This is a genomic window from Cylindrospermum stagnale PCC 7417, from assembly GCF_000317535.1.
GTDB lineage: Bacteria > Cyanobacteriota > Cyanobacteriia > Cyanobacteriales > Nostocaceae > Cylindrospermum > Cylindrospermum stagnale.
This window is the reverse complement of sequence record NC_019757.1, coordinates 5,763,470-5,878,812: the sequence shown is the minus strand read 5'-3', so window position 1 is coordinate 5,878,812 and position 115,343 is coordinate 5,763,470. Positions and strand designations below refer to the sequence as shown.

Here is a 115,343-nt window from a genome sequence, read left to right as displayed (position 1 = left end):
GTGAGGGTGAGTGATAGAGCAAAAATTCAGGGTAAATACTTGCTTATACAGCAGCAAGGAACTGGCTTCATTGTGTTGGAAGAGTCCACAGGGAAATTGTACAAAGCTGGTAATGACCCAGATTCGCAAATAATCACCGAATTTATTACCGCAGATGTGGGTGCAGCTGCCATTACTAATATTGAAGCAATTACCTTGAATGATGAACCTGTGGGGGCAACTTTGGCGAAGTTTAACCGCGCCGGGGCGATGGTGTTCGTCTCAGGTCAAATTTTTGTAGATGATTTTGACACCTCAGCGGTACAACTCGACCCTTACCAATTTCCCTACATCAAAGCAGCACCAAGCACCATTACTTTAGAAGCTGCGCCATTGGTAATTGTGCAAAGATTAGTAGGCGAAGAGTTTGCATCAGGTAATTTACAAGTGAGGAGTATTACCAGCAGTGTCTAACCGACCCTTACCACAAGCAACACTTAAACCTAACCAAGCTAAAAGGGGAGAAGGGGAGGGATCGCACTCCGGCATTTTCTTAGGGGAAAAGTGCTGGTGGAATCCCGCCAAACTCCGAAACGGTCATGTCGTGCTTTTGGGAACCAGCGGCAGCGGGAAGACGCAAACTTTAAAATCCCTTGCTTATGAGTTGCCCTCACTGTTTCCAGAGATCAAAATCGTTCTGTGTGACTTTCACGGCGATTTAAACTTGCCTGGTGAGGCTTGCTACAGATTAGATGCTGAGTCAGCCCACGGACTTAACCCCCTGGTGCTTGACTTAGATCCTAAAGGCGGCGGCCCGGACTTGCAAGCGATCGCAGTTTCGGCGATTCTCAGGAAGTCCCTAAAAATGGGCGATAACCAGCAAGGTTTGACACTGAACGCCTTTATAAGTTGTTATGAAAATAGGGGTATATTTCAGAAAGAGCGGTCAACATGGACAAAGGAGCCTCCAACTTTTGCTGATTTAGAAGTTGAATTACACAACCGTGTCGAGGATGGTTGTAAGGATTCTGAGAAGTTACTGCTCAAGTTAGCTGCTACTTTCAAGTATGGTATTTTTAGCAAGCTACAGCCATCAATCAATTTTCCTCTGGTTAGATTTGACTTATCATCTTTAGCTAAAGTACCTGGATTGTCTGCTATAGCAGCAGAAACGCTTTTAAAACAATTGCTAGATTCTCATAAGTTACAAGGTGAAATTGAGGGAAAAATCCCGCGCTGTTATGTTGTAATCGATGAATGCAAGGAAGTTAAGTCATCAGATACTCTTGCTAGAATCTCCAGTGAAGCGAGGAAGTTTGGTTTAGCTTTGATTGTTGCGAGTCAACGCGACGCCCATATTTCCGGGGAAGTTTTAGCTAACTCATCAACTAAGATTTTATTACCAATTGATAATGTGGAAGTAGCTGCTGTTAAAAAACGGTTTAGATTTTCTGAATCTTTGATAACTTCGCTAGAGCCTTTAGAAGCTTTAGTTCGGATGGATAATGATGGAGTAAAAACTGAAATTGTTCCCTATTACCAAAGGGTGAAGTAGTGAAAGTACTTGGTTTTTAAGCCCAAGCAGTTAAGTACAACTATAAATATTTGTAGTATGAGCTTAAAACACTTTAAGTGCTAATACTAATTGGATTTACGGTTCCTACTGCTAGTATTGAGTAATTTCTTTTAAATATTTTTCCTTGAGAGAAAAAAACACCTTATTTCTAGGAACTGATTTAGTATTTTTGCAATTTAGAAAACGCTTTTCTCTTAGAATCTGCTAGTATATTATTTAACACAGATTTATGATTGACAGTTCTGAAATTATTAACTCATGGCTATAGATTCTAAGATTTCCATCCCCTCCTGGCTTGAAACACCACCTTTGGGAGAAACCTCACCCCCAGTAGAGACACGGCAGCAAGAACTTCCATTTGGAGAACTAACCTGGGAAAATTTTGAAAAACTATGTCTGCGTTTAGCTCGTCTAGAAGCTAATGTGGAATCCTGCTATTTATATGGTGAGCGTGGTGACAATCAACAAGGGATTGATATCTTTGCTCGCAAACAGCTTTCAGCGATATATACAGTCTATCAATGTAAGCGTGAAAAAGAATTTGGGCCAGCAAAAATCAAAAGTGCTATTTTAAAATTTCTTGAGGGAAATTGGGTTAATAAAACAAATACATTTGTATTATGCACTCAAGAAAGTCTCAGGTCACAGGTACGAACTGACGAGTTTGAGACTCAAGAAACACTTCTTAGAGAGCAAGGCATAACACTACTGCGTTGGGACAGTGATGAACTATCTGAAAAGCTGAAAAAAAAGCCTAAGCTAGTGGATGACTTTTTTGGCAGAGCCTGGGTAGCTAAATTTTGTGGTGAAGAGCAAGCAGAAAATTTAGGTAAAAGACTAGATAATAAAAATATTGGCGAATTTAGAAGTAAGTTGGCAGTCTTTTATAAACGTGTATTTAATACCCATGATCCCGGAATACCGATAATTACTCTAGATATAAGCAGTCCCTTATCATTAGAAGACAGATATGTACTACCTGATATTAATGAACGCTACTCTGTTAACATCCCGTTTTTTCCGGAGGTTAAGCCTCAAGAATCTGAACCCGTATCTTTGGAGAATAGTAGAGCATTCAACCTCACAACTACTGAAAACAGTCAATTTGAAGACAGTAAACGGGAAGTTAGTTCGGTACGCTCATATGTAGCTTATGAGCAGCGACAATCTATCACAAAGTGGCTAGCAGCAAAACCATGTAGTATTGTTTTGGGAGGGCCAGGTAGTGGTAAAAGCACACTTCTGCGTTTCTTGGCTATTGACTTATTGCAAGAATCACCACAATTGAGTTTGCTGGCAGAAAAATGGAGCGATTGTCTCCCAATATGGATACCATTTGCCTTGTGGACTAAGATGATCCATGACTCACATACTTGTTCATTGAGCGATGTGGTTCAGGGATGGTTGAATAGTTGGGAGGAAAAACGGCTTTGGCCTTTGGTCGAACAGGCTCTAGCAGATGAAAGACTTTTATTATTAGTCGATGGACTCGATGAATGGAAAAATGAGGCATCTGCAAGGATTGCGTTAGAGAGACTGCAAGTTTTTGTTGAGCAGCGGAACATTCCAGCAATAGTTACAAGTAGACCTCATGGTTTTGACCGTTTAGGAATCCAAAAGACCGCGTGGCAAATAGGATTCCTTAGTGATTTTTCACCTTCCCAACAACAAAAATTATCCCAAATTTGGTTTACATTCAGGAATAGAAGTCTATTGTCAGGCTCAAAGCCAAATGAAGATGATGATATTAAAAGAACTTCTGAATTAGATACAGAGAATTTTATAATTGAGTTAAATAAGTCAGTGGATATTCGGGACTTATCAAAAGTTCCTCTTCTTCTTTGCTTGCTAATCTCTTTAAAGTTTCGCAATGCTGTTCTTCCCCAGAATCGATTCAAAGCTTACGATGCTCTGGTTGAATATCTAATTTCTACTCATCCACAGAAGAGGAAAACATCTGCTGCTGTTATCAATGAAACATTTTTAGATTTATCAGATGAGGATTTTAAAAAAATAATTGCCCAACTTGCTTATCACATACAAGAAAATTTTAGAGAGGGAGTAATAGAGCAGGAAGAAGCCATAAAGACGGTAGAAACCTATTTAAAAGACCCTGACGGGAGCTTTGGATTTGAACAGCCGGATGCTCGCAAATTCAGTAGAGCATTTTTGAATGTTGGTGAAAATACTATAGGTCTTTTGGTAAAACAGTCTCCTAAGGAGATTGGTCTTTTTCATCGTGCGTTTCTGGAGTATTTGGCAGCCTATCATCTGTCACGGCTATCTTTGCAGAAGCAGGTAACAATGGTTGAAACTTATTGTGCAGATCCGCAATGGCGTGAGGTTATTCTAGGATTATTTCAAATTACTAACCGTTCAGAAGATATTAAACAGTTAGTAGGTTGTATCCAGAAAAAAATTAACAATATTAGTCAGGTAGATAAATACGCTGTTGAACTTCTTCTGAGTGAGACTGCTTTTGGTGAATTTAACTGTTCTGCAAGTCTTGCTAAAAAAATTGCTTCTGAAGTTTTTGAGAATATTGAACTTGGATTTTGGATGCCTCACAGAGAGCGTCTCCTTCATCATGTTTTAGATGGCTTACGTTCAGCACCAGTGAAAGAGTTAGTAAAATCAAAGTTGCAAAGTTGGTTTCCTAGCAGAAGAAGATGGCGATCTAATATTTTCTACGCAATGACAAACTGGCCTCTGACTGATGAAGTTATTACATACCTTTGGAGAGGTATTCATGATGAAGAAATAGATAATCAGCGTGCTGCGGCAAAGACATTAGCTAATTTAGCAGCGGGTAATGTGGAAATTGGTAATCGTCTTGCTTGTCTCGCGTGTAGTCCATCTGATCCCAAAACTAGAGCGGTTGCTGTTGAATCTTTATTGTACGGTTGGCCAAATCATGAAAGTCTTGAACGTATTTTAGGAGAAACCCGCTACTCAATCAGTCCAGAACTGCGTTTAGTCGCAATTTTAGGAAGAATACAGCAGCATAATCAGACAGAGGAAGACCAAGAAGAATTGCTCAGACTTGGTTCTAGGGAAGGACAGTTAAATTACGAGTGGCCCAGTGAAGTAGCCAAGGCATTGATGAACGGATGGCCACAGTCCTCTATCACGAAGGAAGCTTGTTTTGACGCTTTACAAAAAGATAATATTAGTCGGTCAAAGCTAGATGGAGAAATCGCATTGAGGATTTTGTTGGAAGATTATCCACAAGATGCGGATGTCGCTCAATTTTGTGTAGAGCAGTTTCGCCATGAAAATTATCCTTTTCTCGAAGCATCTATAGGGTATCAAATCTGGATTTTACTAGCCCAGAACTTTAAAGATCATCCTCAGCTAGTTGCGGTAATTGATGAGTGGATACTTAAGCAAACATACCACGAGCCTGAAGTAGCTATAGTAGCTATGGTAGGACGTACACCAACAGCTAAAGCTAAACTTCTATCATCACTTGATTCACAGTTTCCTCATTGGAGTGCAGAAGCTTTAATCGAAGGCTGGGGAATACAAGACACTGAAGTTGCCCAAAGACTTAGACAAATTGCATTTAGTTCTGCTGCTGAAGCGTCCAAGATTGGTCATTTATTGCCACAAATTATTGAGGATAAAACTGTATGTCGAAATAGACTACTGGAAGTGCTTCAAAACCCTAACTGTGAGCGTCCTGACATAGTAATGTCAGGCTTGGCAATTTTGGGTAGCACCCAAGGTGATACTGAAGTTGTTGACATCGTTTTGAATTTGATATCAAAACTAAACCGCAATAATACAATTCATGAATTAGTAATTAAGAACTTGTTTTTGGATTACTCATCAGACGAGCGTGTGAGGGAACTAGCAAAGCGAGAGTTATTGGAAGGCAATGACATTTATAGTATTCATGAGACTGTAGTATTAGCTTATGGTAGTAGTTTGGAGATACGGCAAAAAATAATTGAGGTTACTTCTCCTTTACCTGTTCGTCTTCGCTGGATTATTGCTAAATACTTGGGTGAAGGAGGAAACGACCAAAACTTTGCAATGTCTTTGCTCAAATTCTATGACCACGATCATGATCTAGAAGTCAAAACGCAAGCATCAATTAGCTATCATACTCTGTTGAAAGCATCAGATCAAGATTTAGCACCTGCATTGGAAATTTTATCTAAAAATATTGTTGATTCTGGGATTCGCAAATATGAACGACGACAAGCTGCATTTTGTGGCTTAGTATTGTTGGGGCGTTTGGACATTGTGGTTAATGCTAAAGAATACAACGGGCAACTGTGTACTATTTCTATTAATAATGCCATATCCTTGAATGCTCCTTTGTTGAAGCATATTATACAAAACTGGGATGCTATTAAGGCTGCTTTGGGAAATGAGTTATGGTCTAGATTTTCCAGGAATAAAACAACAAGTCAATTGGATATTTGGGATAGACTCAGCATCTTTGCTCACGAATATCCTAGCCCTCGTAATGAATTACTTCAATTTCTGGAGCATCAAACTGAGCGAAACACTAACTCAAATATATTACGTTTTCTCGATAAAGTATGTCCAAAAAGTTCTTTACTTCTCGAATATTGTTTAAATACATTGGATACTAGAGCAAAATACTCTGGTAGACTAGGGCAGGAAGAGATAGTTGCAGCACAACTTTTAGGAGAAAATTTTGGCGGTGATCAAGAAGTTTTAAACCGCATCATAGCCGGTGCTGATCTAGAAGATGTCAGTGACAAGATAATTGTTGCTCTTTGTGAGGGGTGGACAGAAAGTCAAGAATTTGCTTTCATTTTTGAGAGAGTGAGTAGAGATCCGTCAAAACTCACTTATGCTGCATATTTTAAAATTATCTGTCGTAAGCAAGAAAGTGATTTAGTGTTTCATGCTATTATCCAAGTCATATCACGGACTAATTACTATAATCGCTTGCTTGATCAAAGTTCAATTATTCAACGGTTGCGAAAGGATGATTCGTTGCTAGAAATGCTCTTTAGTCACTTGCAAGCTAATCCAACTCCGTCATCAAAAGCAACAATTCCCAAAATAATTGCATCTGCTAGAAATCTTTCTCCTGAACTTAGAGATTGGTGTATAGAGGAAGCAAACTATCAATTAAGCAGTATAAAAACCCCTGAAATTGGTATCGATTGGATAAGTGGAGGCATGCGACCAGTTGTACATTCTTTACTGGATATACTTATTACTGGCGTATCTTAACAACGTGATTTGTCCAAAATGCGATCGCCCCCTCACCCACTACCCTTAATTATTGTGGCTCAATCTCTATTGGGAACTTTCTGCAAGCGATAGCGTATCCCTGACGGGATGCCTTGCACTCAGCGCTCCGTAGGAATCGCATTCTCCACTAACTCCTTTTTCTCCTACGCCTTCCCACTTTTGACATTTCCATAGAAGGCAAAGTCAAGGGGTCAATCTTTGTTGGGTTAATCATTGAAATTTACCCCCAAGTCAACACCCAAAAAATTTTCTATTTTGCGGATTATTCCTTCTGTTGCTGGTGCTAACAGGTTTTCATTCTCTAGCTGATACCAGTAAGAACGACTAACCCCGCACTCTTTGCAAATGATCGTCAATGGCCTTCCATCACGTTCTCTGGCCTGCCTTATTCTTTCTCCTAGTTCTGGAAAGTCTTTAATTTTCTCAACAACGCGCTTTACTTGCACAAATTTCATAGCCAATCCTTTATAACTAATTCTATTGTATTTTGTCTGTAGACAGTTGACAAGTGTCTGCATACAGTTTACAGTTGTAAGTATAAATAAGGCGATCACTTAGGTCTGGACAACTGGAGGTGATCGCCTACCCCAAATAGAGGCAAACCAATCATGACACATTTAACAGACGAATTCACCCTAGCTCATTTAGAACTTTTCACAGAGCTAGAAGAGCAGGTGGCTGCTGTTTCTCCAATCTTTCCTGAAATTGAAATTGACTCAGTGATTGATGCAGACTTTGGTAGTTTATACCGTGTTTGGCGCGGTATGCAGTTGCTTGGCACTTTTTACCGCAGACTTGATGGCTTTTGGGTTTCTCAAGCTTTCCACACCTCAAAGAGCGAGGCTTGGGTAACTGATGTTGAGGCTGTTACAGCAATAGCAGTGTAGGTAAAAGCGGATTCGATTATTTGGACTCTTATCAATCAAGAGTCCAGTTATCTCAAAAGCATTTTAGGGAAGTCAAATGGAAGAAGTATTGGCAGCACTTGAAAATTTACAAGTAGCGCAGAAACTAGCAGTAGTTAAAGAAACTGTCAAAAGCTTTAATGCCCAGGAAAGAGCGGAATTATCAAGCTTTTTAGATGGATTTAATCAGTCAAACATCACTGTTAATTATCCTGATTTTGGCTCTAAACAGAATACTGGTGATTCAACTGCTAACCCATCTCAGTTCACCAAGAATGAAATTTTAGTTAGTGGTTCATTCGTTTCGATTAATACTGGGTTTTCACTAAACATTCAAAATTCTGAATTTATTCAAATTCAACAACCAACTGATAAAGACTACCAAGCTTTTACCATCTTAGTAGCTATTCTTCAAATAGTTAAGTGATTTAAACAATGAAATTTATACTTATCAATGGTAAAGAGTTTTACTTAGGTAAGCTTTGTAATTGTGGTCATGAATATCAAGAAACTGGAAAAAGCTTAAGATACAAACCATTTGGCAATAGACGATCTGGCCCATGTGTAGAGTGTCATAGGAAAGAATCAAGAAGCAGAACCGAATATTACAAAAAGCGCTATCAACAGAAAAAAGATGCTATCAAAGACAATGTTAAAAAATGGCGTACTGAAAATCCTGATAAAGTTAAAATAAGTCAGGATAAATATAGAATGTCTCAGGCAGGAAAACTTACTAATGCAAATCTATCAAGACGTAGGCGAGCAAGAAAAGCAAATAATCATGCGGTAAATTATTCCAAAAATGAGCTTTTTAAAGCTAAAGAGATATTTTGCAATGAATGTGCTTATTGTGGGTCAAAAATTAAGCTTCAAATTGATCATTTTATCCCAGTCTCTAAAGGTGGTTCAGATTGTATAGGTAATTTTGTATTAAGCTGCTGGAAATGCAACAGAAGCAAATCAGATAATGATCCAATGGAGTGGTATAAGTCTCAAGATTTTTACTCGTCTAAGCGGTGGAAACAGATCCTCAAGATTTTAGGAAAGAATGAATCAAATTATACTCAAATACCACTGCTTTAATTAATCTTGGTGTAAAATAAGGTAGAGTATCTTTCAGATTCTCTGCTTCTTTGTGTCTACATATCCCTTATTCTACGTTTCCACTATATGAACGCTACTAAGGATAAAGAATTATTACTAAATTGCTCTATTCCTTGTTTTTGGGGCAAATCCAGAACTAAGGAGAAAGCCCTATAGCTAAAAACCTAATTACTCAACAGTTAACAGAGTCTGAGAATGAGGATGAAGAATTACCCAGTTCAGTTTTATAAAGAAATCCTCCTTTGAAAATGAGTATATCCCTTTTATGAAAGAATCTAGAAATAATTTAATTACGTTTATTTGCATTGGTTTATTGGGGCTTACATTTGTTAAAAATTCTTTTCAAAGTAAAGTAACCGCCAACACAGTGACTACTCCTGTAATAGCTGTTAACTCGGAAACTCTGGCTACCTCTCCAGTGCAGCAAAACAGGCCGCTCAAGATGTCAATAACAGTTGACAATCCCAATTTTTTAAAGGTGAAGGAGGGCGATGAAATTAGAACCGGGGACATCATCTCTGATAACTCCACAGAGAGGGAACGTTTAGAACGACAGAAGAGGGGGATATTACTGCAAACCGAGAATATTAAAAACAAGCTCCTAGTGGAACCCACACCACCGCCACCTACCCCAGAACTGCGATCGCTCCCCCCGGCTATTTTCAGTGAGGAGCAAGCGGCGATCGCTCAAGCTGAGTTAAAGCTGCAACAAGCGAAGAGTGTTTTACAAACCCGCAAGACGCTACTTAATACTGATAACCCAGAGCAGCGGGCTGAATTTGAGCGCTCTGGTTCCGCTCTGCAATCAGCACAGCAGAAGTTAGAAGAGCAGGGTCAAATGCTCCAATCTATGAAAGATTTAGGGATGGAACCAGTTGTCATTCAACATGAGGAGGCTTTATTAAAACAGTTACAATCTGGTGTAGATGAGGCTCAATCAGGGGTTGATAGAGCTAGGGCAAAGCTTGATGCTTCTGCTACTAGCCAGAGTCAGGAGTTGCAGCAGTTGCAGATAAATGTGCAGTTGGCAGAATCAGAGCTACAGTCTGCAAACTCTCGATTAGTGGCAGCTCAAAGTAGGCGGCATGTGCAGGAGTATGAGGCATCTGTGGAATTCGCCAAGCGTGAGCAATCTATAATTGGGTCCAGGCAAGAATTTGAAAAACAGCAGGCTCAGTACCAACAATCTTTGAGAGAAAGAGACTATCAGTTAGCACAATTGGAAATATCCCTGAGCAATATTGATGATAAAATTGCTCAAATTCCCGCAGTGCGATCGCCTAGAAATGGTGTTGTTAGGAAAGTTAAACCTTTTGTTGGTAACAATGGCAAGTACAGCACTACTGTCACCATTGCCTCTTTTTCCACTAAGAATATCGGCGCAAACTCCACAGGTTCCGCCGCCAGTAACACTACCCAAAGTTCCCCAACCATCCCAAAAACCCCCACAACAACAGGAGGAGGAGGAACAAACACCAGAAGATAGCGGCGATGCTGAGGAGGCGCAGCAGATTGATCAAGAGGCTGATCAGTCTATCCCCAAAAATGAGCCGAATCCGTTTAAGTTGCCTGATATAGATAAAATTCTCCAGTCAGAGTTTAATGATGATTTATGGAAGCTCCTCAAGGGTGGGCTTCCATGCCTGGAAAACTCTGCTGTTTGTTTGGCACAGTTGCAAGAAAAAGCGATCGCCCAATCGCCGTTGCTCAAAGAAATGGATGCTCGGATAGGTGAGGCTAATGAAAGGATTGCCCAAGCGCAAGCTAGGAATAGGAGGAGCATTCAGCTGTCAATTTTCACGCCTGGCCTACAGTACCTTCTGGGCCCTACTCCCCAAGCGGGGCAAGCGCAATCGCAGGGTAATGGCTTGATTGACAACGTTTTAAAAATTATTCGTGGTGATACTGGGCTTATTAATGGGCTTTTAAATGTAGTAGGTGTACCCTTCTTGCAAGGTACTCAGGGTGGTAATGCTGATGCTCAGAGGAGCGCGATCGCAATCGGCGATCTGCAAATTAAGGTCGCTGAACTACAGAGAGGCAGAGCCAGCCTTGCCGATCTGACTAAAAAGGAAGTTGCATTGTCCTTGTCAAAATTTGATGAACTGCGGGTTGGTTATCAAACTCAACAAATTGTTCTTACCCGTTCCGTACAGCGGTTCAAGGTTTACGAATTGAGGTACATCAGGGGTAATTCCACCACTGAAGACTATCTACTAAAGCAGAACCAATTAGATAATGAAAAAGCCCAAGGGTATCGAGCTTGGGCATCTATGCGGCGTGAGATATTTAATTTAAAGCTTCTGTGCTTGGGTGTTAAGGAAGCCGAAAATTAAGGCCAACCTGACGGTACATAGCCAGTACTTACACCGTTAGTTGTTCGGCAAACTGGTGGCTCACCCGCATCTGGTAGAGTCGCCAAAGTATAGGAGTTTGTGCCAATCTCAAAGGTACTTGGCAGTGATGAGCCGCTTGCAGCGCGAAGAATACCGAAACCACAGCCATTAATTGATACGTTTCTTGTTGTTTCAGTTGGTAAGGTAATGGCGACTGCACTGTTGGGATTCTTGCCAACAATTACCACTTGTCCATTGGGGGTTTTAAAGTTGGCAGAGCGCGGCTCTACAAAAGTACCACCGTTGCAGGCTGGCAATATTTGAGTTGGTAATGTAGATGCATCAATTGCTGTACCATCTACCTTTAACCCCTCGAATGAGCCGCTAGAAGGTATTGAAATTCTTAGCTCACCGCAAGCGCCGACGATTCTCGCAGTAGATCGATCAGCACTACCCATGTCTACTTGCACACGACTATTTGCTGCGGCGGAGATGTACACAGTTGTTACATTGCTATCGCTGACAGTTTTGTAGACCGTGTTTGTCCCGTAAGGGAGAGCCATCACTGGTGCTGAAAGCGCGATCGCTCCCCCAACTATTCCCAATAATGCAATAATCTTTTTCATCTCTATCCTTGAGCAGTTTGGAAGTTATTATGATGTTTAATTGGGTAAATGTAAAGGCTTTATTTAACATAAATTCTTTAAAAGATTGTCTGCTTATCTTATTATTAGTATCCGGTGGATTATCCGGTTGTAATCACCGTATTACTCAGAATATACAGAGTACTTTGTCCGGTTCAACTGTGCTAATAACTGAAGAATGGCAGGTTTTGAGTGTACATGATGGCGATACTGTTAAGGCGCAAAAAAGCGGTCAGGTGGAAAAGATTAGGCTTTGCGGCATAGACGCACCAGAGTTATCACAGCCGCTTTGGTATTGAGTCGCGGGATAAGTTGCGTTCACGGAGTGTACCGTAGGTAATCACTCTTAGGGGATGGTACATCGCTTCTTTCCACTAAGAAAATCCAACTATCAATTGTTGGCAGGGATAAATACAACAGGGCAATTGGTGAGATATTTGTAATTGTCCCTGGTGGCGAGAAATTCATTAATGAAGAGATGGCCAGCAGTGGTATGGCTTACCACTACGCTCGGTATTCTCTTAATTGTCCCAATAAAACAGCTATTGAGAACGGGGAAGCGATTACCTGCGGTAGACTGCGCCAACGCAAAGGACAAAAAACTCGGTGTATGGTCAGGGGATTACCAGAAGCCTTGGGATTATCGCTCGTCAGTGAGGCGCAAGTAATGGGCTACTGCATAAAATCCGGGTACTGCGGGTTTGGATTATCAGATGCTATCTCTTTTAGAAGTTTTAAGGCTGCCACACAGTCATTTACCGCCCTATGATCTGCGTGTGGTAAGGGCTGGTATTTATAGTCCTCCCAGTAGGTGCTGTATTCGCCGCACCACTTAGAGTACCAGTTCATCAAGCAGATTGGCTCTCTGATTTTTAGTTTTTGCAATTGGTGCAAGCTACAGCAGTGGTCGAGAACCTTAATATCGAAGTCTGCATTGTATACTAAAACTCGTTTGTTTGCGATCGCTTCTTTTAACGTGGGATAAATGTCTGGAAACGATGGGGCAGTGGCAAGCATTTCATTGGTGATCCCGTGTACCTCAGTTGCTTCTTTGGTAATAGCAACTGTGGATTTTACCAGGGTATTAACTAATGTATCGCCACAGTGGTTTATTACTGCTATCTCTATTGCTTCAGCATCGCTTTCTAGTCCTGTGGTTTCAGTGTCAAGAATTACCCAGTTGTCATGGCTGGTTAGTTCTAGCGCCCATGCGACAACTTCTGCTCTGTCTTCTTCAATAAAGCCGCTGTGCTTGCGCCAGCTTTGGAGCTTTTGGGCTGCCCTACCTTTTTTAAGATTGTTTAACTGTTTCTCAGATGGTTTGCGTTTAGGTCGCACAGAATTAATATCGTTTGGATCATAAAGGTATAAGGTGTATTTTTTTGTATTAATAAAGCCGACGGGATTGATAGGAGACAACCCCATATCTGATAGTTGTTTTTTAGTTTTTAAATAGCTGGGAGGTTCGTTTTCCGACCCCCACCATTTAAACTCTTTCATGCTGAAGATAGAAGATTTAGTAGATTTTCGTTCGCCTCTTAGTTATTTTACCTTTACTCGATGAGTTTGTTGCAAGAAGAAGCTAATTGTATAGACGAAGGTGTCGGTTGGGGGTGGAATATTCTGTGAAAATGTGTTTATAAGTATGATTTCAAAATCACATCTTTAGAGCCAGAAACAAAAACCAGCAGCGGCAGAAAGCTCTGAATATAAGTCTGAATCAAGACACATTAAAATACTAAAATTTGATAGTTTTAACCCAGAACATGATTCAGACATCATTCTCCAAACCTCCGAGCGTACATCAAAACCATGTTGTGAAAATGTTAAAATAGACAAAGGAGTGCAAAAACTACCCCAAGGGGGGCAGTCGCTCACCACTTTTTTCAAGCGTGTTCACGTACCTTTTTACATCTAGAAACTAGGACTCTCTTAGTACTGATGACCATATACGCCTACTAGCAAAGGCTAGATCGTACTGACCATTTTCTAACCAGTCTTTATCCCCAGAGTAGAAATCACAAACCCTAACGTAGTGCTGCGGGTTTAGGGCTGGATAGCCAGCGTACCAGCTTTTATCCGGGCATGGAAAAACTACAATCTCCATTGCTGGGATTGTTCTCCTTCCTTGTAGCTTTTGCTCAAAAGTACATACAGTAAATGTATTTTCGTCTAGCACTCTCAGATATTTATTAGCTTTTTCTACAGTTTTGTATTTGAGATAATCAGTTACGTGGTATGGGGTATCGCTTGTAGGAGTCACAATAATTTCTTCGTCAATCCACGTGCTATTATCATCCTCAATAAAAAATCTGTATTGGCACAGCCAGTGGTTGATGCTCCAAAAGTCCGCAAAGTCTCTTTTCATCTTTATACTCTTTGGTCGGATGCCTCCCCGATTAATTAGTAAAAAAGCCAGGGTTAACAAAAAACCCTATTTTTCGTTTGTTTGTGCGAAATTTTCTAAAATTTCTCTAGTAATACCTAGATTAGTTGCCAGTCCACTAATGCGATCGCTTGGTAGATGTCTGCGGGGGGGGAGAATTTCGCCTGCTGTACTCAGAGAAGCGATCGCAGAAAAGGTGGAAAAATTGGAGAAGGCACCCTTTTCCTAGTACAAAGCCCAGTGAAGCGATCGCCTGTGATGAGCGATCGCTAAAAATCAAAATCTTATTCCAAATACCACCCGTCGCCGGCTCTCTTAGCTGCTTCTATAGCTTCATTTTCCCAGTCATTAGGATCAGATGACTCTGCACTGTACTGAAAATCTGTGCAGTATCCGCTGTAATGATCTTTATTAAATTGTCCTTCATCCATACGAACAGTAACTTTTACATCATTTCCTTCTTCGGGGTCTGAGATTGAAATGCTAGCAGTCATTTCTTTTCCCATATCATTTACAAACTTTTCAGTGATCTTTTTATCCATTTTCCCTGTTGCGCCTATGCACCAAGAGGCATTTAGTTAAAACGGTGCATCCCTAATAGGGGTTATTCTTAGGGGAAATGAAGGGAGGGAAGCTCCTGTTCGGTTTACCCTTCTATTATAGCGCGACCCCACGCAATACAAGCAATATTATCACACTTCGTTACAATTGATTAGCTAGACCCCGTGCTATATTGGCGGTAGGAGTAGGAGATGAGAAGATGTCCAGACCAGGGGGAAACCCAGATCTAGCTAAATTTCAATTTCAGAGTGGTGATGAAGAGCCTAATAACGTCAAGCTGGCTTTGTGGATTAAGCAAAGTATGATGTCCAAATTAAAAGAATTGCCTAATAAAAATGACTTTATTAGGGAAGCGATCGCTAAAGCACTGGCAGAACTTGAGTAATTTAGTGTTCAAAGTTCGCACATCAGCTTGTTGAACCCGCGTTAACCTCTATGGATTTTTAGAAACACCCTTTAGACCAGTAGAAAACGCCCGCGTGCGGTTTGACCTCGCACCGGTTTACATGACTGCCGACGAAGAAGACGATTTGCGGGTAGCACCGGGAGATGTGCCAGTAGACGACAACGGCTACATCATAGGACCCCAAGTGCCCGTGCGCTATCGCCAAGAGTTCTCCACCACCACACCAGAGCAGGTGGATTACGTGGCAGTTTCTCCAGTGCAGATAGTCTCTGTGGCTACTAGCATGATTCCCTTCTTAGAACATGACGATGCCAACCGGGCACTCATGGGTTCTAACATGCAACGGCAGGCAGTGCCCCTACTCAAGCCAGAGCGCCCTTTAGTCGGCACCGGCTTAGAAGCACAGGGAGCAAGAGACTCCGGCATGGTGATAGTCTCCCGCACCGACGGCGATGTCACCTACGTCGATGCTGCCGAAATTCGCGTCAGAGTCCGTAATCAATCGTCAATCACCAGTGGCAAAACAACTGATAAAGCATCACAGACAACCGACAAAGTTCAAGAAATTAGATACACCCTTTCTAAATATCAGCGCTCTAACCAAGACACCTGTCTCAACCAAAAACCCCTAGTCCGCACCGGAGAGCGAGTAGTTGCTGGGCAAGTGCTGGCAGATGGCTCCTCTACCGAAGGCGGAGAATTAGCCCTAGGGCAAAACATCGTAGTCGCCTACATGCCTTGGGAAGGCTACAACTACGAAGACGCCATCTTAATTTCTGAGCGCCTAGTGCAAGACGATGTCTACACCTCAATTCACATCGAAAAATATGAAATTGAGGCCAGACAAACCAAACTAGGCCCAGAAGAAATCACTAGAGAAATTCCCAACGTCGGTGAAGATGCCCTGCGACAACTAGACGAACAGGGCATCATCCGCATTGGTGCCTGGGTAGAAGCTGGGGATATCTTAGTCGGCAAAGTCACCCCCAAAGGTGAATCTGACCAACCCCCAGAAGAAAAACTCCTGCGGGCTATCTTCGGCGAAAAAGCGAGAGATGTGCGCGACAACTCCCTGCGAGTGCCCAACGGCGAAAAAGGAAGGGTCGTCGATGTGCGCCTGTTTACCCGCGAACAAGGTGATGAACTGCCACCAGGAGCCAACATGGTAGTCCGGGTGTATGTCGCCCAAAAGAGAAAAATCCAAGTTGGCGACAAAATGGCAGGACGCCACGGCAACAAAGGCATTATCTCGCGAATTTTGCCGGCTGAAGATATGCCCTACTTGCCCGACGGCTCCCCAGTAGATATAGTGCTCAATCCCTTGGGTGTACCCAGCCGGATGAATGTCGGCCAGGTGTTTGAGTGCCTCTTGGGCTGGGCGGGTCATAACTTAGGCGTGCGGTTTAAAATTACACCCTTTGACGAAATGTATGGTGAGGAATCTTCTCGCCGCATTGTCCACGGCAAATTGCAAGAAGCTAGAGACGAAACCAGCAAACTCTGGGTATATAACCCCGATGACCCCGGCAAAATTATGGTCTTTGACGGTCGCACCGGCGAACCCTTTGACCGACCAATCACCATCGGCGTAGCTTATATGCTGAAGCTGGTGCATTTAGTCGATGACAAAATCCACGCCCGGTCAACAGGCCCCTACTCGCTGGTTACACAGCAACCCTTGGGTGGTAAGGCCCAGCAAGGCGGTCAGCGGTTTGGAGAAATGGAAGTGTGGGCGCTGGAAGCCTTTGGGGCAGCTTACACCTTGCAGGAGTTACTGACGGTGAAGTCTGATGATATGCAAGGGCGGAATGAAGCGCTCAATGCCATTGTTAAAGGCAAGTCAATTCCCCGACCCGGTACTCCTGAGTCCTTTAAGGTGTTGATGCGAGAACTGCAATCTTTAGGCTTAGATATTGCCGTCCACAAGGTAGAAACCCAGGCAGATGGCAGTTCTTTAGATGTAGAAGTCGATTTGATGGCAGACCAATCAATTAGGCGCACACCGCCGCGACCCACCTACGAATCACTCTCCCGTGAGTCACTGGAAGAAGACGAGTAAGAATTAGTCATTAGTCATTAGTCATTAGTCATTAGCAATTTAATGATGAATGAAGACGAAAACTAGCTTGTTAGTAGGAAGCAAATGTTCCCCCTAATAGAAAAAAACTTCTACCTGACGACTAATGACTTTTTGACCAATGACTAATGACTTTTTGACCAATGACCAATGACTAATGACTAATGACTAATGACTAATAATTATGAGACACGCCCAAACTAATCAGTTTGACTACGTCAAAATCGGTTTAGCTTCCCCTGAACGCATCCGCCAGTGGGGCGAGCGTACTTTGCCTAATGGTCAGGTAGTTGGTGAGGTGACCAAGCCAGAGACGATAAACTACCGCACCCTGAAGCCAGAGATGGATGGCTTGTTCTGCGAGAGAATCTTTGGACCAGCAAAAGATTGGGAATGCCACTGCGGCAAATACAAACGGGTGCGCCACCGTGGCATAGTCTGCGAGCGCTGCGGTGTGGAAGTCACCGAGTCACGGGTGCGGCGTCACCGCATGGGCTTTATTAAGCTCGCTGCGCCAGTGGCCCATGTGTGGTATCTCAAGGGCATCCCTAGCTACATTGCGATTTTGCTCGATATGCCCCTGCGGGATGTGGAGCAAATTGTCTATTTCAACTCTTATGTAGTTCTCGGCCCGGGCAATGCCGAGACTCTTAGCTACAAGCAGTTACTGAGCGAAGACCAGTGGCTAGAAATTGAAGACCAAATTTATAGCGAAGACTCACTCTTGGTGGGTGTGGAAGTGGGCATTGGGGCGGAGGCCCTGCTGCGGTTGCTGGCAGATATTAATCTAGAGCAAGAGGCAGAGAGCCTGCGAGAAGAAATTGGCAACGCCAAGGGACAAAAACGGGCGAAGCTAATTAAGCGACTACGAGTGATTGACAACTTCATTGCCACCGGCTCCAAACCAGAATGGATGGTGATGGCAGTTATCCCCGTGATTCCCCCCGATTTGCGCCCAATGGTGCAGCTAGATGGCGGTCGGTTTGCCACCAGCGACTTAAATGATTTATATCGCCGGGTAATTAACCGCAACAACCGCTTGGCAAGACTACAAGAAATTTTGGCACCAGAAATCATCGTCCGCAACGAGAAGCGGATGCTGCAAGAAGCGGTTGATGCCTTAATTGACAACGGTCGCCGGGGTCGGACTGTGGTGGGGGCTAATAACCGCCCGCTGAAGTCGCTCTCAGACATTATTGAAGGTAAGCAAGGACGGTTCCGGCAAAACCTGTTGGGTAAACGGGTGGACTATTCGGGACGTTCGGTAATTGTCGTGGGTCCAAAGCTGAAGATTCACCAGTGCGGGTTGCCGAGAGAGATGGCAATTGAGCTATTTCAACCTTTTGTCATCAACCGCCTAATTAGAAGCGGCATGGTGAACAACATCAAGGCGGCTAAAAAGCTGATATCGCGCAATGACCCCAGCGTGTGGGATGTGTTGGAAGAAGTGATTGAGGGGCATCCAGTATTACTCAACCGCGCCCCGACTCTGCACCGCTTAGGCATTCAGTCTTTTGAACCGATTTTAGTTGAGGGGAGAGCGATTCAACTTCATCCCCTAGTTTGTCCGGCTTTTAACGCCGACTTTGATGGCGACCAAATGGCGGTGCATGTGCCCCTGTCGTTAGAGAGTCAGGCAGAGGCCAGGCTGTTGATGCTGGCTTCTAACAATATCCTCTCCCCTGCCACAGGTAAACCGATTATTACTCCCAGCCAAGACATGGTTTTGGGGGCGTATTATCTAACGGCGGAAAATCCCGGTGCGACCAAAGGCGCGGGCGGATATTATTTCTCCCTGGATGATGTGATTATGGCATACCAGCAGGAGCAAGTAGACCTCCACGCCTATATATATGTCCGCTTTGATGGCGAAATGGAGACAGACCAACCAGACACAGAACCTGTAGAGGTGACTGAAAACTCTGATGGTAGCCGGACTTTGCTTTATAAATTCCGCCGTGTCCGTCAAGACGCCAAAGGAAATTTACTTTCTCAGTATATCCGCACGACCCCTGGTCGAGTGATTTACAACAAAGCGATTCAAGAAGCACTTGCAAGTTAGGTAATGGGTAATGGGTAATGGGTAATGGGCAATAAGTAGAAAGGCGTAAATAAAAATAACTATTGTTTTGAATTCTGTTGAACAGTCTAAAACCCTCTTGCCCCTTGCCTCTTGCCTCAAGGCAAGACTCACAACTAACAAATAACTATTGTTTTGAATTCTGTTGAACAGTCTAAAACTCTCTTGCCTCATTGCCTCTTGCCTCTTGCCTTCTGCCTCTTACCAAGACTCACAACTAACAATTGATTGACAAATGACAGAAAAAATGATTTTTCGCAATCGTGTGGTTGACAAGGGTCAACTGAGAAATTTAATTTCCTGGGCGTTTACCCATTACGGGACTGCACGCACAGCGGTGATGGCGGATAAGTTGAAGGACCTGGGCTTTCGCTATGCCACCAAAGCCGGGGTTTCTATCAGTGTAGATGACTTGATGGTGCCGCCCACCAAGCGCCGATTGTTGGAAGCAGCCGAAGAAGAAATTCGCGCTACAGAGACTCGTTATCAGCGGGGAGAAATTACTGAAGTGGAACGGTTCCAAAAGGTAATTGACACCTGGAATGGAACTTCGGAACTGCTGAAAGATGAGGTGGTGGTCTACTTTAAAAAGACCAACCCCCTGAACTCTGTGTATATGATGGCATTCTCTGGGGCCCGGGGTAATATCTCTCAGGTGCGGCAGTTGGTGGGGATGCGGGGACTGATGGCAGACCCCCAAGGGGAAATTATTGACTTACCAATTAAAACCAACTTTCGGGAAGGGTTGACAGTTACAGAATATATTATTTCTTCTTATGGTGCCCGCAAAGGGTTGGTGGATACCGCCTTGCGGACTGCGGACTCTGGTTATCTCACCCGGCGGTTGGTGGATGTCTCCCAGGATGTGATTATTCGCGAATTTGACTGCGGCACCACTAGGGGTGTGCCGGTGCGGTCAATGACCGAGGGGGCTAAGGTGTTGATTCCCTTGGGAAATCGGTTGATGGGCAGGGTATTGGCAGAAGATGTGCTACACCCCACCACCAAGGAAATTATTGCTACCCGAAATACGCCGATTTCTGATGAATTGGCGATCAAAATTCACAAATCTAATGTAGTAGAAGTTGTAGTTCGCAGCCCCCTCACCTGCGAAGCTGCTCGTTCTGTGTGCCAACACTGCTATGGCTGGAGTTTGGCCCATGCGAAAATGGTAGATTTAGGGGAAGCAGTGGGGATTATTGCCGCCCAAAGTATCGGTGAACCTGGTACCCAGCTAACGATGCGGACATTCCACACCGGGGGTGTGTTCACCGGGGAAGTCGCCCAGCAGGTACGCTCGAAAACCGATGGCACAATTCGTCTGCCGCGCAAATTGCGGACTCGTCCTTACCGCACCCGTCATGGTGAAGACGCCATGTATGTAGAAGCCAACGGCGTGATTGTGTTGGAGCCGAAAAAAGAAGGCGGTGAGACCCCAGCCAACCAAGAAATTCATGTGACCCAAGGTTCTACACTTTATATAGTAGATGGGCAGCAGGTAAAAATCGGTCAGTTGCTGGCAGAGGTGGCTCTGGGGGGACGTACCACCCGCGCTAATACAGAGAAGGCGGTGAAGGATGTAGCCACCGACTTGGCGGGAGAAGTGCAGTTTGCCGAAGTGGTGCCAGAACAAAAAACCGACCGCCAAGGCAACACCACCATCACTGCCGCTAGGGGGGGTTTGATTTGGATTCTCTCTGGGGAAGTTTATAACTTGCCACCAGGGGCTGAGTTGGTAGTGCACAATGGAGATGCGATAGTCTTCAATGGCGTGTTAGCAGAAACCAAATTAACCACAGTCCACGGTGGTGTAGTGCGGTTGCCAGAAGCGACCCCCGGCAAGAGCACGCGCGAAATTGAAATTATCACCGCCTCTGTAGTTTTAGACAAAGCCTCAGTCACAGTCCAAAGCTCTCAAGGTCGGAATAATTATTTAGTTTCCACAGGGAATAATCAGGTATTTAACCTCAGAGCCACCCCAGGCACAAAAGTGCAAAATGGGCAAGTAGTTGCTGAGTTAATTGACGACCGCTACCGCACCACCACCGGCGGCTTTTTGAAATTTGCTGGGGTGGAAGTCCAGAAAAAAGGCAAAGCCAAGCTAGGCTATGAAGTAGTCCAGGGCGGTACTTTGTTGTGGATTCCTGAAGAAACCCACGAAGTCAACAAAGATATCTCTTTGCTGTTGGTAGAAGATGGGCAGTTTGTAGAAGCCGGCACTGAAGTTGTCAAAGATATTTTCTGCCAAACCAGCGGCGTGGTAGAAGTCACCCAGAAAAACGACATTTTGCGAGAAGTGGTGATTAAGCCAGGTGTACTGCTGATGGTAGATGACCCAGAAGCAGTGATGGGGCAAGATGGCACCTTTATTCAACCCGGTGAAGAATTTCAGGGGTCAGTGGCTACAGAGTTGCGCTATATCCAATATATAGAGTCACCAGAAGGTCCGGCGCTGTTAAGTCGTCCAGTTGTGGAGTTTGCCGTACCCAGCAACCCAGATGTGCCTTCCACTACCTCAATTAGTCAACAAACCGGGCGTTCTATTCAGTTGCGGGCAGTGCAACGGTTGCCTTACAAAGACTCTGAGCGAGTCAAGTCTGTGGAATCGGTGGAACTGCTGCGGACTCAACTGGTGTTAGAAATTGAGCAAGAGGGGGAACAAGACCACAACGCCTCACCTCTGGCTGCGGATATTGAATTAGTACCCGACACCGAAGATGACCAAGTGCAGCGTTTGCAGTTGGTGATTTTAGAATCTTTAGTCATTCGTCGCGACATCTCAGCCGACGCCACTCAAGGTAGCACCCAAACAACTCTAGAAGTAGAAGACGGGCTGACCATTGCCCCTGGCTCAGTGGTAGCGCGGACGCAAATCTTGTGTAAAGAGGGGGGTATTGTTAGGGGTGTGAATCGAGCTGCTGAAAACGTCCGCCGCTGTTTGGTGCTGCGTCACAGCGACATGATTTCTATCCCCACCCAAGGCCAACCGAAGGTGAAGAAGGGTGACTTGCTGGTAGAAAGTGCAGAAATTGCCCCTGGGGTGTTTGCACCAGAGTCTGGGCAGGTGGTGGAAGTGAAAAAGGCAATCTTGCAGACCTCCGAGTCAACAGGCGCTGATGATGGAACTTTAGCCTCTAGCTCTTCTCCTTACACTGTGACTCTGCGGGTTGGTCGCCCTTATCGAGTCAGCCCTGGGGCTGTGTTGCAAATAGAAGATGGAGACTTGGTGCAACGGGGCGATAACTTGGTGCTGTTGGTGTTTGAACGGGCGAAAACTGGAGACATTATTCAAGGTTTGCCCCGAATTGAAGAACTGCTAGAAGCCCGGAAACCGAAAGAAGCCTGTATTTTGGCTCGTCGGGCTGGAGAACTGAAAACGGTTTATGGTGATGGCGATGAAGCGATCGCCATTAAGGTTATAGAATCTAATGGAGTAGTCACCGATTATCCCCTTGGACCTGGACAAAACTTAATGGTGCCCGATGGTGCCCATATCTTAGCCGGACAACCCCTGAGTGATGGCCCCTCTAACCCCCACGAAATTTTGGAAATCTTCTTTAGCCTGGGTTCTGAGGATGGAATCTATGCCTGTGCCAGCCATGCCCTGCAAAAAGTGCAGACCTTTTTGGTGAACGAAGTGCAGATGGTTTATCAGTCTCAAGGCATTGATATTTCTGACAAGCACATTGAAGTAATTGTTCGCCAGATGACCAACAAGGTGCGGATTGATGATGGTGGTGACACCACCATGCTGCCTGGGGAGTTGGTGGAATTGCGCCAAGTTGAGCAAGTGAACGAAGCGATGGCGATTACCGGCGGTGCGAGGGCCCAATATACCCCCGTGTTGCTGGGTATCACCAAGGCATCGCTCAACACCGACAGCTTTATATCTGCTGCATCGTTCCAAGAAACCACCAGGGTGCTAACTGAAGCCGCCATTGAAGGTAAATCTGACTGGCTGCGGGGGTTAAAAGAAAACGTGATTATTGGGCGGTTGATTCCGGCGGGTACTGGCTACAACGCCTATGAAGAAACCGGGGCAATTGAAGACTACGCGGTGTTAGAAACTAGCGGCGTCTTAGACGAAGTCGATGACCCCTTGGATATGGTGCTAGATGACCGCACCGCCCGCGCTTATAACTTAGATGCGCCAACTTTGAGTGAGTCTAGCTTTGGCAACAGACGCACAGAACGGTCAATTTTAGACGAAGAAGATGAATTGATTGCTGATGTTGAGAGCGTTCTCGTAGAAGAAGAGGAAGAAGAGGATGACTACGAGGAAGGCGACGAGGACGAGGACGATTATGACGACGAAGAGTAAAGCCAAAAGGTGAATTTTGAAAGGGCAAACGAAGATTTTCTTTTGCCTTTTTCTTTTCTTTTGGGGTGTTGGTAGAAACAAAAATTGATCTCAATACTCACATGGATTTAGCTAGCCCCTAAAAAAATTACCCACCCTGCAAGCGGAGTGGGTAATTTTTATTTAGCAGTCGTTAAAACTGCTTTTTACTTATAGAATTCAAGGGCCAAAAGAATATAGATAATTCCGCTTAGTAGCGATTGCGGGAGCCGCCGCCACCGCCGCCCCGGTTACCACCACCACCACCAAAGGAACCTCTGTCTTCCTTGGGCTTGGCTTTATTCACTTTGAGGTCACGTCCCATCCATTCAGCTCCATCAAGAGCTTCAATAGCAGCAGTTTCTTCAGCCTCTGTACCCATTTCCACGAAAGCAAAGCCGCGCAAGCGACCTGTTTCACGGTCAGTAGGTAGCTGTACACGCTTTACAGAACCATATTCTGCAAAAACAGCACTCAGAGTATCTGATGTAACTTCGTAAGAGAGGTTACCAACGTAAATCGACATAGAATGTCTCCAAAATCAGAGGTGTGTAGAGATTTAGATTTCGGAGAGAAGTCTGTAAATACCAAGAGGGAAAAGCCTGTCAATACTAACAACAAACACTGCCGCCGAATTAATTCTCACTCCTCCATGATGACATAGCAAACGAGAAAAGGAGGGAAAATGGAAAAAATTGTTATAAAAAGTCATGTTAGTAGTTGAGGGCTATGTGCGGGGTAGCTCTCAAATTGCTTATGCTCTGTTGATGGCTGGGATTGGTGGGTTACAGCTATTGCCTCACCCACGGCTAAAACTAACTCTCAATCCGCTTTTCTAGATATTGACCAATCATCAATTGCTCACCAGATCTTGTGATGATGGTCTGTCTTGTACGGTATTTGTTGCCCACGAGCTTTAATTCTTCCTCAAACACTGAACTGTTGTACTCAGTTCGTAAACACAGGGTTTTGGAGTTTGAGAAATAGTATTGGGCGGTGACTGGCTTGGATGTGGCGAAACCGCGATCGCGATACAAAGTTTTTCCCAAAGCACCAAACAGAGTTGAACCTTGAGACTCTCGCCTTTCCTTCAGTATATCCGTACTTACCCAAATCACTGCCGCACCACAGGTTAAATTCACTGAATCGGGCAAATCGTGTATCTGAGCCAGATGAAGCAGTTCATGACATCCCTGTTCTAAAAACCGAATGGTGATCATACTCACTATCTCCTTGGTTTCTCCCTCTGGGAGGGTGTAATAGCGCCGTTCCGATCGCCACTGACCTGCTGATTCTTGAAAAAATTCTGCAATCTGGTGTTCTTCAGCGGTTTTTACAATTTTGAGCAGTGATGTCACGAGTTTTCGTCCTCACATAATAATAAATGGATACTTTAGTCGCTCTACTCTCAGCCCAGTCATGAATCCAAATACTAAAGTACTCAAAAAATCAAGTTTACTTTAATATTCTTAATATATAGGCAAAAGCCATATAAATACAAGCCTTGTAGACACATTTTGAAAAAGGGAATGGGGAGATGGGGAAAAATTTCTCTCCTCCAGTCTCCTTAACCATGACTAATTACCTATTACCTATTTCCGACAAAATATTTATACTACCTTTATAATTTCATCGGGTGTCAGAGAAATACCTACCTCTAAGTCAGCAGGAGAGAGGAAAGAACTTTGATTGTGAGCCAAAAAATGCGGCAAAAAAGCTTGAAGATTCTGTAATTTTGCTGTTAGTGATATCTATTCAGAATTAATTGCTAATAACCGACGTTTTGACCACAGAAACTCACAAATAGGAGAAAAAAGCATGATTTTGGACGTAAATGAGCCGCAAAAGCAGTTGAAAATACCAATTGTCATGGCTAGCAACCTAGCAATGCATACCCATAAGTTATTGATTACTTGTTCGCTAGGATTGGCACTGCTATCAACCAGTTGCGGATCGTTACCAAAGGAATCAGCCGAGGCCCAATCTCAGCGCCCTGGTGATCAGAAACGCGGCAGGAGTGCAACGCCTGTGGATGTGGCGATCGCTCGGACTAACTTATTACGCCAACAACCAGACAATATCGGCAACACCACGCCCTTGCGGACGGTGTCACTGCGATCGCGCTCAGAAGGGCGACTATTAGCTTTGAATCTTGATGTGGGGGACAGTGTCACACGGGGGCAACTTGTCGGACAGTTAGATGATGCTTTGTTAGTGACAGCATTAAGACAAGCGGAAGCAGAACTAGCAGCCCGGCAATCAGAAGTAGCCAGGGCGACAACTCAGGTAAACAATGCCAGTGTTGAAGTAGAACGAGCGCGGTTAGAGGTGGTGCAAGCCCGTGCAGATTCAAAACGGCAGCAAGAACTCTACAAACAAGGAGCGATCGCCGAACAAACTGCCGAACAAGCAAGTACCAAAGCCCAAACTGCCACCCAGATGCTGCGGGCTGCCACCGAGCAAGTCCGCACAGAAAAACAAGCCGTCGCCGCCGCCCAAGGCAGAGTATATGCCCAACAAGCAGTGGTTTCCCAAGCTAAAGAGCGCCGATCCTATGCTCGGCTGACATCCCCCATCACCGGACTAGTTATAGAAAAAGTTACAGAACCGGGCAATTTTCTGCAAACAGGCAGCGAAGTCTTGAAAATTGCTGACTTTAGCCGTGTCAAAGTCGTGGTGCAAGTTTCCGAATTAGATTTGGCAAAGATTGAAGTTGGGCAGTCGGTGCAAGTGCGTTTAGATGCCTTTCCCGATCAAACATCGACTGGCAGAGTAACGCGCATTTCCCCAGCTGCCGATGCCACAGCTCGTTTAATACCAGTAGAAGTAGTAATTCCCAACAGTGCAGGAAAAATTGGTAGTGGACTGCTGGCACGGGTCAATTTTACTACCCAAACTTCCCAGCGAGTTATCGTACCGCAAATAGCGATTAATGAAGACAAGGTAGGGCAGACACAATCAAAAGACAACAACAAAATAATTTTTGTTTTGCAGGACACAAGCGACAAAAATAAGGTAACAGCGCGGGCCGTCACCCTAGGGCAAAAGGCTGATGGCAAAGTGGAAATTTTATCCGGCTTGCAACCGGGAGAAGCCTATGTTGTTCGCAGTGGTAAGCCGTTAAAAGATGGGGAGGCTGTAAGTCTTTCGATTCTTTCGGAAAAAGCAAATTAAAAAGTACTTTTTTGAATTTTGAATTGGAAAGATGCAGCAAATAAACAACAGCAGCGGATTTAGTATCAGCGCGATCGCCATTCGCCAACACATCGGCACACTCATGCTTACCGTGGCAGTGATTGTCGTGGGAATATTTTTTCTCACAACTATCCAAGTTGATCTCCTACCATCAATTACCTATCCACGAATTGGCGTTCGCCTAGAAGCACCTGGTATTTCCCCAGAAGTAGCAGTAGATGAAATCACCAGACCCTTGGAAGAAGCTTTATCGGCTACAGAAAACGTAGTACAAGTTTTCTCCCGCACCCGCGAGGGGCAGGTAAGCCTCGATTTATACTTTCAACCAGGGGGCAATATTGATCAAGCCCTCAACGATGCTACTGCTGCTTTTAACCGAGGCAGAGGGCAACTGCCAGATACTATACAGGAGCCGCGCTTATTTAAAGTCGATCCTTCCCAGTTGCCGATTTATGAATTGGCACTAACATCTCCCTCGCTGCCAGGTAAGGATTTACGCGTCTTTGCTGATGAAGAGTTGGGGCGTGAACTCAGCGTCGTGCCCGGAGTGGCCTCAGTCGATGTATCTGGCGGTGCTGGGGAAGAAGTACGGGTGCTTGTTGACTTAAGCCGGTTACAAGCTTTGGGTGTGGGTTTAAATGATGTACTCAATGAACTAACAGCCCGTAACCAAGATACTTCTGGTGGTCGAATTCTGGGGCAGAATTCCGAGCCATTGACTCGGACTGTGGGACGCTTCCGAGATGCTAGTGAAATTGAGAACATCTCCTTGGAAGTTTCCTCCTCTTCTTCTGCTAGTAGCACTACTACCCCTACACCCCGCCGCCGTGTCTATTTGCGAGACTTTGCTGAAGTAATAGACGACACAGAAGACCAGCGTGTATTTGTCTACCTTAACCGTCAGCCTGCGGTAAAATTTTCCATCCGAAAGCAGCCAGAGGCCAACACAATTACCGTTGTAGATGCTGTGAAGCGGCGAATTGAGCAATTACGGCAATCGGGTTTAATCCCAACGGACATGACTTTGAGTCCCACTACAGATGAATCTATCTTCATCCGCAATTCTTTAAATGATGTCATCTTTTCGGGGATTTCTGGGGCATTGTTAGCAGCAGCAGCAGTGTTGTTATTTTTGGGATCATTCAGGCAAACATTGATTATCAGTTTGACCATTCCGCTGTGTACTTTGGCGGCGATCGCTTTAATGAAAATCTTTGGCTTGACTTTGAATGTGTTTAGTTTGGCAGGTCTGACATTGGGAGTCGGTCAAGCAATTGACACATCGGTTGTGATCTTGGAGAATATTTCCGAGAAAGCAGGCATGACTCCCAATCAGAGAGAGCGAGGGGTAGAGGCTTCGGGGAGAAATGCCAAATTCTTTATTGAAAGTGCGATCGCATCTTCCCAAGAAGTAGAATCTGCTTTAGTTGCTGCGACAGCTGCCAACTTAGTTTCTGTTGTGCCATTCCTCTTAATTGGCGGCTTTATCGCACTGCTATTTAATGAACTGATTCTGACAATTAGCTTCGCAGTAGCAGCCTCCCTTGTCGTCGCGATCACAATAGTGCCGATGCTGAGTTCTCGACTTTTGGGAATTCGCTGGTCTAGTCGGATCAGCGAATTTTGGCTGCTTAGACAGTTTAATCATCGGTTTGAAGATGCTACGCGGGTATACAGTAACTTCTTAACCAAAGTTTTACGTTATCGACTCATAGTAGTCACGGCTGCTTTGGTAATTTTAGGCGGCAGCAGCTTTTTGATGTTTGGTCAAATTAACCAAGAAATTTTACCCCGGATCAGCACTGGACAAGCCAACTTAAGAGCACAGTTTCCTCCCGGTACACCTTTAGCAACTTCTGAGAAAGTTATGCAAATTGTCGATGACATTTTGCTCAAACAACCAGAAACCGAGTATGCTTTCACAACTGTGGGTGGTAATTTATTTGGCAGCAATACTACAGAAAATCCTTTACGTGCCAGCAGCACTATCAATTTAAAACCAGGCACAGATGTCGAAGCCTTCGTCAAAAAAGTCACTCAAGAATTTAATAAACTCAACTTAGCAGGAATTCTGCTGCGCCTCAATCCTGGTCAGGTACGGGGTTTAATTTTGAGTAATTCCCCAGTGCAAGGGTCAGAAATTGACGTGATCCTGCAAGGAGAGAATGAAGAAAACTTAACGCAAGCAGGGGACCAAGTACTCCAGGCTTTGCAGGAAAGCGCAAAATTAGCGACATTCCGACCAGATGCCGATGCTCGGCAACCAGAAATACAAATTCGCCCCGACTGGGAACGAGTTTCGGCTCTAGGACTAACATCTCAACAAATTGGTGCCACCATTCAGACAGCAATTGAAGGTTCAGTTCCCACGCAAATTCAACGCGGCAACCGTTTAGTTGATGTGCGGGTGCAGCTAAATAAAGAAGCAATTGGGCGTCCTTCCCAGCTAGAGCAATTACCGCTATTTACAGAAAACAATCAACTAATTCGCCTTTCAGATGTTGCCCGCATTGAAGAAGGGCAAGCACCTGGTGAGGTGCAACGGATTAATCAGCGCCAAGCTTTTATTGTGGCAGGCAACCTGAGCGAGGGAGCTAGTCTTGGTGAAGCCATAGCAGAAGTTAATCAGGTACTTAAGAGCGTAGACTTACCTGATGGCGTTTCCATTGTGCCTAGTTCTGCTGAAGCAACTAATCAGCAACTTCAGGATGCTTTAAAAACTTTGGGAGCGTTAGCAACGTTCTTAATCTTTGTAGTTATGGCGGTGCAATACAATTCGCTGATTGATCCGTTGGTAATTATGTTCACCGTCCCCCTGGCCTTAGCTGGGGGACTTTTTGGACTTTACATTACCCAAACGGCAATTGGCGCCACTGTAATTGTTGGCGTGGTGCTGCTAGTGGGAATTGTCGTGAACGCGGGAATTCTCATGGTAGAACTGGCAAACCAAATTCGGGAAGAAGTTGGTTGTACTCGCCAAATTGCCATTCTCAAAGCTGCTCCTCAACGCTTGCGCCCAATTATCATGACTACAGTCACTACTATTTTGGGACTGTTTCCCTTGGCATTGGGCATTGGCGAAGGTTCTGAGTTTTTGCAGCCCTTGGGAATTGTAGTTTTCTTTGGGATGGCGATCGCGACAATGCTAACGCTATTTATCATCCCCTGTTTTTACATTCTGCTGCACGATTTACTCGATTGGCGTTGGACGAAACCAGCATTAATCAGGTTGCATAAATGGAGAAAAAGGTTTCAATAGATATTTTTACCCTGCCCCTGATGCTGTAATTAATCTTTCTTGATGAACGCGGGCAACATTCAGCCCTTTTAGGTTTTGAGTTTCCCGTACTCCAGTTCCGGATATGACACAAAATATCAACGTTAAGCTTTTTGGCGATACAGCCTCTATCTTGGACAAGCTATTTGAATAACTATTTGAGCGAGGGAAAGCGGCTTGTGAAAAATCTCAATAAAAATCAGATAATTACTTTGAATATCTACACTTCATATCCAGCTATATTTTCTTTTCTCTACATTTTTGCCAGAGGATATTTCAAGATATTTAAACCTAAAATTTACTGAATACATCTAGAGCCATTTTTCCGATTTGAATTTGAAATAAGTAAGTAGCCAAGAAATTTTATTAGGCATCGAAGCATTGTCGTCAACACTCGAAAAAATTAGGACTCAATCAACACTAATTTGCGAATGTGACAATTCTGAACCGGGGAACGACGTGATAAAGCAGCAGTCAGCAAAATTCTCCAAGCAACAGGAGAAAATACGACAGATAGCTCAAGCATCAGCAGCAAGCTCTTGATGTTTCTTTGCTTAAGTGCGACTAAATACCAATGCAGTTTTATGTATGTTTTTATATACTGGAACTCAGGCAGTTCTGAGCGGTGCTGTTGATTCACTAAAGAGTAAATCTTCTCCTTCATCAAAATATTGGTATTCAGCCGCTGAGATAAAGAAATCTTTTGATTATAAGCACCAGTCCAGACAGTGCGATAAGCGAGGCACTGATTGAGGAAGACAGCATCACCAAATTGGGAAATGCGAATCCACGAATCAATATCATCACAGTTAGCATCGAGAGAGGAATCCCAACGGCCCGAATGCATGAAAGTATCACGGCGGCAAGCTACTTGCACAGGCGTGCCAAAGGGTACAACCTCTAGGAGCATACCGTAGTGAATATCTGCTTGCGGGATATAATAAGCTAACCCAGGCCCAAGTCGTGGGGTACGACTAAGTTCGGCTTGCTTACCGTTTACCTGAGCAGCAACGCAGGAGCAAATGACAGCATTGGGATGGGCTAGTATCGCTGTTGCCATCTGTTCTAAACAGTTGGGAGCTAGGTAGTCGTCATCATCCAAAAATTTAATCCAGTCACCGCTGGCTTTTGCAACTCCAGCATTTACCGTTGCCGCATGGCCTTGGTTAACTGAGTTACGATGGTAAATAACATAATCACCCAAGCTTTTGACATAAATTTCGGTGGCATCAGATGAGCAATCATCAGCAACAACCACCTCGCAATTAATTGTCTGGTTACGAGCAGAGTCAATTGCTCTTTGCAGTAAGTTGTAGCGGTTATAAGTAGTGATGACGACGCTAAATCTCATAAAATTTATACATGATGGTACAGGTTTCTGTAATATTATTTCGGCAGAGAATTTATTTCAGAAAAATCATGATTCTTATAGACTAATTAACGCAGATGTGAATGGTAGTGCTAACATGATCCCAAAAGTATTCCTAAACGCCTTTGCTGTAGAGGCAAAGCAGCTGACTGCTGCTTTAGGGATACAAGAGCCACTGCGTTGCTTTGATTCCCAAAGTTGTAGTGAGTGGCGTGGCGTAGCGTAGTAGTTACGTCCAGCAAGGGTAACACCTTATAAAACGATTGCGTAGAGGATTGGAATGTTTTTTTTATAAAACCTGTAACTATTAACCCAAATCCCTAGTCGGGAGAGAGGAGTAGCCGCAGTCAGTAAACCGTTCGCAAGGTAGTAAAAAATCCTAGAGACGGCTTTGGGCTTGAGGGGGAATAACTTAACCTTGATACGCAAACTCCTAAACTAAAATCAACTATTTCTACCGACGGGAGGCGAGCGGTTGCCCGGTTTCCGGCTAGACTAGATGAAGACCGCTTTTTGCCGAGAGGCTGTATAAAATTATCATCAATTTTAGTTGTAAATACTCAAGTGGTGAGTCAGCGCGGTTTGAGGGGTTTCCCTCAGGAATGACTGACATGTCTCTTGCTCCTTTACAGGAGAGCTTCGGTAACAGACGATGCTTACCCGAAGCGTATTTGAAGGCTATCCCTGACGTGGCAACGAAGAATGAGACAGGAAGCACAGACTTTAGGCGTAGCCAAGTTTGAGTACTTCACATAAATGGGTTTATGATTGATGATTGTGAGTTTTTTAAGCATACAGAGAAATTATGAACGCTCAAGAGATTATCCGCTCTATTGAGGCGGAACAGCTAAAATCCAATCTGCCCGATATCTATGTGGGCGACACAGTCCGAGTAGGGGTAAAAATCAAGGAAGGTGAGAAATTTCGCGTCCAACCATACGAAGGTGTAGTAATCGCCAAGCGCAATGGCGGGATTAACGAAACTATTACAGTCCGTAAGGTTTTCCAAGGTGTGGGCGTGGAACGGGTGTTTCTGCTGCATTCTCCCCGGATTGATAGCATCAAAGTATTGCGTCGCGGTAAGGTACGGCGTGCTAAACTTTATTATCTCCGCGATCGCGTCGGCAAGGCAACCCGGATCAAGCAGCGGTTTGACCGCCCCTTGTAATTCGCTCTCTCTGACTTTGGATGAGAGAAATCTCAAACAGCAAGCGGCATCTGCCGCTAACTTGCTTTCTCGACAAAAGTAAGATATAATCGAAATTGGAATTGCGTTAAACTATAAAAAGTTCAGCGCAATGACTGAAACAAAAACAGCTTGTGCGCTCTTAGTTCAGTTGGTAGAACGCAGGTCTCCAAAACCTGATGTCGGGGGTTCAAGTCCTCCAGGGCGCGCTCAAAAGCCGAAAATACAGCCCGAAACAAGAACGCATCTGCTAGTATGGCAGTTAATGCTAATTATTTCGGGTATAATTATTTTGGTATTCGCAGCTTTTTTGCTTCTGGTGAAATGGGGTCGAAGTTCTAACCCCGGATAAAAATTAGCAGGGTATAGCTGGATAAAAAACGGGGGATAAACGACCATGACCAAAAAAAATGAAGCAGAATTGCCAAAAACCACAGAAGGGTTTAGCTTTAGTAACTTCTACCAAGGAACTAAAGAAGAACTTGAAAAGGTGGTTTGGCCCAGCCGGAAGCAGCTGGTGAGTGAGTCAGCGGCTGTGTTGTTAATGGTGACACTCTCCGCATCTTTGATATACTTGGTCGATGGATTTTTTGGGTGGGCAGCAAAACAGGTGTTCTGATGACTTCTGCAACAGACGAACCACGCAACTCGACGTTGCAGTCAGAGGAAGCGGCGGAAACAGCGTTCAAGGAAGCGCGCTGGTATGCAGTGCAAGTAGCCTCAGGCTGTGAAAAGCGCGTGAAGACGAACTTAGAGCAGCGCATCCAAACCTTTGATGTCGCTGACAAAATTATCCAGGTGGAAATTCCACACACGCCTGCGGTGAAAATCCGTAAAGATGGCAGTCGGCAGCACACAGAAGAAAAGGTTTTTCCTGGTTATGTGCTAGTGCGGATGATGTTGGATGATGATACTTGGCAGGTGGTGCGAAACACTTCTCACGTGATTAATTTTGTGGGAGCAGAACAAAAACGTGGCAGTGGTAAGGGCCGCGGTCACGTCAAGCCATTACCACTGAGTAATTCAGAAGTAGAACGCATATTCAAACAAACCAGTGAACAAGAGCCGATTGTCAAAATTGACATGGCTACTGGTGATAAGATAATCGTACTTTCGGGCCCCTTTAAGGACTTTGAAGGCGAGGTGATTGAAGTCTCTCCAGAGCGGAGTAAGCTTAAAGCCCTGCTCTCGATTTTTGGAAGAGATACACCAGTAGAATTGGAATTTAATCAGGTAGAGAAACAGAGCTAAATACAAATGGCGAAGAAAGTAGTAGCGGTCATTAAACTGGCCCTGAATGCTGGAAAAGCCAATCCAGCACCGCCAGTGGGGCCCGCGTTGGGTCAACACGGCGTTAACATCATGATGTTCTGCAAAGAGTACAACGCCAAAACAGCAGACCAAGCTGGAATGGTGATCCCCGTAGAAATTTCGGTTTTTGAAGACCGGAGTTTTACATTTGTACTCAAGACGCCACCAGCATCAGTGCTGATTCGGAAGGCAGCGAAAATTGAGCACGGATCTAATGAACCCAACAAAAAGAAAGTTGGCAACATTACCAGAGCACAATTGCGAGAAATTGCCCAAACAAAACTGCCCGATCTCAATGCCAATGACATAGATGCGGCAATGAATATCGTGGAAGGAACCGCCAAAAATATGGGCGTAACTGTTTCTGATTAGTCAAAAGTCAAGAGTCAATAGTCATTAGCAAAAAGCTAAACACTCAGCACTCAGCACTCATTACTAAAAATATCGGGGGAGAGGCAAAGCTTCGGAATTACCCCAGGAGAGAAAAATGGGAAAAAAAATATCGCGCCGCTTGCAGACGCTGCAAGAGAAAGTAGAAGACAGGGAATATACACCCCTAGAGGCTTTAGCCCTTCTGAAAGAGACGGCAACAGCCAAATTTTCCGAAGCCGCTGAAGCGCATATCAGGCTGGGAATTGACCCAAAGTATACAGACCAGCAGTTGCGGACAACGGTAGCACTGCCCAAAGGCACAGGACAAATCGTCCGGGTGGCAGTTATTGCCAGAGGTGAAAAGGTCAATGAAGCAACAATTGCTGGTGCTGATATAGCCGGTTCAGAAGAACTAATTGACGAAATTCAAAAAGGTAGGATGGACTTTGACAAGCTGATTGCCACACCGGATGTGATGCCACAGGTGGCAAAGCTTGGTAAGTTACTCGGTCCTCGTGGTTTGATGCCATCGCCTAAGGGTGGAACGGTGACATTTGACTTAGCAAGTGCGATCGCCGAATTCAAAGCTGGTAAATTAGAGTTCCGTGCCGATCGTACTGGTATTGTCCATGTTATGTTTGGTAAGGCAGCTTTTGCGCCTGAAGATTTGTTAATTAACCTCAAGGCGTTGCAAGAGACGATTGACCGTAACCGTCCTTCAGGCGCTAAAGGTCGTTATTGGCGTACATTCTACATAGCTGCCACAATGGGCCCATCGATTAGAATCGATATTAACGCCCTACGGGATTTCAAACTGACCGAAGCTGCCTAATCAGAGTTCTGAGTTTTGAGTTTTAACTAAACTCCTCACTCATTCCTACTCATTCCTCAACTCCCTAATCCAAAATTGAATAGGCAAAGCCGGAGAAAGCAGGTGCTAACAACTTAATATCCTGCCGAGGTGGATGCTTTAACTGCCTGAAGTTTTACCTAATAAGGTGTAATACTACGGCAGGAAAAGTATGACTACTAAACCCCGGCAAAAAAAGCTGGGGTTTATTATTTTGGGCTGGTCAGAACAAGACGCACAATTCGGGTTAAAAGTTTTAAACCTTGTGTTGTGTAGCCCGTAGCTTACGGGTTATCTGCCTGTGGATGGTGTCGCATTGCCGACCGTGGGAAGCAGGAAGAAAACACCAAAACTATTTAATGTCTGGTTTGTCCTGATTTATCTGGGTTTGGGTAAGTTTTTCAGAGCGGAAACAAATAATTTTGCCTCTGGAGGTGAAAGAAGCATGGGTAGAACGTTAGAAAATAAAAAAGAGATCGTAGCTGACCTCAAAGAAACTTTGAGTGAGTCAACTCTGGCACTGGTAATTAATTACCAAGGGCTAACAGTTAGCGAAATCACTGATTTACGGCGGCGGCTACGTCCGACTGGCACTGTATGCAAGGTGACTAAGAACACCCTGATGGGCATTGCCATTGAAGGTCAAGAACAATGGCAGCCGCTGTCAGAATTGCTCAAAGGTTCTTCTGCCTTTTTGCTAGTCAAAGAAGATTTCTCATCGGCAATTAAGGCTTACCAAGAATTCCAGAAAGTCACCAAGAAGACCGAACTTCGCGGCGGCGTGATGGAAGGTCGCTTGCTCCAAGAAACAGATGTTAAGGCTCTAGGAGACTTGCCATCTAAGGAACAACTCATGGCGCAAATTGCCGGAGCTATCAACGCCTTGGCTACCAAGATTGCCGTGGGTATCAACGAAGTTCCCGGTTCCTTGGCTCGCGCTTTGCAGGCTGTGGCTGAGGGTGAGAAAGGCGATAGCTCTGAAGGCGATAGTGCCGAAAGCGCTGGCGAATAAAATTCGCGGTTTATCAGTTCATAGTCCACAGTCAAAAGCAATAACTAATGACTGAAGACTAAATAATTAATCAACATTACAGGAGTTATATCCATGTCTGCTGCAACCGAACAAATTTTAGAACAACTAAAAGGCCTGACTTTGCTGGAAGCTTCTGAATTAGTTAAGCTAATCGAAGAAGCCTTCGGCGTGAGTGCTGCTGCACCCGTTGGAGTAGCAATTGCCGGACCTGGTCCTGCAACTGCTGCTGTAGAAGTTGTTGAACAAACCGAGTTTAGCGTAATTCTAGAGTCAGTACCTGCTGATAAGAAGATTGCCGTGCTGAAGATTGTCCGGGAATTGACCGGTCTGGGTCTGAAAGAAGCGAAAGACTTGGTGGAAGCTGCACCCAAGGCTGTTAAAGAAGCTGTTGCTAAGGATGCTGCTGAAGACGCTAAGAAGCGGATCGAAGAAGCTGGTGGTAAGGTAACTATCAAATAGTCTAAATTTCATTACCAGTTTTTAATTAAGGAGCCTAAATTAGGCTCCTTTTTTAGGTCAACGCAGAAGCCCACTCCCCACTCCCAACCTCTTAAAATGTAAAAGTACTCCGAAGTACACCTACAGTCGTAGTCTCATTGTTGCTGTTACCTTCTGGGTTAAAGAGAATAAACGCACCAGGAGTGATGCTGATATTATCGCTAACTTTAACGCGGTAATAGGCTTCTAAATGGTAAGGAGTGGCCCGATTGTCACCTGTGGGGGTAAGTTGAGCAGAACCACTGGCATCAGTACGGTAAAGCGGCTGACCAAAAATAATCCCGGCATTGTTCCCTGACTTGAATAAATCTTTGAAGTGAACTCCCACCATCCAACTTGTAAAGGCGGTGGAAGCATTCACGTTATTAGAAGCAGCGTCAACAAATAGTGCTGCACCGTAGCCAGATAAGGCTATCTTGGGAGATAATCGCCATGTTACGGTACTTCCAAAGGAGTTGAGTGTGACTGGTGTTCCATCTGCAACCCCTGCTAAAGCACCGATATCACTACTAATTAATCCTGTACCCAAAATATTGATTTCGTGATAGCTGTGGGCATAGTTTAAACCAATATCCAAATCACTACTCGGCTTGAAGGTTAACTGTGTGGCAATAACACTACTACCACTAAATAAACCTGCTCCTAAAGGTGTAGTAGAAACTCCTGGTAGTGCCTCACTAGCAGATTTTTGGGGTAAATTGGCATTTACACTGCCGTATAAAGCTCTTAAATCCAAATTTGGCGAAATGTTAAAAATAAATCCCGCCGCCGATGCTAAACCAGTACCAGAAGTTCCACCAGAAACCCTTACCACAGGATTCAAGCCGGCAAAACGAGAAATTGACTCTTGTCCTTCACCAGAAAAAGGCGTAATTGCTGGGAACGCATCTGATGTTTCCGCCGCAGTTCCTGCAAACAAGGTTAATTTATTAGCGACGGGAAAGATATACAGCAATTTGTAGAGCTGAACATTGTTTGCGCCAACACTCGACAAAGTATTGACATTTACTCCCGGAAATTGCGGCTCAAAACTGGTACGAGCGCTACTTGCACTTAAAATTGGCGAAGCTAATCCTAAACTTTCTTGCACGCTACCCTGTCCATCGGCTCCACCCAAAAAGTTATAAGCTTGCAATCCAGTAATTAATAAATCTTTACCAGTAAAGCTAGTGGTAAGATTTAACCGCACTCTATTTACTAGAATGATATTAGGGTCGCTCTTATTAGGAGCGCCGCCAGTAGCACCAACACCAGCTATAATTACCTCACCATTGAGTTTGGTCGTAGTAGAAAACTGATTTGCTTCTAGTTTCGCTGTGCGAGCTTCTACAGCATCTACTCGACCCCGCAATGTTGCCAATTCCGCCGCAAATTGTTCTTGTAGTTTCTGCAACGTGGCTAAATCTTCTCTCTTGACCAAATCAGTAGTTGCAGTCGCAATAAGTTCGTTGATTCGGTCTAAACAAGCATTTAAGCCAGCAGCAAATTCATAGCGAGTCATCGCCCGATTACCGCGATAGGTTTGATTGGGATAACCTGCGATACAACCATAGCGTTCAACTAAAGATTGCAGTGCCTGAAAAGCCCAATCAGTCGGCTGTACATCAGACAATTGGGATACGGATGTTACTTGTGCAAGACTGTCTGAGGGTGGAGAGAAACTTGCTGGCTGTGGTAAGATTGGCTGCCAAGAATCAACAGTAGAATCTGCTGCTAAATCTTGACTTTTTTGCTGTTGATTGACTGAGGATAGTGTTTTTTGACTCTCATTAGCTATCAGCAATTCACTGGAGATATTATTTGCTAAATTGCTTTGATGAGAATCATTTTTTTTATAGCTGCCACCATCTTGATTAACAGCTATATTTTTATCTGCACTTTCTAAATTAGGGAGAGCTTGCACGGGTGATAACCCGGAAATTAAGCATAACCATGCCATCCCATTAGCAGAAGCCAGTAGATACTTTGCCATGACTACTCTGAATATTTATAAATTAGGGGAAAAATAATTATGATTTCAAATGCAATTGATAAGTAAATTTAAAGTATTTTCTGCAAGATAATCTTGTTAACTTTAAATTTTGGATATCAGAATTTTTTTCGGAATTGACTTACCAGTACATAAGCTCATATTGCCTGTATTAAATTATAGTAAATATTCTGTAAAGACTTAATAACAGATCACATTGGTAATTCCTATGATTACTATTGACAAAATAATAATTACATGAATTTGATTTTGTGATAAGGAATATAGAATTATCCGTGACAGGTTAAAGAAATTGTACATTTGTCAAGAGGGTGCAGCAAAAAGCTCTTTATCTTAACCTCTCACGGATGACCTAACACTGTTTAGCATCTGCTGGATTCACAAATTCATGTAAGTCTGCATCCCAAATACTGATGTAAATAAAATCACAGTTCTGCCGGACAATCTGACCCTTGACTGCACCTTGAGTAAACTGAAAATTATCTGACTGACGCTCTTGTATTTGTTGGAGTCCCTGCTTAATTTCCTCCGTAGCTTGCCCATTTAACATTCCATTCAAGGTTGTTTGCATTACTTGAGGGTCTACCGATTGGGCAAAAGCTGCCTCTGTTTGACGCAGCGCTCCAGAATTACGATCAAATAAGTAGCCAAGGTCAATTTGGTTTGGGACTAACTTATAGGTGACAGCACGGGTATTGCCCCACAAGCCTCTTAAATCTTTACTTTTTCCAAGTGCTGCTTCTACGCTGCTTCTTGATGTGCCGGTCGGAAATGCGGGTACACTTTGCCCGGTGGTAGAAGCAGTTGTGTTATTGCGAGACTCCTTGTTTTTCTTTGGTTTCTTTTTCTTTGCTTCTGAATCAGCCTGCAATGTGGAATCTACAGGGGTCTGATTTTCTACTTCTGGTTGTGGTGTTGCTGCGACTGAGGGCGCGGGAGTATCGTTTGTTTCCGGCTCGTCTGCTGGCTGGGGTATGAATACTTTTGGGGGATTAGTAGTTGGTAAAGATGTAGAAGTAATTTGCTGCTGTGGTGGTGAGATAGGTACAACTGGGGCCGGGGAAGGTTGGGAAGAAATAGGGGGATTATTAGGGGAAACAGTGGGAGTTGGAGATTCTTTTGCGGGGGTGAGATTGTTAGCAATGGGCGCTTCCGGCTGTGGCTGGCGGGTGATGTTAGAAAGGATGACCCCACCAATCAAGCTACCCAAGACCAAACTGCCAATAATCACGGGGGGCTTTTGCCAGAGTTCTAGAGTGCTAGAACCGCCGATAACGGGATTTTTTGGCTGTGATGATAATGGCTGGGTTAATGCGGCAGCATGGGGACTGAGGCTGATTGTGGCCGCTGCGGTAGACGATTGTGAGGGAAGATTACTAGCAGACTGCAAGGCATAGAGCATTTTACTTGCAGTACTATAGCGATCGCTAGTATGGGGTTTAATTGCCTGATTTAGTACCATCGCTAACTGGGGAGAAACTCTAGGCGCGTGATTTTGCCAAAGTATTTCGCCAGTTTGCGGGTTAGCTTCTAACTCTTGGGGATGTTTGCCAGTCAGCAAATATATCGCCGTTAAGCCTAAGCTGTAGATATCTGTGCCGTAAACTGGGCGACCAATAGCTTGTTCACTAGGCATATACCCAGGCGTACCAATCACCAAAGATTGTGTGGGGTGTCCTGAGGAATTCACCACAGAACGGATAGTTTCTTTGACTGCACCGAAATCAATTAAAACAGGTTTGTGATCAAGGGAGCGAAGGATGATGTTATCTGGCTTAATATCCCGGTGAATGATGCCTTTGCTGTGGACATAATCAAGGACTGACAGCAAACTCAAGAGAATATCTCGAACGGCTGTTTCAGTTTCATATCCTTTGGATTGGACTATATCAGTTAGGGTTTGACCAAGAATCCATTCTTGGACGAGATAAAACTGCCCATTCTCAGCAAAGTAGGCGTATAGTTCAGGAATTTGGTCACTACTTTTGCCCAAATACTCTAAGGTTGCTGCTTCCCGTTCAAACCGCTGTTGAATCATTTGGTAGGTTTGCGGGTCATTGGTTATCGGTTTGAGTTGCTTGATAACGCAGCGTCGGCGAGAAGGCATATGGGTATCTTCTGCCAGAAAGGTTTCACCAAACCCACCAGCACCAAGCACCTGGATAACTTGATAGCGATTATTCAACAGCGTTATTTTCATGTTCAGTTATGAGCGTAGACACCCAGTGGCTTGTCGTCAGACATCGCCCTTTCCAAATGTACATTAGATATTCAGACGACTGTACCAAAGGAATGTATCCCGCTTCTATGGGATCAACAGAGATTTATAGTTACAAGACTACTGGCTAATCAATATCGGGTTTTATGTTTCCAGCTTCTGAAGCAATTAGTCGTGTATCTAGAAGCTGTGCCAACGCTTCCCCTCCCTGTTGCATAATTGTATTGTGGTTCCATTCCATCAATGGTTTGATAAAGACTGCCAAAATGTTCATCCAAACTTTTGTAGTTTTTACCTTCCATGTGTAACGGACTAAAGTACCTTGTTCAACTGACTCTAGTTCCCACAAACCCACACCGTCTACGTCACCTTTAGCAACCAAAGCCAGCAAATTAGGAGGTTCAATCCGTGTTAATTGAGTATCGAATACCAGCTTATAAAAAAGGGGAGTTGTCCAAGTGATGCGCTGGATTTTTTCAGTCCCGCTATCTTCACTAGGTTCAGTGTCAACAACACTTTCGACATATTTCCACCAATTAGTCCAACGCTCAGAATGAATAATTTCTTCCCAAACCCGCTCAATTGGTGCATCAATAACCCAAGTTGTGACGAAGCAATAGTCTGTCATGTTTTATATATCTTGTTGAGTATCAAAGAATTGTGAAATTACTTTATTTTTTAAAATATCTCAGGTTATTGCGGTCTTGATATTTGGCAATATAGTCTATATTTCGCTGCTCTAATTTGGAAAGCGATTTAGCAGGAAATTCCTTGGGTGAATATTGAGGACTATACCAAGATTGTTGATTAAAGTAATCTTGTAAACCGGGAGTTTCAAAACGGCGACCATTTTTGGCGAAAATTGTATTTCGCATAATATCCAGTTCAAAACCGTCTTTACCATCTAAATCTGCATCGGTTACAGGTCTTTGGGAAAGCCAGAAATAATTGTTAACTTTATTTGCTGGTGGATCTGGGATTCCTGTAGATTCGGGATTGATCACAGCTTGGCGTGTTGTTGGGTTAATTACGATAGTTTTTTGAATTTGGGGTTTAGTATTTAATGGAGTTTCTGTATTTGGAGAAACTGAGGGATTAGTAATAGCTTGGGGTGTTGTAATTGTTCTCGTTGCAGTAATTGTATCTTTGGTTTCTGTTACAGGTTGAAGAGGTTTGGTTAACACCTGACTAATAATTACAGATGCACCGATTAACCCACCTGCAATCAAACTGCCAATAAGGATATTATTATTCTGATTATTACCTTGAGTTGTTGGCTGAGGCGGTGGTGCAACATTCACAGTTTCAGGTAAAGGTGAAGATACTCGCGGTTGGGTGAAAGGCGGTTGTGTTGGGGGCAGCGGATTTGTTATGCTCTGCAAGGCATCTAGCATGGCTCTGGCGGTAGGATAGCGATCGCGTGGATGATAGGCGATCGCTTGATCAATCACCCCTGCCATCATTGGACTCAGATGACTAGCATATTGACGCCACACAATTTCACCCGTCTGTGAATCTGTCTCTAGTTGTTGCGGTTGTCTCCCAGTCAGCAAATAAATCGCCGTCATTCCTAAACTAAATAAATCACTCGAATAAACTGGTCTACCTGCTGCTTGTTCACTAGGCATAAATCCAGGAGTCCCAATTACAATCGAACTGGTAGGATTACCTTGAGAATTCACCACCGTTCCCATTGATTCTCGCACCGCACCGAAATCTATCAGCACCGGTTTACCATCACGATGACGCAAAATGATGTTATCTGGTTTGATATCACGGTGAACGATGTGCTGGGAGTGGACATAATCCAGAATGGGTAACAAATTCACCAGCAATTCCAAAACTGTGCTTTCTGTAAATAATCCCTGCTTTTGAACTTTCGCGCTGAGAGTGTCACCTTCAATCCACTCCTGAACTAAATAAAATTGTCCCTCACTACAGAAATAAGCATACAAACCGGGAATTTGATCAGCTGCGCCGCCGAGTGTTTCTAAAATTGCTGCTTCCCGTTGAAACCTCTCTTGTACGAGTTGGTAAACTTGGGGATTATTTTGAATTGGTCTTAGCTGTTTTACCACACAGCGCCGCTTTGAAGGCATATAGGTATCTTCTGCGAGAAAGGTTTCACCAAACCCACCAGCACCGAGTACCTGGATAACTTGATAGCGATCGTTCAGCATCTGTGTTTTCATGGAAAGCTGGCCCTACGGTTAACCTTGAAAAATATATTACAGCGGTTTTCAGTTGAATGAGCCACGTAGCGGAAATTGAAACATCATGTAGAGACGTTTCAGGAAACGTCTCTAGAAAGTTCTCTTGATATTCACACAACACACCCTACTTCAAATCAAGCAATCCTTCTTCCTTTAATTTAGGATTGAAGCGAACTTGCATTTGTAAACCCCGCGCTGCTAACAGCGCTATAATTTCTGCTTCGACTCGCCGCGCTACATTTTTAATAATTTTCATTTGCGCCAAATCATCAATTAATGGATTTTGATAATTAGCTTGTTCTTCCGGTGTCATGACTGCCTTAGCATCAATGGGGTCAGTCCATTTTTGTTTGTTCTCTCCATTACCATCAGGGACTATACCATTTTCAGCAATCCAAGCATTTTCAATATTTTCTAAAATTGTGCGGTTAGGACGTTCAATGGTTTGAACTTTCACCCAAAAGCATTTTTGCGGTTGCCGAACTAAATGCTGCTTGAGACTGAGATAAACATCGCGGGAATAACCAACAAATTGCAGCGTTTTTTCTTGGTCAAAAATAGCGTAAACCCCAATTTTGCCCGAAAATTGTTCAGGTACTTGACCATTTTCATCAATGTAAGGAAAAGATTCCAGGGTTGATAAAGAGGAAATATTTGTTTCAGTGGTCATAACTTAAGTCGGTATTAAAAATTGCTTATTAATTTTGTCAGTTGGTTTCAAAAACTAACAACTTACAGTAACTATTATCCATTTTTTTTGTAAATTGCACAAAGGCGACTAGGGCGAAAAATTTTGGCAGTAAACATGAAGTTTGGCGGTACGTTGATGATAATATACTCGTCAGATTCATGATATTTTTCAAATTCTGCTGGCATCCCTTTCGGTGTAGTTAATGTGTAGGGAACTGGCTGAAATAGGAATTCTGTAAATTCGGCTTTTTCAGATTTTGACTGTTGGCAAATTTGGGTGATGAAAGCTTCACTTGTCAATAATTTAAAGAGAGTTTCTTGTGCTTGTGGTTCAAGAGTGAAACTACTATCAAAGTTCTGAGCAATTTTTATAGGCATTTTGTTTACAGTTGTGATTAACTTGATGATTGAGTGTGAGCAATATTCTCAGAGGTTCTGAGGAAAATTATAAAATTTACTGAAAAATCCCTCTCCTAACTAATTTAGAGACGTTGCATGCAACGTCTCTACACTCCCCGTTACCTGTTAAGGAAGAGATTTGGGGGTTAGGTTCAGAAAATTTTTCCAACATCCTCTCAGGCTGGAAGTGAAAAATCACCGCTCTAGATCAGCCTATGAGATTATGGGACTTCTGTCAGCTACAGGAGGAAGCTAGTAGGATTAAGAATTATAAAGTTTAGCAGACTTTCAGGGATGAGTGATTTATCCCCAATAATCTGTTGATGTTGTGTATAAAAAATATGTATACTTAATTATGTTATCTAAAACTCCCCATATTTAGCTATTTAACAACTGCGATGGGCTACGCCCCGCCTTCTTGCGATGGCGCAAAGCGCCCGCTGGAAGCGATCGCTCTTCAGTTTTGGGGGAAACTTAAATAGGCTTTAAACTGGTGTTGTGTATTCAGTTTTTGTAATGTTTAAGCTGGTATTAAATTTTGAGATAATTAATTATGAAATACTTTACCCTAGCTTTAGTCATAACGATTGGTGCGATCGCTAATCTCCAGAGTGCCTATGCAGACCAAAAGAATGCTCCTTCGGCAACGGGTAAACGCAATCAGGCTGAGGGTTTGGTGACGAAACCAGCCACGATTAATAGTAGATGGAATAATCCAGTTGACCAAAGTAATAATTCAACACAAACTGCTGATTCAGTTGTGATCTTACGGGAGCAAGGATGCAAAAAAATCAACCCTCTGGATTACATTAACAATCCAGATGCTTTTTTCCAGCCGCAATGTCAGTCAGCAAATAACCAAACTCCTCAAAGTAGTGAGCCTGTTGAGTATTTAAAGGTTCCTCGGCTCGATTCTGGTCTTAGCGTGACTGTGACTAAATTTTGACTGCTATTCCCCCAGTGTAGCTACATCGTTCATCGGTTCTGGGGGAATACAGGTAAGGAATTCAAAATGAAAAACCCAGTATTGGCAAGTATCCTGGCTGCTGACTTTGTGTAAATTAAATGTGAAACGGCTTAATAACACATTTAGCACGAACGGCGGATTTTTGCTTGTAGTAGTTTTTCGTGAGTGATGCGAATAATATCTTCACAATCTACTAACCCGCATTCATGACAAGCGATCGCTAATGCATCTAGTAACATTAATGTAGTAACGTTCTCTGCTGCTAGAGATAAGATAAAGGCTGTAACGCCCTCCGCAGCAGTGTCTGGGTGCATGGTTCCAATGAGGGAACGCAAGCAGTCAACTGAGGCATTGATGCCGTAAAAATCTTGAGTTTCGTTGGCTAATTGAATAACACCCACCATGATCTGATCTGGGGTGATACCTTCTCTAATCAGAAAAATAAATAATGTTGACAGACGGGGAGAGATATTGTAGTTAAAGTTCATATTTATCGCGCCAAGTTCTTCTGTAAATAATAAACGTGTCCTTTTGGTGGATACCCGGACAGATTTAGATACTGGATGACGAGGTAATTTATGGTTTATCGAACACAGGAAATAAAACCTCACCCTGGTTTTGCTTCCGCAAAACCTGTCCCTCTCCTTCGTAAGGAGAGGGATGAATGAGAGGGATGAATGAGAGGGATGAATGAGAGGGATGTCTGTCTGGACTCTTTGAGGTTGAAGAAGACTTTTGGTAATCGGATAACTTGTGTGTACACCGTGGACTGGGAGGGGAGAGGCTTTGAATTTTTACCAGAATCTGCTATGGAAGGGGGTTAGGTTTTGCATTGGTTTTTTCAGATGACATCAAAAATCAGCCCCTAGCACTTCGACAACGAAAAATAGGGTAAGGGGCTTTCAAATAAAAAAAACATCCCAAATTTTCTTGTGGGATGAGTGTCCCCACCTGTCCCATATTCTGGTTGGGCTAACAGCCCACTCCACAAATTGTATAATTTATTTCTCGAAAGACCCTAAACATCCGTAGCCCCATTCCCAGCAATAAAAGCTTTTCCTTTCCCCTCCCCTCGTAGGGGAGGGTTAGGGAGAGGTGGGAAGGGGGTTGGGGGTTAGGTCTCTTATATTAAAGCTGTAATTCAAAGCCAGGTAAAACCTCTTCCCCAGAAAGTAGCGCGGGAAGTTGCACGATTTCTACAGGTTTTTCTGGTCGATAAATTTCTACTTGCTGCGCTTGAGGATTTATTAACCAACCCAAACGCAAACCGTTTTCTATATATTCCTGCATCTTTTCTTGCAGGGTTTTTAATCGGTCTGTTTCCGATCTAAGTTCAATAATAAAATCTGGTGTTAGTGGTGGAAATTTTTGGCGTTCTTCAGCAGTTAGCGCTTCCCATCGTTCTAATTTTATCCACGCAGCATCAGGAGAACGCTTTGCACCATTAGGAAGTCTGAAGATTGTAGAGGAACTGAAGACTATTCCTAATTCTGTTTGCTCATTCCAAATACCTAAATCAGTAATTAGGTCAGCTTCCTGAATACCTTTTTCTCCTCCCGCACCTGGGAGAATTATCAATTGTCCTGTTGCGCTTAGTTCTAGGCTTAAATCTTTATTCGCCATGCACAGTTGATAAAATTGCTCATCTGTAAGGCGGATAACTGGCGCTAGATTCAGGACAACGGTATTCATCAGACTGAGATTTGGTTTAAATCTGAGAGTATTGCGAGAAACAGTTAGCTATTTACGCGCTGGTGTCGAGAAATTAAATTTATTTACGCGTTTTTATATTAGGAATGCTAAAATCTAACAAGTACGCATAAAAAGCAAAGATTGCACCCTGATAAAAATCGGGGCGCTGGTCTAGTTTATGGAATGTGTATTGACTATAAAACAGGAAAGAAAAATGAACCAAATGAACTTGACTCTGTTGTTAAGTTTGCTGTTGCTACTTGTCCTAGCTTACAGCTTACCAACAGTAGATTCTTTAGCCAGTAAGATATTGGCTATAATTGACCGAATCAAATAGCAGATAGACGACTACTATAATCTAAGCAGAACACGAAGTTACCGCAAATAACTTTTTTGTTTGCTTAACCCATCAAGCTCGTGAATTACTAGTTCGCGGGCTTTTTTATATCATATCATATTGAATTCTGTTACGTACCAAATGTACCAGACAAGATTCGATAATAGACCAGACAAGACTCGATAATAGACCCGATAATAGACCAGACAAGATTCGATAATAGACCAGACAATACTCGATAATAGACCCGATAATAGACCAGACAGGATTCGATAATAGACCAGACAAGATTCGATAATAGACCCGATAATAGACCAGACAGGATTCGATAATAGACCAGACAGGATTTTTTGAACTCTCTAAATAGTTTTTTTAGTTACGGTTTAATTGCTCGTTCCCAGGTTCTACCTGGGAATGCAATCAGTGAGGCTCTGCCTCAACTGTGATCACAAAGTCGGGTAAGATGTCGTTTTTTTTGGGACGGGAGGTGGAACCTCCTAGAGAGCATTCCCAGTCTCCGACTGGGAACGAGGGAAACGATATTACCAGGTAACCTGGTTTCTGAAAACGTTCATTTTTGATTTACCAGGTAAAATCACCTATCTGGCAGCAAGCCACGCAATAAAGGTCTAATATGAGCATAACTGCGTCATATATTCGGAAATTTCGCTAAATTTTGGCATTTATTGTTGAATTGTCTAAATAGTTTTTCTCCTGCTTCCATGTTTTGCACGAGAAAATAATCAGCAATTGCATTTAAATCGCGGCTTGCAGATGGTGCGATGATGTAGCGACTCATTTCTAAGCCTCACGAGCTTTTTTGAATCTTTCTAAGATTGGCATGACAACGGTTTCACCGTCCAAACCTTCGCCTCGTTCAAGTTCTGCAATGGCGACATCAACTTTTTGCCGAGTTGCTTCCACCCAATGAATATAATCAGTATTTAAGTTTTCTAGCAGTTGAAATGCTGTATCAATTACTTCATCTGCATTTGTAAATCTACCATTGGCAATTTGAGCTTGGATAAATTGCTCATGTTCAGGTTTTAGCTCAATGTTCATGATTTATCCCTATGATTTACAATCAGCTTTATCCCAATGATAAGCTGTTGCTCGTTCCCAGGTTGGGACGGTCTACTACTTCCTCTAAGATACAAGATTGGGCTTACCACGTGAGAACGCAACAAACTCCGGGAAATGTTGGGTTTTGTTCCTCAAACGCCACTTGCTTTAAGTCGGGAAACCCGCCCAACGCAGTGGCTCCCCAACCTACGTAGAATAGTAACTGCTTGTTTTAACTTGAAGTTATAACAGATTGATCGCTCCCAACTTACTTTACAAATTTACTATTTTATGCATAAGTAAATTCGGTCGTTTCAGGCTTTTGGGGATTAGACTTGGATTATTTGATACATTACTACTGATAATTGCTCATAATATAATAAATTCAGAAAAACTCTATAAATTGGTTATGACCAATATCACTATCTCTAACCTTGATGATGACATCAAATCTCGGTTGCAAAAACGAGCCGAAAAACATGGTCGTTCCCTTGAAGAAGAAGCTAGAGAAATTCTCCGCCTTACTTTAACAGAAAATAACGAACAGCCATTAAACCTAGCTACTATAATTGAGCGGCGTTTTGCGAATTTTGGAGACTTTGAATTACCAGAAATTACTAGAGAACCTATCCGCACCGTGTCAACATTTGAAGAATGATAATTCTTGATACAAACGTATTGTCAGAATTAATGAAACCTAAAAGGGCTGAAACAGTTTTCAATTGGGCAGTTCAGCAATCTTTAATGAGTCTTTTTAGCACAACAATTACACAAGCAGAAATTCTTTATGGTATCGCTTTACTTCCTGGGGGAAAACGGCGAGATGAACTCAGTCAAGCAGCAAAACTGATGTTTTCTGAAGATTTCGCTGGGCGTGTTCTTCCTTTTGATCAAGCCGCTGCTGTAGCTTTTGCTAATATTGCATCCCAAAGACGACGCAATGGTACTCCTATTTCCCAAGCCGATGCTCAGATTGCTGCCATTTGTTACACTCATGGAGCAACTATAGCAACGCGTAATGTCTCTGACTTTGAAGGGTGCGGTATTTCTATTATTAATCCTTGGGAATATAATTGAAGCACCCCACCCTCTCCGTTTTTTGGGGTTCTTAATAATAATTCGCCGACTTGCGATGATGGACGGCTGTTACACCATCTTGATTTAACACCTTCCCATTATCCACAGATGCATAAACGAGCCAGTGATCGCCGGCTTCCATCCGGGATTGCACGGTACATTCTAAGTATGCTAGGGCATCAGTGAGTATGGGACAACCGTTACTAGCTTCCTCAGTTTTCAAGCCGGCAAATCGGTCTTGTCCTGGGGTGAAAGTCTTCATAAACTGCTTTCTGAGTTCCTTTCCTTCAGCCAAAATATTGACTACAAATTGGTTTCCTGAATGGGAAAGCGGTTCCATCGCCCGATCTTTGGCTACTGCAATTGTTAAACCGGGAGGACTAAAACTAGCTTGTGTTACCCAAGAAGCTAACATGCCGCTGGTGACATCGCCTTGCTTGGCTGTAACTACACAAAGAGAACCAATAATCCGCCCGACAGCTTGTTCTACGGTGGTAGCGGGTTGTCTGGCTACAACTTTTCTTTTTGCTCTTTTTAACGCTTGGGCAAAATCTGTACCGGCTTCTTCGCAAGTTTGCAAGGTGACATCGTTGGGTTTGAATTTGACGCGGATGGGTTCAAAACCAAATCTGTAACCGGCATCTTTGAGTTTACCTTCAATTAAATCAACGGCTTCCCCACTCCAACCAAAGGAACCAAAGACACCGGCGAGTTTATTGTTGGTGGCGGTGGAGAGGACAATTCCTAATGCTGTTTCTACGGGTGTGGGTGCATGGCCGCCAAGGGTTGGTGATCCAATTACGAAGCCTGCTGCTTTTTCTACGGCGGCGCGGATTTCTTCTGGGTCGGCAAATTCACAGTTAATTGATTCTACACTAACGCCGGCTTTGGTGATTCCCCGTGCGATCGCTTGAGCTAAGGTAGTTGTATTGCCATAAGCCGACGCATAAATCAACGCTACCGTCGTATCGGCGGAGGTTTGCAACTGACTCCATTCCCGATAAGCTTTGGTAAGTTCAATTAAGGCATAGCGCACCAAAGGCCCGTGTCCAGTGGCGTACAATCTCACCGGCAAATCTGATAATTTATCTAAAGCCGTTTCCACTTGACGGGCGTGGGGTGCCATTAAACAATCAAAATAATAACGCCGGTCTTCGTTAAAAATTTCCCAGCCTTCATCAAATACCTGATCTCCACAAATATGTGCCCCAAATAATTTATCGGAGAACAAAATTTCTGTTTGGGGGTCAAAGGTACAGAGTTCATCTGCATAGCGGGGGTTGGGTGTGGGAATAAATTGCAAATTATGCCCTTTACCTAAATCTAGGGTTTCTTCTCCCCGCATCACGAGAATTTGCAAGTCTGGATTTTCTAAAGCGCCGCGTAAATTTATCGCCCCTGGATTAGAACAGACGAAGGTGATTTGTGGCGCAAGTTCCAGTAATGCTTTTAATGTAGCGGCGCGGTTGGGGTTGACGTGACCGAGAATTACGTAATCAATGGCTTTGACATCAAACCGCTGCTGTAAGGCTTGGAGATAAATTTCTGTGAAGGTTTCCCCTGGGGGGTCGATGATGGCTATTTTATGCCCTTGAATTATGTAAGTGTTAGCGGTTGTACCTTTGGCTAGAGCATATTCTATTTCAAATCTTAGCCTGGCCCAACTGCGCGATCGCATGACTGTTGTATTTGTACCGATGGGGAGTATCTGAACGTCACGGGGTTTTGTTGATGTCATAGCTTTATAAATGTGAAGAATAAGGAATTTTGACTTCTCTCCAAACCTCTCCCCGCAACGGAGAGAGGCTTTGAAAGCTGCTGATTAATGGTGGTTTCCGACAAGTTGATTTGACCCCTCTCCAAACCTCTCCCCGCAACGGAGAGAGGCTTTGAAAATTCATGAGATTAATGGTGGTTTCCGACGAGTTGATTTGACTTCTCTCCAAACCTCTCCCCGCAACGGAGAGAGGCTTTGAAAATTCATGAGATTAATAGTGGTTTCCGACGAGTTGATTTGACTTCTCTCCAAACCTCTCCCCGCAACGGAGAGAGGCTTTGAAAATTCATGAGATTAATAGTGGTTTCCGACTTTGCGGTGGTGGACTGCTGTTAGTGAATCTGGATTTGACACTCGTCCCGCGTAGACGGTGCTGTATACTGCCCAATGGTCGCCGCAGTCCATCCGGCTGGTGACTTCACACTCCATGTAAGCGAGGGCGTCGGTGAGGATGGGGGCACCGTTTTCGGCGGCTTGGGTTTTTACACCTTCAAAGCGATCTGCACCGGGGGCGAATCGTTTCAAAAAGTGTTTCATCAGTTTTTGGTAGTTTCCTTCTTCTAAGACGTTGAGAACAAAGCGATCGCCAACTTGCATCAATGATTCTATGGCGCGGTCTTTGGCTACTGCAATTGAGAATCCCAATGGTTTGAAGCTGGCTTGACTCACCCAAGAAGCTAACATGGCGCTGGAAACATCGCCTTTTTTGGCTGTGATGATGTATAATCCGCCGCTGATTCTGCCTAAAGCTTTATCTAGGTCAGCACTCAGGGATTTCATCGCTTTGATGCTGCGATCGCGTGTTACCCATTGTCCTAAGTCTGTTCCCGCTTCTTCACACAGCTTGTAAGTGTTTTCTGTGAATGTGTCGCGGAGTTCAATTACGGGAAAGGCTACGTGCAAGCCTAAAGCACGGAATTTGTTTAATAAGGGATAAGTTGGTTCATCATCACCCCCACCAGTTTCAAAAATCCCAATCGCTTGTTTATCTTTGGCGGAACCTAAAACGGTGCTGAGTGCTGCTTGAATGCTAGCAATATCAGATGCTGGCGGCATCCCAACCACCAAACCCGCACAGCGTCCCACTAATTCCCGGATTTCTTGTAAATCAACTGCGGCTTTCAAGTCTACCAATTCCACCGCTACACCAGTTTTGCTGATCCCGTTGGCGATCGCTTGTACGAGGCGATCGCTATATCCATAATCAGCAACATAAAATATCCCAACTGCTGCTTCTGCTTTGGTCTGACTTTGGCTCCAAGTGCGATAACGACCAGTCAATTCTTCCACGTTATGGTATAATAGCGGCCCGTGCCCGGTGGCAATCATCTTGATGGTTTTGAGTTCCGCCATCCGCTTGAGAGCAGATAATACAGAACGGGCATTTGGCCCCATCAAGCAGTCGTAATAATATTGATAATCTGCTTCAATAGCTGGCAAGTCTTCGTCAAAGGTGCTATTTGAGCAATAATGCAACCCAAAAGCATCGCAGGTATAGAGAGTTTTGGTTTTGTGGTCGAAGCTGAAAATGGTATCAGGCCAGTGTAAATTTGGGGCAATGACGAATTCAAATTCATGTCCGTTACCCAAGTCCAAGCGATCGCCATTTTTCACAATCCGCCGCTTAAACGGCCAATGCACCAAATCCTCTAGAAACTGAATCGCCACCTTAGAACCCACAACGGTGATTTCTGGAGCAATTTGCAACAAATCTTTAATTAAGCCGCTGTGGTCTGGTTCCGTGTGGCTAACAATTAAATAATCAATCTCCGCTGGGTTAATTAGACCCGTGAGTGTATCAAAATATAGCTGGCGAAACTTTTCGTGGGAGGTATCAACTAAAGCAGTCTGCTCACCGCGAATCAGAAATGAGTTGTAGGTTGTGCCGTTTTGCAGACCAAACTCAATATCGAAGCGATCGCGATCCCAATCCAGAGAGCGAATTGCCGTAGTATCTTCAGCAATTTCCACCGTCTCTATTGTCAGCCTTTTTTCAATTCTTTCGGTGAGCGCTACCATAACCCCCTCCTTGACAAAATGAGTATTTATTCCTCTGGTTTTATTGTGCCACGGCTTGAATGTTAAATTTTATTAAAAAACCTATGGATGACTTAAAAAAGTTAAAACTGTGAACCTTCACAATCATATATATAGAGAAAATCCTTGGTTAGGATTAATGATTGGCAATTCCCGCTTACATTGGGCATTGTTCAGCGGTGAAACCCTAGACTCAGCTTGGGATACAGATTATCTACCTGAGTCTGTTATACAGCAATTCGCTCAAGCTCAAACACCCGAAAAGTTCACAGACAGGGTAATTTCCCAACTAAACACCATTCGTAGGGACACGGCATTGTCAGGCCCCTACCCAATTTCTCTAGCTTCCGTAGTTCCTAGTCAAACAGCAATCTGGCAAACTTTACCAAATGTTCGCATTATTACCTTAGCCCAAATACCTCTGTTCGGTGTATATCCCACACTCGGAATTGATCGTGCCTTAGCTTTGTGGGGTGCAGGAAAGACTTGGGGATTTCCCATACTGGTAATAGATAGCGGCACAGCACTGACTTTTACAGGTGCAGATGATAACCAGTGTTTAGTTGGGGGGGCAATTTTACCAGGGTTAGGTTTGCAGTTTGCGACTCTAGGACAAAAAACCGGACAATTACCGTTACTTGAAGCGCAATTAATTAACTCTCTACCCCCACGGTTTGCTTTAAATACACCAGAAGCCATTCAAAGCGGCGTGATTTACACCTTGTTAGCGGGAATCAAAGATTTTATTGAGGCGTGGTTGTTTTTATTTCCTGAAAGTAAAATTGCCATTACCGGAGGCGATCGCATTTTATTAAAAAACTCTCTCCAAATACAGTTTCCAGAAATAGCCGCGCGGTTAATCGTAGAACAAAATCTAATTTTTTGGGGAATGGAAAAAATAGTAATTGAGATTGAGTAAATTTTCACAGCAAGTCTTAAGGTGAGTAGACAGACCCAGACTCGAATAAAATAGAATGAAGAGATAAGTTTACCCCTATTGATGCTATGCCCAAAACTTCGCAGCTAGATGTAATTATGCAGCAAATAGATGCTCTTTCCATAGAGGAACTACTAGCCGTGAGGGCAAAAATCGATGCGTTGATTTATGGAAAATCATCACCATCTTTTGCCCAACTAGCGGAAATATCACATCAAGTTAATATGATTTATGGTAAATCTTCACAATCTCTTGCCCAGCTAGCAGAAATATCACATCAAGTTAATATGATTGTGGGGGCAGGTTACAATATGATGCCTTCTGGACATGGAACAAAAGCAGAGGATGATTCCTTAGAACAGGTTATACAACTAGTTGATGAATGGATGGCTGATGAATCTGGATATGATGAAGAAACATATCCTCAAATTGAAGCAGCTTTAACTCAGAATCGGCTATCAATATAGTAGCAAACATGAGTAGAGTCATTTTGCTAGATACTAATCCCCTAAGTAAAGTAACGCATCCAAAAATAGATCCAAAAGTCCAACAGTGGTTGAAATCTTTACGAGATACTAAAACTTTTATCCGTGTACCAGAAATAGCAGATTATGAGCTTCGGCGGGAACTCCTGAGAGAAAGAAAACACAAAAGTATAGAACACCTAAACCAACTAAGCAAAATTTGTCTCATCCCAATAACTCCTGAAACAATGCGAAAAGCAGCCGAGTTATGAGCATGGGTAAGAAATCAGGGAAAGCCTACAGCAAGTAATGACAGCTTAGATGGTGATGTAATTCTTGCTGCTCAGGCAATTCTTCAATTAAATACTTTTGATGAAGTCATAGTCGTGACAACAAACTTAAAACACATATCACGGTTTGAAAGCGAAGGAATATCGGTGGCAGATTGGCAGCAAACTCTTGATAATGTCGTTTAATTCGCTGATTACCAATTACCCATTACCAATTACCCATTACCTTTAATAAAATCCAGAATATCGACCGCCACAACTCCAGCACAAGATTCTGGTAAATCATTTTCTCCATGAGCAATCAATTTAAATTCGACATTTGGAGTCAGTTGAGCAAAAGTCTTACTCATTGCCAAGGCGCTTGGTGTATCATTGCCACCTTGTAAAATCAAAAATGGAACTTCGATTAAGTACAAACGGTTTTGCAGTAATTCCGCCTCAATTTCTGGCTGCTGCCGTTTAAATAGTAGGTGACAGCCTATCGGATATTGCAACAGTTCCTGGCGTAGTTGCAAGTCTTGAGCAATTTTTTCTTGCCAACCAAGAATTTTAGTTACAGGACTTAGGAAGCGTAACAGTTTAATTAATAGTGGTGAAAAATTGATTAATCGCCGCATTTTCCGCCAATACTTTTCTTGTCCTTCAATCTTTACACCTTCTGGCGCTAGCAGTACCACACCATAAACTCGCTCTGGATACTTTAAAGCATAGCTAGCAGCAATCCAACCCCCTAGTGAATGTCCTACTAAATACACCTTTTCTAGCCTCAAAGCATAGAAAAACTCAGCTAGACACTCCACTTGCAAATCAATCGAATGGTGAATATTCGGATTTTCCGATTCACCAAACCCTAATAAATCTGGTGCAAAGCAATGGAAATCGTGGGAAAGCGAATCCATCACCGATACCCATTGACTGCTATCGTTCCAAGCGCCATGTAAGAAAATTACAGGAGTCCCTTCACCGACTTCACGCCAGAACAATAGCCCTTGAGAAAGTTTTCTCCGGGAGTTACGAAATAACGTATGCATTTTAATTTAGTAGTTAACTATTAACAGATTTTAGATTCTAAATTATAGATTTTAGATCAAATCCCCAATCCAAAATCTATAATTCAGAATATTATTATGCCAGTGTTGTCAAGCCATTTAAGTAGTCTTGTAACTGCCGATTGTGGTCATGAGACATCTGTGGTTTAGGTAAGGAGTTAGCAGAGAAAGCCTGGATTTCCGTAACTTCCAAAGTATCTAGAATCTCCATTGCTCCCTGCACATCGGCTTCAACCACAATACAAATTGAATGAATTCGGGGATCACGGTCTGGTGCAGAGTAAACTCCAACCAAACGCCGAATTTTCACTAACTCTAATCCAGTTTCTTCCATCAACTCCCGACGAACTGCACTCGGAACATCCTCTCCCCAGTCCACCATACCGCCAGGCAATGCCCAGCGACCATCGTCGCTCCTCCGGATCAAAACAATCCGACCATCGGGTAAAATCGGGATGATACTAGTGCCAGTAATGGGATGACGGAAAATGATACCTAGTATCGCTTGTCCAATGCGCCATAAGCTACGTGTGGACTTGATCACTGCCGGAAAGAAAGCATGAATGTTCAATCTTCAAAACTTCTATGTTGTACTATATATTTCCCAACCACTTACATAAACTCAACTTATCAAATTTTGGTTGAGTTTTGTTTTATACAAAGACTTTTGTGATTGGGTTTTATCCTAACGATTTACGTAGAATAAGCCAATCTTAACATCTGATTTTAATAAAGGCATTGTCTTGGTCAAGATAAACTTTTCATTAATTACTAAATTTTTTCAGTTGATAGCTAGCCTTGGTTTGGCTGAAACCAGTAATTAATGCTGGCTTGGCAATACATATTCAGGAAATTAATCTGAGAATCTAAATTCGTTAAACATATTGTTTACATAAATAAATTCCTGGGATTTGATGATTGATTTTCAATATCTACTATTTCCCAATTACAATTGACTGGCATATAATATCGGTTCGTTGGTTATCTGCTCACGCCCCCTGGCTGATGAGGAAATGATCATAATATTATCTTGACATAAGATAGTGGAATACGGTAGGCTAGTATACTGTTTAAAGTATCTTGCTAACTGCACTAGGCTAAAAGTATATCAGTAACATCGGTAGCTGAATATTGCCTAGGTGATGCCTAAGTGCAAATTTTTTGTTGTTTATTCATGAGGTGAACATGGCTAAGCGCCGCAATCCGAAAAAAGAAAAGGCGCTACGGAACCAGGCTTATGCCAGAAAGTTTCGTAAACGGACTACGACAGGAAGAATGCAGAGAAGGTTCCAACAAAGACCACCTAAGAGTGATGAAGATGAAGGCGCAGCAGCAGTTGATGCTGAATAAGCTGCCTGATAAAATTTCAGCTCTTTGAGTCTTTATAATATTTAGGGTGTAATTTTGTACGCCCTTATCTATTGAGTCCTGGGTGTAGTATTCTCACTCAGGACTCAGAATTTTATGATTACTCAGGACTCAGCGCTGTTCATTTAGCAGCGATTTGAGCGCGGGCGGCAAGGATTGCTTGATTTACTTGTGTAAAGCCGGTGCCACCGTAACTGTTACGGGCGGCAACAACTTGACGAGGGGATATTGCTTCATAAATATCTGCGGCAAATGCTGGATGCAGTTGTTGCCATTCTTCCAATTGCAAATCTTTCAGCAGTTTACCTGCGGCGATACTGGTTTTCACCACTTTACCCACAAGGTTGTAAGCTTCCCGGAAGGGGACGCCCCGCGCAGCTAGATAATCTGCTACGTCAGTAGCATTAGAAAAGTCTTCTGTCACGGCTGCTGCCAAGCGTTGGGTGCGAAATTCTAAACCAAATTGCAGCAAAATTGTTGTGGCTTCCAGGCAGGCTTTGACTGTGTTGACGCTGTCAAAGATAGCTTCTTTATCTTCTTGCAGGTCTTTGTTATATGCCAGGGGTAGCCCTTTCATCATGACTAACATGGCTTGGAGATGACCAAATACACGTCCCGTTTTCCCCCGCACCAATTCTGGCACGTCGGGGTTTTTCTTTTGGGGCATAATGCTGGAACCGGTGGCGCAGCTATCTTTGAGGATGACAAAGCGAAATTCTTCGGTTGACCACAGGATCACTTCTTCTGAGAGGCGGCTGAGGTGAACCATAATCAGACTGGCCGCAGATAAAAATTCGATGGCAAAATCGCGATCGCTCACTCCATCCAAGCTGTTAGCATAAATACTGTCAAAATCCAAGAGTTTGGCTGTGTAATGGCGGTCAATGGGGAAAGTAGTTCCCGCCAAAGCACCGCACCCCAAAGGTGAGATATTCACCCGGCGAGAAACATCTGCCAAGCGTTCCCAGTCGCGTTGCGCCATCTGATAGTAGGCCAGGAGGTGATGAGCTAAACTCACAGGCTGGGCGCGTTGCAGGTGGGTATAACCTGGAATCAGGGTTTCAACGTTTTTTTCAGCTATATCCAGTAAGACCCTTTGAAATTCCCGCAATTGCTGGCGAATTTGTTGGATTTGGTCGCGGAGATAAAGTCTAGTGTCGGTGCCTACTTGGTCATTACGCGATCGCGCCGTGTGCAGCTTTTTACCCACATCGCCGACAATTTCTGTCAGTCGGTGTTCAGCGGCAAAATGTACGTCTTCGGCATCGATACCAGGGTGAAATTTGCCTTGGCGGTATTCCTGGCGAATTTGTTCTAAACCTGCAACTAGTTGCTCTCCTTCTTCTGGGGAAATAATACCCGTGTGCGCCAGCATTTTGGCATGAGCTTGGGAACCAGTCAGGTCATATTCTATTAATTCAATGTCAAAACCTATACTTGCATTGAAACGGGCAATCGCCGGATGCAGCGCTGATTCAAACCGCTGGCTCCAAGTTTGTTTTTCGGTCATACAATCTGAAGAAAGAAAGGAAAATCAATTTTAGATTTTGGACTGAAGATTAATCATCAATCCAAAATCTAAAATCTAAATTCACTTTAACTGTAACTAGTTAAATTCCGAAGAATATAGCCAATAACCAAACCTATAAACAGTGCCCAAATTTGACCTGTCTGTACAAAGTGTGCCCAAGCTTTCTGGATTTGACCCATAAGATCAGGATCGCTGATGTTTTGAGCTAGCACAGTCGCATTCACTGGCAGTTGCCAAAGTAACTGAGATATCGAATGACTAAAGTAGTTCATGCTTGGTAATTAAAGGTTTATGGGTTAGAGACCTTATTGTGCTGAGTGTAATTACTACTTTCTTTACTCAGAGATGAAGAACTCTTATGGCGAGTCCTTCACTGTCATTACCTTACGACGTAGCCGAGGCCAAGCGCAATTTCTCGGCTGTCCGCAAAACTTGCCCTGCTAAAACTGCTGCACCAAAGCCATTATCGATATTTACTACACCTACACCAGCAGCACAAGAGTTGAGCATTGTTAACAGCGGTGCTAAACCGCCAAAACTTGCGCCATAACCGATACTAGTCGGAACGGCAATCACTGGACAATCGGCCAAACCGGCAACGACGCTGGGTAAAGCGCCTTCCATCCCCGCCACAACAATTAATACTGATGCCGACTCGATCAGGTGACGGTTACTCAGCAAGCGGTGAATCCCTGCCACACCAACATCCCAAAGGCGCTGGACGCTGAAACCAGAAAGTTCGGCCGTTACCGCTGCTTCTTCGGCAACGGGTAAATCAGCGGTACCAGCCGAAAGAATGGTGATTAAACCCCCAAACTTTGGTTCGAGATTCGGGGGAGCAATGGCACAAATTCGCGCCAACTCGTAGTATCGCAAACCGCTGACTTTCGGTTGCAGTACAGCATAAACTGCTGGTTCGATCCGGGTGGCCATCACCAAGGGATTGCGATCGCGCATCACCTGCATAATTTGAGCAATCTGATCTGGTGTCTTACCTGGCCCCCAAATTACCTCTGGAAACCCCGTTCTCAGGGTGCGCTGGTGGTCAATTTTGGCAAACTCACCCACTTTTTCATAAGCCAAGTTTTTGAGTGTGTCTAGCGCCATATCTGGGGTAACGTTACCATTTTTCACCGCTTCTAAGAGCGATCGCAAAGCTTCGGGTTGAGTCACAGCAATTTTTGGTAATTGGTAATTGGTAATTGGTAATTGGTAATTGGGTAAGAGGTGATGAAGGCGATGAGGGAAATAATATATTCTGCATCTCCCTCACTTTTCCTGTCACCTGTCACCTATTTTCTACTTGGTAATTTTGATTTCATGAATGTTCCAGAATGCGCCACCAAGAGCCGAAAATTTTATGCCTTCAAAGCGATTACGCACCGCAGACAATGAATAAGCGTTAACTAAGTAAATAAACGGCAAGTTTTCCTGAGTAATCTGTTGGGTTTCGCCATAAATTTTTTTCCGCTTCGCCTCATCTAATTCCCTTGCCCCTTGAATATAAAGTTCTCCAATTTTCCTTTCCCAAGGAGATACTTCCCACCCCTCAATTGCCTTTTGTCCTGCTTGAGGCTTTTGATTAAACATATGTAATCCACCTTCGGCAGACCAAACATTAGCCCCGTCATTTGGTTCTAGACCGCCAGTCAAACCCAGCAAAGAAGCTTCCCAGTCTAGGGAGTTAGACAGCTTGTCTGTATAAGTATTCCACGCCAAGGGAGTGAAATCGACTTGAATACCGATTTTACTCAGGTCTTGTTTAATTTGCGCTCCCATCGCCTCGCGAATCTTATTACCAGAATTCGTCAGCAAAGTAAAGCGAACAAGGTTACCTTCGGCATCTTCTAGCTGTTCTTTATCGTTGTACTTAAATCCAGCTTTTTTTAGCAGTTGCTTTGCCTTTACTGGATCATAATTATATGTTTTTAATCCTTCCTGCGGCGATAGATAATAGGGACTTTGCACAGAAATGGGTGAATCTTGCGGTTTACCTAAGCCACGATAAGTGTTGTTAATCATCGTTAGTCGGTCAATGCCATAGGCTACCGCCTGCCGAAATTCTACATTATTAAACCAACGCGACTTGATGGGATCGACCAGAGGCTTACCGTCTCTTTTGCCTTTATTTAGATTAAATAAAACAAATGATGTACCAGCGGCTGGACCACCATTATAGATTTTGAAATTACCCTGTTTTTCTTGCTTTTTTAGCAAAGAAAAATAATCTGGTGACACCCCCACGGTATCTAATCCCGCAGAACGAAATTGCAGCAGAGCGGTATCTGTTGATTCCACAATTTGCCAAATAATTCGTTCAATATAAGGCTGGGAATTGCCTTGAGCATCCTTGCGCCAGTAATAGGGGTTACGCCGGAAAATTACACGTTGACTGGTATCGTAGCGCTCTAGTTTATAAGGCCCATTAACGATTAGTTGATCCGGTGGAGTATCAACACTCCACTTTGTGAGAAACTGCGGTTTTCCATCTTGGTCTTTTGTTTTTACCGATTTTCGCAATGCATGAGCAGGTAAAATTGGTGCTCCTGTAGTGCTACGCAAAAATGGCGCAAATGGTTCTGGGACGGTAAACTCAACCCGGCGATTATCGACTTTTTTCACAATTGGCAGTTTACGACTTTCACCAATCCTCATCACATCTCTGGTGTCTGTAGGAATTTCTGTATTCAGGTAAATATCGTTGTAGGTAAACACCACATCATCTACTGTCAGTGGTTCCCCATCAGACCATTTCAAATTCTCGCGCAGAGTAAAAACAATCTTTAATTTATCATCAGAAATTTTCCAGGATTCTGCTAAAGCTGGCTCAACTTTACCAGTCTCATAGTTTTCGGTGATTAAGCCCTCATAGGTAAATCCAAAAATATTTGGAGATTCCGAACTGAGAGCGTAGTTAAAGGTTTTGGGATCACTCAGAATGCTCATTACTAATTGCGGTACTTGAGCAGCAGCACTTTTAAAGTTCGTGGGGTTGCAAGCTGCAATGATACTTGCTGTTAATGAAGCCAGAATTATGATAATCCAAAAACGCTTCGTTGTGAGGAATTTACTAGGGAATTTCATAAACTTTAATAAGTGAATAATAAATTTAAATTTGCTGAGAATTTAGCCATCCTATAAAATTTTTGGTGCTGGCAAAATACTTATTTATGCCAGCCTTACGTAAAGCTTCTTGAACTTCAGGTTTCCCAAAATCATTATTATTACCGCTCAGGAATACTTTTTTTTCAGCGGGATGCAAATTTGCATGGGCAAGAATACACTGTAAAATCAAGTTATCGATTATGTCATTTTTAATGAGCGCTGTTTCTATTTCTATGAGACTTTGATTGGAAATCTCCTGAATTACAGTCCTATCCAAATTTATTAATTCTGCATTTGTAAGCAGCAAATTAATAGTTTCATACAGGCGATTTTGAATATCATTAAGTAATGATGTATTTTCAATAGCTGCCTGTTGTAAGTGTCCCAGAAATGTTTTAGCATGAACAGAAGTTTGATCTCGCATTGACTCATTAATTTGCTTGTCCATGTCTGCTTGAAATTGCAAGCGGTTTTTCTGAACTATTTTGTAGGTATTAATAGCTTCAACATAACAAATATCTGGTATGGCTATGCGGAGCGATGTAAGAGGATTAAGCAGTAATTTTTGTGCCTCTAAATCCTGTCCCTTCGCAATGGACATCAAGAAATTAGTTTCAACGTAAAGTATCAGCATCTAGATTAGCCTGAGTAATTACGACCACCTGCCCACCTTCTAATAGTTGCAACAAGCCTATTTCTGTCAACTCTCTGGATGCTGGAGGCGTTTCTGATTTCCAGTGATATGCTAAGTCTCTTAACCAAGATTTTACAAGTGTTTGAAGGTGAAAATCGAATATTCGCTTTTTGCTGAATTCTGGATCGTAATGGCTTAATATGTCATCACTTTCTAGTGAGATTTTTGCTTCAATATGGCTTAATATATCAGCCCTTTTTAGTAAGATTTCAGCTCTGATATTACTGTCATCACTTACTTTGAAAATCTCTATTTTTTCTAGGTCTACTAGCATGGCAAAACGAAAATTAATTCTTAGGAAGGAATTCTCTAATTCTGAAATAGCATTTAGTCTTAATCCATGTTCGAGTTTCTTAGCCTTGAATTGAACGAATAAGTAAGTTTGCCCATCATCACCGACAATATCAGCATCAGCTTGATAATTAGAAATTAGAGATTTTATAGCTTCCATTGTTCTATTACTCCCAAGTAGTTGAGGGTTTCTCGTTTATCTCTATGCTAGCCATTTTCTAATTTGTGAGTTAATCAGCAGCTACCAACAAAACGACAGCATAAGCACATATACCTTCTTCTCTTCCGGTGGGGCCGAGTTTTTCGTTGGTGGTAGCTTTAATGCCAATTTGATTTGGTTCTACTCCCAAAACCGTCGCTAACTTATCGCGCATTTGGGAAATATGGGGTTTTAATTTGGGACGTTCGGCAACTACTACCGAATCAATATTGCCAATTTGCCAACCTTGAGCGCGAATTAGCTGGTGTACTTGAGTTAATAGCACCAAACTATCTGCTCCAGCCCATTGGGGATCACTGGGGGGAAAATAATGGCCTATATCCCCCAAGGATAAAGCCCCCAGCATGGCGTCCATAATGGCGTGGGTGAGCACATCAGCGTCACTATGCCCCAATAAACCTAATTCGTGGGGAATGTGGATTCCGCCTAAAATTAAATGGCGATCGCTCACCAGTCGATGGATATCGTAGCCGTTACCAATCCGAATATTCATTTCGTTGTCAGTTATTTGTCATTTGTGCTTTATTATCTCCTCTACTGCCCCTGCTCCCCCTGTTCCTCTGGCTTCTGCTTTTCCCCCTGCTTGTCTATCTCCCATTGCTCCAGTAAATCGGGACGGCGCGAGCCTGTTCTTTTGATTTGTTGTTCGTAGCGCCACCGGGAAATTTCCGCATGATTTCCACTCAGCAAAACTTCAGGCACTTTCCACCCGCGAAAATTGGCTGGACGAGTGTACTGGGGAAAGTCCAACAAACCCTCCTCAAAACTTTCTGCTTTCAGGGACTCTACTTTGCCTACAGTTCCTGGTAGGAGGCGCACCACACCATTAATCAGCGCCATTGCCGGAATTTCTCCACCAGTTAAAATAAAATCACCCAAAGACACCTCACGGGTAACTAAATGCAAAACCCTCTCATCCACCCCTTCGTAATGCCCGCAAATGACAACTAACTGGTCATAGTTGGTTGCCAATTCTCGCAACAGGGGTTGATTTATGGTTTGACCTTGGGGACTCATCAAAATGATCTCTCTTCGAGGTAAAATCGGCAACGACTCCACAGCAGCAAAAATCGGTTCAGGCTTCATCAGCATCCCCACGCCACCGCCGTAGGGTTCATCATCTACCTTCCGGTGCTTATCGGTAGTAAAGTCTCTGGGATTCACCAGATGCACTTGGGCAATCTGTTTAGCTAAGGCTTTAGCAAGTAGACCAGAACTAAGAACCGAGGTAAAACAGTCAGGAAAAAGCGTAACTATATCAAAGCGCACAGTAATTCGTATTCGAGGACACTAATCTTAGATTTAAATATCTAGCAAACACAAGAAGCCAAGGTCAGGTAAAACTACAGATGAATTTCATCAATAGTATCTAAAGGTACCAGAAGTCTTAGTTTTTTGGTGGGAGCAAAAGTTTTTCTAATTACTTAATTTATGTTTAAATATTGTCACAACTACATTTAATTTAATAATCTGACCAAAGTTAACAACTTCCAGGATGCATCGAGCCAGCCTCAGAAAAAAGCGTGTCAAGACCTGCTCGCCCCCAAGCCCAGAGGGAAACCCTAACCCCAAGCCCAGAGGGGAAACGGACACAATCATCGTTAGGGAAGCCACCCGGAGGGCATCGACAACGGAAGCCACATGGGCAGTTTCCCCCCGCACACACAAATGTCCTCCCCTACCCCCCTAAGCACTATTTTGACAGGCTATAAAAAGTGGATAGGTGAAAAACAGGGCGCTGGCTTTGAGGAACGGCAACGGACACATGAAAACTGAGGCGTCGTGCGCGTCAAGCAGTGTCCTCTCAAAGAAGCAAAGGGCGAAAATAAACAGGCTACTAAACCTTGTTAAATTCACCTGAAGTTGTTGACAGGAAAAACACAATGCCGCAATTAGAAGCTAAATCGCTGGAAATGAGGACACCCCAAGCTACTAAAACCGCCGTTCTGGTGATCGGAGGCGCAGAAGACAAAGTTCATGGACGCGAAATCCTGAGAACTTTTTTTGGTCGTGCTGGTGCTAGTAAGGCGTATATTACAATAATTCCATCAGCCTCCCGCGAACCTGCCATCATCGGTGGTAGGTACATTCGCATTTTTGAAGAAATGGGTGCTAACAAGGTTGAGATTTTAGACATTCGCGAACGAGAACAGTGTGAAAACCCCCAGATCAAAGCATCCCTAGAAGCCTGTACCGGGGTATTTTTGACAGGAGGAGACCAACTGCGTCTTTGTGGAGTCCTGTCAGACACACCAGCAATGGAAATTATCCGGCAGCGAGTGAGGGCGGGACAACTGACTTTAGCTGGCACTAGTGCGGGGGCAGCAGTGATGGGGCATCATATGATTGCTGGTGGTGGTAGTGGTGAATCACCAAATCGTTCCTTAGTAGATATGGCAACGGGCTTGGGATTTATTCCCGAAGTGATTGTAGACCAACACTTTCACAACCGGAATCGCATGGGACGCCTAGTCAGTGCGATCGCCGCTCATCCTGACCGCCTAGGCATTGGCATTGATGAAGATACTTGTGCTGTGTTTGAACGCGATGGTTGGTTGCAAGTCATGGGGAAAGGCAGCGTGACAATCGTTGATCCCACAGAAATTACCCATACAAATGAACCCCATGTCAGTGCCAACGAACCCCTTACAGTGCATAATTTACGTCTGCACATCCTCAGCTACGGAGATCGATTCCATCTTTACCAGCGCACTGTTTTACCCGCCGTGCATCGGCTCTCCAGCTGAGGGGATAGAGTATCTGAGGTTACACTGATTTGACCGTGCATTTATTTCTTGCTGTAGAAAAATCAGCAGAATACCATGTAAATAGAAAAAACTGTTTGTAATGAACAGTTTAGCGGTCAATTCCAGTAAGAAACTAGAATTTTGGTTCCGAATCTCCATCTACCTATTCCCATGAGAATCCTCAAGATCCAGACCTTACGCGGCCCAAACTACTGGAGCATTCGACGCCACAAGCTGATCGTCATGCGCCTCGATCTAGAAAACCTTGCCGAGACGCCCTCGAATGAAATCCCTGGCTTTTATGAAGGATTAGTTGAGGCGCTGCCAAGTCTGGAGGGTCACTATTGCTCCCCTGGCTGTCGTGGTGGTTTTTTGATGCGGGTGAAAGAAGGCACCATGATGGGCCATATCGTGGAACACGTAGCCTTAGAACTCCAGGAATTAGCAGGTATGCACGTAGGTTTTGGTCGCACCCGCGAAACCGCCACACCTGGGATTTACCAGGTAGTGATCGAGTACCTGAATGAGGAAGCGGGACGCTACGCTGGACGTGCAGCAGTCCGGCTGTGCCAAAGTATTGTTGATCGAGGTCGTTATCCCAAGGCAGAACTAGAGCAAGACATCCAAGATCTCAAAGATTTCTGGCGTGATGCTTCCTTAGGTCCGTCTACAGAAGCGATTGTCAAAGAAGCAGAAAAAAGAGGCATTCCTTGGATGTCCCTTCCTGCACGCTTTTTGATTCAGCTGGGCTACGGCGTCAATCAAAAGCGGATGCAGGCCACAATGACCGATAACACCGGTATTCTGGGGGTAGAACTAGCTTGCGACAAAGAAGCCACCAAACGCATCCTAGCTGCCACTGGCGTGCCAGTACCCAGAGGTACAGTGATCAACTTCTTGGACGATTTGGAAGAAGCCATTGAACACGTTGGCGGTTATCCCATCGTCATCAAGCCAGTGGATGGCAATCATGGACGCGGTATCACTATCGATATCAGAACTTGGGAAGAAGCTGAGGCAGGCTATGAAGCCGCCAGACAAGTTTCCCGATCTATCATTGTCGAGCGGTATTACGTCGGGCGCGACCATAGGGTACTGGTGGTAGATGGCAAGGTAGTGGCAGTAGCCGAACGTGTGCCAGCTCATGTGATTGGCAATGGCAGATCCTCCATCGCTGAACTGATAGAGGAAACAAACCTTGACCCCAATCGCGGTGAAGGACATGATAACGTCCTCACCAAAATTGAACTAGACCGCAGCAGCTACCAGTTATTAGAAAGACAAGGCTACACCCTCAACAGTGTGCCGCCCAAGGGAACAATTTGTTTTCTGCGAGCAACGGCCAACTTGAGTACAGGTGGTAGTGCTGTAGACCGCACCGACGAAATCCACCCCGAAAACGTTTGGCTAGCACAACGGGTAGTGAAGATTATCGGTTTGGATATTGCCGGATTGGATATCGTCACTACAGATATTAGCCGCCCCCTACGGGATGTGGATGGCGTGATTGTCGAAGTTAACGCTGCCCCCGGCTTCCGGATGCACGTTGCCCCCAGCATTGGCATCCCTCGCAACGTCGCCGGCGCAGTGATGGATATGCTGTTTCCCAACGAACAATCCAGCCAAATTCCCATCCTCAGCGTCACGGGCACAAATGGTAAAACCACCACTACCCGCCTGTTAGCACATATTTACAAACAAACAGGTAAAGTAGTTGGCTATACAACAACCGATGGGACTTACATCGGTGATTATTTAGTTGAAGCCGGAGATAACACTGGCCCCCAAAGTGCCCATGTTATCCTGCAAGATCCGACGGTGGAAGTAGCGGTACTAGAGTCGGCACGTGGTGGCATTCTCCGCTCTGGACTGGGCTTTGAAGCTGCTAATGTGGGTGTGGTGTTGAACGTAGCTGCTGATCATCTAGGAATCGGTGATATAGATACCATCGATCAGTTAGCTAACCTGAAGAGTGTCGTAGCAGAAGCTGTATTCCCTGATGGTTATGCGGTACTCAATGCCGATGATCGCCGTGTAGCAGCTATGTCAGAGAAGACTAAAGCGAATATTGCCTACTTCACCATGAACCCAGATTCAGAATTAGTGCGAAAACATATCCAAAAGGGAGGTGTGGCCGCAGTTTATGAAAATGGCTATCTGTCAATTGTTAAAGGTGATTGGACACACCGGATAGAAAGAGCAGAAAATATCCCCTTAACAATGGGCGGACGTGCGCCATTTATGATCGCCAACGCTTTAGCAGCAAGTTTGGCGGCCTTCGTGCAAAACGTCACCATAGAGCAAATTCGTGCTGGCTTAAGGACTTTCCGCGCTTCAGTTAGTCAAACGCCGGGGCGGATGAATCTATTTAATTTGGGAAAATACCACGCTTTAGTTGACTACGCTCACAACCCCGCTAGTTACGAAGCTTTAGGTGCTTTCGTCCGCAACTGGACTACAGGACAGCGGATTGGCGTACTTGGAGGCCCTGGCGATCGCCGCGACGAAGATTTTATCACTTTGGGCAAACTATCAGCAGATATTTTTGACTACATCATCGTTAAAGAAGATGATGACACCAGGGGACGCCCACGGGGTTCAGCCGCTACTTTGATTTCTCAAGGCATCACCCAAGTCAAGCCTGATTGCCGCTTTGAATCAATTTTGGACGAAACCCAAGCTATTAACAAAGCCTTGGATATGGCTCCTGATAACAGTTTGGTAGTAATTTTGCCAGAAAGCGTCAACCGCGCAATTAAGTTAATTAAGCTGCGTGGTGTAGTCAATGAGGAGATCCAGCCGCAAAACTCGACAACAGCGATCGTTGATTCTCAAAATGGGACTACACCTTCTTCTGTTGTCAATACGCTTTTATAGTCACATAGTGGAGACGCAATTCAGCCGTCTCTACTATTGATTATTTTGGTTATTCTTCTGGATTGGTTTCGTCATTGGCATTTTTCAGTCCTTCTTTAAAACCTCTGAGGCTTTTACCCAATGCGCTTCCCAATTCGGGAATTTTTTTTGGGCCAAAAATCAGCAAAGCAACAATAGCAATTATACTTATTTCTGGTAATCCTAGTCCAAACATATAATTTTCCTCTAAAGCTTCTGTAATTAACTATAGAACTATACCGATTTCACAGAATTTTCTATGATCCAACTGCTGGAAACTGATGGAACATTAAGTTGCTGATAATGGTTATTCCTTTCTAATCGGTATACCTAACCAGTCGCTCAATTCATGAGCAAGCCAGTCGAGTTCTGGTTCAGTAATTAACTCATCGTTACCTCCTATTTGATATTTTATCCGTTTTCCAGCCCAAATAATAATCTGCGCTTTGACCTGATATGAACTACTCCCAAAATCTTTTTGCACATATTTTCTGATCCGTTGGAGCATACAAATGTCCTGGCGTTGTGCTGGTTGAGGAAAATTGAATTTAAGTCCAAATATTTCGCGGGTTAAGGAAATTTTCTGTTGATTCAGAGACAGCCGGATATGTCCAAACAAACCGAACAGAAAGTTATACAGTAAAAATAAGCTGATACCAGAAACTAAAAGAAAATAGTAAAATAAAAATAGACTGCCAGCCAAAGGTGTCTGGAACGATATAACTGAAGAACCTAGAAAAAATACGTTAATGCATATAATAGCTATACCTGTGGGCATTGTGGACAGACCAAAGCCAATCGGCGGAATAATAATTTCTAGAGAATCTCTATTTTTTGTCAGTTTAATTTTACTATCAACGGGTTTTATTACGGTTAAAGTATCTGTACTTTGAACCTTTGGCTTATTTAAAGCTTGAAGTGCTTCATTTGCCGAACTCAAACGCTTTTCTAAACTCGGTTCTGTCATCCACTTTAACCAATGGCTAAAGCTAGGGCTGATATTAGCAACTTGCTCAAACTGAATCCGAAAATCTTTTTGGGGTAAATCTGCTGGCTGAGTACCCGTCACCAAATAAATCAACGTTGCACCTAAACTATAAAGGTCAGATGCTGCTACCGTGCGTCCGCCAAATTGCTCCTGTGGCATATAGCCATAAGTACCTACCACAGTCCGAGTTGCGCCTTCTGTGGCTAGAACAGTTTGCACTGAGCCAAAATCTACTAAATAAACTTGACCGATACTATTGCCAGAGCGATCGCCTAATAAAATATTGCTAGGCTTAATATCACGGTGGATTACAGGCGGATGTAGCCCATGTAGGTAAATCAGAATTTCTAAAAGCGCTTTGGCTATTTTTTTGACTTCAGCTTCGGTAAAAGTCCGCCCAGTTTGTAAGTATTGCTCTAAAGTCTGGGCGGGGATATAAGTTTGTACTAAGGCAAATCCTTTGATGCTTGGGGAATTTACCTCAAAATAGTCTAAATAGCGAGGAATAGCGGGATGTGATAAAGATTTTAAGGTTTCGGCTTCTCGTTCAAACAGTTTAAGGTCATCCCACTCAAAATCACCGCCAAAGCTGAGTAACTTGATGATGGCTGGTTGCTGAGTTTCTAAGTTACGGGCTAGTAGCGTCCGCCGCCCTGCCTTTTTCCCCAAATTTTGCTGAATTTCGTAGCGATTCGCGAATATTTCCCCAATCATAGCTAAGATTTTTTAGAGTTTTTTGGATAGTTTCATCTGGAGATAGATGTAAGTTTAGCTAGATTTTCTCTCTCGTTATCTCCATACCTAACCAATACTTCAATTCCTCAGCTAGCCATTCCAGTTCCGCTTCAGATTTAATTCCGCTAGCAGAAACATCAAGATGATACTTTTGTACTCCTGCCCAAATATCCAATTGTGCTGGTACTTGAGTTTGGTTTCCCTCAGAATCTTTAGTAAAGTGTGTGGGAATGTAAACTAGCTTGCTGATACTTTCTCTGGGAGATGGCCGGGGACGATGGAATTTAAATTTTAATAACTCGTAGGTGAAGGCAATTTGCTGGCTATCTATACGTAGTCGTATCCTGCCAAATAAGCCAGACAATAGGGTGTACAGCATCGAGGCGCCAGCACCCCAAAAGGGAAGGGAGAACAAAGCAAAGGGGATGTTGATTGGAATTGGTGCCGAGAGAGCGCCAATAGTCCAAAATAGAATAAAGGAATTCCAGGCGATCGCAAATAAACCGAGAGACACCATCGAGGCTTGGAACCCAACCGGCGGAATCTCTATTAAGAGAGCATCTTCCTCTTTGGTAAGTTGAATTTTGCTACCAGCCGGTTTACCTACAGTTAAAGCAGTGCTGCTGGGTAACTGCGATTGTTCGATTGCTTTAATTGCAACAGTGGCAGAACTTAACCGCCTTTCTAAACTCGGTTGAGTCATCCACTGCAACCAGCGGGTAAAGCTGGGACTAACACCCGCAACTTGCTCAAACTGAATCCGAAAATCCTTTTGGGGTAAATCCGCAGGATGGATACCCGTTACCAAATAAATTAAAGTTGCACCTAAACTATAAAGGTCAGATGCCGCCACCGTGCGTCCGCCAAATTGCTCTGGTGGCATATAGCCATAAGTACCTACCACAGTCCGAGTTGCGCCTTCTGTGGCCAAGACGGTTTGTACTGAGCCAAAATCTACTAAATAAACTTGACCGATACTATTGCCAGAGCGATCGCTTAATAAAATATTGCTAGGCTTAAGATCACGGTGAATCACAGGCGGATGTAGCCCATGTAGGTAAATCAGAATTTCTAATAGTGCAAAGGCGATCGCTTTAACTTCAGCTTCTGTAAAAGTCCGCCCAGTTTGTAAGTATTGCGCTAAAGTTTGGGCAGGAATATAAGTTTGTACTAAGGCAAATCCTTTGATGCTTGGGGAATTTACCTCAAAATAGTCTAAATAGCGAGGAATAGCAGGGTGTGACAAAGATTTTAAGGTTTCGGCTTCTCGCTCAAATAGTTTGAGTGAATCCCACTCAAAATCACTGCCAAAAGAGAGTAACTTGACCACCACTAATTCACCATTTTTCAGATCGCCAGCTAATAGCGTCCTCCGCCCTGCCTTTTTTCCCAACTGCTGCCGAACTTCGTAGCGATTACCTAATATTTCCCCAATCATGATGATTAATTATCGCGCTACGTGGAAAAAGTTTTATAGCTTATGGCTTGTCAAATGAGTCAAGCCGATATCCCTAGTATAATTGTGTGGTTCTATGCCCTCCAAACTTTGGCCTTACATTACTCCTGGTATTCCCGATGAATTGTTTGAGCATTTACCAGGAATTCCCTTAAGCGGGCGAGAAGTGCGATTGCTGTTGATTTCCCAATTGCGGCTAAAACCCGATTCAGTGTTGTGGGACATTGGTGCGGGTACGGGGACAATTCCGGTAGAAGTGGGATTGTTGTGTCCCAGCGGCCGGATTCTAGCTGTAGAACGGGATGAAGAAGTGGCTAACTTGATCAAACGCAACTGCGATCGCTTTGATGTCAAAAATGTGGAAGTAATTGAAGGCAGCGCCCCAGAGTGTTTGCATGACCTCAAGCTTGCTCCTCACCGCGTCTGTATTGAGGGAGGAAGACCCATCCAGGATATTTTGCAAACCGTATGGCATTATTTGCCACCATCAGGTCGAGTAGTCGCCACAGCTGTTAATCTAGAAAGTCTGTATGCTATATCCCAGAGCTTTTCTCAGTTAAGAGCCAGAAATATCGAAGTTGTCCAATCTGCGGTCAACCGCTTAGAGACACGAGGCATTTCTCAAACCTTTGTCGCCGCCGATCCCATTTTTATTCTCAGTGGTGAGAAACTAGACTAAACAATTAAAAATTAAAAATTAAAAATTAAAAATTATGGTTTGGGCATGGGGCATAGGGATAGAGTATCAGGAGAAATCTTCTCTCCTAGGCTTTTGGGCTTTTTCTGCCTCTGCTTCCCCTTAATTTGAGATTAGTAATTTTTGATTTGGGATTTGGGTCAAAATTCTCTGGGGATCTGTGACTTGGTCAATTGGTATTGTATTGGCAGTCAGGATTTAGGCTGTAACTGCATTTCCTCATTTTTAATGAATGCCTTTTTAATTTTTAATTGCTTATGCCTTGGTCTCGAATTATTAGTGGAATTATTGCGATCGCGCTTGCACTGTTGTCAACCCTGCTGGGGGGCTGGTACTTTACGATTGCGATCGCGATCGTCGTCTTTTTAGGTCAACAGGAATATTTTAATTTGGTGCGAGCCAGAGGCATAGCTCCAGCCGCTAAAACTACCATGTTTGTCAGCCAAGTCTTATTAACCATTTGTACCCTTGATGGTAATTTAGCTGATGCTGTGATGCCGATAGCTGGCACACTTATTTGTTTTTACCTACTGTTTCAACCCCAATTTGCCACAATTGCCGATGTTTCCGCTTCGATTATGGGGCTATTTTATGTCGGTTACTTGCCAAGCTATTGGGTGCGGTTGCGGGATCTCGATAGTGCAGCTATCAGCAATCTTCCATTAGGTGGTTACTGGCCCCTAGCCTGGAACGATTTTCTCAACACAGCAAATTTCGCCTCTCTACCGCAAGGTTTAACAGTCACAGTGCTAACTTTTCTGTGCATTTGGGCAGCTGATATTGGCGCTTACATTATTGGTAAATTCTTTGGCAAAACCCGTCTGTCTGATATCAGCCCCAAAAAAACTGTCGAAGGCGCAGTTTTTGGGATCACAGCCAGCGTTGCAGTCGCCTTAGCAGGAGCTTATTATCTTCACTTGCCCAGATACCCTTTCACTGGTGTAGCATTAGGCTTACTGATTGGCATTGCTAGTCTTTTAGGTGACCTCACCGAGTCTATGCTCAAACGCGATGCAGGGGTAAAAGACTCAGGACAGTTAATTCCTGGTCACGGTGGCATTTTAGACCGTACTGACAGTTATATTTTCACAGCTCCTTTGGTTTACTATTTCGTCACCCTCCTGTTGCCGTTGCTAGCAGATAATTAACTATGAGATTGAAGGGGTCTTAGGGCGTAGGGTTGCAGTACAGAATCTAGAACCAATTAATTGATGAATAGAAAATATCGTTGATATCAGCCGAGACAGATGGCACTTTTGTTGATAGCGTCCTGATTAAATTGATGGGGTTTCCCCTACACCCTGACAACCTGCAACCCCTATTTTTTGACTTTGACGTTGACTTAATTATTTTTTCTGGCAGTATTTCCGGATATTCCCCGCCCAGACCAGGAATATTAGACAAGAATTCCGGAAAAAACCACGTTAGAAGCACTAAGTGTGATATTCGCTGGCTTTGGCAGCGTGGGTATATTGGCGGAATTGGCTAAAATAGTTTTTGCTCTCGAACCACATCGGATGTGGTGAAAACTATAATTTAAGATAAAGAGTCAGGATTATTAATTTTCTATTTTTAATGATTAGGGGTTAACGTTAATCCGCCCACGACAGACGAGCTGGCCGGGGATCAGCGTTAGTTCTTGAATATTGACATCAGACCCAAGATCCAGACTGTAGCCATAATTATCTTCTAATAGCGCCTCCTTTTGGCGCTGGATCTGGATTTGCGCTAGTTGCAATACTTGAGAGTTGAGTAGCTCTAGGCCGAGAAAGATTTCTAAAAATGTGAGTTCGCTGTCAGATGCTGGGATGCCATGCAGTATGATTCGCTTATGGTCAAGGATAATCTTTTGCCAAGTAATTGGCTTGGATTTTGGGCAGTGTTCTGGTAAAAGTTTAACCAGTACATCATTTAAAGCAGTCGATAATAATTCAGAAGAGAGGGAATCATTGAGATCCTTTTCTGCAACGATCATCTCACCACTTACTGGTACTGTTTCTAGCAGTCGCAGAGGCTGTCCCTTGAGTACTGAGCCAACGTTTAACCGAATATTTTCTGCCTCTAGTTGAATTTGTGTAACATGGAGACCTTGATATACTGCGTGACTGGCAAAAATCGATACCCAGGGGATACGCCCAGAAAGAATTTGGCGATCGCTTGCTCTAATCTCCACCTCAATCTGGGATACTTGGCTTACTTGTGCTCTTAGCCATAGCTTGAGCGCAGTTGTCAGAACTTGCGTAATAACCCGAATTTTCTTTCCACTTGCTGCTTGGGAATCTGGCTCTAGCATTTAACCACTCTGTTTATCGGTATTTGCCCAACAACTGACAGAACTAAAACAAGCCTTAAATGTAACACTTATGCCCATTAACTACAAAATGCAAATCTTATGATTTATCTATTAACCAAAAAATAAGCAATTTCTACATGGAGGCACGGTTACAAAAAATTCTTGCTCAATGGGGCATTGCCTCACGTCGTGAAGCCGAAGAAATGATTAGGCAATCACGGGTGCGGATCAATGGAGTATTGGCAAATTTAGGTCAAAAAGTTGATCCCCAAAGAGATACGATCGCCGTCGATGGTAAACCGGTGTCTGAAAAGCCCCGTCCGGCTTTAATATATCTGTTGCTGCATAAACCAGCGGGAGTGGTTTCCACCTGCTACGATCCCCAGGGAAGACCGACAGTTTTGGATCTACTACCGAAAGAATTACAACAGGGTTCAGGTATTCATCCTGTTGGGCGTTTAGACGCCAACTCTACAGGAGCATTAATTCTGACCAATGACGGAGATCTCACCTTTGGACTCACCCATCCCAGCCATAGCATCTCTAAGACGTACCATGTTTTGGTTAAAGGACATCCGCCAGAAGCAGTACTGGAGAAATGGCGTCAGGGTGTGGTATTAGAAGGGAGAAAAACACGCATTGCAGGCGTGTCCCTGATTGAACGTGATGCCGAGCAAAGCTGTTTAGAAATTATTTTGCAGGAGGGAAGAAATCGCCAGATTCGCCGTGTAGCTCAACAGTTAGGATATCCAGTAATCAAGCTGCATCGGACTGCTCTCGGTTCAATTCAATTACAAACGCCAAAAGCACCCTTTTTACAGGAGGGTGACTATCGTTCCCTGACAAAAGATGAGATTAGCTTTTTACAAAAGCAATTAACGCCTAATACCTATGAAAGATTCAGCTAAGTTAAGGAGTGTAGAAACAGCATGAAATGGCTAAGAAGGAAGGATGATCAACAGACGACACCTTCTATAGAACAACAACGATCTTCCAAGTTGGCAGAACTGGGATCGCAACTTTGGGCATCTCGTCAGGAAAAGGGTTTATCTTTAGAGGAAATGGTTGCATTGACCAGAATTCCTCGGCGGTTGTTGCAGGCGATTGAAGAAGGTAATTTAGAAGATTTGCCAGAACCCATTTATATTCAAGGTTTGATCAGACAATTTGCTGATGCCTTGGATTTTAATGGAGCAGAATTTGCCAGTACTTTTCCTATCGGTTCTCAACGTGTGATGCCCCAACCGACTTGGAACAATACACCCACCATTGCACAATTACGTCCGATTCATCTTTACCTGCTTTACATCTTCCTGATTCTATTTTCTGTAAATGGCTTGTCTAACTTATTGAATAATGCCGCATTACAAGCGAATAATAGCCAAATTCCTCCAAGTCCACAAAAAGAATCGCTTTTACCACCAGAAATAAACCAACCAAATAATTCACCAGAACTTCAACCTGTTAGTAGCAAGAAACAAAGTCAGTCAGTACAGATTGGTGTGACTTTGAAATCGTCATCTTGGATTCGTGTAATCGCCGACGGCAAAACCGAGTTTGAGGGGATTCTGCCAGAAGGATCTCGCCGCACTTGGCAAGCCACTCAGCAACTCACTGTGAAAACGGATAATGCTGGTGGTGTGCTGATGAGCGTCAATCAGCAGGAAGCAAAGGAAATGGGAGAGCCTGGGAAAGTTGAAGAAGTCAGGATTGCTGCCAAACCCAAGTCTTGAAGAGTGCTGTAGTCAGTGCGGGGCGTAGCCCATGCTGAGTATGGAGTATGGAGTATGGAGTACTGAGTGCTAAGAAGGAATTCCTTTTGAGACTTAGAACTCAGGACTCGTTACTCAGGAAAGTTACTCAGGACTGTCTAGGGGCGCGTCCACAGAGGGTGGTGAGAACTTTTAAGCGATCGCCTAATTCCTCGGTCAAAACTGCCGCTTGATAGCGCCAGCCCCAGTTCCCCACAGCGGTACCGGGAAAATTCATTCGCGCTTCGTTCCCTAATCCCAACACATCTTGTAAAGGAATAATTGCCTGATTGGCTATAGAACTCAACGCTAGTCGAATTAAATCCCAGTTGATGCCTTGAGGACTGATACAACCCAAATAAAGCCATAAATTTCGCTTTTCCCAATCACTCGCTGTGTTGTACCAGCCCACGGTGGTGTCATTATCGTGAGTGCCAGTATAAACTACAGCATTGCGCGAGTAGTTGAAGGGTAAAAATGGATTACCGGGATCAGAACCAAAAGCAAACTGCAAAACTTTCATCCCCGGAAATTCAAACTTATCTCGCAGCGCTTCTACCTCAGGGGTAATCACCCCTAAATCTTCCGCCAAAATCGGTAGTTTGCCCAATTTCTGTTTAATAACTTCAAAAAAAGCATCCCCAGGTGCTTCAATCCATTCGCCATTCATCGCCGTTTCTTCCCCTTGGGGTACAGACCAATAAGCCTCAAATCCCCGGAAGTGGTCAATGCGAATAATATCTACATAATCCAGCATCGCTTCAAAGCGTTGCACCCACCATTTAAAGTCTTGTTTTTGCAATTTCTCCCAGTTATAAACCGGGTTGCCCCACAATTGACCGGTGGCGCTAAAGTAATCTGGTGGCACACCCGCCATTTGGGCAGCTTCTCCCGTCTCTTCATCTAGACAAAAAATATCGGGATTGGCCCAAACATCAGCGCTATCATGAGCTACGTAAATAGGTATATCGCCAATAATTTCTATACCGCGCATATTGGCATAGCTCTTAAGTGCTGACCACTGGCGGAAAAACTCATACTGGACGAACTTGTAATAAAAAATCTGGTCTGATAGCTGTTGTTGTGCCAAATCTAATGCCGCTGGTTTGCGCTTGGCCAGTTCTGGCTTCCATGTATGCCAGCTAGCACCGTTGTGGGCATCTTTAAGCGCCATAAACAAGGCATAATTATCTAGCCAATAGGCTTTGCTATCACAAAAACCCTCAAACTGTTTCTGCTGAATAGGTGTCGCCTGAGTTTTAAACTTCTCGCTAGCTTTTTTTAGCAGATTAATCTTAATTGGTACCACTTGCTCAAAATCTACTTTATCTGCCCAAAATCCAGGCAAATGAGCAAAGTCTTCTTCAGCTAGTAAACCTTCATCTAGCAGTTTTTCTGGGCTAATCAACAGGGGATTTCCTGCCATTGCTGAGTAGCACATATAAGGCGAATTTCCGTACCCAGTGGGGCCTAAGGGTAAAACTTGCCAATATTGCTGGTAACTTTCCTTAAGAAAATCAATAAAACTATAAGCTTCTAAACCTAAATCACCAATGCCAAATCGACTGGGAAAGGAGCTTGGATGTAGCAGAATGCCACTGGATCGGGGAAAGGGCATAAATAACCTGAACTCTAACAAGAAGCGATCCCATCGAATTTATCATGGTAAGGGCAGCTTTGAAACTTGTCCAAAGGGTGAGAGGGTAAAGGGGTGATGGGTAGAGGGGGTGACGGGGTGAAAAATTCCTCACCAATGACCAATGACTAATGACTAATAACTATGACTTACAGAAATCCTGCGCCGACGGTTGATATCATCATCGAATTAGTTGACAGACCACATCGACCAATAGTGTTAATTGAGCGACACAATGAACCGTTGGGTTGGGCAATTCCCGGTGGTTTTGTGGATTATGGCGAAGCGGTAGAGGTGGCTGCACGGCGAGAAGCTGCGGAAGAAACGGGTTTGCAGGTGGAGTTGGTTGAACAGTTGTTGGTGTATTCTGACCCAAATCGCGATCGCAGGCAGCATACAATTAGCATTGTGTTTTTGGCTACAGCTACGGGTGAGCCTTTAGCGGGGGATGATGCTAAGGGTGTGGGGATTTTTGAGTCTTGGTGTGTTCCTGGTAATTTGTGTTTTGACCACGATCGCATTTTGCGCGATTATTGGCGATATCGGCATTATGGGATTCGTCCGAGGTTGGGGTAGAGAAACGAACCGCGAAGGACGCAAAGAGCGCGAAGGAAGAGGGGAAGAGAAGGAAGGGTTAATTAACAGAAGAATACCTGTGGCGCGAAATCTGGGTTTATACTGCGTTAAGGGTATTTAATGGTGCATTATGGACGCTGAGGAACTTTTGGAGAAATACGCCGCAGGGGGACGGAAGTTTCATTCCGTAAATCTAAGTGAAGTAAATCTCCAAGGTGCTGACCTAAGTGAAATAGACTTATATAATTCAAATTTGACTGGAGCCGATTTAAGTGGGGCAAACCTAACCAAAGCAAATCTGAATAGTGCAAATCTAACTAAAGCATCTCTAACAGATACAAAATTAAATTCAGTAAGTGGTTCTTCAGCAATATTTTATTGGGCAGACCTCAATGGTGCTGATTTAAGTTGGTCAAATCTGAGTAGCGCTAACTTTAATTATGCAAACTTAGAACAGGCAACTCTGATAGGGGTAAATTTAAGCAATGCAACATTAGTATCGGCAAACCTAGATAAGGCTAATTTGAGTGTAGCAAATCTTAGTAGTGCAGACCTAACTGTAGCTTCATTGGCTGATGTGAATCTATGTAAAGCTAACTTAACCAAGGCAAATTTGGATGAAACTTACTTAATCGGATCTAATTTTACTCTGGCAAACTTAACTGAAGCCAAGCTGCAAAACGCCAAAATTCAAGGAACTAAATTTCATAGAGCAAATCTATCTCAAGTTGATTTGTCAGGGATGAATTTAGCTAATTTAGATTTTACAGAAGCAAATTTACAAGTTACAGACCTGGCAAAATCATTTCTTCAAGGGGCAAATTTAGAAAGAGCTAAACTACGATTTGCAAATCTCATGGGAGCAAATCTAAATGACGCCAATTTGAGAAAGGCAAATTTAACTGGTGCAAATATCTATGGTGCAACCTTTGAAAATGCTGACCTGACTGGTGCGATAATGCCTGATGGAGAAGTTTATAAACTGACTTCTACCTCTTGGGAATTCAATCAGCAAGCAGCACTGTTAGACAAAGTGATATCTATGACTAATAAAGTAATACGTACTGATAAAGCACCTGCACCAGTGGGGCCATATAATCAAGCCATTCTGGCTTCTGGTCAAATGTTATTTGTGGCTGGGCAAATTGCCATCGATCCCCGGTTGGGCGATGTTCTCTACACTGATGATGTGATTAAGCAAACTGAGCAAGTAATGGCTAATCTTGAAGCCATCCTGAAGGAAGCCGGTGCAACCTTTGAAGATGTAGTGAAAACTACTGTATTTTTAGCTGATATGAATGATTTCGCCGCTGTGAATGCGGTTTATGGTAAATATTTCTCGGAAGATACCGCCCCTGCGCGTGCTTGTGTTCAGGTGTCGCGGTTGCCGAAAAATGTGCTGGTGGAGATTGATTGTATTGCGGTGATTGCTGGTTAGTGATCAATATCTCTCGAAGATCCCCCCAACCCCCCTTAAAAAGGGGGGCTTAATTTTCAACAGGGGGGGCTTAATTTCTTTAACCCCCTTGGGAAGGGGGTCGCCGTAGGTGGGGGGATCAAATATTGGGGTGGGTTGAGAGGCGATCGCTATTCCTGCTTTGGGAACACTGAGTATTAATGACTTACCAGGATTTACCAACATGGCTGAAAATCGCATTAATGCTACTCTTTCCCCCGCAGACCGAGAAGCGGTATTAAAGGCTGTAGCTACCATCAAGGAAAAGTTACCGTTTTTAATCGACCTGTCAAAAGACGAGCGCATTGCTTTACCCAAGCTAGGTGATAAGAGTCGGGCGTTTGTGGTTAAAGCCTTGGAAGTAGCCACACAAAACCCAGATATTTTACCTAGATATTTCGATGTTGACGAAATGCGTCGGGATGTGGAACTTTTTGAGGCTTTATATCCCATAGTGCTATCACTCTCCCAGCTACAAGCATTAATTGATGATACTTGTTTAGCTGCTGGTAGTGAAGCTTATGTCGCTGCACTAACTGTTTATAACTACGCCAAAGTCAGCGGTAACACCCAAGGTTTAGACGCTGCGCTTGATGAATTAGGGCGCAGATTTGCCCGTAAAACCAAGAAACCAGAGGCTCCAGCCCCATAAATCCTGCTAAGAATGTAGAGACGTTACATGTAACGTCTCTACATTGTGTATTGTAGGCAACCGAGAACCGCTATAGTCTGTACCTCACCCTTCTGAGAACCCCCATTAATTAGCCTAAAAGATGGAAATTTATAGCTTTGAGCTTAAATGTTGAAGGTAAAAGCTCGACATCCCAAACTCAAAGCTTCATTTTTCGAGCTTCAAGCTCAAAGTTTTATGCTTTAGGCTCAAAGTTCCAAGCTTTAGGGTGAAAGTTCCGAGCCTTTGAGGTCAAAGTTTCCAGCTTTAAGCTCGAAGTTTCAAGCTTTAGGCTCCAAATTTCCAGCTTTAGGCTGCAAGTTTCGAGCCTTTGAGGTCAAAGTTTCCAGCTTTAGGCTCAAAGTTCCAAGCTTTAGGCTGCAAGTTCCAAGCTTTAGGGTGGAAGTTTCGAGCTTTAGGGTGGAAGTTCCGAGGTTTAGGGTAGAAGTTTCAAGCTCTAAGGTCGCGCATTCGCAGCCTGATGCAAATAGTACAAAATAACGAGAAATGCTACAAGATATATATGAGTTAAATAAAATACATAAGCACTGAAATCAACACAACAGCTATGAATAACAGACCTGGTATCCTCCTCACTAAACCCGTTGCTCTCATCAACAGAAATATTCAAGTCGATGGGCGGAGTCTTTTTATAGGAATGCTCAAAGCTTTAGCAAATGCAGCTACTGGTAATTTGGGTAATGTGCCAGAAAATATTATAGATATTGGGGCAGCGCTTGGATTAACACAAGAACCGGGCGAAATTGCTTGGTTGCTGATTTTTTCTGCTCTGACACAGGCAATGGTTAACTTGGTGGAAGATAATAAAGATTTAGTACAACTAGCAAATCTAGGAAACAAAGTAAAGCAAGATGACCTTCAGATAATTTCTGAAAATCGCCTCAACCAATGTTTAGAAAAACTGGAACAAGGAGAAATAACTATTTATCATGATTTTTTTGAACGTCCTCAAGACTTTGCTGTTATTGCAGAAATCAAAACCCCTTTTGCTCAGTGGTTGCAAACAGAATTTAATCTCAAACCAGCGCCAGCCGAAGCAATTAGTAATCGGTTGCCTTATGAATTTATAGATGCTCTATATGCAGAGTCGGCAAAGCATCCTGATAAATATGCCAAGTTACAAACAGAGCTAGACAATCTTTTTAGTAAACCTGCTGAACAAAAAGCTAAACAGGAACTTTCATGGCGGCGTTATTCTGCATGGCTGCAAAAACAGGTTGAAGAAAGGATGTTTGATGAAGCATTTGGTTTAAGACAGGTTTATGTTCCTTTACGGGCTTATTATGAGGAGAAAATAGAAAGTCAAGATGATCACTACTCTGATAGTAGCTCCAGAAATCATCAACGAGAAGATAATAAAGTTAAGCGGATTGTAGTTAAATTAGAAGAGGAATTACAAACATGGCTAGAGCAAGCTGATAAAAGTGATGCTATTCGGATAATTAGTGGTGGCCCTGGTAGTGGTAAATCTTCCTTTGCGAAAATATTTGCAGCTACACAGGCAGAAAAAGTAAAAGGGAAAATACCAGTTTTATTTATTCAGTTGGATCTTTTTGATCCAGAAGCTGATTTAGTTGAAGCCATTGGTAAATTTATCGAGTCAATGCGGGATATTCCTCTGCCACCTAATCCCCTGAAAAAAGAAAACTTTGTAGACCGCTTACTGATTATTTTTGATGGTTTGGATGAATTAGCGAAGCAGGGCAAAATTGCTGAGGGAGTTGCCCAAAGCTTTATTAGTGAAGTGAGAAGACAAGTTGATTCATTTAATGCAGTTCAAACTCGGTTGCTAGTTTTAATTAGTGGTCGGGAAATAGTTGTACAAAAAAATCAAAGTGAATTTCGCAAATCCAAACAAGTTCTAAATGTTATTCCCTATTTTATAGATCAACAACAGATAAAGGACAATAACTATATTGATGTAAATAAATTATTAGAAACAGACCAAAGACAAATTTGGTGGCAAAATTATGGTCAAGCTAGCGGTCTTGGCTATAGTGAACTACCAACAGAGCTAGATCAAGGTAATTTAAGAGAAATTACTGCTCAACCATTGCTCAATTACTTAGTGGCTTTAAGCTATGAAAGCAAAGAAGTAAATTTCACCGAAAACAGCAACCTGAATGAAATTTATGCACATTTACTCACAAAAGTTTATCAGCGAGCCTGGGGAAATAATCAGAATCCACATATTAAGGGAATTGAAGAAAAAGATTTTATTAGGATGTTGGAGGGAATTGCCATTGCTGCTTGGCATGGTGGTGATATTAGAGTCACAACAGTTTCAGAAATAGAAAACTATTGTGATAGTCATATCATCGACCGAATATTAAAGATTTTCAAAGAAGATAAAAGAGCTAGTTTCACTCGCTTGCTTACTGCTTTTTATTTTCGTCAGCGTGGAGTAAAAAATCGGGAAGAAACTTTTGAATTTACTCACAAAAGCTTTGGTGAGTATTTAGCAGCTAGGGAAATTGTACGACAGTTAAATCTGATTCATCAAGAGCTAAAACGGAAAGAAGATTCAGATATTGGGTTGGATAAAAAACAAGCTTTAGAATGGTGGGCAAAAATCTGTGGTTTAACTGCGATGGATAAATATATTTTTGAGTTTGTTGTCAATGAAATTCGTTTGCAGCAAGATAAATATAAGGTTGATGTTGGTGCATGGCAACAAACACTGTGTAACCTGATTAGCTATATGCTGAAACAGGGAATGCCAATGGAAAGATTAGGGATTGGTACTTTTCAAGAAGCAAATCGCCAAGCTCGTAATGCGGAAGAGGCTTTGTTAGCTGTTTTAAATGCTTGTGCTAGGCTGACAAACAAAGTTTCAGAAATAAAATGGCATTCTCCTGAAGCTTTCGGTGTGTGGATTTCTAGGCTTCATGGGCAAAGAGTGAATTACGCTAATGAAGTTTTTTGCTTAAATTGCTTGAGTTTTTTAGATTTGCAAAACTGTAATCTAATCGGCAAAGATTTTGACCATGTAAATCTTGAGCGGGCTAATCTTGTAGAGGTGCAACTTGCTTGGGCGGATCTTCAACAGGCGTATCTTGTACGGGCGGATCTTGGAGGGGCGTATCTTGTACGGGCGGATCTTGGAGGGGCGGATCTTGAAGGGGCGAATCTTGTAGGGGCGAATCTTGTACGGGCGTATCTTGTAGGGGCGAATCTTGAAGGGGCGTATCTTGTAGGGGTGAATCTTGAAGGGGCGGATCTTGAAGGGGTGAATCTTGTAGGGGCGAATCTTGTAGGGGCGAATCTTGTAGGGGCGAATCTTGAAGGGGCGAATCTTGTAGAGGCGAATCTTGTAGGGGTGAATCTTGTAGGGGTGAATCTTGTAGGGGCGGATGTTGAATGGCCAAAGCTTTTACCGGATCATTTCGAGCCTGAAGAAGCAGACTCAAGTGATAACCCCCCTCAGCCTTAATTTCTAATATTCTGATAACTTTTGGTTTCGGGGCATCTACCGGGAATCGAGACATTAGATAGTCACCTCAGCTTCAACCACAAAAGCTTCTAAAATCGGTGGTTTATCTTTTAAAACCTCTTTACCAAATATTTCATATAGCGAGCGGTTTGCAGTTGAATCTAATACAGACCTAACCCCCAACCCCTTCCCTAAGAGGGAATGGGAGCAAACCTCAAAGCCTCTCCCCTTGCAGGGGAGAGGTTTGGAGAGAGGTCAAAACGTATTGCATCAAAACGAGAACCGCTATGTTTTGCAGTTGAATCTAATACAGACCTAACCCCCAACCCCTTCCCTAAGAGGGAATGGGAGCAAACCTCAAAGCCTCTCCCCTTGCAGGGGAGAGGTTTGGAGAGAGGTCAAAGTGTATTGTATAAAAACGAGAACCGCTATATGGCATCAAATAGCTGTTTTAACATCAACTAAATCTTCGTTATAAGTGTCCCCTTAACCCAACAAAGTCGCTGAAATGTTGGGTTTCGTTCCAGTCAGGGAATTTTTGCCCGTTGGAAGCGATCGCACAAAGCACCTGCGGGATGCGATGGGCTACGCCCCGCTCTCCAGCGATCGCATAATTCCTAGTTTAGCCAACAGGTTTCGGTGAAGCATATTTAACCCAATACTGCAAAAAAGCAGATACCCCCAATCCCCCTTAAAAAGCTACCGTGTACACACAAGTTATCCAATTACCCAAAAATCTTGAAAAACCTCACCCTGTCCTAACAGACATCCCTCTCCTTCACAAGGAGAGGGACAGGTTGTGCGTAGCAGAACCAGGGTGAGGTTTTGTTTCCTCGGTTATTTCAACCATAAATTGCATTGAGAGAGACTTGTGTGTGCACCGTAGCCTTCACAAACGGGGCAAAAGTTGATTCATTTCCCATTTTCTTCAGGGGGTTAGAGGGAGCAATAACACACATAATATTGACTTTTGTACCTAAAAGGTCTAGATTCATTTATCGAACTAGTTGCAAGTTATTTGCAAAAATATTGATAATAGTTCCTAATGGAGACCGACAAATGAGTGTGAGTAAAAAAGGCTTGTTGGGTGCTGGCGCGGCATTGGTGGCGCTTACGGGTTTAGCTATCAGCACGTTGGGGGGAATTCCAGGCGCGATTGCAAATCCTAATGTCAATCAACAGGCACCACGCTTACTTGCCCAAAGGTTAAAAACCTTAACAATAGTTTTTCCTAGTCGCGCTGATTCTACAGATGTGCAAAATAAAGCCAATGCTATAGGCAGACTTTTGTCGAAAGAATTGGGAATGCCAGTTAAAGCACAAATAGGTGATGACACCGCTGCTGTAGAAGCTTTGAGAGCAAATCGGGCTGATGTGGCTTTTTTGAGCAGCCGTCCGGCTTTGAAAGCTGAACAATTGGCAAACGCTCGCTTGTATCTAGCTGAAGTCCGGGAAAATTACTCTGGTAGATATACTTATAACTCAGTCTTTGTTGTTCCCAACAAGAGCAACCTGAAAACTAGAAATACAGCCAAAGCCACCCTCGAACAACTGCGGGGCAAAAGAATGGCTTTCACTTCCCCGACATCTGGTTCAGGGTTTATTTTCCCCATTAGTGAATTGGTAAAACAGGGATTTGTTCCGAATCGCGATCGCTTGGAAGGTTTCTTTAGTCAAATTTCCTATGGTGGAAATTACAGCAAAGCCTTGCAAGCAGTGGTGCGCGGTCAGGCAGATGTGGCTGTAGTCTCAGAATATGCTCTTTTCTCCCCCTACATTACGGCTGAAGAAAAGAGTCAGTTACGGATTCTGCATAAAATCTCTGGTGTCCCCGCTCACGGTATCGCGATTGATGACGATGTGCCAGTGGTTGACCGGGAAAGAATTATTAACGCCCTACTCAAGTTAAATCAGTCGCAAAACAATCAACTACTACGCAACTTATATAACTCCACAGAATTGGTGAGAGTAGATCATACACGTCATCTAGCACCAGTCCGCGACGCCCTCAAACGTGCCGGCATCGATCCATAATTGAGTGCTGAGTTATTTGTTATGGCTGATTCTTGCACCTGACGATTCAAACCTTTGATTACTCTTAGTCCACTCTTAGTCCACGAAGGTGGACTTTGCCTGTGTAGCTGCGAATTCTATTCGCCTTGGCTCTTTACAAATTCCCCAATTCCCAATTAAGTGCGTGAAACAGATTGAATGTCACAACTTAGAGACAGCTTATGTTGCATCTCTAAATCGTCCCATCCTCAAGGAGATTAATTGCCAGATTAATTCAGGTGAGTTTGTTGTTTTGCTGGGACTCAATGGTGCGGGTAAGTCTACCTTGCTGCGATCGCTTGTTGGATTGGTGCCACTGGTGAAGGGAGAGATTCAGATCAATAATTTGAAGCTGTCTCCCCAAACGTTACCGCAAATTCGCCGAGAAATTGGCATGTTATTTCAGGGAGGCGGACTAATTCGCCAATTATCAGCCCTGGATAACGTTTTATGTGGTCGTTTGGGTGTCAGAACAACTAGACAAACGCTGTTTGGATTTCCGCAACGCGATCGCCTCTTAGCACTAAAGTTACTAGAAGATTTGGGTTTAAAAGAGCAAGCGCATCAAAAAACCAGTCAACTCAGCGGTGGACAACAACAACGAGTAGCGATCGCACGTGCTTTAATTCAATCACCGCAAATTCTCTTAGCCGATGAACCCATCACCGGTTTAGATGTCGTCGCTTCCCAACAAGTGATGCAGACTTTAGCCTCACTCAACACCCAGCAAGGCTTAACCATAGTCGCAGTTTTGCACGATTTGGGAATAGCCGCCGAATATGCCCAACGTGCGATCGTCTTAGATGCCGGACGCATCGTTTATGACGGAAAGTGTGAAAACCTGCAATCCCAATTTGCCCAAATTTTGAGTTTAGCTTAAACAGTAGAAGCCTCTCACCTACCCGATAGGGAGGTGATGAGATGAATACGCGTGAGTGAAGAATTGCCCAACGAGCTTTCATTAAGCGCAGCTTAATCAGTGTTGTTGGGCGATGAGGAATGAACATTTAAATTCCTAATATATTCACGAATAATATCTGTTTTGGTTCTTCCTGTTTGTTTTGCGTATTGCTCTAATATTTCCATCTCCAATTGCTCTAGGCGGACATTTAAATTTACTTTTACCATTTGCATTGTAATGATATTTCCATTACAATAATAGTAGATGGCAAAGCCGTTCGCGGAGCGTGCCGTAGGCATGAATGCTGGTCATCTCTAAGCTGTACCTTGACAACTCAGAGTATGGGGTTCTACCCAGTAACAGACACTTCTGTGGGTAGGTAAAACTCTGACAGTACAAAGGCTAGAACAATTTTTGTACTTGTTCAACTGTGCGTCGGGGCATCTCGTGCAGTATAAACAAAGCTCAGTTAATGTCCGACGGGATACCGGGAGTCGCTGAGAAGCCCACACCTACAGCTTGCTGAAGTGTGGGAGTATGTCACAGGAAAAAATCCCCATTAAACAAGAATCATGAGTTACTTTTTAAATTCCCCACGCCTACGCCGTTACCCTTGGGTGATACCTCTACTCATCTTCTTAATTATTGTTGGGGTTTATATTTGGGCAATACAAGGGTTACAAGTCGATTTTGAAGTGCTTCGTTCTAGCTGGCCTTACATCACCGACTTTATCTCCCGGTTATTCCCCCCGGATTTAACAGTTTTAGATATAGCCATTAAGGCATTAATTGAAACCGTGCAGATGTCTCTGTGGGGAACCACCATCGGCGCAATTATTTCTCTCCCCATTGCCGTTGCTAGCGCCAATAATGTTGCACCCCGTTGGTTGCAATGGCTGGCAAATCTGCTGCAAAACACCGTGCGCTCTGTCCCCTCAATTATTTTAGGACTAATTTTCGTCGCCGCCACCGGTTTAGGCGCACCCGCCGGCACCTTAGCCTTGGGAATCTACACCATTGGCTACCTGGCTAAATTTTATCAACAAGCAATTGAAGCCGTTGAACCGCGTTCTCTGGAATCTTTAAAAGTTATCGGTGCATCCCCGTTACAAATTGCCCAATACGGCATTGTCCCCCAAGTTCTACCCCTGGGATTGGGTTATACCTTGTGGATGTTTGAGTACAATATCCGTGCTGCTTCTGTGCTGGGTGTAGTCGGAGCCGGTGGTATCGGCTTTCAGTTGAAAAGTTATATAGATGGTTTTGAATATACTAAAGCTACAACCATGATGCTGGTTCTGTTGGTAGTCGTGACGGTAATTGATGCCTTCAGTAGCCAATTACGTCGTCGCCTCGATTCTATGTAGTATGGGTGTAAAAATGCAATATGTGCTCATAATTCACGAAGTTGCAGATTATGAAGCTTGGAAAAAAGTGTTTGATCATGCTGCCAGCATCCGAAAAAAAGCTGGTGAGAGAATCTATCAGGTCTTAAAGTATGAAAATGAACCAAATAAAATAGTTCATTTCTCGGCTTGGACATCAATCGTAGATGCCAGAGCATTTTTTGAGTCGCCTGAACTGGTGAGAATTAGAGCAGAAGCGGGAGTTAAGGCTCCTGAGTTTATATATCTTGATGAATTAGAGTCAGGTGAATTATAAAAACTTAACTATATGTATTCCACCCCCTAAAAAAGCACTATATAGCGATCCTAAATAAGATGTGAACATCTCTTTTTTATCTTCCTCTGCGCTCTCTGCGTCTCTGCGGTTCGTTAAAAAAAATACCGTTCACAACTCAAATAGGATTGCTATACAGCAGTTTGCAGTTGAGTCCAAAACAGACCGAACCCCGAACCCCTTAGATAATCTCTAAAGGGAGTGTAGAGACTAAGCATGATAAGTCTCTACATTTGGAGGAGAGACTATAAGAAAATTTACATTAATTCAATTCAGATCTAATTAAAACTCTTGCAAATAGATTGCAAGAGCTTAGATCGTGTATTGAAAGAATCGACTGATAAATTTCTGAGCTAATTATTCTCATTAAATACTCAAAATTCAACTAGTAGTTTCGGCTAAAGTTGCCATATTTATTGCTACGTCCTGACTCTTGTCAGCAAAGTGCTTATCCATAATTGCCGAGACTTGTGGCGCTTGAATCCGGCTGTAGCGGGTTTTGTCTGGCATGACTAAGTTAGGCCCTGCTTTGCAGTTTTTCATGCAGCCAGTGCCTTTGATGGTGACTTGATCTTCCAAACCGCGATCGCTTAAAGCCGCCTCTAAAGCCTGACAAACCGCTTTACCACCGCGTTTCATACAATCTGACTTTTGACAGACCAAAATACTAGCTTTAGTCTTAGCTGACTTTGGCTTAACATCATTGACTGATGAAGCTTCCTGTGAAGGCGTCATCGGGTTTGGATACTGGGGTGAAAGTTTCCGACTCTCCCACTCTCCCACTCTCCCACCTTCCCAATCTCTCCGTGCCGCCATTACACGTTCAGCCTTCAGTGTGACTTTGCCGCTTTGCAAGTCATACTTTTTTGTACCTACGACTTGCAGCCAAGTACCTAGTGGTAAGCGCAAATCAAAAGCAGCTCGTAAATGTTTAGCTAATTTAACATAACATTCACCTTCAGAGGTTCCTAACAGCAAGCCTTTGAGCTTATAGCCGTCTTTGATCACAAAATCGAGAAATCTGCCCTCAATGCAAAAATCTGCTACTTCATTTATGTGGGATGTACTCATGTTTTTTGACCTACTTTTGATTGATTCAAGTTATCAAGAGAGAGGATGTAAGTATTATTAGTTACTAACTATAACTTTCGGTAGCGACTCCGCCAGCTGTGCTCAAGAGTGCCAATTAGGTCTTGACGAGGGGCTGTGAATTGCCGCATCACACTCCAAAGTTGAACAGCTGCCATCGGATTGCCAATTTCTACCCGCAATGGCTGGTTAGCTTCACACCAACAGGGAATATCTAGCTCCTGTAGGCGTTGATAGACTTGCCAGCGGTCTGCCCAGTTCACTTCAACAATTTGCTTTATTTCTGTTTCTGAACTAAACGATTTCAAGAGAATTGCCCTCAAAGTGCAACAAATTTGCAGTAAGTACCACGCTTTGACACCCTATTTTTAGAAACTTGTGGGAGTTTAGCCTCTTCAATCAAGATACATTAAGTGCAAATTATTATCAATAAGTTAGCAAAAAAAATTTAATTTTGGCAACTACTCTATCTTTTGATCTCCTCCTTATGAGGTATGCGTGTTTGTGCTTATATGTCAAGGATAGTAGTAGCTACACGCTGCTGGGTCTAGGTTTCATCATCCTAAGCTGGAGTAAAGTTGAAAATTGCCGCCGTCAAAAAATCCAAAATATGTAATGTTAAATCGGCTGGCTTTCATTTTTTAAATGTTAATATATAGGAACTAAGCAGTTAAAATCTATAACTGCTAAAAAGCGAGGGGAACAATGTCTGATACTCAAACTTTATTACAAAACTTCGGTCAGGTTTATGACAATCCTGTATTGCTCGATCACAGCGTAACTGCCCCAGTTATCGAAGGATTTAATGTCGTACTAGCCAGTTTTCAGGCACTGTACTTGCAGTACCAAAAGCATCATTTTGTAGTTGAAGGTGCAGAATTTTACTCTCTGCATAAGTTTTTTAACGAAAGCTACGAAGAAGTCCAAGGTCACATCCATGATATTGGAGAGCGTTTAAATGGACTGGGTGGTGTGCCAGCAGCTACCTTCAGCAAATTAGCAGAATTAACCTGTTTTGAACCAGAAGCTGATGGTGCATATTCTTCCCGCAAGATGGTAGAAAATGACCTGGTAGCAGAACAAGCTTTAATTGGTGTAATTCGTCGTCAAGCCGCTCAGGCAGAGAGTTTGGGCGACAGAGGTACACGCTATCTCTACGAAAAAATTCTGTTAAAAACTGAGGAGCGGGCTTACCATTTGGCTCACTTCCTTGCCAAAGATAGCTTAACCTTGGGATTTGTCCAACCGGCTCAGAACTAATTTTCTCATAATCTAAATTTATCTAATCTAGACTGAAGAGAAAGTTGGGCAATAGCTCTTAAAGAATCAATGGCAGAAACTGGTATTCATACCTTTTCTGCCATTTTTAACGCATATATACATAGTCTGATCAGATTTTATTGAAAGAAATTATTAATTAGTCGGTTGAAAATATGTTTATTAAAATCCATATTCCTTAGATGAATAGATAGATGTGGAACATACAAATTAGCTATTGTGGCAAAAAACTAGCAATTAAATCACAATAATCACCAAATTTTTTAAAATTGCACAATCGCCAATTAAATAAAATTGGTAAGCCAAAAATCAATAGGCAATCCCAAATTACTTCTATAACCCAAGCTGCCAATTGCCCAGTTTCCCCCATATCCTCTTTTCACGTCTCGCTCATCAAAACCTGGAAAACTTGATAATAAAGAGAATGACAAGGGATAAAGACCCTTAAAATGATCAGGATTTGTATTCTCCTACTCCAAGGCAACGACTATGCCCCGCCGTGATGACCTCCGGAAGATTCTGCTGTTAGGCTCTGGTCCAATTGTGATCGGACAAGCCTGTGAGTTTGACTACTCTGGCACCCAAGCCTGTAAAGCGCTGCGAGAAGAAGGCTATGAAGTAGTGTTGGTTAACTCCAATCCTGCGACTATTATGACTGACCCGGAAACGGCTGATCGCACTTATATTGAGCCGTTAATCCCGGAACTGGTCGAAAAAGTGATCGCCAAAGAACGGCCTGACGCCTTATTACCAACGATGGGAGGGCAAACCGCCCTCAACCTCGCTGTAGCTTTAGCAAAAAATGGTGTTTTAGATAAATACAACGTCGAGTTAATTGGCGCTAAACTGCCGGCGATTGAAAAAGCTGAAGACAGAAAACTGTTTAACGAAGCGATGGCAAAGATTGGGGTAGCGGTGTGTCCTAGTGGCACAGCCTCAACCTTAGAAGAATCAAAAGCGATCGCTCGCCAAATTGGCACATATCCCCTAATTATCCGTCCAGCCTTCACTATGGGGGGCACTGGCGGTGGTATTGCCTATAACCAAGAAGAATTTGAAGAAATGGCCCAGGTAGGTATCGATGCTAGTCCTGTTTCTCAAATTCTCATCGACCAATCCCTACTCGGTTGGAAAGAATACGAGTTGGAAGTGATGCGCGACTTGGCAGATAACGTTGTGATTATCTGCTCCATCGAAAACATTGACCCGATGGGCATCCATACCGGCGATTCGATCACCGTCGCTCCCGCTCAAACCCTTACCGACAAGGAATACCAGCGGCTGCGGGATATGGCAATTAAAATCATCCGCGAGATTGGCGTGGAAACTGGCGGTTCTAATATCCAGTTTGCCGTTAATCCCGTTAATGGGGATGTGGTTGTCATTGAAATGAACCCCCGTGTTTCTCGCAGTTCGGCTTTGTCTTCTAAAGCCACGGGTTTCCCCATCGCCAAGATAGCAGCTAAGTTAGCTGTGGGTTACACCTTGAATGAACTGCAAAATGACATCACCAAGCAAACTCCGGCATCCTTTGAGCCGACAATTGACTATGTGGTGACAAAAATTCCCCGCTTTGCTTTTGAAAAGTTCCCTGGTTCTGAAGCAGTGCTGACAACGCAAATGAAGTCAGTCGGGGAAGCGATGGCTATTGGACGGACATTTAACGAATCCTTCCAAAAGGCGCTGCGTTCTTTGGAAACTGGCCGCGCTGGCTGGGGTTGCGACAAAGCCGAAAAATTACCCAGTGGTGAACAAATTCGCGCCCAGTTGCGGACACCTAATCCCGATCGCATTTTTGCTGTGCGTCACGCGATGCAAAGCGGCATCAGCATTGAGGAAATCTACGAACTCACTGCCATTGACCGTTGGTTTTTAGATAAATTGCAGCATCTGCTGGAGGTGGAGAAGTTCCTGAAACGGACGCCTTTAAAGCAGTTAACAAAAGAGCAAATGTATGATGTTAAGCGAGATGGTTATAGCGATCGCCAAATTGCTTATGCAACCAAAACCACCGAAGACGAAGTTAGAGCCTACCGCAAACAGCTAGAAGTCATCCCGGTTTACAAAACTGTAGACACCTGCGCTGCTGAATTTGAGGCGTTTACACCTTATTACTATTCCACCTACGAAGCAGAAACAGAAGTTTTGCCCACAACCAAGCCGAAGGTGATGATTTTGGGTGGTGGACCCAACCGTATCGGCCAGGGAATTGAGTTTGATTACTGTTGTTGTCACGCCGCTTATGCCTTGAAGGAAGCGGGGTATGAGACGATTATGGTCAACTCCAACCCGGAGACAGTCTCAACAGATTACGATACTAGCGATCGCCTTTACTTTGAGCCGTTGACAAAAGAAGATGTCCTCAACATCATCGAAGCCGAAAATCCTGTCGGCATAATTGTCCAGTTTGGCGGACAAACACCATTAAAATTGGCGATTCCGCTTCAGGAGTTTCTCACAACTCAGAAATTAGGACTCCAAACTCAAATTTGGGGAACTTCGCCAGATTCTATCGATATGGCAGAAAACCGGGAACGGTTTGAAAAGATTCTCAAACAGTTAAATATTTCCCAACCGCCGAATGGGATGGCTCGGAGTTACGAAGATTCGCTCATTGTCGCCAAACGCATTGGTTATCCGGTGGTGGTGCGTCCTAGCTATGTGTTGGGGGGAAGGGCGATGGAAATCGTCTATTCTGATGCTGAGTTAGAACGCTACATGACCTTTGCCGTGCTGGTAGAACCAGATCATCCAATTCTGATCGATAAGTTTTTGGAAAATGCCATTGAAGTCGATGTAGATGCGATCGCTGACCACACTGGCAGGGTGGTGATTGGTGGTATTATGGAACACATAGAACAAGCCGGAATTCATTCGGGAGACTCTGCTTGCTCTTTACCGTCGATTTCCCTGCCACCAGCAGTTCTCAATCAAATTCGGACTTGGACAGTGCAGCTAGCCCAGTCTTTATCAGTTGTCGGGTTGATGAATATTCAATTTGCCGTGATTGGTGCTAGCAGCTATTCACCCCAAGTTTACATCTTGGAAGCTAACCCCCGCGCCTCCCGCACTGTACCTTTTGTTTCTAAAGCCACGGGTGTACAACTGGCGAAACTAGCATCTTTAGTGATGTCGGGTAAAACTTTAGAGGAATTGAACTTTACTGAAGAAGTTATCCCCACTCACATTGCTGTCAAAGAAGCAGTATTGCCTTTTAATAAATTCCCCGGTACCGATACGATTCTCGGCCCGGAAATGCGCTCTACTGGCGAAGTGATGGGGATTGACAGCGACTTCGGCCGCGCCTTCGCCAAGGCAGAATTGGGTGCTGGAGAGCTTTTACCCCTCCAAGGCACAGTGTTTGTCTCAATGAGCGATCGCGACAAAACGGCTGCGGTCGATGTCGTCAGGGAGTTTATCGATTTAGGCTTTACCGTAATGGCTACTGTTGGTACACGCCTTGTCCTTCAGGAACAGGGGCTAAACATTGAGTCAGTACTAAAACTGCATGAAGGCCGCCCCAATGTCATCGATGCCATCAAAAACCAAAAAATCCAACTGATCATCAACACACCTTCTGGGGAAGAAGCTCAGACTGATGCCAGGTTAATCCGCCGCACAGCCTTAGCTTACAAACTTCCCATCATTACTACCATCGCTGGGGCAAAAGCCACGGTCGCCGCTATCCGTTCTCTGCAAAGTACGACTTTGGACGTCAAAGCCATCCAAGATTACGGCAAAACTCTTTAGTGGGGAATAGGCAGTAGGCAATAGGGGGGAATAGGCAGTAGGCAATAAATTCCTCTCCTTTGCCTCTTCTCCCCAGTCCCCAGTCCCCAGTCCCCAGTCCCCAGTCCCCAGCAAAAATTAAGCAATTGTTATAAGAGAATCATTATAGTTATCATTGAGATATTTTAACAAATATGAGGAAGATTATTTCCTCACCAGAGAATTTATAAAACTGGCTTCCAGACAGTCTTGAGTAAAGTAGCCGCATTGTACGACTGAAAAGAGGCGCAAAATCTCTAGCTGACTGGTAGTCAAATTATTCTCATAAATGTTACAATTATTAATGAAAGAGAAATACACAAAATGTTACTTACACTACCTTTTATCTAACTGTAGATACTTGTGAAAACGGAGAAATAACTGTAACGTCTAGCAGTTAAGTAGCCTAACTTGATTTATGATGAGCAGCCGAGTTGCTCGGGCGCGTAAGTTGCAAACCATACTATGGGTTCCCAGTCAGACTGGGTAGCACCCTCCCAAGGGATTTATCAGTTAATGACCCTACTAGAAAAACCAACATTACCCAAGAGTAGCGCCATGAAGACCGCTCAGACAGCCACAGACCTCGTGCGGACTTATCTGCGTGAGATTGGCCGTGTGCCACTTCTAACCCATGAAGAGGAAATTTTTTATGGTAAACAAGTGCAACGAGCCACAGCATTGCACGAGGTAAGGGAATTTCTTGCTACCCAGTTAGGTCGTCAACCGAACCTAGAAGAGTGGGCAGCAGCGACAAAGCTAGAAACAACAGCGTTGAACGAAGCGATCGCTGATGGGGAAATCGCCAAGCGCAAAATGGTAGAAGCTAATTTGCGACTGGTGGTATCCGTTGCCAAAAAATACATTAAGCGCAATGTCGATTTACTCGACTTGATCCAAGAAGGTAGCATTGGGATGCAACGGGGCGTGGAAAAGTTTGACCCCACAAAAGGTTATCGGTTTTCTACTTATGCCTACTGGTGGATTCGCCAAGCTATCACCCGTGCGATCGCCGAAAAAGCTCGCACCATTCGGCTACCTATTCATATTACCGAAAAATTAAATAAAATTAAAAAGGCGCAGCGCCAATTGTCCCAACAACTGGGACGCGCCCCAACAGCTGCGGAACTAGCTCAAGAATTAGAACTGACCCCGAAGCAAGTGCGAGAGTATTTAGAAAAGGCACGGCTGCCCCTCTCCCTAGATTTGCGGCTCGGAGACAACTACGACACCGAACTTGGAGAAATGTTAGAAGACCCAGGCGCTTCTCCAGAAGAGTTTGTCATGCAATCTTCCCTATCTTATGACTTAGAACGCCTAATAGCAGAACTCACTCCACAACAGAAGGAAGTGATTACCCTGCGCTTTGGGTTAATCGATGGTCAAGCTTTGACTCTCGCCAAAATTGGTGAAATTCTCAACATCAGCCGCGAGCGAGTCCGGCAAATCGAGCGGGAAGCCTTAACCAAACTTCGCAAATCTAAAGCCAACATGGATGAATACTTGGCCAGTTAGTCAAAAGTCCCTAGTCATTGGCTACTAATGACTAATGACTAATGACTAATGACTAATGACTAATGACTAATGACTAATGACTAATTAGGTGAGAAAATACCCTGATTTTGGTACGGTTACACCGACTACTAGGAAAGAAATAGCCTGTTACATTAGTTGACATAGACGCCTATTAGTCAACAAAGCTAAATACTAAATAGGTGTTGATAATTTTAGTCGCAAACACCACAGTCAGCGGTGGTAGTACAGGAGGCAAAACGTGAGTAACCCATCCAATCGAGTCTCAGAATTTTTTAATAGTGAGTCCGAAACTGGCAATTTACTTTGGCATTACGTTAAATCCTTAAGTCCAGAGACAGTCACCCAACTATCTAAACCCACTTCTAGTGAAGTTTTTCAGGTAATGGAACGGAATATCATGGGACTATTGGGCAACCTGCCTCCAGAACACTTTGGCGTTACCATTACCACCAGTCGGGAAAGTTTAGGCCGGATGCTGGCTTCAGCGATGATTAGTGGTTATTTCTTGCGTAATGCTGAACAGAGAATGACCTTTGACATTGCCTTACAAGGGACTGAAGCTAACAATAGCGAAAGTGAATAATAGTGTGAAATTTAGGAATCGCGGCGGCGCCATTCAAAAATACTCCTCCGCACCATCCTCGCACTCTACCTGAAATCAGTCCCTGATTGCCAGCTAGGCATTCACCAAGTTTTCAGAAAAACGTCCAAAACTACGAAATTTATCGATTGTAGTTGTGCTTGGGCGAAGAGGGCGCAACTACGAAAGTCAATGCCAGCCCTGAATTTATGAAGAACTATTTTCAGAATACCCAACTCTGTGAGCTTGGGTTGATAAAATTGGTAGCAAGTACAAACTCGGTAGAGATCAAGCCTGCCGAGTTTTGTTATTAATTATTTATGATTAATTATTTTTCCTCTTCTTCAATAAACTATGAGCCAAACCAGTTCTCTCCTACCCCATAAAATCATTGGCGTTGCCGTAATTTGGAATGACCAAGAACAAATTTTAATTGATCGCCGTCGTCCAGAAGGCTCAATGGGGGGTTTGTGGGAATTTCCTGGGGGAAAAATCGAGTCTGGTGAAACCATTCCAGAGTGTATTCTGCGAGAAATTGATGAAGAACTGGGGATAGAGATTGAAGTGGGAGAACATCTAATCACTATTGATCATACCTATACACACTTGCGCGTTACCCTGACAGTGCATCAGTGCCGACATCTGACAGGTGTTCCCCAAGCGCTGGAATGTGACGAAATTCGCTGGGTAAACTTGGAAGAACTGGATCAGTTTGCTTTCCCCAAGGCGAATTTTCAAATTATTGCAGCTTTGAGGCAGAGTAAAGAGGTGAAGGGGAGTAATTTTTTTGGCTAGTCTACAAGTAACGATGTATTAACGGCATTAGGTTGTGACCCGCAATTTTCTACAATGATCCCAGAGACTTAGATCAAGAGTGTCAGGAAACAAATGTCTAAAACCGTTGCCGACGTGATGACTTGTGACCCGATTGTCGTCCGGCGTGAAACTCCGCTGAAAGAAGCTATCCAAACCCTTGCAGAAAAACGCATCAGCGGGTTGCCTGTTGTCGATGATGTTGAGAAATTAGTTGGCATTATATCAGAAACAGACTTGATGTGGCAAGAAACTGGTGTGACTCCGCCGGCATACATCATGTTTTTGGATAGTGTGATCTATTTACAAAATCCCGCTACTTATGAACGTGACTTGCATAAGGCTCTGGGGCAAACTGTTGGGGAAGTCATGAGTAAAAATCCGATTACTATTTCCCCTGATAAAACTTTAAGAGAAGCAGCCAAGCTGATGCACGATCGCAGTATTCACCGTTTACCGGTGCTTGACAGCGCGGGTCAGGTAATTGGTATTCTTACCCGTGGTGATATTATTCGCTCAATGGCAGCAGATTAGGGTGGGGAGACCGCCTAGATTGGCCAGTGGTAAAAAAATCACCAACTGACAACTGACAGTTTTTAGGAAATTAGGATAGCTAAATGAGTATTACTCCTGAGTCTGTGAAGCAATTGCTGAGTTCTGAGGATTTGGGCGATCGCTTGCGTGCGGTAAATCAAATCCGCGAATTGGAAAGTGCGATCGCTTTTGAATTGCTTCAAAGTGCCATTGGCGATCGCAATGCACGCGTTCGCTACTCAGCAGTCAGTCAAATGGATACACTGGGAACCCAGGATTTAGATTTATCGTTGAATATATTGCGCGATTTGCTCAAAGATCCTGAACCTGATGTCCAAGCAGCAGCAGCAGACTGTTTGGGGGCGCTGAAATTACATGCAGCTTTTGAAGACTTGCAGCAGCTTTACCACGCAACCCCTGAGTGGCTAGTCCAATTCAGTATTATCGCCACATTAGGAGAGTTGGGCGATCCGCGAGGCTTTGAACTTCTAAAACTAGCGCTTTCTTCAGATAATGAGTTAATCCAAACTGCTGCTATTAGTTCTTTGGGAGAATTAGGAGATTTACAAGCGATTCCCCTGTTAATTCCCTATGCGACTAATCCAGATTGGCAAGTCCGTTACAGAGTTGTCCAAGCTTTGACTCGTTTGGGTGGTGCTGATGCCAAATCTATCTTAGAAACTCTGGCTAATGACGAAAAAGAAGCGATCGCTAATGAAGCGAAAAAATATTTGCAGTCAGCTTAAGATGGATCTGTGTCTCTGAGGTTTAAAAGACATTTATTTAACCGCAGAGTCGCAGAAAACGCAGAGGAAAGAGGAATTTTCTAAATTTTAACCGCCATAAACCTGCGACCAAGTTGTGGTGATAAAAACTGCAACTGCGGCAAATGCTAAAATCCCTTGAAATAAATTCCCTACCGCTGTTCCGACTGTAATTCCGATTCCTGCTTTCACGGCTGCCCCTAAATCACGCCGGTAAAGGAACTCACCAATAATTGCTCCTAAAAGCGGGCCGAATAAAATTCCTAACAAAGGGCCGCCAAAAGGCAGCGTTGGCAATAATCCAAAAAATCCGAGGAGCAAACCGACAAAAGCGCCAATTTGTCCCCACTTGCTAGCACCTGCCTGTTTTGCTCCCAAATACCCAGCTAAGAAATCAACTGCCATACTCAGGAGTAAGACAATAATTGTCACAATTAGGGGTGTCTTGATAGCTGCGAAGGAACTACTGACGATTCCCCAGATGATAATGGCAATTAAAATTAAACTGCTGCCAGGGATAGCCGGAACTACAGCACCGATAATACCCACAACCATCAGGGAAATCAGTAGCCAATAGATAATTTGCATAAAGTTTTAAGTTTCCAAGTCATAGCATATTGCAACTGAGAGTCACAGCTAATTTATCAGCAATTCCCGCAATCCATTTTTCATCTTGTTTGGTGTAACTGCGAGGCGCATTTGCTGCCAAAATTAGCACACCTTGGTCGCCAATGGGTTGACAAATTACACCTTGAGTGTTTTCTGGCAAGTAATCAAACTCAATCGCACCGGGATACACTTTCAGAGCTACTAAATAAATCGGCTGATGTGTTTCCAGTACCCGTTTTAAGATCGCTCCTGGTACAACTTCTGATTTATTAGCCAGAATACCGCGACGCAACAAAACTTTGCCTTGATAGTAAACTATCAGCGATCGCGTGACTGTATTAGTCAATAATAAATGCGATGCCCAGGCTAGTTCTGTTTTCACGGCTTCTGGTAAATCTGGCGCTAGGACAAAACCTTCTTCTCCGATCAGTTCTACAGTATCAGGCGATCGCGGTTGTACTTGCTGCCAAATTAAACCAGTCAAAATTAACACCGCACTCAAAATCACACCAAGTACATCCCCCCGTGCTTGGGATTCTGTAAGTTCCGGTGTTAATAAACGGTTGATCAGCAACAATACAGCGCCTAACCCACCGACTACTAGGGGTAGACGCCGCAAAACTCGATTCGGATCAGGTTTAGTCATTAGTCATTAGTCATTAGTCATTAGTCATCAGTCTAAGACTATTGACTTTTGTATACTGCTATTATTCCTCGCCTGGTTCAATTATCCGTTGAAACAGATAACCAGTACCTCTAGCGGTGAGAATCAATTCAGGATTGCTAGGGTCATCTTCCAATTTTGCCCGTAAACGAGAGATATGCACGTCTACAACGCGGGTATCCACATGGCGTTCTGGTGTGTAGCCCCAGACTTCTTGCAAAATTTCCGAACGGGAAAAAGCTTCTCCAGAACGGCTCACTAATAACTCTAGCAAGCTAAACTCCATGCCCGTCAGGCGAATGCGCTCATCGCCTTTGTAGACTTGTCGCTTATTCGTATCGATTTTGATATTACCGACATGAATCACCCCTGAACTGGGGATACCGGAAGCACCGGTTTTGTCTACCCGTCGCAATACCGAGCGAATACGGGCTTCTAGCTCTTTGGGGGAGAATGGTTTAACTACATAGTCGTCAGCGCCCAATTCCAACCCAGTGATGCGATCGGCTACATCACCCAAGGCTGTTAGCATGATGATGGGGACATCTGATTCTTTGCGTAATTCTTGACAGACACCGTAGCCATCTAGCTTTGGCATCATCACATCCAAAACCACTAAATCAGGTTCTGTTTTGCGAAAAGTTTCCAAAGCTTCTTCCCCGTCGCCAGCCGTCACTACATCGTAGCCAATCATGGAAAGGCGCGTTTCCAAAATCCGGCGAATGCTGGCTTCGTCGTCTACCACCAGGATTTTTTCTTTATGGCTTTCCAAGTTTTTCAACGCTCCTTAACTAAAATTTTTCATGATTAATTTTTAATACCATAATATTAAGATATCATTCCATCTATCAATTTGGAAAAGGCTGCAACTATTACTATTATTAGATTTTAGTCTTTTCCGGAAAATAATCAAAGATTAAGTTTATTTAACAAGATTTAAGAATGGCAAAATCTAAAACTATTTTCATTTGTAACGATTGTGGGGCAGATTTTGCCCAATGGGTTGGTAAGTGTTCAGAATGTGGCACTTACGGCTCTTTAATAGAGCAAACGCCTCCTCCTTATGCTGTAGATACACCCGGTCGTGGGGGGGTGGGTAGCTGGCACGCTGCCCAAACTAATGCCAAATCATCAAGTAAACCAGCTAAAGCAAGGGCTTCTTTGACTTTCGATCAAATTAGCGATCGCCAAATTGCCCGTTGGGAATCTGGTTATGGAGAATTAGATCGGGTGTTGGGCGGTGGGGTTGTCCCCGGTTCTATGGTACTAATTGGCGGTGATCCGGGAATTGGTAAATCTACCCTGTTGTTACAAGTATCAAATCAACTGGCGCAAAGATACCGTATCCTTTACGTCACTGGAGAAGAATCAGGACAACAGGTAAAATTACGCGCTTCTCGTTTGGGAGTATCAAAACCCGTAAATGTAGTTGGTGAAGGAGATGAAACAGTAGCGGTTGATGCCACAATTCCTGTAGACCCTGACAGTATAGGCGCAGATTTGTATGTATTACCAGAAACTGATTTAGAAGAAATTTTGCGGGAAATAGACTCGCTAAAGCCGAACGTGGCAGTGATTGATAGTATCCAAACCGTGTTTTTTCCGGCGTTGACATCTGCACCAGGTTCGGTAGCGCAAGTACGGGAATGTACAGCAGCCTTGATGAAGGTGGCAAAACACGAAGATGTCACCATGCTAATTGTCGGACATGTCACCAAAGAAGGTGCGATCGCTGGTCCGAAAGTTTTAGAACACCTTGTGGACACAGTATTGTATTTTGAAGGCGATCGCTTTGCCTCCCATCGTTTATTAAGAACAGTCAAAAACCGCTTTGGGGCAACCCACGAAATCGGCATCTTTGAAATGGTCACCGAGGGACTGCGGGAAGTTGCCAACCCTTCAGAGTTATTTTTAGGCAACCGCGATGATCCCGCCCCTGGTACCGCCATTGTAGTGGCTTGCGAAGGTACTCGCCCGATTGTTGTGGAGTTACAAGCTTTAGTAAGTCCCACCAGTTACCCTTCTCCCCGTCGTGCGGGTACTGGCGTGGATTATAACCGCTTGGTGCAAATTCTCGCCGTGTTAGAAAAACGGGTGGGAATACCCATGTCGAAATTGGATTCTTACGTTGCTTCCGCTGGGGGTTTGAATGTAGAAGAACCAGCGGTAGATTTAGGAATAGCGATCGCCATTGTTGCCAGTTTTCGCGATCGCATCGTCGATCCCGGTACCGTGTTAATTGGGGAAGTTGGCTTAGGGGGACAAGTGCGATCGGTTTCCCAAATGGAACTGCGGTTGAAAGAAGCAGCCAAATTAGGATTCAAAAGAGCGATCGTTCCCAAAGGAACAAAATTCCCCGACCTAAACATCGAAATTTTACCAGTCTCCAAAGTCATAGATGCGATTATCGCCGCCATCCCCCATCAGGAACTGACAGAAGAAGACTTAGAACCCGACGACGACGATGATTAATCACACCTTCACTCATAGCCCCCCTTTTTAACGACTCATAGCCCCCCTGAACAAGGGGGGTTGGGGGGATCTCCAACCACACCAGAGGAAAACCCACCATGACAGTTACCCAAGACCAACAAATCACTTGGGAAAAACTACCCGATGATTACATCCTCCCAGATGAACCAGTGGACAACATCAACCAACCAGCCTTAGCCGCAGCCCTCACAGAAAGCCTACAAATAGCCGGCAAACTTCCAGCCAACGCCCTCACACCGACCAATTACGGCATCTGCGCCACCTTTAACAGCAAAATTGTCGTTAAAGCACCTGATTGGGCGTATATCCCCAAAATCAGCGTCGATAGAGAAGAAGTCAAGCGCAGTTACACCCCCCAGCTACAAGGAGACATCCCCGTAATAGTCATGGAATTCCTTTCTGACACCGAAGGCGGGGAATATTCCATCAAACCCACCTACCCACCAGGTAAATGGTTTTTTTATGAAAATGTCTTAAAAGTCCCTAATTACGCTATCTTTGAACCCGATAGCGGCAACCTAGAAGTTTATCGCCTAGACAATAATACAGGCAGGTACATTGTCCAAACCGCCAACGACAACCAGCGTTACTTGATAGCAGAAATGAATCTTTACCTTGGTGTCTGGTTAGGTTCTCGTGAAAACCGCACAGGAAAATGGTTGCGGTGGTGGGATGAACAAGGAAACCTATTACTCTGGGGTTCAGAACTAGCCGAACAAGAACGACAACGCGCTGAACAGGAAAAACAACGCGCGGAACAAGAAAAACAACGTGCTGAAAGACTAGCAGCACAATTGCGAGCAGCGGGGATTGAGCCGGATAATTAAAAGTAGGGTGGGTTACGCTATCGCTAACCCACTATCTGCTTTTTTAAGCAAGCGAACAAGATATGAAACAAATCAAAATTAGTCAACTGCGGGTAATTAAAACCCTTAAAGAACAAACCATATTTATTGTTGTCCACTTAACTAATCTATCAGGTGATAGTAAATGAAAGATTCAGAACTTACTTCACAATCATTTGAGCTTTCAGCCGATTTAGGGGAAGTTGCTTTAGATTTATTATTTAAAGAGGGATTGTTAAAAGATATACCTATTCTAGGTAGTTTTGTGAAATTGGCTACTATAACAAAGGATATTCCAAATCAAATATTTTTATCTAAAATACAAAGGTTTCTAAGAGGAATAGAAAATCTATCAGAAAAAGAAAAAGAAAACTTTCTTAGAAATTTAGATTCTAAACCGGAGATTAAATCAAAAGTTGGTGAATGTCTAGTTTTAATAATTAACAGACTTGATGATATGGAAAAAACAGACATATTAGCTCAATTATTTCTAAAATATGTCAAAAGCAATATAGATTTAGAGACTTTTAGAAGGTTGGCGTCTGCCATTGATATTGCTTTTATAGAAGATATAAAAGGTTTAATCATAAATCCTCGTGATAATCAATGTTTAACTAATTTAGTTCGCTCTGGATTGTCAGCAGTATCTTCAAGTGGAGTACCTGCCATGTCTGGCTTTGGAGATAATGTGATTTATATAGGAGTTCGTATTTCTGAACTAGGTAATTTATTTGTTGAGCTTATGAATGAATAGAAATTAACTTGGAAATTCTTTCTAGAAGAGAAATTCGATGGTTTAATCTAATTGAATAATTAATGGAATGTAGCGAATTTTGTAAAAACTAATTCTTAAGGTTGGTATCAGCTATATTAATTACCAAAATTTCCAAAGTTAAATTCAATCTATGAATAAATTTTCAGGCAGATTAATTTATTAATGGCAGACAAAATTCAGTCATTTCAATTATCTATGACTTCTTCTCCTCCCCTGATTCTTCAACCAGACCCCCCCCTTCCCCCTTGGGAAACATTACCAACAATGTATGATTTACCAAGTGAAAACCCGGAGGAACCAGGCTTGCCAGACGATTTTCATTTTTTACAACCTTTACTTTTATACTTAACATTTCAGCCAAATACCTGGAGTCCAGAACTTGTTTACAGTGCTGCTGACCTCAATCTTTACTACGATATTCAGCATCCTTTATGGTATAAACGCCCAGATTGGTTTGGTGTAGTTGGAGTAAGCAAGCTATATCAAGGGCAAGATTTACGTTTAAGTTATGTAACTTGGCAAGAACCGGCAAATCCCTTTGTAGTTGTCGAGTTATTATCTCCCGGTACAGAAGAAGAAGATTTAGGTCAGAAGGAAAGAAAAATAGATAAACCTCCTAGTAAATGGGAAGTTTATGAACGAATTTTGCGGGTTCCCTACTATATTGTCTTTAGTCGCTATACTAATGAACTCCGGGCATTTCAGTTAGTCGGTGGACACTATGAACCGATGAATTTAACTGAGGGACGCTTACCAATGCCAGAATTGGGTTTAAGTTTGGGATTATGGCAGGGGACATTTAGAGATATTCCCAAGTTGTGGTTAAGGTGGTTCACTTTGGCAGGAGAATTAATTCTTGAACCGACAGAGGAAACTGCTGCTGCTACTGAACGCGCTATTATTGCTGAACAGGATGCTATTCAAGCAAAAAGAAAAGCCGAACAACTAGCAGAACGGCTGCGTCAGTTAGGCGTAAATCCCGATGAGGTAGATTAATTACCTTATAGCCCTTTAGATAGAAATGCGATCGCCTAAAAATTGTCACCATATAAAAAAATAGCGATGTCGTTTCTCAACCATCAATCCTATGGGCTTTGGTATCGGTGACTTATTCTGGATATTCCTCCTCCTCTCCTCCCTGCAACCACTTTGGCAAAAACGCCAAATCGAATATCGCCGCTTTCGGACTTTACAAGAATTCCAGCGCGATCGCAACAGCCGCGTGATTTTGCTCATTCACCGCCAAGAGTCCATCAGCTTACTGGGAATTCCGATATCGCGCTACATTACTATCGAAGACTCAGAACAAATACTGCGAGCAATTCGCCTCACCCCGCCAGATGTCCCCATTGACTTAATTTTGCATACTCCTGGGGGTTTAGTTTTAGCTACCGAACAAATTGCTAGAGCATTAATTCGCCACCAGGCAAAAGTCACCGTCTTCATACCCCACTACGCCATGAGTGGCGGCACAATGCTAGCCCTCGCAGCTGATGAAATTATTATGGATGCCAACGCAGTCTTAGGGCCAGTTGATCCCCAACTCGGTAACTACCCAGCAGCGAGTATCCTAAAAGTGGTTGAAGATAAACCCATCAGTGAAATCGACGACCAAACCCTAATAATGGCAGACCTGTCACGCAAAGCAATTCAGCAGGTGCAGCGTTTTGTGCGGACTCTGCTTAAAGACAGTATTCCCAAACAAAAAGTTGAACCAATAAATATCGAACCGATTATCGAAGCCTTGACAACTGGGCGCGTTACCCACGACTATCCCGTCACCGTCGAAGAAGCAACAGAAATGGGGCTGCCCATAACTGTCGGACTGCCCCATTCTATTTACCAACTCATGGATTTATACCCCCAACCACAGGGGGGGCGTCCCAGCGTTCAGTATATTCCTATGCCTGACGATGACCGCCGTCCCATTCTACCCACCCCCAAGGGCAGACCTTTAGAAGAAGCAAATCCGAGAATTTAAAACTTTGGGGTGACGCCTAGTAAGGCTTTGCGTAAAATCGTAGCGTTTTTAAACGCAGAAGAACAGGGAGCAAGCGCAGCAGGACGTAGAGTATTGGTATCAACTTAAGCTTAAACTGTTGTCCCACATACGTTCGACCCCACTCCTCAATCCCCTCTCCACCTCTCCCTAGCCCTCTCCTAAGAGGAGAGGGGAAAGGAAAAACTTTTGTTGCGGGGGAGGGGAGGTTTTGCGTCAGCAAAACCGGGGTGGGGTTCCGAGAAAGTGATTTGTAATTGAGCAGATTCGATATAACCTGATTACAAGGGTTTCACCTTAAGTTGATACTCGTGGACGCAGCCTCTTTCCTAACTTTATTCGTTACAGACTTATGAAATCCTGTATTTAGGGTGTTGGTGTTGGTGTAGCTGTTGGTGTTGGTGTAGCTGTTGGTGTTGGTGTAGCTGTTGGCGTTGGCGTCGCTGTTGGTTTTGGCGTCGCTGTTGGTGTTGGTGTTGGTTTTGGCGTCGCTGTTGGTGTTGGTGTCGCTGTTGGTTTTGGCGTAACTGTTGGTTTTGGCGTCGCTGTTGGTGTTGGTGTCGCTGTTGGTTTTGGCGTCGCTGTTGGTTTTGGCGTCGCTGTTGGTTTTGGCGTCGCTGTTGGCTGGCCAATAATTGCCTTAGCCGCTTCATTCAACTTCTGGCGGACTGCTAAATTAGCAATTCCGGTTTCTTGCAGTTGATTATTTTTCTGAAACTCCTTCACCAACTCTTCAGTCCGGGAACTGTAAAATTGATCGCGGGGGAGAGGAGGATTAGGCTTAAGCACCGCATTCAAATTTCCTTGCAATATTTGAATGATATTGGCGGCAAAATCTTGGGTTTTTGGGCCTGCTTTCCCATCAACAGTCAGCTTGTAACCCTTTTGAAATTCACTGATTGCCTTTTTAGTTTCTTCATCCGTCAAGGGCGTATTTGTTACCTTGACGTTATAGCCTAATCCCCGCAATACAGCCCGGAATTCCTCCGGTGTATAGTTACGCTGTCGGGCAGCAAAAGCTGTATCTGAAATCACCACGCTAGCAGCCATCAGGCAAGTAATAGCAATGGTTGTGCTTGATTTCCCAAACCCACACCACATAGTTAAAGCTCCTTTGGTTTAAATCAGCAGAATAGAAAGGTTAACAGGTGCATTTTAAGTTGTTTCACCTGTTTTTTTCGATTATTAATCATTGTTGATTAACTTGAGCGCGATTGATTATATTTAACTAATATTAAAAATTTATTTTTATCTTCCCCCAATAGACTTATCTTGTATTAGCAGTGGTAATCTTCTACAAAGACCGGAAACTATATTAAGATAAATTCCCTAAATACTTTGTATAATAAACGATAAGTAATGATTAAATCAAAATCCCCAAAGCAGCGGAACCTTTGGTTTGAGAGACTGATGGCAATTACCGCCACTGTTAACTTAGGTTTAGTGTTATTTGATTTAACTTACGTACCTTGGCGAGATTTCTACTTCCGAAGACTTCCCCAAGTTACCCAGATTTATGATCCCATTAAAGGTATTGAACCCCATCGGGATACGAAAGACTATCTGGAAGCAGTAGCCGCATTAGAAGAACAGGTAAGCCAGACAGGGTTAAACTCTCCTCAGGCAAAAGCCCAGCTAGAGCAACTCAGTAATCTCAGCATCGAGATGATTAACAGCAATCCTTTTGCGGCAGCCGATAAGAGTGGGGCACTAGAAAAGATCAAAAACCGGATGCGGGAACGCACCCGCCAAGAATCTGCAAAAAGCGCTTTTGCCACTTTTTGGAGTCAGGAGTATTTATCTCAACATGGTTGGAGCCAAGAAATTAATTTTTTCAACCAGAAAATTCGACCTTCGATTGCCAGTAACTACTACCGCAAAATTGGGGAAAATGGCGAATTTCTGGATGATTTCTGGATAATTGACTTACCCTTTGTGATTTTATTTGGCATAGAATTGCTGGGGCGTACCTTCTACATCAAACGTCAACATCCCCACTTAAGTCCGTTTGAAGCCATTTTATGGCGTTGGTATGACCTATTTTTGCTACTTCCATTTTGGCGATTTTTAAGAATAATACCCGTATTAGTCCGCCTCGATCAAGCGCGGTTATTGGATTTCCATCTAGTGCAGCGGCAATTGAATCAAGGGATTGTAGCAAATTTTGCCGAGGAAATCACAGAAATTGTGGTGGTAAGGGTAATTAACCAGGTTCAGGGTTCAATTCAGCGGGGAGAAGTAACACGCTGGCTGTTACAACAAGAGAACCTGCGCCCCTACATAGATATTAATAATATAAATGAGGTGGAAGCGATCGCTCTTCTGTTGGTACAAACAGTCGTCTATCAAGTACTACCCCAAATCCAACCAGAGATCATTGCTATCTTGCGCCACAATATCGAAACTATCTTTCAACAAGTCCCCATCTACCGCAATCTACTAATGTTGCCAGGAGCGGGACAAGCACAAACCCAGCTAAGTGAGCAACTAGCGACCCAAATTACAACAAACCTTTACAATGCAATCTTGTCCGCCGTTAAAGACCCCGTTGGGGCCAAACTATCTGCTCGACTGGTAGAGAAGTTTACCACCGCCATGGGAGCGGAAATCCAGAAAAAACACGTAGTTTCACAACTTCAAAGCTTACTTTCTGACTTCTTGGAAGAAGTCAAGATTAATTACGTCCAGCGCTTATCCCAAGAGGATATCGACCAAATTATCGAGCAAACTAGGCAGATGCGAACACAAGCATCAGTTAAGCCAATGGTAGACAAAGGCACTGCTCTCCCAGAATCCAGGGAAAGGTAGATGGGGCACAGGGGACAGGGAACTGAATCCAGGGAAAGAATAATTAACAACAACTGACAATTGACTATTGTTAATTTCTCGCATCTCCCCTCAAAGAAATGCGCTAAACTCATTTTAGGGGCGAACCAATGCTGGTTCGTCACAAAGCTTCTTGGAAGATATCCCTATCGCAGGAAGTGGGTTAGTGCCCACTTTTTTTATTGAATTCTCGCATGACTCATCCCTTAATACCACAAATTATTGACTTGGCAACACCAGTGGCAGAAGAGCTGGGATTGGAAGTCGTCGGCATAGTTTTTCACACTAACCAACGTCCGCCGGTGTTGCGGGTAGACATCCGTAATCTTCAGCAGGACACTGGTTTGGATGATTGCGAGCGGATGAGTCGTTCGTTAGAAGCCGAATTAGATGCGTCGGAGATAATTCCAGATGCTTATGTGTTAGAAGTATCCAGTCCTGGTATTTCGCGGCAACTGGTTACCGACAGGGAGTTTATTTCCTTTAAAGGATTTCCTGTAATTATCTCCACTTCCCCACCCTACGAGGGACAGCAAGAGTGGACTGGTCAGTTGATTCGCCGGGATGAGACAACAGTTTACTTAAACCAAAAAGGTCGTGTAGTCGAAATTGAGCGCGCCCTGATTACCAGGGTGCAGCTGGATGAGCGCCGCTAGCCGATTTTAGATTTGAGATTTTAGATTTTAGACTGGTGACGAGGGGCGGTTCGCCCGTCATTCGGGACTGGTGAGAGCAAACTAGGTAATGGGTAATGGGAATACCAGCCACAATTACCAGTTACTCATCACCAATTCTGCATCTCTAATCTAAAATCCAAAATTTAAAATCCAAAATCGTCTTGGGTGCTTACATAAAACTAAAGGAGATTGCTTATGTCAATGGTTAGTTTACCCGGATTAAAAGAATTAATTGAAAGTATAAGTCGGGAAAGAAATTTACCACGTCTGGCAGTTCAATCAGCTATAAGAGAAGCATTGCTCAAAGGTTACGAACGTTATCGTCGTGCCCAAAATTTGGAGCGCAAACAGTTTGATGAAGATTATTTTGATAATTTTGAAGTAGAACTCGATATTGAAGGAGAAGGATTTCGCGTTCTCTCCACTAAAACCATCGTCGAAGAAGTTAGCAATTCCGACCATCAAATTTCCCTAGAAGAAGTTCAACAAGTAGCTTCTGAAGCCCAATTGGGGGACTCTGTGGTACTGGATGTCACTCCAGATCAAGGGGAATTTGGTCGCATGGCGGCGATGCAAACCAAGCAAGTACTGGCACAAAAGCTCCGAGATCAACAACGCCAGATGGTGCAAGAAGAGTTCCAAGACTTAGAAGGAACTGTTCTACAAGCTAGAGTACTGCGGTTTGAGAGGCAATCTGTAATTCTGGCAGTTACCAGTGGCTTTGGTCAGCCAGAAGTGGAAGCTGAATTACCGAAAAGGGAACAGTTGCCCAACGATAATTATCGGGCAAATGCCACCTTTAAGGTATATCTCAAAAAAGTTTCCCAAGGTCAGCAACGGGGACCACAGTTGTTAGTGTCTCGCGCCGATGCTGGCTTGGTGGTTTATCTGTTTGCCAACGAAGTGCCGGAAATCGAGGATGAAGTGGTACGGATTGTAGCCGTAGCACGGGAAGCCAATCCCCCTTCCCGTTACGTAGGCCCTCGGACTAAAATAGCAGTTGATACCTTAGATCGCGATGTAGACCCAGTTGGTGCTTGTATTGGGGCGCGGGGATCGCGCATTCAAGTGGTAGTCAATGAATTGCGCGGTGAAAAAATTGATGTGATTCGCTGGTCTCCAGACCCAGCAACCTACATTGCCAATGCCTTGAGTCCAGCACGGGTGGATGAAGTCCGCCTCATGGAACCGGAAACTCGGCAAACTCATGTACTAGTAGCTGAAGATCAACTAAGTTTAGCTATTGGGAAAGAAGGGCAAAACGTCCGATTAGCAGCTCGCCTGACTGGTTGGAAAATTGACATCAAAGATAAAGCCAAGTACGACTATGCAGGAGAAGATGCTAAGTTTGCCGCCGCGCGAGCCAAATATCAACCGGAGGAAGATGATTTTGAAGAGGAGGAACTAGAGGATGAAAATCAGGAAGAACTAGAATTAGAGGATGACACTTTTGACAATAGCGAGGACGATTAATACCCGGTTACATGACAATAACTGATTAGCCTCTGTTTCGTTGTTAACAGTCCACTGTTAGCTGTTAACCGTCAACTAGCGCTTAAGTTAAGTTATGTAAAAATAGAAAATTAGCAAATTTTTTGACAAACATACTGCTGACCTGATGTAGCACCAAAGCTGATGAAACCAAATTATCGGCGTTGTATTAGTTGCCGCAGAGTAGGCTTTAAAGAAGAGTTTTGGCGGATTGTCCGCGTCTTTCCATCGGGAAAGGTACAATTAAATGAGGGCATGGGGCGTTCTGCCTATATTTGTCCGCAAGTGAACTGCCTACAAGCGGCTCAAAAAAAAAATAGACTAGGGCGATCGCTACATGCAGCAGTGCCAGAAGCACTGTATCAGACATTGTGGCAGCGTCTAGCCCAAAGTAATCCCCAAAACCAAATTTAATGGAACCTTGTGGCGGTAATGCAAGCGAGGAATTGTGTAGAAAGCCGAACTATTCGTGCTTTGATCACACCTTCTCTTAATCGCTTGGGTTAGTGCCAGAATAGTAAATGGGTGTAAAAGGCATGTGGCTCTCCAAAATTTAGAGGGACAAAGCAATACTCCCAACAAGTTTTACTCTCCTTGTGTTGTGGAAGACTCAGAATCAGCAAAACAAGAACCTACAGAATGGCAACCTGGTAGCGCTCAAGCGCAGTTCGGCGTCAACCATCATTCCTGGTGGAGATGCCAGTATTAAACCGAAACATCTCTCTTTCCTGATTGGAGGCACCGGCAAAATCACCAAGGGCAACCTAAAAACAGTGATCAAAGGATGGAGATGTCACAAACCAGGCAACCATCCGCTAAAACTGTAAATTAAAGGGGAAAGAGTGGATGAACAACGGCAAAGTTAGAATCTACGAATTATCAAAGGAATTGAATTTGGATAACAAAGAGCTATTAGCAATTTGCGACCAGCTCAACATCGCGGTCAAAAGTCATAGCAGCACGATTTCAGAATCTGAGGCAGAACACATCCGCACAGCTGCGGAAAAACTCGCAGCTACGAGTGTAATGCCCAAAAAGGAACTTGGTACAACCAGCCATAAACCAAATTCACCCCAGTCTGGCGGACGTAACCGACCTGCTGCACCCCACAAACAGCAAATTTTGGAAATTCGCAAACCCAAAATATTGAGAAACACTACCTCCAACGCCCCAGAGGCGTCAGTTGCTACTAACCAAGTAGATCAGTCTGAAGTCAATCTTCCCTCACCTCCAAGGCCCTTCGCTACACCAGTCTCACCCATGAAGCCGACGGCACCAACTCGACCTGTACCCCGGAATCACTCTGAGACCGCACAGCAACCTACTGTCGCCGAACCGGAGCAAACGCCCAATCCCAATCCGGCACCGGAAAAAATAGCTGCGGAAAAACCGGAGAAAACAGTTCCATCCAGAACCAAACCGGAAAAACCCCAAAAACCGCAACTGGTTGCTCCACCGACAAGACCTGTAGACGAAATAGGGACTGCGCCTGAACAGCTAGCTCCAGCAGATAAGCCCGTCCTCAAACGCCAACGGCGCGTCGAAGACGATCGCGAGCAAATCAAGCCAAAAGTCGCCAAGCTAACCACTGAAGGGGCACCACAGGCAGCACCACAAAGACAGGCTCGTCCGACTCCACCAGTGAAACCGGAACACAGGGGGAGCAGACCATCTGCACCAGGTTCATTAACAGATGTGCAACGGCCCAGACCTGCACGTCCTGGTGAATCAGTCGCCGCCATGCCAATCGCTACTCCACCAAGACCAATGTCAGGTGGGGCGAAGAAAGAGGCGATGGATGACGAACCAGTCACACCGGATATCCTCGACTTAAAACGCCCAACACCGCCCCGTCTAGCCAAAGGTGGTAAGAAATGGCAGGAAGAGGAAATAATTGACGAGATTAAAGAGAAGGCTAAGGTTGGCGTCAAAGGCAAGCGGGTCAAACCGATCCTCGATGACGACTTTGAAGAAGACGATTTACTCGATGAAGACGGTCTGGAAATTCCAGCGACTGTCCAAGTCAGCCTGAGCATTGCCCGTCCTCCTAAACCGAAAGCTGCTCGCCCTGCACAGCAACCAGCATTAGTTACTTCCGCCCCAACGGCGCGAGGTAAAAAATCTGGTAGTTCCAGCCGCGATCGCGACCACAACCGTCGCCAACAACAAGAAGTAGAGCAAAAGCGTGAGCGTCCGGAAACAGTCACCATCACTGGGCCCCTGACAGTGCAAGAACTGGCAGAAGTTTTGGGTGTAGCCGATACAGAGATTGTGAAAATCCTGTTCATGAAAGGCATGGCGGTGAGTATCACCCAAAATCTGGATATTCCGACAATTACTCTGGTAGGCAAAGAGCTAGAAATAGAAGTCGAAACCGCCGAACCAGAAGCAGAAGCCCGCAAGATCACAGAAATGATCGACGTGGCAGATTTGGAATTCCTGATTCGACGTCCGCCAGTTGTGACGATTATGGGTCACGTAGACCACGGTAAAACTACCCTGCTCGACTCAATTCGCAAAACCAAAGTGGCTGCTGGCGAAGCTGGCGGGATCACCCAACACATTGGTGCATACCATGTGGATGTGGAACATGAGGGCAAGCAACAGCAAATCGTCTTCCTAGATACCCCCGGTCACGAAGCCTTCACCGCTATGCGGGCACGAGGAGCTAGGGTAACAGACATTGCCGTTTTGGTAGTGGCTGCGGATGATGGCGTCCGTCCCCAAACTATCGAAGCTATTAGCCATGCTCAAGCCGCTGGAGTACCAATTGTTGTCGCCATCAACAAGATCGACAAAGAAGGTGCACAGCCAGAGCGCGTCAAACAAGAATTGACCAATTATGGTTTGACCGCAGAAGACTGGGGCGGTGAGACGATCATGGTTCCCGTGAGCGCTATCAAAGGCGAAAACCTGGATACACTCTTAGAAATGATTTTGCTGGTAGCAGAAATCGGCGAACTATCTGCCAACCCAGATCGTTCTGCTAAAGGAACTGTGATTGAAGCGCATTTGGATAAGGCTAAGGGAGCAGTTGCTACCCTGCTGATTCAGAATGGCACCCTGCATGTCGGGGATATGCTAGTAGCTGGCTCGGCATTTGGTAAAGTCCGGGCGATGGTCGATGACAGAGGCAAAAGAGTGGATATTGCTAGTCCTTCTTTTGCTGTCGAGGTGCTGGGTTTAAGCGATGTACCAGCAGCAGGTGATGACTTCGAGGTCTTCGCGAACGAAAAAGAAGCACGAGCGCTAGCAGGCGATCGCGCAGACAAACAACGTCTATCCCGTCTCTTACAGGGACGTGTCACCCTAACAACCCTCTCAGCCCAAGCACAAGAGGGCGAGTTGAAAGAACTCAACTTGATCTTAAAGGGAGACGTTCAAGGTTCCGTAGAAGCCATTGTGGGAGCGCTCAAGCAAATCCCGCAAAACGAAGTCCAAATCCGGATGCTGTTGGCTACTGCTGGAGAAATCACCGAGAC

106 protein-coding genes, 1 tRNA gene, 2 pseudogenes and 1 other annotated feature (2 of these 110 running past the window's edge) are annotated in these 115,343 nt (G+C 43.8%); of the genes and pseudogenes, 67 read left to right on the top strand and 42 right to left on the bottom strand.

The genetic code is table 11. The features are described 5' to 3' along the window. The 3 genes from CYLST_RS24635 to CYLST_RS24625 all read left to right on the top strand — a co-directional run. On the top strand, positions 1-453 hold the 3' portion of the coding sequence (locus CYLST_RS24635; RefSeq protein ID WP_015210460.1) for a metal-dependent hydrolase. Its footprint begins 591 nt before the window's first position; the window shows 453 of its 1,044 coding nt (coding positions 592-1,044); its start codon lies beyond the left edge, outside the window; its stop codon occupies positions 451-453. Further along, entirely contained in the window at positions 446-1,534 is a 1,089-nt protein-coding gene (locus tag CYLST_RS24630) for an ATP-binding protein (protein WP_015210459.1), read from the top strand. Before CYLST_RS24635 ends, CYLST_RS24630 begins: the two co-directional genes overlap by 8 nt. A gap of 279 nt (positions 1,535-1,813) precedes the next feature. Further along, on the top strand, positions 1,814-6,775 hold the full coding sequence (locus CYLST_RS24625; protein WP_015210458.1) for an NACHT domain-containing protein: 4,962 nt from the start codon (positions 1,814-1,816) through the stop codon (positions 6,773-6,775). 227 nt (positions 6,776-7,002) lie between these two features. Here the strand turns inward: CYLST_RS24625 and CYLST_RS24620 are convergent, their stop codons facing one another. Then, positions 7,003-7,251, bottom strand: coding sequence for a helix-turn-helix domain-containing protein (locus CYLST_RS24620; protein ID WP_015210457.1), 249 nt, complete (start codon positions 7,249-7,251; stop codon positions 7,003-7,005). A gap of 153 nt (positions 7,252-7,404) precedes the next feature. On the opposite strand from CYLST_RS24620, the gene CYLST_RS24615 reads away from it, so the two are divergent. The 5 genes from CYLST_RS24615 (at position 7,405) to CYLST_RS24595 (ending at position 11,141) form a co-directional block, all read left to right on the top strand. Further along, positions 7,405-7,683 (top strand): hypothetical protein, encoded by a 279-nt coding sequence (locus tag CYLST_RS24615; protein ID WP_015210456.1) that lies wholly within the window; start codon positions 7,405-7,407, stop codon positions 7,681-7,683. A gap of 76 nt (positions 7,684-7,759) precedes the next feature. Then, positions 7,760-8,128, top strand: coding sequence for a hypothetical protein (locus CYLST_RS24610; protein ID WP_015210455.1), 369 nt, complete (start codon positions 7,760-7,762; stop codon positions 8,126-8,128). Between the two features lie 8 nt (positions 8,129-8,136). Then, positions 8,137-8,784 (top strand): HNH endonuclease, encoded by a 648-nt coding sequence (locus tag CYLST_RS32495; RefSeq protein WP_015210454.1) that lies wholly within the window; start codon positions 8,137-8,139, stop codon positions 8,782-8,784. A gap of 463 nt (positions 8,785-9,247) precedes the next feature. After that, positions 9,248-10,291, top strand: coding sequence for an HlyD family secretion protein (locus CYLST_RS36110; protein WP_245587429.1), 1,044 nt, complete (start codon positions 9,248-9,250; stop codon positions 10,289-10,291). Then, positions 10,179-11,141, top strand: a complete 963-nt coding sequence (locus CYLST_RS24595; RefSeq protein ID WP_245587538.1) for a TolC family protein — start codon at positions 10,179-10,181, stop codon at positions 11,139-11,141. Before CYLST_RS36110 ends, CYLST_RS24595 begins: the two co-directional genes overlap by 113 nt. On the opposite strand, the gene CYLST_RS24590 is transcribed toward CYLST_RS24595, so the two are convergent. Then, positions 11,138-11,767: a hypothetical protein gene (locus CYLST_RS24590; RefSeq protein ID WP_015210451.1), complete on the bottom strand. Its 630-nt coding sequence runs from the start codon at positions 11,765-11,767 to the stop codon at positions 11,138-11,140. The genes CYLST_RS24595 and CYLST_RS24590 overlap by 4 nt on opposite strands. A 29-nt stretch (positions 11,768-11,796) precedes the next feature. Between CYLST_RS24590 and CYLST_RS24585 the strand changes: the two genes are divergently transcribed. After that, on the top strand, positions 11,797-12,084 hold the full coding sequence (locus tag CYLST_RS24585) for a thermonuclease family protein (protein ID WP_041233250.1): 288 nt from the start codon (positions 11,797-11,799) through the stop codon (positions 12,082-12,084). Positions 12,085-12,167: 83 nt separating this feature from the next. Further along, positions 12,168-12,554 carry a thermonuclease family protein gene (locus tag CYLST_RS36850; protein ID WP_085960690.1) on the top strand — a complete coding sequence of 129 codons (387 nt, stop codon included), beginning with the start codon at positions 12,168-12,170 and terminating at the stop codon, positions 12,552-12,554. Here the strand turns inward: CYLST_RS36850 and CYLST_RS32490 are convergent. After that, positions 12,458-13,285 carry a 3'-5' exonuclease gene (locus tag CYLST_RS32490; RefSeq protein WP_015210450.1) on the bottom strand — a complete coding sequence of 276 codons (828 nt, stop codon included), beginning with the start codon at positions 13,283-13,285 and terminating at the stop codon, positions 12,458-12,460. The genes CYLST_RS36850 and CYLST_RS32490 overlap by 97 nt on opposite strands. Positions 13,286-13,706: 421 nt before the next feature. Next, the gene (locus tag CYLST_RS24570; RefSeq protein ID WP_015210449.1) at positions 13,707-14,153 is read right to left on the bottom strand and encodes a hypothetical protein; all 447 of its coding nucleotides are present in this window, start codon (positions 14,151-14,153) and stop codon (positions 13,707-13,709) included. A 156-nt stretch (positions 14,154-14,309) separates the two neighbouring features. On the opposite strand from CYLST_RS24570, the gene CYLST_RS36410 reads away from it, so the two are divergent. Continuing rightward, positions 14,310-14,444 carry a hypothetical protein gene (locus tag CYLST_RS36410; protein WP_281172795.1) on the top strand — a complete coding sequence of 45 codons (135 nt, stop codon included), beginning with the start codon at positions 14,310-14,312 and terminating at the stop codon, positions 14,442-14,444. 11 nt (positions 14,445-14,455) lie between these two features. Here the strand turns inward: CYLST_RS36410 and CYLST_RS24560 are convergent, their stop codons facing one another. Beyond that, positions 14,456-14,713: a hypothetical protein gene (locus CYLST_RS24560; RefSeq protein ID WP_015210448.1), complete on the bottom strand. Its 258-nt coding sequence runs from the start codon at positions 14,711-14,713 to the stop codon at positions 14,456-14,458. Positions 14,714-14,931: 218 nt separating this feature from the next. On the opposite strand from CYLST_RS24560, the gene CYLST_RS24555 reads away from it, so the two are divergent. The 4 genes and pseudogenes from CYLST_RS24555 (at position 14,932) to CYLST_RS24540 (ending at position 23,616) form a co-directional block, all read left to right on the top strand. Beyond that, positions 14,932-15,117 (top strand): hypothetical protein, encoded by a 186-nt coding sequence (locus tag CYLST_RS24555; RefSeq protein WP_015210447.1) that lies wholly within the window; start codon positions 14,932-14,934, stop codon positions 15,115-15,117. Between the two features lie 37 nt (positions 15,118-15,154). Continuing rightward, a pseudogene (gene rpoB / locus CYLST_RS24550) lies at positions 15,155-17,197 on the top strand (DNA-directed RNA polymerase subunit beta); the annotation flags it as partial. A gap of 202 nt (positions 17,198-17,399) precedes the next feature. Then, entirely contained in the window at positions 17,400-19,277 is a 1,878-nt protein-coding gene (locus CYLST_RS24545; RefSeq protein ID WP_015210446.1) for a DNA-directed RNA polymerase subunit gamma, read from the top strand. 253 nt (positions 19,278-19,530) lie between these two features. Further along, a complete protein-coding gene (locus tag CYLST_RS24540; RefSeq protein ID WP_015210445.1) occupies positions 19,531-23,616 on the top strand; it encodes a DNA-directed RNA polymerase subunit beta'' in 4,086 nt (1,361 codons plus the stop codon). 229 nt (positions 23,617-23,845) lie between these two features. On the opposite strand, the gene CYLST_RS24535 is transcribed toward CYLST_RS24540, so the two are convergent. Further along, on the bottom strand, positions 23,846-24,160 hold the full coding sequence (locus tag CYLST_RS24535) for an RNA recognition motif domain-containing protein (protein WP_015210444.1): 315 nt from the start codon (positions 24,158-24,160) through the stop codon (positions 23,846-23,848). A gap of 289 nt (positions 24,161-24,449) precedes the next feature. Continuing rightward, positions 24,450-24,992, bottom strand: coding sequence for a phycobiliprotein lyase (locus CYLST_RS24530; protein WP_015210442.1), 543 nt, complete (start codon positions 24,990-24,992; stop codon positions 24,450-24,452). A 460-nt stretch (positions 24,993-25,452) separates the two neighbouring features. Here CYLST_RS24530 and CYLST_RS24525 point away from each other — a divergent pair, with 460 nt between their 5' ends. Together CYLST_RS24525 and CYLST_RS24520 are read left to right on the top strand one after the other, a co-directional pair. Then, positions 25,453-26,808, top strand: coding sequence for an efflux RND transporter periplasmic adaptor subunit (locus tag CYLST_RS24525; protein ID WP_015210441.1), 1,356 nt, complete (start codon positions 25,453-25,455; stop codon positions 26,806-26,808). Positions 26,809-26,839: 31 nt separating this feature from the next. Further along, positions 26,840-30,088 (top strand): efflux RND transporter permease subunit, encoded by a 3,249-nt coding sequence (locus tag CYLST_RS24520; RefSeq protein ID WP_015210440.1) that lies wholly within the window; start codon positions 26,840-26,842, stop codon positions 30,086-30,088. Positions 30,089-30,509: 421 nt separating this feature from the next. On the opposite strand, the gene CYLST_RS24515 is transcribed toward CYLST_RS24520, so the two are convergent. Then, positions 30,510-31,457 (bottom strand): glycosyltransferase family 2 protein, encoded by a 948-nt coding sequence (locus CYLST_RS24515; RefSeq protein ID WP_015210439.1) that lies wholly within the window; start codon positions 31,455-31,457, stop codon positions 30,510-30,512. Here CYLST_RS24515 and CYLST_RS24510 point away from each other — a divergent pair. From CYLST_RS24510 to rplL, 9 genes are all read left to right on the top strand, one after another. Beyond that, a complete protein-coding gene (locus tag CYLST_RS24510) occupies positions 31,438-31,701 on the top strand; it encodes a hypothetical protein (RefSeq protein ID WP_041233247.1) in 264 nt (87 codons plus the stop codon). The genes CYLST_RS24515 and CYLST_RS24510 overlap by 20 nt on opposite strands. A gap of 579 nt (positions 31,702-32,280) precedes the next feature. Then, positions 32,281-32,643, top strand: a complete 363-nt coding sequence (gene rplS / locus CYLST_RS24505) for a 50S ribosomal protein L19 (RefSeq protein WP_015210438.1) — start codon at positions 32,281-32,283, stop codon at positions 32,641-32,643. 154 nt (positions 32,644-32,797) lie between these two features. Continuing rightward, positions 32,798-32,870, top strand: a tRNA-Trp gene (locus CYLST_RS24500). A 188-nt stretch (positions 32,871-33,058) separates the two neighbouring features. After that, positions 33,059-33,280: a preprotein translocase subunit SecE gene (gene secE / locus CYLST_RS24495; protein ID WP_015210436.1), complete on the top strand. Its 222-nt coding sequence runs from the start codon at positions 33,059-33,061 to the stop codon at positions 33,278-33,280. Next, positions 33,280-33,912, top strand: a complete 633-nt coding sequence (gene nusG, locus CYLST_RS24490; RefSeq protein ID WP_015210435.1) for a transcription termination/antitermination protein NusG — start codon at positions 33,280-33,282, stop codon at positions 33,910-33,912. Before secE ends, nusG begins: the two co-directional genes overlap by 1 nt. 6 nt (positions 33,913-33,918) lie before the next feature. Then, positions 33,919-34,344 carry a 50S ribosomal protein L11 gene (rplK, locus tag CYLST_RS24485; RefSeq protein WP_015210434.1) on the top strand — a complete coding sequence of 142 codons (426 nt, stop codon included), beginning with the start codon at positions 33,919-33,921 and terminating at the stop codon, positions 34,342-34,344. Positions 34,345-34,459: 115 nt separating this feature from the next. Continuing rightward, on the top strand, positions 34,460-35,176 hold the full coding sequence (gene rplA / locus CYLST_RS24480; RefSeq protein WP_015210433.1) for a 50S ribosomal protein L1: 717 nt from the start codon (positions 34,460-34,462) through the stop codon (positions 35,174-35,176). A gap of 71 nt (positions 35,177-35,247) precedes the next feature. Continuing rightward, positions 35,248-35,414: a sequence feature (ribosomal protein L10 leader region), on the top strand. Between the two features lie 225 nt (positions 35,415-35,639). Beyond that, positions 35,640-36,206: a 50S ribosomal protein L10 gene (gene rplJ / locus CYLST_RS24475; RefSeq protein ID WP_015210432.1), complete on the top strand. Its 567-nt coding sequence runs from the start codon at positions 35,640-35,642 to the stop codon at positions 36,204-36,206. A 93-nt stretch (positions 36,207-36,299) separates the two neighbouring features. Beyond that, positions 36,300-36,686 carry a 50S ribosomal protein L7/L12 gene (rplL, locus tag CYLST_RS24470; RefSeq protein ID WP_015210431.1) on the top strand — a complete coding sequence of 129 codons (387 nt, stop codon included), beginning with the start codon at positions 36,300-36,302 and terminating at the stop codon, positions 36,684-36,686. Between the two features lie 91 nt (positions 36,687-36,777). On the opposite strand, the gene CYLST_RS24465 is transcribed toward rplL, so the two are convergent. The 6 genes from CYLST_RS24465 to CYLST_RS24440 form a co-directional block, all read right to left on the bottom strand. Continuing rightward, a complete protein-coding gene (locus CYLST_RS24465) occupies positions 36,778-38,697 on the bottom strand; it encodes an iron uptake porin (RefSeq protein WP_015210430.1) in 1,920 nt (639 codons plus the stop codon). A 370-nt stretch (positions 38,698-39,067) separates the two neighbouring features. Further along, positions 39,068-40,915 (bottom strand): serine/threonine-protein kinase, encoded by a 1,848-nt coding sequence (locus CYLST_RS24460; RefSeq protein ID WP_015210429.1) that lies wholly within the window; start codon positions 40,913-40,915, stop codon positions 39,068-39,070. A gap of 145 nt (positions 40,916-41,060) precedes the next feature. Beyond that, positions 41,061-41,561 carry an SRPBCC family protein gene (locus CYLST_RS24455; protein ID WP_015210428.1) on the bottom strand — a complete coding sequence of 167 codons (501 nt, stop codon included), beginning with the start codon at positions 41,559-41,561 and terminating at the stop codon, positions 41,061-41,063. Between the two features lie 43 nt (positions 41,562-41,604). Further along, positions 41,605-43,125 carry a protein kinase domain-containing protein gene (locus CYLST_RS24450; RefSeq protein WP_015210427.1) on the bottom strand — a complete coding sequence of 507 codons (1,521 nt, stop codon included), beginning with the start codon at positions 43,123-43,125 and terminating at the stop codon, positions 41,605-41,607. Between the two features lie 145 nt (positions 43,126-43,270). Then, entirely contained in the window at positions 43,271-43,816 is a 546-nt protein-coding gene (locus tag CYLST_RS24445) for a GIY-YIG nuclease family protein (protein ID WP_015210426.1), read from the bottom strand. Between the two features lie 74 nt (positions 43,817-43,890). After that, complete coding sequence (locus tag CYLST_RS24440) at positions 43,891-44,214, bottom strand: hypothetical protein (RefSeq protein ID WP_015210425.1); 324 nt, start codon at positions 44,212-44,214, stop codon at positions 43,891-43,893. Positions 44,215-44,788: 574 nt separating this feature from the next. Between CYLST_RS24440 and CYLST_RS24435 the strand changes: the two genes are divergently transcribed. Further along, on the top strand, positions 44,789-45,181 hold the full coding sequence (locus CYLST_RS24435) for a hypothetical protein (RefSeq protein ID WP_015210424.1): 393 nt from the start codon (positions 44,789-44,791) through the stop codon (positions 45,179-45,181). A 143-nt stretch (positions 45,182-45,324) separates the two neighbouring features. Here CYLST_RS24435 and CYLST_RS24430 read toward each other — a convergent pair whose 3' ends face one another. The 4 genes from CYLST_RS24430 to CYLST_RS24420 form a co-directional block, all read right to left on the bottom strand. Next, a complete protein-coding gene (locus CYLST_RS24430) occupies positions 45,325-45,690 on the bottom strand; it encodes a hypothetical protein (RefSeq protein WP_015210423.1) in 366 nt (121 codons plus the stop codon). Between the two features lie 640 nt (positions 45,691-46,330). After that, positions 46,331-46,894 carry a Uma2 family endonuclease gene (locus tag CYLST_RS24425; RefSeq protein WP_015210422.1) on the bottom strand — a complete coding sequence of 188 codons (564 nt, stop codon included), beginning with the start codon at positions 46,892-46,894 and terminating at the stop codon, positions 46,331-46,333. Between the two features lie 986 nt (positions 46,895-47,880). Further along, positions 47,881-48,030, bottom strand: a complete 150-nt coding sequence (locus CYLST_RS34825; protein ID WP_157162637.1) for a type II toxin-antitoxin system RelE/ParE family toxin — start codon at positions 48,028-48,030, stop codon at positions 47,881-47,883. Positions 48,031-48,032: 2 nt separating this feature from the next. Continuing rightward, positions 48,033-48,293, bottom strand: a complete 261-nt coding sequence (locus CYLST_RS24420; protein ID WP_015210420.1) for a ribbon-helix-helix domain-containing protein — start codon at positions 48,291-48,293, stop codon at positions 48,033-48,035. Positions 48,294-48,702: 409 nt separating this feature from the next. Here CYLST_RS24420 and CYLST_RS24415 point away from each other — a divergent pair, with 409 nt between their 5' ends. Together CYLST_RS24415 and CYLST_RS24410 are read left to right on the top strand one after the other, a co-directional pair. Further along, positions 48,703-48,951: a FitA-like ribbon-helix-helix domain-containing protein gene (locus CYLST_RS24415; RefSeq protein ID WP_015210419.1), complete on the top strand. Its 249-nt coding sequence runs from the start codon at positions 48,703-48,705 to the stop codon at positions 48,949-48,951. Then, the gene (locus CYLST_RS24410; protein WP_015210418.1) at positions 48,948-49,370 is read left to right on the top strand and encodes a type II toxin-antitoxin system VapC family toxin; all 423 of its coding nucleotides are present in this window, start codon (positions 48,948-48,950) and stop codon (positions 49,368-49,370) included. The genes CYLST_RS24415 and CYLST_RS24410 overlap by 4 nt, the downstream gene beginning before the upstream one ends. Before the next feature lie 31 nt (positions 49,371-49,401). Here the strand turns inward: CYLST_RS24410 and CYLST_RS24405 are convergent, their stop codons facing one another. Both CYLST_RS24405 and CYLST_RS24400 read right to left on the bottom strand, forming a co-directional pair. Beyond that, the gene (locus tag CYLST_RS24405; RefSeq protein WP_015210417.1) at positions 49,402-51,108 is read right to left on the bottom strand and encodes a diflavin flavoprotein; all 1,707 of its coding nucleotides are present in this window, start codon (positions 51,106-51,108) and stop codon (positions 49,402-49,404) included. A gap of 333 nt (positions 51,109-51,441) precedes the next feature. Continuing rightward, the gene (locus CYLST_RS24400; protein WP_015210416.1) at positions 51,442-53,166 is read right to left on the bottom strand and encodes a diflavin flavoprotein; all 1,725 of its coding nucleotides are present in this window, start codon (positions 53,164-53,166) and stop codon (positions 51,442-51,444) included. A 157-nt stretch (positions 53,167-53,323) separates the two neighbouring features. On the opposite strand from CYLST_RS24400, the gene CYLST_RS24395 reads away from it, so the two are divergent. The 3 genes and pseudogenes from CYLST_RS24395 to CYLST_RS24385 all read left to right on the top strand — a co-directional run bounded on the left by CYLST_RS24395 (position 53,324) and on the right by CYLST_RS24385 (position 55,061). Beyond that, positions 53,324-54,103: a pantothenate kinase gene (locus CYLST_RS24395; RefSeq protein WP_051056150.1), complete on the top strand. Its 780-nt coding sequence runs from the start codon at positions 53,324-53,326 to the stop codon at positions 54,101-54,103. Between the two features lie 86 nt (positions 54,104-54,189). Beyond that, entirely contained in the window at positions 54,190-54,588 is a 399-nt protein-coding gene (locus CYLST_RS24390) for a hypothetical protein (RefSeq protein WP_015210414.1), read from the top strand. Positions 54,589-54,596: 8 nt separating this feature from the next. Further along, positions 54,597-55,061: pseudogene (locus CYLST_RS24385) on the top strand (type II toxin-antitoxin system VapC family toxin). 29 nt (positions 55,062-55,090) lie between these two features. On the opposite strand, the gene CYLST_RS24380 reads toward CYLST_RS24385, so the two are convergent. After that, on the bottom strand, positions 55,091-55,906 hold the full coding sequence (locus CYLST_RS24380; RefSeq protein ID WP_015210413.1) for an alpha/beta fold hydrolase: 816 nt from the start codon (positions 55,904-55,906) through the stop codon (positions 55,091-55,093). Positions 55,907-56,000: 94 nt separating this feature from the next. After that, positions 56,001-56,495: an NUDIX hydrolase gene (locus CYLST_RS24375; RefSeq protein ID WP_041233246.1), complete on the bottom strand. Its 495-nt coding sequence runs from the start codon at positions 56,493-56,495 to the stop codon at positions 56,001-56,003. 614 nt (positions 56,496-57,109) lie between these two features. Between CYLST_RS24375 and CYLST_RS35305 the strand changes: the two genes are divergently transcribed. Next, entirely contained in the window at positions 57,110-57,274 is a 165-nt protein-coding gene (locus CYLST_RS35305) for a hypothetical protein (protein ID WP_015210411.1), read from the top strand. A gap of 139 nt (positions 57,275-57,413) precedes the next feature. On the opposite strand, the gene argH is transcribed toward CYLST_RS35305, so the two are convergent. The 8 genes from argH to trmD form a co-directional block, all read right to left on the bottom strand. After that, the gene (gene argH / locus CYLST_RS24370; protein WP_015210410.1) at positions 57,414-58,802 is read right to left on the bottom strand and encodes an argininosuccinate lyase; all 1,389 of its coding nucleotides are present in this window, start codon (positions 58,800-58,802) and stop codon (positions 57,414-57,416) included. 86 nt (positions 58,803-58,888) lie between these two features. Beyond that, positions 58,889-59,095: a hypothetical protein gene (locus CYLST_RS24365; RefSeq protein ID WP_015210409.1), complete on the bottom strand. Its 207-nt coding sequence runs from the start codon at positions 59,093-59,095 to the stop codon at positions 58,889-58,891. Positions 59,096-59,207: 112 nt separating this feature from the next. Next, the gene (gene larB, locus CYLST_RS24360) at positions 59,208-59,996 is read right to left on the bottom strand and encodes a nickel pincer cofactor biosynthesis protein LarB (protein ID WP_015210408.1); all 789 of its coding nucleotides are present in this window, start codon (positions 59,994-59,996) and stop codon (positions 59,208-59,210) included. Between the two features lie 126 nt (positions 59,997-60,122). Continuing rightward, positions 60,123-61,907, bottom strand: coding sequence for an ABC transporter substrate-binding protein (locus CYLST_RS24355; protein WP_015210407.1), 1,785 nt, complete (start codon positions 61,905-61,907; stop codon positions 60,123-60,125). A 25-nt stretch (positions 61,908-61,932) separates the two neighbouring features. After that, entirely contained in the window at positions 61,933-62,529 is a 597-nt protein-coding gene (locus CYLST_RS24350) for a PIN domain-containing protein (RefSeq protein WP_245587428.1), read from the bottom strand. Between the two features lie 13 nt (positions 62,530-62,542). After that, positions 62,543-63,073, bottom strand: coding sequence for a hypothetical protein (locus CYLST_RS24345; RefSeq protein WP_015210405.1), 531 nt, complete (start codon positions 63,071-63,073; stop codon positions 62,543-62,545). 70 nt (positions 63,074-63,143) lie between these two features. Then, positions 63,144-63,626: a 2-C-methyl-D-erythritol 2,4-cyclodiphosphate synthase gene (gene ispF / locus CYLST_RS24340; protein WP_015210404.1), complete on the bottom strand. Its 483-nt coding sequence runs from the start codon at positions 63,624-63,626 to the stop codon at positions 63,144-63,146. A 41-nt stretch (positions 63,627-63,667) separates the two neighbouring features. Then, positions 63,668-64,402 (bottom strand): tRNA (guanosine(37)-N1)-methyltransferase TrmD, encoded by a 735-nt coding sequence (gene trmD / locus CYLST_RS24335; RefSeq protein WP_015210403.1) that lies wholly within the window; start codon positions 64,400-64,402, stop codon positions 63,668-63,670. A 614-nt stretch (positions 64,403-65,016) separates the two neighbouring features. Here trmD and CYLST_RS24325 point away from each other — a divergent pair. Next, positions 65,017-65,880: a cyanophycinase gene (locus tag CYLST_RS24325; protein ID WP_015210401.1), complete on the top strand. Its 864-nt coding sequence runs from the start codon at positions 65,017-65,019 to the stop codon at positions 65,878-65,880. Between the two features lie 171 nt (positions 65,881-66,051). Beyond that, entirely contained in the window at positions 66,052-68,757 is a 2,706-nt protein-coding gene (gene cphA, locus CYLST_RS24320) for a cyanophycin synthetase (RefSeq protein WP_015210400.1), read from the top strand. 49 nt (positions 68,758-68,806) lie between these two features. Here the strand turns inward: cphA and tatA are convergent, their stop codons facing one another. The 3 genes from tatA to CYLST_RS24305 all read right to left on the bottom strand — a co-directional run bounded on the left by tatA (position 68,807) and on the right by CYLST_RS24305 (position 71,936). Then, positions 68,807-68,971 carry a twin-arginine translocase TatA/TatE family subunit gene (gene tatA / locus CYLST_RS24315; RefSeq protein ID WP_015210399.1) on the bottom strand — a complete coding sequence of 55 codons (165 nt, stop codon included), beginning with the start codon at positions 68,969-68,971 and terminating at the stop codon, positions 68,807-68,809. A 111-nt stretch (positions 68,972-69,082) separates the two neighbouring features. Beyond that, positions 69,083-70,477 (bottom strand): serine/threonine protein kinase, encoded by a 1,395-nt coding sequence (locus tag CYLST_RS24310; RefSeq protein ID WP_015210398.1) that lies wholly within the window; start codon positions 70,475-70,477, stop codon positions 69,083-69,085. Positions 70,478-70,535: 58 nt separating this feature from the next. Then, the gene (locus CYLST_RS24305) at positions 70,536-71,936 is read right to left on the bottom strand and encodes a serine/threonine protein kinase (protein ID WP_015210397.1); all 1,401 of its coding nucleotides are present in this window, start codon (positions 71,934-71,936) and stop codon (positions 70,536-70,538) included. A gap of 94 nt (positions 71,937-72,030) precedes the next feature. Between CYLST_RS24305 and cbiT the strand changes: the two genes are divergently transcribed. From cbiT to CYLST_RS34820, 3 genes are all read left to right on the top strand, one after another. After that, positions 72,031-72,633, top strand: a complete 603-nt coding sequence (gene cbiT / locus CYLST_RS24300; protein WP_015210396.1) for a precorrin-6Y C5,15-methyltransferase subunit CbiT — start codon at positions 72,031-72,033, stop codon at positions 72,631-72,633. 275 nt (positions 72,634-72,908) lie between these two features. Then, on the top strand, positions 72,909-73,799 hold the full coding sequence (locus tag CYLST_RS24295; protein WP_015210395.1) for a phosphatidate cytidylyltransferase: 891 nt from the start codon (positions 72,909-72,911) through the stop codon (positions 73,797-73,799). An 80-nt stretch (positions 73,800-73,879) separates the two neighbouring features. Further along, a complete protein-coding gene (locus CYLST_RS34820; protein ID WP_157162636.1) occupies positions 73,880-74,140 on the top strand; it encodes a hypothetical protein in 261 nt (86 codons plus the stop codon). A 90-nt stretch (positions 74,141-74,230) separates the two neighbouring features. On the opposite strand, the gene CYLST_RS24290 is transcribed toward CYLST_RS34820, so the two are convergent. After that, positions 74,231-74,944, bottom strand: a complete 714-nt coding sequence (locus tag CYLST_RS24290; RefSeq protein ID WP_015210394.1) for an LmeA family phospholipid-binding protein — start codon at positions 74,942-74,944, stop codon at positions 74,231-74,233. A 137-nt stretch (positions 74,945-75,081) separates the two neighbouring features. Here CYLST_RS24290 and CYLST_RS24285 point away from each other — a divergent pair, with 137 nt between their 5' ends. Together CYLST_RS24285 and CYLST_RS24280 are read left to right on the top strand one after the other, a co-directional pair. Beyond that, entirely contained in the window at positions 75,082-75,852 is a 771-nt protein-coding gene (locus CYLST_RS24285) for a pseudouridine synthase (RefSeq protein ID WP_015210393.1), read from the top strand. Positions 75,853-75,873: 21 nt separating this feature from the next. Then, positions 75,874-76,677, top strand: a complete 804-nt coding sequence (locus CYLST_RS24280) for a helix-turn-helix domain-containing protein (RefSeq protein ID WP_015210392.1) — start codon at positions 75,874-75,876, stop codon at positions 76,675-76,677. A 127-nt stretch (positions 76,678-76,804) separates the two neighbouring features. Here the strand turns inward: CYLST_RS24280 and malQ are convergent, their stop codons facing one another. Further along, positions 76,805-78,313 carry a 4-alpha-glucanotransferase gene (gene malQ, locus CYLST_RS24275; RefSeq protein WP_015210391.1) on the bottom strand — a complete coding sequence of 503 codons (1,509 nt, stop codon included), beginning with the start codon at positions 78,311-78,313 and terminating at the stop codon, positions 76,805-76,807. A gap of 162 nt (positions 78,314-78,475) precedes the next feature. Here malQ and CYLST_RS24270 point away from each other — a divergent pair, with 162 nt between their 5' ends. The 7 genes from CYLST_RS24270 to CYLST_RS24235 all read left to right on the top strand — a co-directional run bounded on the left by CYLST_RS24270 (position 78,476) and on the right by CYLST_RS24235 (position 87,419). Next, positions 78,476-78,907, top strand: a complete 432-nt coding sequence (locus CYLST_RS24270; protein ID WP_015210390.1) for an NUDIX domain-containing protein — start codon at positions 78,476-78,478, stop codon at positions 78,905-78,907. Positions 78,908-79,037: 130 nt separating this feature from the next. After that, the gene (locus CYLST_RS24265) at positions 79,038-80,345 is read left to right on the top strand and encodes a Rid family detoxifying hydrolase (protein WP_015210388.1); all 1,308 of its coding nucleotides are present in this window, start codon (positions 79,038-79,040) and stop codon (positions 80,343-80,345) included. 202 nt (positions 80,346-80,547) lie between these two features. Continuing rightward, positions 80,548-81,015, top strand: a complete 468-nt coding sequence (locus CYLST_RS24255) for a hypothetical protein (protein WP_015210387.1) — start codon at positions 80,548-80,550, stop codon at positions 81,013-81,015. A 586-nt stretch (positions 81,016-81,601) separates the two neighbouring features. Beyond that, positions 81,602-84,487, top strand: coding sequence for a pentapeptide repeat-containing protein (locus tag CYLST_RS24250; protein WP_015210386.1), 2,886 nt, complete (start codon positions 81,602-81,604; stop codon positions 84,485-84,487). A 508-nt stretch (positions 84,488-84,995) separates the two neighbouring features. Next, the gene (locus CYLST_RS36405) at positions 84,996-85,130 is read left to right on the top strand and encodes a hypothetical protein (RefSeq protein WP_281172794.1); all 135 of its coding nucleotides are present in this window, start codon (positions 84,996-84,998) and stop codon (positions 85,128-85,130) included. A gap of 416 nt (positions 85,131-85,546) precedes the next feature. Then, the gene (locus CYLST_RS24240) at positions 85,547-86,521 is read left to right on the top strand and encodes a phosphate/phosphite/phosphonate ABC transporter substrate-binding protein (protein WP_015210384.1); all 975 of its coding nucleotides are present in this window, start codon (positions 85,547-85,549) and stop codon (positions 86,519-86,521) included. Positions 86,522-86,684: 163 nt separating this feature from the next. Then, positions 86,685-87,419 (top strand): phosphonate ABC transporter ATP-binding protein, encoded by a 735-nt coding sequence (locus tag CYLST_RS24235; RefSeq protein WP_041233867.1) that lies wholly within the window; start codon positions 86,685-86,687, stop codon positions 87,417-87,419. A gap of 92 nt (positions 87,420-87,511) precedes the next feature. Here the strand turns inward: CYLST_RS24235 and CYLST_RS24230 are convergent, their stop codons facing one another. Then, positions 87,512-87,739: a ribbon-helix-helix domain-containing protein gene (locus CYLST_RS24230; RefSeq protein WP_015210382.1), complete on the bottom strand. Its 228-nt coding sequence runs from the start codon at positions 87,737-87,739 to the stop codon at positions 87,512-87,514. Positions 87,740-88,012: 273 nt separating this feature from the next. On the opposite strand from CYLST_RS24230, the gene phnE reads away from it, so the two are divergent. Together phnE and CYLST_RS24220 are read left to right on the top strand one after the other, a co-directional pair. Further along, on the top strand, positions 88,013-88,807 hold the full coding sequence (gene phnE / locus CYLST_RS24225; protein WP_015210381.1) for a phosphonate ABC transporter, permease protein PhnE: 795 nt from the start codon (positions 88,013-88,015) through the stop codon (positions 88,805-88,807). Between the two features lie 13 nt (positions 88,808-88,820). Then, on the top strand, positions 88,821-89,102 hold the full coding sequence (locus tag CYLST_RS24220) for a hypothetical protein (RefSeq protein WP_041233865.1): 282 nt from the start codon (positions 88,821-88,823) through the stop codon (positions 89,100-89,102). Between the two features lie 399 nt (positions 89,103-89,501). Here the strand turns inward: CYLST_RS24220 and CYLST_RS24215 are convergent, their stop codons facing one another. Together CYLST_RS24215 and CYLST_RS24210 are read right to left on the bottom strand one after the other, a co-directional pair. Continuing rightward, a complete protein-coding gene (locus tag CYLST_RS24215; RefSeq protein ID WP_015210379.1) occupies positions 89,502-90,191 on the bottom strand; it encodes a (2Fe-2S) ferredoxin domain-containing protein in 690 nt (229 codons plus the stop codon). A gap of 68 nt (positions 90,192-90,259) precedes the next feature. After that, positions 90,260-90,517, bottom strand: coding sequence for an Asr1405/Asl0597 family protein (locus CYLST_RS24210; protein WP_015210378.1), 258 nt, complete (start codon positions 90,515-90,517; stop codon positions 90,260-90,262). A 397-nt stretch (positions 90,518-90,914) separates the two neighbouring features. Here CYLST_RS24210 and dpsA point away from each other — a divergent pair, with 397 nt between their 5' ends. The 7 genes from dpsA (at position 90,915) to nblB (ending at position 99,464) form a co-directional block, all read left to right on the top strand. Then, positions 90,915-91,469, top strand: a complete 555-nt coding sequence (gene dpsA / locus CYLST_RS24205; protein ID WP_015210377.1) for a DNA starvation/stress protection protein DpsA — start codon at positions 90,915-90,917, stop codon at positions 91,467-91,469. 507 nt (positions 91,470-91,976) lie between these two features. Then, positions 91,977-95,237: a carbamoyl-phosphate synthase large subunit gene (carB, locus tag CYLST_RS24200; protein WP_015210376.1), complete on the top strand. Its 3,261-nt coding sequence runs from the start codon at positions 91,977-91,979 to the stop codon at positions 95,235-95,237. A 576-nt stretch (positions 95,238-95,813) separates the two neighbouring features. Further along, positions 95,814-96,770: an RNA polymerase sigma factor, RpoD/SigA family gene (locus tag CYLST_RS24195; RefSeq protein WP_041233864.1), complete on the top strand. Its 957-nt coding sequence runs from the start codon at positions 95,814-95,816 to the stop codon at positions 96,768-96,770. A gap of 259 nt (positions 96,771-97,029) precedes the next feature. Next, a complete protein-coding gene (locus CYLST_RS24190; RefSeq protein WP_015210374.1) occupies positions 97,030-97,374 on the top strand; it encodes a DUF760 domain-containing protein in 345 nt (114 codons plus the stop codon). Positions 97,375-97,725: 351 nt separating this feature from the next. Continuing rightward, positions 97,726-98,166, top strand: a complete 441-nt coding sequence (mutT, locus tag CYLST_RS24185) for an 8-oxo-dGTP diphosphatase MutT (protein WP_015210373.1) — start codon at positions 97,726-97,728, stop codon at positions 98,164-98,166. 93 nt (positions 98,167-98,259) lie between these two features. Continuing rightward, on the top strand, positions 98,260-98,718 hold the full coding sequence (locus CYLST_RS24180) for a CBS domain-containing protein (protein WP_015210372.1): 459 nt from the start codon (positions 98,260-98,262) through the stop codon (positions 98,716-98,718). Positions 98,719-98,801: 83 nt separating this feature from the next. Then, positions 98,802-99,464, top strand: a complete 663-nt coding sequence (gene nblB / locus CYLST_RS24175; RefSeq protein WP_015210371.1) for a phycobilisome degradation protein NblB — start codon at positions 98,802-98,804, stop codon at positions 99,462-99,464. Positions 99,465-99,551: 87 nt separating this feature from the next. On the opposite strand, the gene CYLST_RS24170 is transcribed toward nblB, so the two are convergent. From CYLST_RS24170 to rpaB, 3 genes are all read right to left on the bottom strand, one after another. Beyond that, positions 99,552-100,070 carry a DUF456 domain-containing protein gene (locus CYLST_RS24170; RefSeq protein WP_015210370.1) on the bottom strand — a complete coding sequence of 173 codons (519 nt, stop codon included), beginning with the start codon at positions 100,068-100,070 and terminating at the stop codon, positions 99,552-99,554. Between the two features lie 19 nt (positions 100,071-100,089). Next, positions 100,090-100,737, bottom strand: coding sequence for a cofactor assembly of complex C subunit B (locus CYLST_RS24165; RefSeq protein ID WP_015210369.1), 648 nt, complete (start codon positions 100,735-100,737; stop codon positions 100,090-100,092). 61 nt (positions 100,738-100,798) lie between these two features. Further along, positions 100,799-101,527, bottom strand: coding sequence for a response regulator transcription factor RpaB (gene rpaB, locus CYLST_RS24160; protein WP_015210368.1), 729 nt, complete (start codon positions 101,525-101,527; stop codon positions 100,799-100,801). Between the two features lie 170 nt (positions 101,528-101,697). On the opposite strand from rpaB, the gene radA reads away from it, so the two are divergent. The 5 genes from radA (at position 101,698) to CYLST_RS24135 (ending at position 106,849) form a co-directional block, all read left to right on the top strand. Then, positions 101,698-103,227 (top strand): DNA repair protein RadA, encoded by a 1,530-nt coding sequence (radA, locus tag CYLST_RS24155; protein ID WP_015210367.1) that lies wholly within the window; start codon positions 101,698-101,700, stop codon positions 103,225-103,227. A 98-nt stretch (positions 103,228-103,325) separates the two neighbouring features. After that, on the top strand, positions 103,326-104,075 hold the full coding sequence (locus CYLST_RS24150) for a Uma2 family endonuclease (RefSeq protein WP_015210366.1): 750 nt from the start codon (positions 103,326-103,328) through the stop codon (positions 104,073-104,075). Between the two features lie 163 nt (positions 104,076-104,238). Next, a complete protein-coding gene (locus tag CYLST_RS24145) occupies positions 104,239-104,847 on the top strand; it encodes a hypothetical protein (RefSeq protein WP_015210364.1) in 609 nt (202 codons plus the stop codon). Positions 104,848-105,030: 183 nt separating this feature from the next. Further along, positions 105,031-105,864 (top strand): Uma2 family endonuclease, encoded by an 834-nt coding sequence (locus CYLST_RS24140; RefSeq protein WP_015210363.1) that lies wholly within the window; start codon positions 105,031-105,033, stop codon positions 105,862-105,864. Between the two features lie 91 nt (positions 105,865-105,955). Continuing rightward, on the top strand, positions 105,956-106,849 hold the full coding sequence (locus CYLST_RS24135) for an SDH family Clp fold serine proteinase (protein WP_015210362.1): 894 nt from the start codon (positions 105,956-105,958) through the stop codon (positions 106,847-106,849). A gap of 384 nt (positions 106,850-107,233) precedes the next feature. On the opposite strand, the gene CYLST_RS24130 is transcribed toward CYLST_RS24135, so the two are convergent. After that, a complete protein-coding gene (locus CYLST_RS24130; protein WP_015210361.1) occupies positions 107,234-107,968 on the bottom strand; it encodes a peptidoglycan-binding domain-containing protein in 735 nt (244 codons plus the stop codon). A 258-nt stretch (positions 107,969-108,226) separates the two neighbouring features. On the opposite strand from CYLST_RS24130, the gene CYLST_RS24125 reads away from it, so the two are divergent. From CYLST_RS24125 to infB, 6 genes are all read left to right on the top strand, one after another. Continuing rightward, complete coding sequence (locus tag CYLST_RS24125; RefSeq protein WP_015210360.1) at positions 108,227-109,675, top strand: hypothetical protein; 1,449 nt, start codon at positions 108,227-108,229, stop codon at positions 109,673-109,675. 212 nt (positions 109,676-109,887) lie between these two features. Next, complete coding sequence (gene rimP, locus CYLST_RS24120; RefSeq protein ID WP_015210359.1) at positions 109,888-110,349, top strand: ribosome maturation factor RimP; 462 nt, start codon at positions 109,888-109,890, stop codon at positions 110,347-110,349. A 216-nt stretch (positions 110,350-110,565) separates the two neighbouring features. Further along, entirely contained in the window at positions 110,566-111,843 is a 1,278-nt protein-coding gene (gene nusA, locus CYLST_RS24115) for a transcription termination factor NusA (protein ID WP_015210358.1), read from the top strand. A 162-nt stretch (positions 111,844-112,005) separates the two neighbouring features. Further along, a complete protein-coding gene (locus CYLST_RS24110; RefSeq protein ID WP_015210357.1) occupies positions 112,006-112,275 on the top strand; it encodes a YlxR family protein in 270 nt (89 codons plus the stop codon). A gap of 124 nt (positions 112,276-112,399) precedes the next feature. After that, positions 112,400-112,570 (top strand): hypothetical protein, encoded by a 171-nt coding sequence (locus CYLST_RS35300; protein WP_172642142.1) that lies wholly within the window; start codon positions 112,400-112,402, stop codon positions 112,568-112,570. Positions 112,571-112,707: 137 nt separating this feature from the next. Next, positions 112,708-115,343: the 5' portion of a translation initiation factor IF-2 gene (infB, locus tag CYLST_RS24100; RefSeq protein WP_015210356.1), read on the top strand. Its footprint extends 487 nt past the window's final position; the window shows 2,636 of its 3,123 coding nt (coding positions 1-2,636); the start codon lies at positions 112,708-112,710; its stop codon lies off the right edge, out of view.

Excerpts from the sequence above, each read along its gene's own strand:
- CYLST_RS24625 (WP_015210458.1), top strand. The coding sequence starts at position 1,814 with ATGGCTATAGATTCTAAGATTTCCATCCCCTCCTGGCTTGAAACACCA.
- CYLST_RS24620 (WP_015210457.1), bottom strand. The coding sequence starts at position 7,251 with ATGAAATTTGTGCAAGTAAAGCGCGTTGTTGAGAAAATTAAAGACTTT.
- CYLST_RS24615 (WP_015210456.1), top strand. The coding sequence starts at position 7,405 with ATGACACATTTAACAGACGAATTCACCCTAGCTCATTTAGAACTTTTC.
- CYLST_RS24610 (WP_015210455.1), top strand. The coding sequence starts at position 7,760 with ATGGAAGAAGTATTGGCAGCACTTGAAAATTTACAAGTAGCGCAGAAA.
- CYLST_RS32495 (WP_015210454.1), top strand. The coding sequence starts at position 8,137 with ATGAAATTTATACTTATCAATGGTAAAGAGTTTTACTTAGGTAAGCTT.
- CYLST_RS36110 (WP_245587429.1), top strand. The coding sequence starts at position 9,248 with ATGTCAATAACAGTTGACAATCCCAATTTTTTAAAGGTGAAGGAGGGC.
- CYLST_RS24590 (WP_015210451.1), bottom strand. The coding sequence starts at position 11,767 with ATGAAAAAGATTATTGCATTATTGGGAATAGTTGGGGGAGCGATCGCG.
- CYLST_RS24585 (WP_041233250.1), top strand. The coding sequence starts at position 11,797 with ATGATGTTTAATTGGGTAAATGTAAAGGCTTTATTTAACATAAATTCT.
- CYLST_RS32490 (WP_015210450.1), bottom strand. The coding sequence starts at position 13,285 with ATGAAAGAGTTTAAATGGTGGGGGTCGGAAAACGAACCTCCCAGCTAT.
- CYLST_RS24570 (WP_015210449.1), bottom strand. The coding sequence starts at position 14,153 with ATGAAAAGAGACTTTGCGGACTTTTGGAGCATCAACCACTGGCTGTGC.
- CYLST_RS36410 (WP_281172795.1), top strand. The coding sequence starts at position 14,310 with ATGTCTGCGGGGGGGGAGAATTTCGCCTGCTGTACTCAGAGAAGCGAT.
- CYLST_RS24560 (WP_015210448.1), bottom strand. The coding sequence starts at position 14,713 with ATGGATAAAAAGATCACTGAAAAGTTTGTAAATGATATGGGAAAAGAA.
- CYLST_RS24555 (WP_015210447.1), top strand. The coding sequence starts at position 14,932 with ATGTCCAGACCAGGGGGAAACCCAGATCTAGCTAAATTTCAATTTCAG.
- CYLST_RS24545 (WP_015210446.1), top strand. The coding sequence starts at position 17,400 with ATGAGACACGCCCAAACTAATCAGTTTGACTACGTCAAAATCGGTTTA.
- CYLST_RS24540 (WP_015210445.1), top strand. The coding sequence starts at position 19,531 with ATGACAGAAAAAATGATTTTTCGCAATCGTGTGGTTGACAAGGGTCAA.
- CYLST_RS24535 (WP_015210444.1), bottom strand. The coding sequence starts at position 24,160 with ATGTCGATTTACGTTGGTAACCTCTCTTACGAAGTTACATCAGATACT.
- CYLST_RS24525 (WP_015210441.1), top strand. The coding sequence starts at position 25,453 with ATGATTTTGGACGTAAATGAGCCGCAAAAGCAGTTGAAAATACCAATT.
- CYLST_RS24520 (WP_015210440.1), top strand. The coding sequence starts at position 26,840 with ATGCAGCAAATAAACAACAGCAGCGGATTTAGTATCAGCGCGATCGCC.
- CYLST_RS24510 (WP_041233247.1), top strand. The coding sequence starts at position 31,438 with ATGACGACGCTAAATCTCATAAAATTTATACATGATGGTACAGGTTTC.
- CYLST_RS24515 (WP_015210439.1), bottom strand. The coding sequence starts at position 31,457 with ATGAGATTTAGCGTCGTCATCACTACTTATAACCGCTACAACTTACTG.
- rplS (WP_015210438.1), top strand. The coding sequence starts at position 32,281 with ATGAACGCTCAAGAGATTATCCGCTCTATTGAGGCGGAACAGCTAAAA.
- secE (WP_015210436.1), top strand. The coding sequence starts at position 33,059 with ATGACCAAAAAAAATGAAGCAGAATTGCCAAAAACCACAGAAGGGTTT.
- nusG (WP_015210435.1), top strand. The coding sequence starts at position 33,280 with ATGACTTCTGCAACAGACGAACCACGCAACTCGACGTTGCAGTCAGAG.
- rplK (WP_015210434.1), top strand. The coding sequence starts at position 33,919 with ATGGCGAAGAAAGTAGTAGCGGTCATTAAACTGGCCCTGAATGCTGGA.
- rplA (WP_015210433.1), top strand. The coding sequence starts at position 34,460 with ATGGGAAAAAAAATATCGCGCCGCTTGCAGACGCTGCAAGAGAAAGTA.
- rplJ (WP_015210432.1), top strand. The coding sequence starts at position 35,640 with ATGGGTAGAACGTTAGAAAATAAAAAAGAGATCGTAGCTGACCTCAAA.
- rplL (WP_015210431.1), top strand. The coding sequence starts at position 36,300 with ATGTCTGCTGCAACCGAACAAATTTTAGAACAACTAAAAGGCCTGACT.
- CYLST_RS24465 (WP_015210430.1), bottom strand. The coding sequence starts at position 38,697 with ATGGCAAAGTATCTACTGGCTTCTGCTAATGGGATGGCATGGTTATGC.
- CYLST_RS24460 (WP_015210429.1), bottom strand. The coding sequence starts at position 40,915 with ATGAAAATAACGCTGTTGAATAATCGCTATCAAGTTATCCAGGTGCTT.
- CYLST_RS24455 (WP_015210428.1), bottom strand. The coding sequence starts at position 41,561 with ATGACAGACTATTGCTTCGTCACAACTTGGGTTATTGATGCACCAATT.
- CYLST_RS24450 (WP_015210427.1), bottom strand. The coding sequence starts at position 43,125 with ATGAAAACACAGATGCTGAACGATCGCTATCAAGTTATCCAGGTACTC.
- CYLST_RS24445 (WP_015210426.1), bottom strand. The coding sequence starts at position 43,816 with ATGACCACTGAAACAAATATTTCCTCTTTATCAACCCTGGAATCTTTT.
- CYLST_RS24440 (WP_015210425.1), bottom strand. The coding sequence starts at position 44,214 with ATGCCTATAAAAATTGCTCAGAACTTTGATAGTAGTTTCACTCTTGAA.
- CYLST_RS24435 (WP_015210424.1), top strand. The coding sequence starts at position 44,789 with ATGAAATACTTTACCCTAGCTTTAGTCATAACGATTGGTGCGATCGCT.
- CYLST_RS24430 (WP_015210423.1), bottom strand. The coding sequence starts at position 45,690 with ATGAACTTTAACTACAATATCTCTCCCCGTCTGTCAACATTATTTATT.
- CYLST_RS24425 (WP_015210422.1), bottom strand. The coding sequence starts at position 46,894 with ATGAATACCGTTGTCCTGAATCTAGCGCCAGTTATCCGCCTTACAGAT.
- CYLST_RS34825 (WP_157162637.1), bottom strand. The coding sequence starts at position 48,030 with ATGAGTCGCTACATCATCGCACCATCTGCAAGCCGCGATTTAAATGCA.
- CYLST_RS24420 (WP_015210420.1), bottom strand. The coding sequence starts at position 48,293 with ATGAACATTGAGCTAAAACCTGAACATGAGCAATTTATCCAAGCTCAA.
- CYLST_RS24415 (WP_015210419.1), top strand. The coding sequence starts at position 48,703 with ATGACCAATATCACTATCTCTAACCTTGATGATGACATCAAATCTCGG.
- CYLST_RS24410 (WP_015210418.1), top strand. The coding sequence starts at position 48,948 with ATGATAATTCTTGATACAAACGTATTGTCAGAATTAATGAAACCTAAA.
- CYLST_RS24405 (WP_015210417.1), bottom strand. The coding sequence starts at position 51,108 with ATGACATCAACAAAACCCCGTGACGTTCAGATACTCCCCATCGGTACA.
- CYLST_RS24400 (WP_015210416.1), bottom strand. The coding sequence starts at position 53,166 with ATGGTAGCGCTCACCGAAAGAATTGAAAAAAGGCTGACAATAGAGACG.
- CYLST_RS24395 (WP_051056150.1), top strand. The coding sequence starts at position 53,324 with ATGATTGGCAATTCCCGCTTACATTGGGCATTGTTCAGCGGTGAAACC.
- CYLST_RS24390 (WP_015210414.1), top strand. The coding sequence starts at position 54,190 with ATGCCCAAAACTTCGCAGCTAGATGTAATTATGCAGCAAATAGATGCT.
- CYLST_RS24380 (WP_015210413.1), bottom strand. The coding sequence starts at position 55,906 with ATGCATACGTTATTTCGTAACTCCCGGAGAAAACTTTCTCAAGGGCTA.
- CYLST_RS35305 (WP_015210411.1), top strand. The coding sequence starts at position 57,110 with ATGGCTAAGCGCCGCAATCCGAAAAAAGAAAAGGCGCTACGGAACCAG.
- argH (WP_015210410.1), bottom strand. The coding sequence starts at position 58,802 with ATGACCGAAAAACAAACTTGGAGCCAGCGGTTTGAATCAGCGCTGCAT.
- CYLST_RS24365 (WP_015210409.1), bottom strand. The coding sequence starts at position 59,095 with ATGAACTACTTTAGTCATTCGATATCTCAGTTACTTTGGCAACTGCCA.
- CYLST_RS24355 (WP_015210407.1), bottom strand. The coding sequence starts at position 61,907 with ATGAAATTCCCTAGTAAATTCCTCACAACGAAGCGTTTTTGGATTATC.
- CYLST_RS24350 (WP_245587428.1), bottom strand. The coding sequence starts at position 62,529 with ATGTCCATTGCGAAGGGACAGGATTTAGAGGCACAAAAATTACTGCTT.
- CYLST_RS24345 (WP_015210405.1), bottom strand. The coding sequence starts at position 63,073 with ATGGAAGCTATAAAATCTCTAATTTCTAATTATCAAGCTGATGCTGAT.
- ispF (WP_015210404.1), bottom strand. The coding sequence starts at position 63,626 with ATGAATATTCGGATTGGTAACGGCTACGATATCCATCGACTGGTGAGC.
- CYLST_RS24325 (WP_015210401.1), top strand. The coding sequence starts at position 65,017 with ATGCCGCAATTAGAAGCTAAATCGCTGGAAATGAGGACACCCCAAGCT.
- cphA (WP_015210400.1), top strand. The coding sequence starts at position 66,052 with ATGAGAATCCTCAAGATCCAGACCTTACGCGGCCCAAACTACTGGAGC.
- tatA (WP_015210399.1), bottom strand. The coding sequence starts at position 68,971 with ATGTTTGGACTAGGATTACCAGAAATAAGTATAATTGCTATTGTTGCT.
- CYLST_RS24310 (WP_015210398.1), bottom strand. The coding sequence starts at position 70,477 with ATGATTGGGGAAATATTCGCGAATCGCTACGAAATTCAGCAAAATTTG.
- CYLST_RS24305 (WP_015210397.1), bottom strand. The coding sequence starts at position 71,936 with ATGATTGGGGAAATATTAGGTAATCGCTACGAAGTTCGGCAGCAGTTG.
- cbiT (WP_015210396.1), top strand. The coding sequence starts at position 72,031 with ATGCCCTCCAAACTTTGGCCTTACATTACTCCTGGTATTCCCGATGAA.
- CYLST_RS24295 (WP_015210395.1), top strand. The coding sequence starts at position 72,909 with ATGCCTTGGTCTCGAATTATTAGTGGAATTATTGCGATCGCGCTTGCA.
- CYLST_RS24290 (WP_015210394.1), bottom strand. The coding sequence starts at position 74,944 with ATGCTAGAGCCAGATTCCCAAGCAGCAAGTGGAAAGAAAATTCGGGTT.
- CYLST_RS24285 (WP_015210393.1), top strand. The coding sequence starts at position 75,082 with ATGGAGGCACGGTTACAAAAAATTCTTGCTCAATGGGGCATTGCCTCA.
- CYLST_RS24280 (WP_015210392.1), top strand. The coding sequence starts at position 75,874 with ATGAAATGGCTAAGAAGGAAGGATGATCAACAGACGACACCTTCTATA.
- malQ (WP_015210391.1), bottom strand. The coding sequence starts at position 78,313 with ATGCCCTTTCCCCGATCCAGTGGCATTCTGCTACATCCAAGCTCCTTT.
- CYLST_RS24270 (WP_015210390.1), top strand. The coding sequence starts at position 78,476 with ATGACTTACAGAAATCCTGCGCCGACGGTTGATATCATCATCGAATTA.
- CYLST_RS24265 (WP_015210388.1), top strand. The coding sequence starts at position 79,038 with ATGGACGCTGAGGAACTTTTGGAGAAATACGCCGCAGGGGGACGGAAG.
- CYLST_RS24255 (WP_015210387.1), top strand. The coding sequence starts at position 80,548 with ATGGCTGAAAATCGCATTAATGCTACTCTTTCCCCCGCAGACCGAGAA.
- CYLST_RS24250 (WP_015210386.1), top strand. The coding sequence starts at position 81,602 with ATGAATAACAGACCTGGTATCCTCCTCACTAAACCCGTTGCTCTCATC.
- CYLST_RS36405 (WP_281172794.1), top strand. The coding sequence starts at position 84,996 with ATGTTGGGTTTCGTTCCAGTCAGGGAATTTTTGCCCGTTGGAAGCGAT.
- CYLST_RS24240 (WP_015210384.1), top strand. The coding sequence starts at position 85,547 with ATGAGTGTGAGTAAAAAAGGCTTGTTGGGTGCTGGCGCGGCATTGGTG.
- CYLST_RS24230 (WP_015210382.1), bottom strand. The coding sequence starts at position 87,739 with ATGCCTACGGCACGCTCCGCGAACGGCTTTGCCATCTACTATTATTGT.
- phnE (WP_015210381.1), top strand. The coding sequence starts at position 88,013 with ATGAGTTACTTTTTAAATTCCCCACGCCTACGCCGTTACCCTTGGGTG.
- CYLST_RS24220 (WP_041233865.1), top strand. The coding sequence starts at position 88,821 with ATGCAATATGTGCTCATAATTCACGAAGTTGCAGATTATGAAGCTTGG.
- CYLST_RS24215 (WP_015210379.1), bottom strand. The coding sequence starts at position 90,191 with ATGAGTACATCCCACATAAATGAAGTAGCAGATTTTTGCATTGAGGGC.
- dpsA (WP_015210377.1), top strand. The coding sequence starts at position 90,915 with ATGTCTGATACTCAAACTTTATTACAAAACTTCGGTCAGGTTTATGAC.
- carB (WP_015210376.1), top strand. The coding sequence starts at position 91,977 with ATGCCCCGCCGTGATGACCTCCGGAAGATTCTGCTGTTAGGCTCTGGT.
- CYLST_RS24195 (WP_041233864.1), top strand. The coding sequence starts at position 95,814 with ATGAAGACCGCTCAGACAGCCACAGACCTCGTGCGGACTTATCTGCGT.
- mutT (WP_015210373.1), top strand. The coding sequence starts at position 97,726 with ATGAGCCAAACCAGTTCTCTCCTACCCCATAAAATCATTGGCGTTGCC.
- CYLST_RS24180 (WP_015210372.1), top strand. The coding sequence starts at position 98,260 with ATGTCTAAAACCGTTGCCGACGTGATGACTTGTGACCCGATTGTCGTC.
- nblB (WP_015210371.1), top strand. The coding sequence starts at position 98,802 with ATGAGTATTACTCCTGAGTCTGTGAAGCAATTGCTGAGTTCTGAGGAT.
- CYLST_RS24170 (WP_015210370.1), bottom strand. The coding sequence starts at position 100,070 with ATGCAAATTATCTATTGGCTACTGATTTCCCTGATGGTTGTGGGTATT.
- CYLST_RS24165 (WP_015210369.1), bottom strand. The coding sequence starts at position 100,737 with ATGACTAAACCTGATCCGAATCGAGTTTTGCGGCGTCTACCCCTAGTA.
- radA (WP_015210367.1), top strand. The coding sequence starts at position 101,698 with ATGGCAAAATCTAAAACTATTTTCATTTGTAACGATTGTGGGGCAGAT.
- CYLST_RS24150 (WP_015210366.1), top strand. The coding sequence starts at position 103,326 with ATGACAGTTACCCAAGACCAACAAATCACTTGGGAAAAACTACCCGAT.
- CYLST_RS24145 (WP_015210364.1), top strand. The coding sequence starts at position 104,239 with ATGAAAGATTCAGAACTTACTTCACAATCATTTGAGCTTTCAGCCGAT.
- CYLST_RS24140 (WP_015210363.1), top strand. The coding sequence starts at position 105,031 with ATGGCAGACAAAATTCAGTCATTTCAATTATCTATGACTTCTTCTCCT.
- CYLST_RS24135 (WP_015210362.1), top strand. The coding sequence starts at position 105,956 with ATGGGCTTTGGTATCGGTGACTTATTCTGGATATTCCTCCTCCTCTCC.
- CYLST_RS24130 (WP_015210361.1), bottom strand. The coding sequence starts at position 107,968 with ATGTGGTGTGGGTTTGGGAAATCAAGCACAACCATTGCTATTACTTGC.
- CYLST_RS24125 (WP_015210360.1), top strand. The coding sequence starts at position 108,227 with ATGATTAAATCAAAATCCCCAAAGCAGCGGAACCTTTGGTTTGAGAGA.
- rimP (WP_015210359.1), top strand. The coding sequence starts at position 109,888 with ATGACTCATCCCTTAATACCACAAATTATTGACTTGGCAACACCAGTG.
- nusA (WP_015210358.1), top strand. The coding sequence starts at position 110,566 with ATGTCAATGGTTAGTTTACCCGGATTAAAAGAATTAATTGAAAGTATA.
- CYLST_RS24110 (WP_015210357.1), top strand. The coding sequence starts at position 112,006 with ATGAAACCAAATTATCGGCGTTGTATTAGTTGCCGCAGAGTAGGCTTT.